The following is a 115,343-nucleotide window of genomic DNA, read 5'->3' as shown; positions in this document are numbered from 1 at the left end:
CTTTAAACTGGTAATTGTACTCCATCGAGCCAACAGCTAAGGCCTGACCGCCCACTTTAAAGCCATCAACCACTGGAGACAGACTCTTATAGTCAAAACCGCGAATACCTTGGTCCCCACCTGTGAAATAACGTAAGTTATAAGGGACTTTATTAAAGTCTTCAGTGAAGATATAACCGAGATCACCACGCCCAACAAACTGATGGTTGTCATTTTCACCCAATGAATAGATAAAGCGCCAACCCGCATTTACGATAGCCATATCGGCATCTGAAAGTAGGCTTTCGCTACCCAATTCAATTTTATAAGTTTGTTTAATACCTTTACTTGGGTTTACACGTTTATCGCTGTCAATTCTAGAAATTTCATAGCCCAATAAAAGCGACTCTTGCTCAGGATCATTATTTGCAATAAATGCATCCGGCAAATCATCTACATTCGCTGAACCCTTTTGCGTCAGTCGGTCTAAACGGTAACGTACACCATAGGTATGTTGCCAATTGCCCATTGGGTTTTTAATAACACGGTCTGCCCCTGCAACAGCAGACTCGGTGAGTAAGTTTACACCTTGTCCGACATCATCACGTTCTTCACGCTCATAGCCGCCCACGAGACTGATATAATCATTTAGTGGATGTTTATAGGGAATATTATAGCGACCATCAATAGCCTGTCGGATTTCTGAAAGCTCTAAGTTGGCATCAAATGAGTGGCCACGTTGGTTTACAATCGCACGGCGATATTGTGTACGCAAACGCGCCCCAGAATCACTACCATAACCCGCACCAACCTCGACACTATTTAACTGGTCCGCGTTTAAAGTGACTTTGACAGGGATCACTTTTGTTTCTCGAGCTTCAAGTTTTAAACGTTCTTCTTCACTTTGTTTGGTTTCTTGTGCGCTGCGAAGCTCTAATTGTGCTTGATTTTGCTCGGCATCATTGACACCGGCAAACTGTGCTTCACTGACCACAGACTGTGTCACTTCATGATTCGAAGCAACCTCCTTTTTCTCTTGAACCAAAACATCCTGACGAGAAAGTTGTTGCTCATCGACCAACTGCTGTAAATCAGGCGGTAACTCACGGATTCTTTCAACCGGATCAGGACGAACTGCATCTACCAAGCTGTAGTTAAAATAACGTGAGTTGGTCAAATTATTGGCCAAACTATTAACACGCCAAAAAGTATAATCTGCCCCAGGCTCCCAAGTCACTAAACTTTGTAAAACATCTAAATCAATAGGGAGTGGTTTGCTTGGGTCGCTCATCACAAACTCAACACCGCCGAGTTTATAACGTTCACCTGTTTCATAACGTAAGTTAATGTCTGCCGTATTTTGTGGCTGTTCAACTTTCACATCGTGTAAACGCCAGTAACTATCAAAGAAACCGTTATTACTAGCAGCTTCATTAATTCGTGCCTTAGTCGACTCATATAAGCCATGGTGTAATACATCGCCGACATCTTGCTCTGGTAAGACTTTAATCACTTGGAACTGCGGTAAGTACTGACCTGCACCACTGAACTCGATGTTTTGTTCTTCAATCCGCACAGGGTTATTCGGTACAACTTGAATGCGCACACGATTACTGCTGGTTTTTTCAAACTTAAACTCAGCATTATAAAACCCGACGGCTTGAGCAGCTTGGTTGGAAAGTGTCCGCAACTGTGGCAGTGCTGAAGGAAAGTCTTCAAAAGATTCTTCAGTAAAGCTCGAAACCTTGCCTTCAATATTTTCTTTTAAATTGACCAAAGCAGCCTGATACGCTTTATTGGATATCTCGCCTTCATATTTCGCATTGATGATTTCAACATCTGCATTGATTCGCGGCACTTTTGCAGTATCTAATGCTCTTGGTGGTCGAATTTTATAAAGCATGCGCTTAAAGAAATTGGGTTCTTTGGCAATTTGCTCTTCAGTACTCATGCCAAAGTCTAAGGTATTGCCTTCCGTGTTGGCTTCTACTGAAATTTTACTGTCTGCTTGAATGCTTTGCATCAGTTGATCAACATTGACCGGAGCTTGATTAATTTCCGCCATTTCCTGTTGAGTTGCATCGCTTAGCACCAACTCGGTCTTTTGGCCACTACGGTAAGCTTGGGCTTCTGCTTTCGCTTGCTCAGCTACCTGATAAATATCATTGGCCATACCTTGGTCAACTTGGACAGTTGGCAAGTCCTCAAGGTTATCAAACTCAATCGGTGCAAATTCAGGTAAATTTTTTAAAGCCGTCTGCTGCTGTTGCAACATTTGCATACTGTCTGGAACGCTAGGCTGAACCACAGAATTTTCAACTTTTTTTAATTCGTCCGCGCTGCCCATACCTTGGCGAATTGCTTCTTTTTTAATGTCTTCAGTGAATTGTGTAGAAATTTGTGGATTGACTTCCGCGTTACTTGGTTCAATCGCAACGGGCGTTTCAGCCAAAGCAGCTTGTGACAAAAGCGTTAAAAAGATACTCAGACACAAATATTTATTGTTATGATGCCACGGTATGAAAGAATTCATACTCAATGAAAGAGTCGACTTTTTAAATTGTGTTTTGGCAAGCATATAAAACTCTAAATTTATTTAATCGTTATGGATTTGCTCTAATGAATTGTCACAAAAGAACTGAAATCTATTGATTATTTTAACCAGTTTCAGGTTTTAAATATCTTACATGATTTTATTGAACGTTTGAGCAATTAGTCACATTTCTTAATAAAACTTAATGCAGTGCAAAAAGCATGAAAAACAATGAACATCTATTAAGTACCCGTCGTTTTCTTCCCATGTTTATTACCCAATTTTTTGGTGCTTTAAACGACAATGTCTATAAACAAGCTTTGCTTTTAGTCATTACTTATGGATGGATTAATCAACAAGCCGCGGATGTCAGTACCTTAAATAATTTAGCCGCGCTGTTATTTATTTTGCCTTACTTCATTTTTTCTGCAACTGCAGGACAAATTGCCGATAAGTTTGAGCGCTCACAACTTATTCGTGGCATCAAAGTTCTAGAAATTGTGATTATGCTCATCGGTTCCGCGGGTTTCTTATTGGGCAATTTATGGCTGCTGCTCTTGGCTCTATTTATGATGGGCACACACTCCACCTTCTTTGGCCCCATTAAATACGCCATTTTGCCTGAGATTCTAAAACCGAATGAACTCATGTCGGGCAATGCGCTATTTCAGTCGGGCACCTCCATTGCTATTTTAATCGGGATGATTTTGGGTGGCGCAGTCATTTCGGTTTCTCAAGGCAATCTTATTTGGATCAGCCTGACTGTCGTCATCATTGCCATTTTGGGTTATCTCTCCAGTCGATTTATTTTAAAACAGCAAGTCAGCTCACCCGAGTTAAAAATTGACTGGAATTTCTTTAGAACCAGTTTTCAAACACTCAAATATGCCAAAAGCCTCCCCCTCATCTTTATGATTTTACTGGGAAATTCGTGGTATTGGTTTTACGGCGCGACCTATCTCACCCAAATTCCACAGTTGACTCAACAAAACCTACATGCATCAGAAAATGTCGTCAGTCTTTTACTCACGTTCTTTTCTGTCGGGATTGGAGTTGGCTCCCTGCTGTGTCGTAGAATTGGCGGCTCTGAAGTGAATATTAAAATGGTGCCTATCGGTGCGATTGGACTCACCCTATTTGCCTTTTACTTGGCTTTGAGTCTGGCTTATGTCCCAGAGCGTACAGGGGCAATGATGAATGTCGCGGATATGTTTAACCACGGTGCAATTTACTACCATGTCATGCTTGCGGTGACCTTGCTCGGCATCAGTGGCGGTTTTTATATTGTGCCGCTATACGCCATGATGCAAGCCTATTCACCGCGTTCACATCGTGCACGTGTTGTTGCCGCAAACAACATTTTAAATGCGGTGTTTATGGTGTCATCTGCTGTATTTTCGATTATCATTTTAAGTGTTTTGAAGATTGATATTAAAATACTTTTCAGCATTACTGCTGTACTGAGTGCGGGATTTACGCTGTGGTTGTTATATCGACTCAAACCCATGCTAAAAACCGTACAACCTGAGTTAGAGGACTAAAGTTATGCGTCATTACACTGGCATCGATAAATTTATCAATTCTTTTGATCAAGCCCTGCGTAGCTTAGTTCCAGGCACGACGTCTGCTCAACGTGAAAACCCAGGCAAGGCGGTCGAAACCCAACTCGCCGTGAGTGAAGCGCGTCATGTTGCAGGTTTAATGCGGGTCAACCATAGTGGTGAAGTCTGTGCGCAAGCGCTTTATCATGGGCAAGCTTTAACGGCAAAACTGCCAAATGTACGCCGCGAAATGGAACAAGCCGCGATTGAAGAACAAGACCATCTTGCATGGTGTGAAGACCGATTAAAAGAGCTGGATAGCCATACCAGTCTGCTCAATCCTATTTGGTACGGCTTATCCTTTGGTATGGGCGCAATCGCAGGCATTGCAGGCGATAAATATAGCTTAGGTTTTGTTGCAGAAACTGAACGCCAAGTGAGCCTGCACTTACAGCATCACATCAGCCAACTCCCTGCTCAAGATGACCGTTCTCGTAATATCCTTGTGCAAATGAATGAAGATGAATTACACCATCGTGATACAGCACTGAATGCTGGCGGTGTCGATTTGCCAATTCCTGTCAAAATTACCATGACGGCTATTTCAAAACTCATGACCAAGACCAGTTATTTTATTTAAGCAAATATGCCTTACTCTTATAAAAAAGCAGTGGTTATGCCACTGCTTTTTTATTGACTCTAATTTGCTTATTCCGCTGATATCGGCAGTAATAAAGTATTACCCGCTTGCTTTAAATTCGCCGTATATTTTGACGCTAGTGATGGATTGGATGGATAGCTTTTCCCATTGTACTTCAGTATGACCTGTCCTAAACCTCGGGTATAGACCGATAAATCACGCCAACCTTGGGTTTGAGTACTTAAAGCATAAATCGGTGTAGATGAAACAGTCATTTTGCTATGCGGTTGGAAACTCCCATCTGCAAGACCTTTAAAGACCAGCAACGTACAGCCACCTGAACCACACCACTCCATCCCACTTAATAGCACCACGGCATCATCGATTCCGTCTTGGTTTAAATCATATAGGCTAGTTTGATAATCCGATTGATCTTGGGTATAGGTCTGAACAGCTAGTTTTAACCCTTGTTTTTCAGTCGTTTGAGATACACTCGTTTTATCCATAGCAGTTGTCGCTGTCATTTTGGACGGAGTTGAATGACAGCCCGCTAGAAACACTGCTAAAGAAAGAGCACTCAAAATTTGTATTTTCATGAAAATAGCTCGCTGTGAATTGTGTTTTATGAGCATGTTAAGCCAGTTCAACTGCCAATCACACTTCGATATGTTATTTGGTTTCCAAGCAGCTTACCGTTGGAAATGTATGCGTTTGATGTTGAAATGCTTTATCCTTCCACACATCGAACATTGGAATTTTAACATCTAAAGCCAAAGGCAATTTTTTGGGATTGAACTGCATATGTTCTAAGTTTTCACCCCATGCAATCAAATCGACATCCAGTGAAATCTGATGTGATGGACGGACACGCCCAGATGTGGCTTCCATATTTTTCAGCAATACTAAAATCTCGGTAACAGACAAAGACGATTTCAACAAACAGGCTGCATTCCAATAATCTGCCCCAACCCCATCACGGCATGGAATTAAATAAATATTCGAAAATTGCAGTTGCCCAATTTTAGCAAGTTGCTCAGAGGCATATAAAAAATGTTGCTTTGGATTATTATTACTCGCCAGAGCTAGGGCGAAAATCGTTTCGGTGGCGTTCAAGACGAATTCCTACAGAATTTGCTTGCGCGATAATGGCAGGCTTACGGATGGTAATATTAATCGATTCAATCGCATGAAAGGTAGAAAAAAGTGCATTGATGACCAATTTTGCCGCATGTTCAATCAGTTCAGGCTTAGCATCTTGAATGACCTTTGCTGCAATTTCACAAATTTCAGCATAATTTAAGGTATGGTCTAAGTCATCTGAGTTTGAAGCTTGTTCCAAATCTGTTTGAATAATCATATCCAACATTAAAGGCTGAATAATCTGACGTTCCCAGTTAAAGCAGCCAACCACTGTTTCAACTTTTAAGCCTTCAATGATAATTGCGTCCACATTATTACCTTTAACAGATTTTGACATTTTAATCCCTGTCTTAGGAAAATATGTTTTTCATCCCCTAAACAGGAAAGCATTTTTCAGTCCCTCTTTTAAAAGAAGGACTGAAAGGGATTTTTTGGTGAGTGTGCTTCAAAAGAACTTAGTTTTTTAATAACACATTTGGGTCCATAGTTTGCACCATTTGCAAACGCTGGTCAGCATAGATGTCGGTATACGGCGCAAGGATGCGCATAAAACGATCGAAATACAGCATCTGTTTAAATAACAAGGCAAAATCACGCGGGAAGCGAATACCGTGACGCTCGCCCACTGCGACCATATCCATCATGATGTCATTCAAATCTGCTGGGTTTGAACTCAGCAATTCTTGCGGATCTGCCAACAACACACCACTAAATAAACGCTCAAGATCTGCGGCCAACACTTGAGTATCAATCTGCACTGCGGTCATGCCCATTTTCAGCATGTTTTCCGCCATGAGTACATAATCCGTTTTTTGTAAGGCATCCATAAAGGCGATACAAGCTGTCCATACTTCAGGTTTCAACTGTCCCACAATGCCGAAATCAATAAAACCCACACGACCATCATCAAGTAACATTAGGTTTCCAGCATGTAAGTCAGCATGGAAGCTATTACACATCATCAGGCTACCAAACCATGTGTTCATAGCAGTAATCAGGACTTGGGATGGGTCTTTACAGCGCTTTTTAACCACTTCAAAATCAGTTAATGGCACACCGTAAAGACGCTGCATAGTCAGCACACGGCGAGTCGAATATTGGTGATAGACCTTAGGTGCCATCGCCTTATGGTTTTGCGTGATATTGAGATAGTTCACAAAGTCATCCAGATTACTGGCTTCTTCAATAAAATCGACCTCGCGAACCATACGGGTTTTGATTTCTTCTACAATATCTGCAAGAGATGCAAATTTGACTTTAGGCACTGCTTTTTCTAAAACCTTGGTAGCCCAGTGCAGAACATTTAAGTCGGTATAGAGAATGGTTTCTACACCTGGCTTTTGTACTTTAATCACCACATCTTCACCCGTCACCAGCTTCGCGGCATGAACTTGGGCAATAGACGCTGAAGCTAATGGCGTTTCATCAATCGATGCAAAAATCTCCGACAGATTTCGACCTTCAAACTCAGACGCCAGAACTCCCTGTACATAACTAAATGGTAATGATGGAGTTTGGTCTAAACAGCCTTGAAACTCTTCTACGTATTCACGTGGAAAAAGTGAAGGTGTACTCGCAATAAACTGACCCAACTTGATATAGGTTGAGCCCAGAGACTCAAAGGTTTCACGCATCAATTTGGCATTACTTGGTTTTTCAGTTGCGTACTTAATACCGGCACGTGCTGCAATGACTGCTGTTTCCCCAACACGGGCAACAGAACGCAGTCCATCTAAAAAGATATTGTTTTTCATAATATCGGTCAAAAATAAATTGTATTGAGTGTATCAAAGAATGAAAAAATTGCAGGCTTATCTTGCCTGACAAACTGGACAATCTGTATCTTTTTCGAAAGCAAGCAAACGTTGTTTCATACTTAAGCCATCCCAAAGTAACAAGCGTTGTTTGAGTGCAGTCACATTTAAACCCAAGTATAAAAGTGCATGATGCGCTTGAAGACTGGCCATCACGTTCGGGGTGGTGGCCAAAACACCTGAATCTGCACAGCGCAGGCTTTCATTCGCATGTTCTTCTTTCGGGAACAGACATTCATAGCAAGCGGACTCACCTTCCACCATAAATAGTTGCCCTTGAAAACCAATGGCCGATGCACTGATGAGTGGAACATTGGCCGCTTTACACTGCTGATTGACCAAATACCGTGTCGTAAAATTATCACAACCATCAAGGACTAAGTCTTGGCCTGCAATTAAACTAGCTGCATTGGCTGTATCAAGTTTTACAGCATGCGCATGGACTTTGATGTAGGGATTGATCTGCTTTAAACGCTGGGCCAAAACCTCTGCTTTATAAAAACCGACATTATTTTCTACATAGGCAATCTGTCTTTGGAGATTACTCACTTCGATGGTATCAGCATCAATCAGGGTGATTTGCCCTACGCCAGCACGTGCCAGTAACTCCGCAGTCATACAACCAATACCACCACAGCCTACGATGAGTACATTGGCCAACTTTAATTTTTCTTGTGCCTCTATATCCCATCCGTCCAATAAAATTTGACGACTATAGAGATGCATTTCAGCATTACTGAGTTCTAGACTTTCATCTAACTCGTCCATGATTCAGCCTTTCGCTAAAGAAAATGTTGATGGCGAATTATACCCATGAAACTACAATAAGTTATGAAAAAGGTTTTCAGCGAATAATATTATTCTTTATCTTCTCACACAGATTATCAGCCATAGTTTTATATTCTACAATAGATGAAATTTGTGGTGAAAAATCAATTGTATGTGCAGATGTATTTCTTGACTTTTTCAACTCATGAATGGCTATTGCATCTTCATTAGAAATTAACTTTTCTTCTCTCAACTTATTAATCGTATATCTAGGAACCGTTGATCCTATTAAAATATTTTTACTTTTAGCCAGCTCCACTAGAGCCTGATCAACTTTCAGCCAAGAAGTCTGAACGACATCTCTTGGGGACATTTCTATTTCTTTGAGTTCCTCAATACTTAATTTAGTATCTGGATTGTTTTCAGAATTACTTAATTGATCAACCTTTCTTTCAAATTCTATTTCTAGAAACTCACCAGCCTTAAAATTTTTGATCGATTGTACTAACGAAATAATTTCATGTTTGTAAGAAATAAAAACTACTATTAATATTAAAGGCCATGCGAGTGAACTTACTATATTAGAAATAAAAGTCAGCCAATCCATTTAAACATTACCTATATAAAATATATAAAATACAAGGCAATAATTATATCTTAACCCATAACAAAAGCACCCTTTCGGGTGCAAAATCATATAAGTTTTAAAACATCAAAGACGTAGTTAAATTATGCTTTGTACTTTCGCCACTTCTTGCTGTTTCAGCAAATTACGTTGAATTTTGCCGCTCGACGTTTTTGGCAAGCTTTCAACAAACTCAATTTCTTTCGGATAAGCATGTTTAGATAAACGTGAACGCACATAGGCTTGGAGTTTGCTATCCAACTCTTTAGAGGCTTGATACTGTGGCTTTAGCACCACAAAAGCTTTCACCACTTCAGTGCGCTCTGGATCAGGCTTACCAATCACAGCTGACTCGAGTACTTCCGCACACTCAAGCAAAGTACTTTCGACATCAAAAGGTCCAACTCGATAGCCTGACGTTGTAATGACATCGTCAGCACGACCAACAAAGTCGATACCACCAATTTCATTCAGCTTGACCGTATCACCTGTTAAATAATACTGTCCCACAAAGGACTTACGATTATTGCCACCATAGCCCTTAAACCATGTCAGTGGTGACTGGCTAAAGTCTATCGCCAACGTTCCAATTTCGCCGTACTTCACTTTTTGGTGGTTGACATCAAGTACAGCAAAGCTGTGTCCTGGGTTGGCAAAGCCTGCCGAGCCGACTTTTTTCTCATGCTCCAGTGCATGATGGTTGGCAATCACCATGCCCAACTCAGTTTGTCCATACTGGTCATAAATGTTGACATTCAGATCATTATTGAACCAATGAATCACTTCTGGGGTCAAAGGCTCACCCGCACTACTGACGGCGCGTAAATGGGTCTTAATGGAAGGATCAAACTTTTCTTTAAAACCAAAGAACATCCGAAAAGCTGTAGGCGAACCCGTTAAGTTACTGACGCGATACTTTTTAATGACTTCAACCGCATGATCGACGCTAAATGCGCGCTCATCCATAATGATGCTATGCCCCAAACTGAGCGGGCCTGTAATGCCGTAGTACAACCCATAAGCCCAACCCGGATCGGCTAAATTCCAAAAAGAATCGTCTTCTCTTAAATCGACTGCATGTTGCATATAGCCCTTAAAAGCCAAAACTGCTTTTAAAGGGACAGGCACCGATTTGGCCAAACCTGTGGTACCTGAGGTAAACATCATCAGGAAATCATCATCAAAGTTACGCAAAACAGCTTCACATTGATCGGACAGTTGTTCTGCTTCCTGCCAAAAATCAGTTTCATTACTGGTTAAGTTTGTTCCTGCATTCACTGTAAGAATATGTTTGACTTCAACGTGATTAAGCTTTGGTCGTTGCTCTGCATTGGTCACAATCAACTTGGTGTTCGCAGTTAAAACTCGATGTTCAATCGCCTTCGACTCAAAAGCAGTAAACAAAGGCTGATAAATCGCACCGATCCGCCATGTTGCTAAAATTGTAATCAACAGTTCAGGCGTACGCGGTAACAGCCCTGCGATACACTCACCCACTTGAACACCAATACTTTTAAAATAATTTGCCAACTGTGCTGAGGCAACATCAAGCTGTTCAAAACTCCATTGCTCAGACTCACCATTTTTTCCTTCCCAGATGAGTGCTGTTTTTTGCTGCCCGACATAGCGCTGACAGCACTCAATATAGGCATTTATTGCATTGGGTTGGCCGACCAATTGTTCCTGAATCAGTTGCTCATAGTTAAATTCTTGGTGGGCTTGTTCTAATGTTTTCATCACGACAACCTCGTATTATCCATTTTTTAAGGCCAAATCCACTTTGGCCGTCCATATTCTTTATCGTTTTAAGCGTTGAACTGACGTCATTGTCAGTCCTTATTGTTTGAAAACCTAAAGCAGCTTAACTGCTCGACTTAGTGACTATAATTAACCGCTGCACCTAGATAACCATGTTTTAAATGCACCTACAATTTCCAAATCCCTCAATGAAAATGCAGGCTTTGAACATCGACCAAGGTCTAAAACCGAGTCGACTTAAACCTTGGTGACTTCACGTGCAATGACAAGACGCTGGATATCAGATGCTCCTTCATAAATCTGGCTCACACGGACGTCCCGATAAATTCGTTCAACAGGAAAATCTGAAACATAGCCATAGCCACCATGAATTTGAATCGCATCAGAACAAACACGCTCTGCCATGGTTGAGGCAAACAGTTTGGCCATAGAAGCTTCTTTTAAACATGGCAAACCTGCATCCTTCAAAGTGGCTGCATGGAAAATTAACTGACGTGCCGCTTCAATTTGCGTCGCCATATCGGCTAAACGAAAAGCAACTGCCTGATGTTGTACAATTTCAACACCAAAGGCTTTACGGTCATTGGCATATTCAACTGCTGCATCTAAAGCGGCACGAGCCATACCCACTGATTGGGCTGCAATACCGATACGTCCCGACTCCAAATTTGAAAGCGCAATTTTGTAGCCCTCACCTTCCGCGCCTAGCAAATGATCAGCAGGAATGCGGCAGTTCTCCAAAACAATGATTGCCGTATCCGAACAGTGCTGCCCCATCTTTTCTTCTATACGAGAGACAATATAGCCTTCGGTATCGGTTGGGACTAAAAAGCAAGAAATACCTTTCTTCCCCGCAGCTTTGTCTGTGACTGCAAAAACCAAAGCGACTTGTGCATGCTTTCCTGTGGTAATAAATTGTTTGGTTCCATTCAACACCCACTCATCGCCCTCACGAACGGCTTTACACTCCAACGCTCCTGCATCTGAGCCTGCTTGTGGTTCAGTGAGACAAAAGCACCCTAACCACTCACCTGTGGCAAGCTTGCTTAAATATTGCTGCTTTTGTGCATCAGTTCCGTAGCGCTGGGTAATACCACACGGCAGTGAGTTTTGCACACTGACAATGGTCGAAATCGCACCATCACCTGCTGCAATTTCCTCAAGTGCTACCACCAGTGAAATATAATCTAAGCCTGCACCACCCCACTCAGGTGAAACAGTCATACCCAAAGCCCCCAACTCACCTAGCTCTTTAAGTTCTTGCGCAGGAAACTGCGCTGTTTTATCACGTGCAGCCGCGGTTGGCTTCAGTTTTTCCTGCGAATAACTACGCAGCATATCCTGAACCATTTTTTGTTCTTCATTTAAAAGCATGGAGTATCCCTTCTCTTTTCAGGTTATTAAATTTAATAAATATTTGATACACGGCGCCCCATTCGCAACCTGAAAGCCTTTCAAAAGATAATGTTTTTGCGAGAAAATAGTCTGTAAATTCAAAAAAACAGGTTTTGCGAATGTAGATGGTTTTGCCTACTTTTCCCGAAAGAAAAGTAGGTCGAACCGAAGGTTATAAGAAGCCCTTACTTATCGACCTAAAGACTCCGTCATAAACTCAAAGATCACAAATCAAAATAGATTATTTAGGCTGCATACGAATTGCGCCATCTAAACGAATCACTTCACCATTCAAATAACTATTTTCAAAAATATGCCCTACAAGCTGAGCAAACTCTTGAGGTTTTGCCAACCGCTTCGGAAATGGCACCATTTCACCCAACGCATCTTGTACATTTTGCGGCATCGCCTTCAACATTGGCGTTTCCATAATACCCGGAGCAATGGTCATCACTCGAATTTTCTCACGTGCTAGTTCACGTGCCAGCGGTAAAGTCATTGAAACCACAGCGCCCTTAGAGGCTGCATAAGCGGTCTGTCCAATTTGTCCGTCATAAGCTGCAACCGAAGCTGTATTCACAATCACTCCGCACTCTTCTTCACCTACTTGAGGTTCATATTTTGCGATTAACTGCGCAGCAAAACGCAGCATATTAAAAGTACCTGAGACATTGATGTTTAATACTTTTTGGAATAACGCCAGCTCATGAATACCATCACGACCCAACACTTTGGCTGAAGGCGCTACACCTGCACAGTTCACCAAACCATTCAACTGTGCATATTCCGCCTCGACTTCTTGGAAGAAACTTTGCACAGCGTGCTCATCAGTAACATCGAGGCTTTTAAACTGAGCATTTTCACCCAACTCACGCTGTAGCTCTTCACCTAAAGCTTGGTTCATATCTACCAAAATGACTTTCGCACCTTGTTCAATCAAATGACGTGCAGTCGCTGCGCCTAAACCCGATGCACCACCCGTGACGACAAAAACCTTCCCTTGAATCTTCATTTATTTTCCCTTGTATGATTGAATGCTACGACTTAAGAAGAAATGTAAACACTGAAGCACTTGAGTACAATTTCCAAATATTGCATCTTCCATGATGGTTTTGGACAATGCTCAAAATGCACAATAAAAATATGGAAGCCACTATGACTGCATCGGAACATGCAAACGCCCAGAAAGATTCCATTTCAATTGCTTTGGTACACGAAGCATTGTTTGAAGCAGAAAAGCAGGGATACGCAGTTGCAGATATTTTGAAAAATGCAGGCATCAATAGCGAATTGTTAAGTGCGACAAAAGCACGGGTCTCAGTCAATCAATATGCACAGCTCTGGACTGAACTGGCCAATGTCATGAATGATGAGTTTTTTGGGATGGATCGCCATGCTATGCGCCGTGGCAGTTTTCAGTTTTTATCTAAATCACTGTTACACACTACCCAGCTCGACCAAGCCATTCAGCATATTTTGCAGTTTATGAATCTGGTGCTAGACGACTTTAGCAGTCACCTCATGGTGCAAGAACATTATGCCTATATTGTGATTTATGAACGACAACAGCCCAAGCGTATGTTTAGTTACGCAACTTACATCATGCTGATTCATGCCCTAATGTGTTGGCTAATAGGTCAACGGGTGATTTTGAATCAGATTCAACTCAAATGTGATGCGCCTACAGATGACATCGATTACAAAGTTCGTTTTTGTGAGAATATCCAATATCAAATGGCTGAAAACTATATTCAGTTCGATGCCAATTATTTAAAAATGCCCATAAAACAGGACAGTAAATCGTGGTATCAATTTATTCAGCAAACCCCACATATTTTACTGACCCGTTATAAAAACCCACATTCAACCAGTTCTCAAATTCGTCGCTATTTAATGCAAGAACCCCCTATACAGTGGCTTGAACTGTCTGAAATTGCCCATCATTTCAATATGTCTGAGGCGACTATTCAACGGCGACTGAAAAGTGAAGGTTTCAGTTATCAACAACTCAAAAATGATATACGCCGTGATATGGCGATTGAGCTGCTCAGTAACAGCCAAGTATCATTACAAGACATTAGCACTGAACTCAATTTTCATGATCCGAGTGCTTTCCATCGTGCTTTTAAAAAGTGGACTGGGCTCAGCCCCGGCGCCTATCGTCAAAATAAGGATGCTTAATTTCAGTCGATTGGTATAAGCAACTACGAAACGCTCATGCTCTTTCTACATAACAAATAACCAACCCATAAAATTCTCTCGTTAAAGTAAACCTCAACATTCTATTGTTCTGGGTTTGGTTTTGATTTGCCAAAGGAAATGTCAACAGGGCTTATAAATTAAATTGAATTTTTGATGCTCATTCATCGGAAAATCAGGGTGCTGTCGCACTTTGTCACTGACTTAAAAAAATTACCTGCCATAGTGATCTCGTCATATTGTTTTACACAATATTGAATAAAAACATCATGGAGGGAACACATGAGCACCCAATTAAATAAAAACTTAATGAAAAATATCGGATGGTTATCATTATTGCTGTGCAGTCAGCAAGCGATAGCAGACTCATACATTTATGTGACCAATACCACCCCTGAAACGGTATCCGTCAATATTAATCATCATGGTACACGCACCTTAGCTCAAGGGAGTCAATGGGCTCAAGAAGCCACCCAAATTGCACCTTATGAAACCAAACGTGTACTGCGTTTTAACCGTTATACTGGGGTAAAGTCAGGTCAAACTTATAATTTTGATACCGTGATTACAGGCGGTGGTTCAAGTGTCACCCTGAAGCAATCTATGACTGGCACTTGGTCTGGCAGTGATATTAAACACTCTGCATCTGGCAGTGATTTCTCTGCACCATGGTTTAACGATCGTAACATTCAGCGTTTCAACACCAATTATGCAGGAAAAGCAGCGCAGACTGCTTTTAAAGCTGAATACACTGGTGGTTATGACGACTTCCACTACACTATCCATCAAAATACCGTGCCAGAACCCGTTGCCAGCAGTGCCGATGAGTTTAAAGTTTTAACCTATAATATTTATGCGCTTCCTTTAGTAGCAAGTAAAATTGATTCACGTTTAGAGCAACTACCGCAAAACCTAAAAGGCTACGATGCAATCTTATTCCAAGAAACCTTTGCTTCTGGTCGTACCGCCATGTTAGCCAAATTAGCGCAGGAATATCCGTACCAAACTTATATTCCAATCGGTTCAGGTTTCAATATCTATGACAGCGGCATATTGGTTGCAAGTCGCCATCCTATTGTAAAAACGGATCATTTTATTTATCCGAGCTGTACAGGCATTGACTGTTTTGCCGATAAAGGCGTGATTTATGCTGAAATTCTCAAGAATGGCAAAGCCTATCATGTGACCTCCACGCATACCGCATCGTTTGATACCGACGCGGCACGTGATATGCGCCAGCAACAATTTAAGCAAATCCGCGCTTTGGTCGATAAGCAAAATATCCCGTCATTTGATGCAGTCCTCATGGGCGGTGACTTTAATGTCAACAAACTACTGTGGCCGCAAGATTATGCTCAAATGCAAATTAACTTGAATGGTACGGTACCAGTCAGCACAGGATATACCGAATCGACCTTCGATCCACGAGTGAATAAACTCGCAGGTGCAGGACTCACGGGTGGCTCTACCGTAGAGTATTTAGACTACGTGGTGTCATCCAATAACCACCGTCAGCCTATGCAAGCACGTAACGATGTCCGCATTCTTCGCTCGGCTGCCGACCCCGTATTTATGACTTGGGACTTATCTGACCACTTCCCAGTAATGGGTCAATTCCAATACAACCCATAAGGAAGAACAATGAAGCGCTTTGGGCTTATCGCTTTGGTGCTGAGTGTATTGGTGATCGGTGTGGTGATATGGTTGGGCCTTGGCTCATCATATGCCACATCGGGTCAAACTCAGGCATCCTCACCGTCCCTTACAGAGACTGCTCAACCCAGCAGTTTGCAAGAGAAGCTTGCCGCTGCAAACAATGACGAGTCAAAAATGCAGCAACAACAGCAACAAGAATCCATCCAACAAATCATTCAACATTTTCAAAAAAATCCGGGCAATATCACACAATTATTAAACCAGTTACAGCAAAACTGCCCCGATACCAACTGTCAGGCATTATTAAAACAGGTACTGGCCGAATATCCAGATCAGCAGTTTGCTCAGACTTTAAAACAATTGATAGAACGCCTGCCGCTTTACGAAAAAGAAATGCAAGCTACAATCATGTCCACACAAATGACTCCACAACAGCGTTATCAGGAAATTTGGAACTTACGTGAGCAGACTTTAGGTAAGCAAGAAACCCAACTCGGCTTTGCTGAAGAAAAAGAGTTTGCTAGCTATCAGTTTGCTTATGGTGAGCTCTTGAGCCGCGCACCGCACATGACCTTACAACAACGACTGAGTGAACTTTCACAACTACAGCAACAATATAAAAACCCGAGCAAAAATATTGATGGTCAGAGTGGTAGTTATGATAAAGCCCTTAAATTGGCTTTAATTGGCGTCACCGACCCAATACAACAGCAAGAAATTACCCAACAAATTCGTAACAGCTACTTTTCAGGCAAAGAAGCGGTGCAGTTGGCTGAACGCGAACAACAAGTCGCTCGACAACAACAACAGATCGCCAGTTATCAATCTGAACTTGCTGCTCTCAACCAAGAAATGGACCAGCAAAAACAAAACTTAGCTGAAAGTGCATGGCAGCAGCAATATCAACTCCGTCTAGAACAACTGAGGCAAAAGCACTTTAACTAGTGGCTTAAACGTTCATCATTCTTCACATCAAACAAAGACAGCTAAAGCAAGGTGATATACCTCATGTTGCTTTAGCATGTCCTTATAAATTGCAATTCCACAATGTTTTGAGTTCGCATCAGTGATGCGTAAAATAAAGATCATTGCAACAAAGATATTAACAAGTTATTACTTTTCAATATTTTAAAAATAATTCTAATAACTTTTCAATTGAAGTCCATCGATAGTCCGCATTGAATACTTCTTTTTGATCAATCCGAGTCCATTGCAACAGTAGTGTAAAATGTAAACATGCTCTCAATTTAATAAATTTAATCTTTTCATTTACTTAACAAATCCATCTTTCATTTATCGGAATCTATTTGCAAAAAGTTCCAAAATGGATTATTTTTCAACCAATTTTAAAGCATTCTTTAATGCTTATTTTCCGGCTGTACTCCCCCCTGTTTAATCACCTTATTTATTTTAAAGGTTATGACATGCTTAAAATGATTGATGTTCTCGATCAACGTCTGGTGCAAAACTTTACTCAAGCTTTGCAATCTCCTACCCCACAATTTGAAGAGCAACTGGATCAAGGTATTCTCAATGCATCAGACCTTGAATTAAATCATGCTGTTACTGCATTTTTTAATGAAGTTAATGCAATTGAAGCTGCTCAAGCGTTGGATATTAGTGCTGACCGTATTCAAGCCCTGCAGTTAGGTGCATCGTTTAAAGATGAACAATATTTAGCTGATCTAAAGAAAATTGTGACGCTTTGTCTTGCACTTGAAACTGATGCTTTAGAGCAAGTTGAAGTGTTTGATAGCTTACAAGACTATCCTATGTAAGCTTGCAAGCCCTTAAAAAAGCGACTATTACAGTCGCTTTTTTACATTCAAAATGAATGATTTAGTTATGCAATCTTCATATAAGAAGAAATTATTCTATGCTTTTTTAAAGTTATTCTATACTCCAAAAACTACACAAAGTTCAATCAAGTTATTAAAATTCAGATACTTAAATCAAGACTATCTACTTATTTCAATTTAATATTTTATTATCCATTTTTCTTTTTTTATTTTTCGCATACATAAGGTTAAAAGAACTCACAAATGAACTTATTTAAATGATGCAACATGAAAAACTTTAAACTACTGAGCACTTCACTGATTTTAGGTCTGATCGGCTCGTATGCCAATGCCGCTATTCCAAACACACTTAAACTCGATTATGCCTACTACGCACCAACCAGTCTTGTGGTGAAAGAGCAGAAATTGTTAGAAAAAGCCTTACCTAAAACTGAAATTAAATGGGTATTTAGCCAAGGCAGTAACCGTTCACTGGAATATTTAAATAGTGGCAGTGTCGATTTTGCTTCAACCGCAGGGCTTGCAGCCGTACTTAGTCGTGCCAACGGCAGTCCAATCAATACCGTTTATATCCAAAGCCAACCTGAATGGACCGCTTTGGTGGTTGCTAAAAACTCCCAAATTAAAAGCCTAAAAGACTTAAAAGGAAAGAAAATTGCCGCAACCAAAGGCACAGATCCATTTCTGTTTACCTTACAAGCGTTGGATACAGTGGGTCTAAATAAACGTGATGTTCAACTGGTTCACTTACAACATCCAGATGGCAAAACAGCTTTAGAACGTGGTCAAGTCGATGCTTGGGCAGGCTTAGATCCATTGATGGCATCGGCACAAGTCCAATCTGGTGCAAAATTGCTGTATCGAAATATTGGGTTTAACAGTTATAGCGTGCTCAGCGTCAAAGAGTCTTTTACTCAGCAAAGTCCCGAAGCCATTGAAGCAGTGATTAAAGCTTATGAGCAAGCACGTAAATGGGCCAAAGCTAACCCAGAGAAATTGGCGGAGTTACTGGCACGCGAGTCCAAACTTCCGTTGAATGTCGCAAAATTACAATTAAGCCGTACCAACTTTGATCAAAACATTCCGTCAGCCAAACAGATTGCCGCATTACAAAAGTCTGGCGGCATTTTGAATGAAGAAGACTTAGTCCGTAAAGGCACCAATGTTAATCAAGTCGTGACTCAGTTGTTTAAGCCACAATATGCACAAAAGGTTGTAAGCAAATAATGACCAAGTCAGTCGCGAGCTCTTTCAGCCCTATTGTAGTGAAAAAGAGTTCCTCATTTCAGTTGAAATTGAAGAGTGTTCTCAAAGCGATCACCCTTCCAGCGCTCTTACTGATTGCTTGTGAATATCTGGTCCGTGCAGGTTTTATTGAACCTTATTTATTGCCTGCTCCCAGTAGTCTATGGCAAACCTTTCTAGATTTATGGCAGGCAGATTTATGGATGCATGTCTGGACCAGTACATGCCGGGTATTTTTAGGCTTTTTTATTGGGAGTACTCTGGCTTTAATGTTTGCGATTTTGGTGGGACTCAATAAACAGGTTGAAGCGTTTTTAGAACCCAGTTTTTCAGCGATCAAATCCATCCCGAGCTTAGCGTGGATTCCTCTACTTTTACTGTGGTTGGGAATTGATGAAGCATCGAAGATTACCTTGATTGCGATTGGCGCATTTTTTCCGACCTATACCAACACTGTCGCAGCGATTAAAGGGGTTGATCGCAAGCTCATCGAAGTCGCACAAGTCTATCGACTGAAGTACTGGCAGCAAGTACAACAGATTATTTTGCCTGCAGCGTCTCCGGGGATCTTAACGGGACTGCGCAACAGTTTAAGTTTGGCATGGATGTTTATGATTGCCGCAGAGCTCATTGCAGCAACACAAGGCATTGGCTACTTACTGAGTGATGGCCGAGAAACTTCACGCCCCGATATTGTGATCTTAGCAATTATTCTTCTAGCCGTGCTCGGAAAACTCAGTGATAGCATCATGAAAGCCATCGAGACTTGGCTCCTGCGTTGGCGTGACGTATTTGGAACATAAGGTAGAAAAAATAAAAGCGCATCGAATGCGCTTTTATTTTGGAGGGAACAATGAAATTATTGTGTCCACTGCCCTAATGTAACGCGGTCATTCCCACCATAATCTTTCACAGTCCGGACTTGTTTATAGCCCGCCTCTTTAAAGATTTTCTGTACAGCGTCAGCTTGATCATAACCATGCTCAAGCACCACCCAACCATCGAGGGTTAAATGCTTTTTGCCTTGCTGGATAATGACTTTTAAATCAGCCAAACCATGATCCGCAGCAACTAGAGCACGTTCAGGCTCAGTTGCTAAGTCTTGCATGTGAGCATCATCGGCATCGATGTACGGCGGGTTCGAGACAATCACATCAAAAAACTTTCGATTTAGCGGTGCAAACCAACTGCCACACACAAAAGTCACATCATTTAAGTCATGCTTTTCTGCATTTTGTTGCGCAACGGCTAAAGTTGGCTCATAAATATCGGTCGCCGTGATGTCCCATGTGTCCCGTTCACTGGCCAATGAAAGCGCAACCGCACCCGTCCCCGTACCTAAATCGACAATTCGGGCATCTTCAGGTAAGTCTAAACGTAATACAGTTTCTACCAGTACCTCGGTATCTGGACGTGGTACTAAAGTGTCAGGAGTGACAATCAGATCCAATGTCCAAAACGGCTGTGAACCTGTCACATAGGCCAAAGGTTCACCTGCTTCGATTCGTGCCAAGGCAGCAACATAGGCTTGCTCTTGTTCATCGGTCAGCACTTGATCTTTTTTCATAACCAAATCGAAAGAATCAATTTTGGTAATGTGTTCCAACAACCATGCGTTCTCTTGACGTTCGTAACTCTCGGCTTCACCACGTAAAGCCAAAGCTTGGGCAATATTCATTATCCACCATTCTGCTGTGCAAGCATCGCAAGCTGATCTGCTTGATATTCACGATGTAAGCTATCTAATAGTTCAGTTAAATCACCTTCCATAACCGCGTCTAACTTGTATAAAGTTAAGTTAATACGGTGATCGGTCATACGACCTTGCGGGTAGTTATAGGTACGGATACGTTCTGAACGATCGCCCGAGCCAACCAAGTCACGGCGCATTTCAGAAGTTGCAGCATCAGCTGCTGCACGTTTTGCATTTTCCAAGCGTGAAGCAAGTAAAGCCATCGCTTTGGCTTTGTTCTTATGTTGTGAACGTTCTTCCTGACATTCCACTACAGTTCCTGTTGGAATATGAGTAATACGCACAGCTGAATCGGTTTTGTTGATGTGCTGACCACCCGCACCTGAGGCACGGTAGGTATCAATACGTAAGTCTGATGCATTAATCTCGACCGTTGTATCGACATCAATTTCAGGCAAAATCGCAACGGTACACGCCGAAGTATGCACACGACCTTGAGACTCTGTTGCAGGTACACGTTGTACACGGTGCGCGCCACTTTCAAACTTCAAACGACCGTAAACGCCTTCACCATTCACCAAACAAATAATTTCTTTATAACCACCGTGTTCACCTTCATTTTCAGACAGCACTTCAATACGCCAGCCTTGTGATTCAGCGTACTTGGTGTACATACGGTATAAGTCACCCGAGAAAATAGCAGCTTCATCACCGCCTGTTCCCGCTCGAATTTCCAAATATGCAGAGTTCGCATCATTTGGATCTTTCGGAATCATTAAGATATTTAAATCAGCTTCTAAAGACGCAATAATAGCTTTATTTTCTTTAATTTCTTCAACAGCCATTTCCTTAAAATCAGGATCTGACAGCATCGCTTCAGCCGTTTCAATATCAGCTTCAGCCTGTTTGTACTTGGTCCAAACTTCTGTGATTTCGCTTAAATCACTATGTTCACGTGACAACTGACGAAAGCGTTTGTTATCCGAAATGACTTCTACATCTGCAAGTAATGCTGTTAATTCTTCGTGACGGTCAGAAAGTTGATCTAATCGTAAACGTAACGATTCTTTCATTAGGAAAATATCTCAATATAAAGGCTGCAATACAGTTTCACAGCACCAAAAAATTTGCGCTTAGTTTAACGGCTCTATCACGCAAAGAACATCTTTATTCAATCCTGAGCGACGTTTACTTTATACGCCTCAGTAGATTGATACACTTTTAAAGCATGTTTATGACCTTACTAACGCTTAAAAAATGCAAAACAGCTTATTTCATATACACCTTTTTAATAGGCCATTTCAGCTCAAAATTCAGAGTGTGAACTGCATCACTCCTAGGTTTATCCACATTTGCATGATTTTGGATAAATTTCATTCTGCTTATTCACATTTGTAATAAAACTGATACAAACAAGAAACCAACGGGTTTCAATTTAGTTTTAACTCTCCACAATTAACTGGAATCTTTTTGTTACATTAGCCACATCGAAAAAAGTAAGACAGTTCAACCAATGTTGGACATGGAGAAACACATGAAACTTAATACACTCTTAATGTCAGCAACATTAGCAACGGCATCTATGTTTACTGCAACTGCGTATGCAGACAGCACAACTCGCGTTGCAGCAGCCAGTGCTTTAGGTAGTGTTGCAGGGACAGCAATTGGTAAAAACATGGGTGGCACAACTGGTGCAACCATTGGTGCAGCACTCGGTGGTGCAGGTGGTGCAGCAGTTGCAAGTGACAAACGTCATCGTACTGAATCTGCTATTGGCGGTGCAATCGGTGGTGGTGCGGGCTATACCGTAGGTAAAAGCATGGGTGGCACCAATGGTGGCTACGTGGGTTCTGCACTAGGTGCAGCGGGCGGTGCAGCACTCGGCAACAAGATTTCAAAAGACAAACAATATGATTCTTACCATGGTAAAAAATGGAAGAAAAAACATAAACACCATTAATTAGCTGCATCGTAAAGATGTCATTGAAAGCACCTTCGGGTGCTTTTTTATGGCACAGATTTAGACGCAACAACACATCAGCCAAACTGGTAGAAAATACGAAGAGTCGTTACACAGCACTTACCAAAGCAACGGTTTCGATAAAGTTTCTCTTCATTATTCTTCCAACTTGTTTCGCTAAAGTGAAATCAAGACAAAATAGACATGCTCTTAGGAGTTTAAAAATGAAAATTAAATCAATTTTAATGAGTACCGTAATTGCAGCTTCAGCATTAACGATGACCACAACATATGCAGGTAATACAACCAATACCGCACTGACTTCTGCGTTGGGTGGTGTTGTCGGTGCCGCGATTGGTAACCAAATGGGTGGACAAACAGGCGCGATGATTGGTTCTGCCATTGGTGGTGGTGCAGGTGCAGCTGCTTCAGCCAACAAACGTGACCGTAATGGTGCAATCATTGGTGGAGCACTCGGTGGTGCTGGTGGTTATACCGTAGGTAAAAACATGGGCGGTACCAATGGTGGGTATATTGGTGCAGGTCTAGGTTCAGCGGGTGGCGCAGTTCTAGGTAAAAAAGTCTCTGAAGACCGTCGTTACGATGATGAATATGACCGCCGTTACGACGACCGTTATGATCGTCGTTATGACAGCCGCGGCTACCGTAACAGCAATTATAAATATAATGGTCGCAACTACCGTGGTGACAATGGCCGTCACTTAGGCTGGTACAAAAACGGGAAACGTTAAGCATCCCCATAAAACATTTTCAAATAAAAAGCACCTTCGGGTGCTTTTTATTTATCTCACAACCGACACTCAAAAAAGACACTGCATCGTTTCTACTGAATGCAGCAGCTTACCACTTTGGTTTTAAACGTATATGTGGCTGGTGCTGTTCAACAATGTTGAATATAAATTTTGTTTCATTTTTAAATCAACATCTTATATAAAACAACCAGAATATCGAATAAAATCGATATACAAAATAACAGTTATATCGTATTATTTCGATATATAAAGCAAAACTGAGAAGTAGAATGCGCACGTTGTCCGAGACTCAATTTTCTATTTTAGAATTAGCTCCTGTCCGCGAAGATCAAACTGTACAACTCACCCTACAGCATAGCTTAAAATTGGCCCAACAAGCTGAGCGTTTAGGCTATAGCCGACTCTGGCTTGCGGAACATCATAATATGGATGGTATTGCCAGCTCTGCAACTGCGGTGCTACTCGGCTATTTACTCGCGAATACCTCAACTTTAAAAGTGGGCTCTGGCGGTATTATGCTCCCAAACCATGCCCCACTGATTGTAGCGGAGCAATTCGGTACGCTTGCGACACTCTATCCAAACCGGATCGAATTAGGTTTAGGTCGAGCACCGGGTACAGACCAAATGACCATGCGTGCACTTCGTCGTGGCCGTCAAGAAACTGAAGATCAGTTCCCACAAGATGTCCTAGAAATTCTGCATTACTTTAAAGACGCTGAGCCAAATCAACGCATCATTGCAACTCCAGGGCAAGGGACACATGTGCCTGTATGGCTACTCGGTTCAAGTTTATTTAGTGCACAACTGGCAGCAAGACTCGGTCTTCCCTACTCTTTTGCATCACACTTTGCACCGCGTATGCTAAAACAAGCGATTCAGCTCTATCGTGAAAACTTTGAACCCTCTGAATATTTATCCAAACCTTATGTATCTATGGGTGTCCCGACGGTCGTTGCTGAAACCGATGCTGAAGCTGTGTATCTAGCGACCAGTGCCTACCAACGAGTTTTAGGTCTCATGCGCGGTCAAAGTTTAAAGTTAAAAGCACCAATTGCCAGCATGGACGGTCTATGGTCACCTGCGGAAAAAATGTCGGTAGATAGTTTTTATGCCATGGCGCAAATCGGTTCCAATGGCACGATAAAAGAAGGCTTGAAACAGCTTCTTTTGGAATATGATGTCGACGAGTTTATTTTCACCTGTGACATCTATGACACGGACAAACGTTTAGAAAATTTTGAACGTCTCATGCAGATCAAAAATAGCTAAGTACAAATGAAGCTAATCGCCTTATGCGTATTAATGCATACCCATAAGGCGACGTGCATAAATGAATAACTAAAAGATCCTCAAAACCCTGCAAAAACTGCTGCTATGTCTAGACTAAAGTTAGCGTGACTGCTCAGACAATTTATCACTTTGCCTTTTTAGAGCAAAAGCACTAAAAATAATAAATTAAGGAAAGACGATAAAAAAAATTAAGGATCGAGCATGGTCAATTTGCATTCAACAGACAATGGATCTGGTTTATTTCAAAACCATCCCGAGTATTTTCAGCATTTTAAAGGGCAACTGATTGCTGCTTCAGAAATTAAACAACATACTTTTGCTGAGCAACGTGTCGCAATTATTGGCACTAACCAACATACAGTAACAGCCCTCGAGTCGATTTGTCAGGTCGCTCAATCAGTCTATGTTTTTCAAAACGCACCTCAATTCATCTTGCCGAAAACGGAACGCGGAATTCAACGCTTAATCCAACATCCACTGGTTATTAAGAACCGACGTCTATTTAATACACGCATCAAATGCCTACTGGCTCTACGCTTTTTAGAAACCCAAGTTCAAGACCCATGGCTTAGACACCAACTCAAACCTAACTCCGCTGCCGATAAACTTAAATTTTTTAAGTCCGATCATTATTATCATGCCCTACAGCGCGACAACTGTAAGCTAATCACTTGGCCAATAGTCAAAATTCGAGAACATGACATTCAAAGTTTAGATGGCGCCGAATATCCAGTCGATGTGATCATTACCACCTATAGCCATTAACCATAATAGGGTAAGTTTCCTACTTACCCACTGTTTATTTCGTCACACCTGTATACTGATAGCCTGTATTTGAGCGCTGATAACGTAAGTACTTTCCAGTCGGGCGGCTGTTTTGATCTAATAAAGTGATATCAATCTTGTTTAAGTCTTTTGAAACACGGATATATGAACCGCGCCGCTCTTCGTCATAATGACAGTCATAATCTACTTCAATCGAACTTAACTGCTTTTTCTTGGTCTGGAAAACTGGTGTTGCTGTCAAAGCTTGGGCGTGTATTTTAAAGGCTTGAATTTGATAGAGACCGTGACAGCTATCGCCTTTGTAATAACTTTGAATCAGATAAATCGGCTGTGTACCCAATTTTACTTGGTCAATCTTTAAAATATAGCCTGTTTCTAAAGGCTGAAGTTTAGTGGACTTGCTCGATTTCATCTGCACATAGGATGAAAATTCACCCATAGTACCGCCACCGCCTACATCAAAGGTATAGAATTTAAGCAGTTGATCCGGTGAGGCATTAATCTTTAGTCTAAGATTTTCAGTCAATTTGGGGAAAGAATAAGCATAACTTTCTGCATTTTCACGGATTAAATCAACCACATCATTTTCGATCTGTTGATTCACTGCATAAAAATCTAGCGCTGCATATTTTTGATCAATCGCCTGCTCAGCCTGCTGAATTGATATATTTTGCGCATATAAAGCCATATTAAAATGCGCAAAACAAAATACACCTAATAGGCATTTTGATATTATTTTCATTTGATCTAATCTGTATTTTTATATTGATCAACATTATAAAGCATCACCAATATGACGCTTTATAATGTAATGACAATATCAACCAATGCGACGTTTTAAACCCGTCATTTGGAGTACACGAGTTGAAATTTCTTCAATCGACATTTCCGAGACATTTAAGTATTTAATCCCTTCAGAGATATAAATCCCTTCAATTGCGCGAAGCTCCATTTGACACTGGCTGAAGCTTGCATAACGGCTATTGGCTTTACGTTCAGAGCGAATAGCAACAAGACGCTCCGCATCAATCATCAAACCAAAAAGCTTCTGTTTATGCGCGCGAAGTACCGCAGGTAAACGGTTGTCATCTAAGTCTTCTTCAGTTAAAGGATAGTTTGCAACACGAATCCCAAACTGTAATGACAAATAAATTGACGTCGGTGTTTTACCCGAACGTGACACCCCAATCAGAATCAGGTCAGCCTTGTCATAGTGGCGTGTACGTGCACCGTCATCGTTATCTAAAGCAAAATGCACCGCATCAATACGTGCTTTATAAGACTCCGAATCGGTCACCGCATGGGTCTGTCCGACTAAAGTTGTAGGCGGTGTTCCTAACTCTTCAGACAATTTACTAATAAGCCCTTCAAATACATCAAGATTTATAGCATTTGCAGTATTAATGATGTCACGCACGTACGGGTCGACTAAAGTGTCAAAAACCAGTGGCTTTTGTCCGTCTTGTTGTGCCCTTAAATTGATCTCAGCAACCACATTTGTAGCAGCTTCTTCAGAGCTAATATAAGGAATAATATGAATGTCAAAGTCAACATTTGGAAACTGCGCCAATAGCGAGTGCCCAAGGGTTTCAGCGGTAATTGCAGTACCATCAGATACAAAAAAAACACTCCGCTTAAATTGTTTACTTCCCGACATTAAAATTCTCCTCAAAAATTTGTCTTAGTGCTATATAATCTTTATAGTAAACCGATCTTACATGACTGTCGCTTAGTAAAATCAAAAAGCTAAGTAGATTTGTTATAATCTGATGCCAAGATAGTGATTAAATACTGCAAAAGTGGAGTAACAACTTTGGAAGCGCGCGTAATTGGTCTAGAAAAATTAGGGAAACACGACGTTGAACTTGTAGGTGGGAAAAACTCATCTTTAGGTGAAATGATCAGCCACCTATCAAATGCAGGTGTATCTGTACCAGGTGGCTTTGCTACTACAGCTCAAGCATATCGTGAATTTCTCGAGCAAAGTGGCCTAAACGCTAAAATCAATGCAGAGTTAAAAGTCCTCAATGTTGATGATGTAAATGCTCTTGCTGAAACAGGCGCGAAAATTCGCCAATGGATTGTAGATACTCCACTTACGGCAGAACTTGAACAAGAAGTTCGTAAAGCATTTGCAGAGCTTTCAAACGGCAACCCAGACATCGCGGTTGCCGTTCGTTCTTCTGCGACAGCAGAAGATTTACCAGATGCTTCTTTTGCAGGGCAACAAGAAACCTTCTTAAACATTCGCGGTATCGACAACGTATTGATCGCGATCAAAGAAGTCTTTGCATCACTGTATAACGACCGTGCAATTTCTTACCGCGTACACCAAAACTTTGCGCATGATGTTGTGGCTTTATCTGCTGGTATTCAGCGTATGGTTCGCTCTGAAACTGGTGCAGCAGGTGTAATGTTTACACTCGACACTGAATCAGGTTTCCGTGACGTAGTCTTCATCACTGCATCTTATGGTTTGGGTGAAATGGTTGTTCAAGGTGCTGTAAACCCTGACGAATTCTACCTTTCTAAACCTCTTTTAAATGCAGGCAAGCACGCTGTACTCCGTCGTAATCTGGGTTCTAAACACCAAAAAATGATTTATGGCGAAGAAGCATCTGCAGGTAAATCAGTTGTTGTGGTTGATGTTGAAAAACAAGAGCGTCAACAATTCGCATTAAACGACCACGAACTGCAAGAACTTGCAAAACAAGCGCTGATTATTGAAAACCATTATGGTTCTCCAATGGACATCGAGTGGGCAAAAGATGGCGATGACGGTCAAATTTATATCGTTCAAGCGCGCCCTGAAACAGTGAAGAGCCGTGAAAACGTCGGTACCATGGAACGCTACCTTTTGAAGCAAAAAGGCACAGTGATTTGTGAAGGCCGTTCAATCGGTCAACGTATCGGTTCTGGTAAAGTACGCATTGTTACGTCTATTAAAGAAATGGACAAAGTACAAGACGGTGATGTACTGGTTTCTGACATGACTGACCCAGACTGGGAACCAGTGATGAAACGTGCCGCTGCAATTGTCACTAACCGTGGTGGTCGTACTTGTCACGCAGCGATTATTGCACGTGAACTGGGTGTTCCAGCAATTGTCGGTTGTGGTAATGCAACTGAAGTTCTAGTAGACGGCCAAGAAGTAACTGTTTCATGTGCAGAAGGTGATACAGGTTTCATCTACGAAGGTTCTTTAGATTTCGAAATTCAAACCAATTCAATCGAATCTATGCCAGAGCTTCCGTTCAAAGTAATGATGAATGTCGGTAACCCTGACCGCGCATTTGACTTTGCACAAATTCCAAATGAAGGGATTGGCCTTGCACGTCTTGAGTTCATCATTAACCGTATGATCGGTGTCCACCCTAAAGCATTGTTGAACATTGACAGCTTGCCACGTGAAACACGTGCTGCGGTAATGGCACGTACTGCGGGTTATGCATCTCCAATCGAATTCTATGTTGAAAAACTGGTTGAAGGTATTTCTACCCTTGCTGCAGCATTTGCAGACAAACCTGTGATCGTTCGTATGTCTGACTTTAAGTCAAATGAATATGCAAACTTGATCGGTGGTAAGTTATACGAACCTGAAGAAGAAAACCCAATGTTGGGCTTCCGTGGTGCAAGCCGTTATGTGTCTGACAACTTCCGTGACTGTTTCGAATTAGAATGCCGCGCGTTGAAAAAAGCACGTGACGAAATGGGCTTAACCAATATTCAAATCATGATTCCTTTCGTACGTACTGTACATGAAGCGAAACGTGTAATTGAATTATTGGCGTTAAATGGTTTGAAACGTGGTGAAAATGGTCTAAAAGTGATCATGATGTGTGAGTTACCAACAAACGCATTATTGGCTGAACAGTTCCTTGAACACTTCGATGGCTTCTCTATCGGTTCAAACGACTTAACTCAGTTAACGCTTGGTCTAGACCGTGACTCTGGTATTGTATCTCACTTATTTGATGAACGTGATCCAGCTGTAAAAGCACTCCTTTCTATGGCAATTCATGCATGCCGTAAAGCAGGTAAATATGTGGGTATCTGTGGTCAAGGCCCATCAGATCACCCAGATCTTGCGCAGTGGCTTATGGAACAAGGTATCGAATCTGTATCACTTAACCCTGACTCAGTATTAGACACTTGGTTCTTCCTTGCTGAAGAAAAAGTTCAAAAAGCTTAACTTTTTGATGTGATAAAAAAAGACCCTTTCATGGGTCTTTTTTTATCACCACTCTTTCAACGTATCCGCATTGAAACAAACGTTTTTATACAAAAACTTAGACTAAGTTTGATACTCATGCATCAACATCTTGATTGAGAAGAGATCGCATTACGATAAAGCTAGAAGAAGCAGCATAATCCTTGCTACACTGTCCTGCATTTTGTGTAGTTTTGGTTAATTTCAGCTTGAAATTCTCTAGACTATCCGCATGTTTTATCATAGATTTTTTATTTGTTTTTCATCTGAAACAAATACATTTATTATTTGAATATCCCAATTTATATTTTGAGATTAAGTTTATATGCAGATTTACTTGGCACGAAATAATCAACAAGCCGGTCCATATACCTTAGAGCAGTTGAATCAGATGCTCGCAAGCCAACAAGTTTTATTGACGGATTTAGTTTGGCATCAGGGTATGCCTGAATGGAAAGCTTTAGGTGAACTCACCCAAGGAAAACTGGCGTATGAACCTGTAGGTTATCAACCTCAGCCCCCTATTCCTGAGCCAATGCATACGCCAAATCAATTTTCACAACCAAACCGTACAGCGGCGAAAGTTGCTCAACCGGAACTGGCATCAATAGGCACACGTGTCTTAGCCAAAGTCATTGATTTACTTCTTTGGCTCCCTGCCGCTGCTATCCCCTCGTTCTTTTTACAAGCAGATAAATTTGGTGAACTGACTGAAATTCAGCAAAAAATGCAAGCGGCCACCACAGCAACTCAGGCCAGTGAGCTGCAAGCACAACTGTTCAGTTTGATTCCAACTGAAGCATGGACCACCATGGGCATTTACCTTCTGATTATGCTCGGTATTCAGGCCTTTTTCTTAGCAAAAAATGGTCAAAGTATTGGCAAAAAAATCACTAAAATTAAAATTGTAGACGTTCAAACCAACGAAAAAGTCAGCCTTTTACGTGTATTCACATTACGCAGTGTTGTCTTTATTGTGCTCAATATGCTGTTCATGCCGTTTATTACCATCGCCGATCACGTCTTTGGTTTAACTGCAAAGCGTCAAACTTTGCACGATAAGCTGGCAAAAACCAAGGTCATTAAGCAGTAATTTGACCATATTTAAGCTGAGGTTTGGCGCACCTCAGTTTTCCGCAGTTTATTGATATTCAAAATAAATCCATAAAGAAATTATAAAATTCCGAGTGAAAAAATCAGTTTTTATAACAGTCATTTAAAGCATCTTTACGTATAGCTTAGTTTGTCGATATGAGGCATAATGCCCTACAACGTAGCGGTGTCTTATGATTGAGAAGTGTTTTTAGACTTAAAAAGAAACTTTTCAATCATGCGACACTTTAATCGCTATCCCAATTTTATTAGGGAATGGGACTCTTCACCGAGGTTGTAAAATGAGACAAACGATTTTAGCTGTATTGTCTTTATCTGCGATCGCCGCGCTCTTAACGGGGTGTGGTGGTGATATGGTACTTCTAAACTCAAAAGGTCCAGTTGCACAAGGTCAATCTGACTTAATGATGACTGCGATCTATTTAATGCTATTGGTGGTTATTCCATCAGTCGTAATGGCATTATGGTTTGGTTGGAAATATCGCGCGTCGAATAAAGATGCAGACTATAAACCTACATGGGCACACTCTACTGCAATTGAAATTGTAGTTTGGGGTATTCCTGTCATTATTATTGGTATTCTGGCTTGGTTAACTTGGTGGGGTTCACACAAGTATGACCCTTACCGCCCACTCGAATCTGATAAAGCACCTGTAAATATTCAAGTCATTGCAGAACAGTTTAAATGGATCTTCATTTACCCTGATCTTAACATTGCGACGGTTAACGAAATTCGTTTCCCTGAAAAAACTCCAGTTGCACTTAAAATTACCTCTAACTTCACGATGAACTCTTTCTTCATCCCTGCGTTAGGTGGTCAAATTTATGCAATGGCAGGCATGCAAACGCACTTGAATTTGTTAGCAGATGGAACTAGCCCAGCTGAAGGCTACCGCGGTTTCTCTTCGAACTATTCAGGCTACGGCTTCTCGCAAATGCGCTTCCGTGCTCACTCTGTAACTGACGCTCAATTCGCTGAATGGGTTGCTGCAGTTAAAGCAGGTAACGGTACAAGCATTAATCCTAAAGCTGTACAAAAAACAATTTTAGATCAAGCTGAATTTGAGTCTTTACGTGACGGTAACCGTGGTAAACACCAAATTGAAGTTTTGATTTCAAAAGCAAAAACTCCTGAAGAGAAGGCTGCTGCTGAGGCAATGAAGCCTTATCCAACTAAGCCACACCCTGTGACTTACTACTCTTCTGTAGAGGAAGGCTTGTTTAAGTCAGTCATCAGCAAATATATGAGCAACTATCACGGTGCTGATCACTCAGCGACTGCGGGTGCTCACGGGGCTGCTTCATCTGAAGCACATGCCGCTGTTGAACCTGCTTCATCAGTTGTAGGGGAATAAGACATGAGCTTCTTAGGTAAGTTAGGTCCGGACGTTATTCCGCACGATCCAATTGTACTGGTCACAGTTGCAATGATGATCTTAGGTGGTATCGCAGTTGTTGCTGGTATTACCTACTTTAAAAAATGGGGCTACTTGTGGAACGAATGGTTCACATCAGTCGACCATAAAAAAATTGGTATCATGTATCTTTTCGTATCGATCATCATGCTTTTGCGTGGTTTCGCCGATGCGATCATGATGCGTCTTCAACTGTTCCTTGCAAAAGGTGGCGGTGAAGGTTATTTACACCCAGAACACTACGATCAGATCTTCACCGCACACGGTGTAATCATGATCTTCTTCGTAGCAATGGGTCTAGTTGTTGGCTTAATGAACATCTCTGTACCACTTCAAATTGGTGCACGTGACGTTGCCTTCCCATTATTAAACTCTCTAAGCTTCTGGTTATTTGCTGGTGCTGCAGGCTTAATGATGGCATCTCTTGCAATTGGTGAATTCGCTGCAACAGGTTGGATGGCTTATCCTCCTCTTTCAGGTATCGAATACTCTCCAGGCGTGGGTGTGGACTACTATATCTGGGCACTTCAGATTTCAGGTTTAGGTACGCTATTAACGGGTGTTAACTTCTTCGTTACCATCATTAAAATGCGCGCGCCTGGTATGTCACTTATGGACATGCCGATCTTTACTTGGACATCTTTGTGTACAGCTGTATTGATCATTGCGTCATTCCCAGTGTTAACAGCAACAATTGCAATGTTAACGCTTGACCGTTACTTCGGTTTCCACTTCTTTACAAATGACATGGGTGGTAGCCCAATGTTGTATGTAAACTTGATTTGGACATGGGGTCACCCAGAAGTTTACATCTTAGTATTACCAGCATTTGGTATTTACTCTGAAGTTGTATCAACGTTCTCTCGTAAAACGTTGTTCGGTTACAAATCAATGGTGTATGCAACAATTGCGATCACAGTACTTGCGTTCGTAGTATGGCTTCACCACTTCTTCACCATGGGTGCTGGTGCGAACGTGAATGCGTTCTTTGGTATCATGACCATGGTTATTGCGATTCCTACAGGTGTGAAAATCTTCTCTTGGTTATTCACAATGTATAAGGGTCGTATCACCTTCACTACTCCTATGTTATGGACGCTTGGCTTCCTTGTAACATTCGGTATTGGCGGTTTAACTGGTGTATTAATGGCGGTTCCACCTGCGGACTTCCTTGTACACAACTCATTGTTCTTGATTGCTCACTTCCATAACGTAATTATCGGTGGTGTGGTGTTTGGTATGTTTGCCGGCATCATTTTCTACTGGCCGAAAATGTTTGGTTGGAAGCTCAATGAAGCATGGGGTAAAGCTGCGTTCTGGTTCTGGTTCTTCGGTTTCTACTTCGCATTCATGCCACTTTATATCCTTGGTTTCATGGGTATGACTCGTCGTTTGAATACATATGACAACCCTGAATGGGATCCGTACATTGCTATTGCATTCTTCGGTTCTGTGTTAGTCGCGATTGGTATTGCATGTTTCGTTATGCAGATTGTTGTTGGTTACTTACAACGCAACGATAACCTCGACCTTACAGGCGATCCATGGGATGGTCGTACACTTGAATGGGCGACTTCGTCTCCTGCTCCGTTCTACAACTTTGCTCACCTTCCAACAATCAATGGTATTGATACGTTCTGGAATGACAAAGAGAATGGCGTAGCATATGCGAAACCTACTTCATACGAAGACATTCATATGCCAACGAATCGTGCTGCTGGTGTTGTGATTGCCATGTTCATTACTGTTATGGGCTTTGGTTTAATCTGGCATATCTGGTGGTTAGTTGTTGTGATGTTCATCGCTGCTATTATCAGCTTCATCGCATCTTCGTTTACGAAGAAAGTGGACTACTATGTTCCTGCTGCTGAAGTTGAGCGTATTGAAAATGAACGTTACGCGATTCTTGAAAAACATTTGAAGAAGGACTAAGACAATGGCTGACGTACTTCATCACGAAAACCACGGACATGATGAGCATCATCACCACGATGATACTGACATCACCGTCTTTGGTTTTTGGACTTATTTGATGAGTGACTTGATTCTATTCGGTACACTCTTCATTGCATTCGCTGTTTTAAGTAGCCATGTGCCTATGGGCACACCAAGTGCAAAAGAATTATTCGGTGAGTCTTTAGGTTTCGTTTTAACTGAAACTTTCGCTCTCTTGATCTCTTCTGTAACTTTTGGTTTTGCGGTTCTTGCTGCATACAAAAAGAACGTCAACCAAGTTTTAACTTGGTTAGCGATCACTTGGTTATTCGGTGCTTCATTCATCGGTATGGAACTATATGAGTTTAATCACTTAGTTCATGCTGGCCATGGTCCAAGCGTAAGTGCGTTTTTATCGTCGTTCTTTACTTTAGTAGGTACGCACGGTATTCACGTAACTTCAGGTTTGGTATGGATGATCATTTTGATGATTCAGATCAAGAAAAATGGTTTGACTCTTCCAAACACTCGTCGTCTTGCTTGCCTAAGCTTGTTCTGGCACTTCCTTGACATCGTTTGGATCTGTGTATTCAGCGTAGTTTACTTAATGGGAGTTCTATAATGAGTCACGATCATAACTCAGCTGGTGCTTCACACGGTAACACCAAGCAATACACGATCGGCTTTATCCTTTCAGTTATCCTGACCGTAATTCCATTCGGTATGGTAATGGCTGGTGGTTTTGGCCGCGGTATTGTTATGGCTGTTATCGCAATTACAGCGGTTGCTCAGGTTCTAGTTCAATTAGTTTACTTCTTGCACATGAACTCATCTTCAGAGCAACGTTGGAACGTGATTGCATTTATCTATACAGTACTTTGTATTGCTGTACTTCTAGTCGGCTCTGTATGGATTATGAACTACTTACACTACAACATGATGATCTAAACTGATCGTCATGTTGAAAAAGTATTTATTCCTGACTAAACCAGGAATTCTCTTTGGTAACTTCGTTACCACTCTGGGCGGCTTCTTTTTAGCCGCTCAGGGGTCTGTAGATTTCCTCCTCCTTCTCATCACCCTACTCGGTACAACACTGGTTGTTGCTTCTGGCTGTGTCGTCAATAACGTCATTGATCAAGATATTGATCAAAAGATGGAACGGACGATGAACCGTGCATTAGTTAAAAAAACCATCAGTCCTTCCGTTGCTTTGGCATTTTCTGCCGCGCTTGGAATATTAGGTTTCGCCCTACTCTGGTTCTTTGTTAATGCTTATGCCTTTGGCTTTGCTGTACTTGGTTTTGTGGTTTATGTGATTTTTTATAGTCTATGGAGCAAACGCACATCCATTCACCAAACCGTGATTGGAAGTATTTCTGGTGCTAGTCCACCAGTGATCGGCTATACAGCTGTGACCAATGAATTTGATGTTGCCGCATTGTTGCTTTTCTTAGCATATGCACTTTGGCAAATGCCTCATTCATGGGGAATTGCGGTATACCGCTTTGACGACTATAAAAATGCAGGCATTCCAATTTTACCTGTAGCACGTTCAATTTTCCGCACGAAAGTTGAAAGCTTGATTTATGTCTTGCTGTTTGCTGCGGTGTTAAATGGTTTGTATTGTTTTGGCTATACCAATATGTTTTTTCTTATCACCTTTAACGCACTCTGTGCTTATTGGGTATATTTATCAATCATTGGTTTTAAAGCTGAAAATGATCAGGTTTGGGCAAAACGCTATTTCTTATATTCAGTAATTTTAATTACTGCATTAAGTTTTAGTTTTAGTTTTAGCTATGTCTCACCTGCGCCACATTTGCCGCTGTTTTAAAAAAGATAGAGTTCTCTCTATCTTTTTTATTTCAACTTATTCAATATTTAAGTCTAGTCTTTAAGTTGTTACCATAGCAGACACAACAATAACTCATGCTATGCAATCAAAATGCCATCACAATTTTTTAAAAAATCTATTTTTATTAGTCTCTTCCCTATCACTCTTGCTTATAGCACACACAGTTTTTCTGGTTTCGATGTTTCTTGCTACCCATCGACCAACATTCAAACCAATGTCTATACAGCCTGTGACAATTTGCCTGCGCTCACGCCCGCCAATGACAATCAAACCAATATGCTTTTACTTCTGAGCGACATGGGCTTGGCCAAATTGAATTTTAATCAGCCAAATGGTCCGCTTTGGGAAACTGAATATAGCAACGTACCATTTGCAGCTAAAACATTGTTTGAAAGCGTAACCAATAAACGACCGAATGCCCGATTAAAACCGAGCAATGAAAAAACACCCTACCAAGAACATTGCAGTAGTCTAGACAATGGTGCAGATCAATTTACCCAGCAGGTGAGAGCTGACAAAAATCTCAGCAAAACGGAAAAAGATTTACTGATTCAAGAAAGACAAAATATCTCGGCCTGTGACCGTGATCTTGCTCTCATCCAAGTCAATCCAAACTGGTCTCTACAAGCACGTCAGTATGCGTCTTATTTAAATGCTACCATTGCCTTTTACAACAGTAACTTTTCCATAGCTACTAAAATTTACTCAGTTTTAACTACGGTTGATCAGCCTTGGATCAAAGAAACATCACAATATATGTTGATCCGTAGCAGCCTCAATGAAAGCTATCAGTCAGGTGTCGGTAAATATGGCGACTTAACAACCGATAAAGTAGATCAGACTTTACTCAAAAATACCTATGAGCATATTACTACCTACTTCAAACGCTTTCCTGAGGGAAAATATGCGGCAAGTGCACGCGGCTTACTACGTCGTTGTTATTGGCTGAGTGGAAATACCGAACTCCTGACCAACGAACTCGCATGGCAAATCAATCATCCCGATTCCAAATACTATAATTTAGAACTCGATAATCTAGTCTTTGAAATGGATCGCCATGTTTTTCAAAGCCGCTCATTCAATGCAAAAAATTTAAAAGATCCCTTCTTTCTGACCATTTCAGATTTAATGCAAATGCGTCAGGTAACATCGGCAGAAGATAAGGTCTTAAGCTGGTCTGAACTCAACAACCAAAAAACACTATTTAAGAGTCAGCCAGAACTGTTCCAACACCTACAAGCCAATCACTTATTCTTTGTGCAGAACAAACCAGCCGAAGCTTTAAAATATTTGCCAGAACATTCCTCTACTTCAATTAATAGTTACCTTCAACTCAGTCAAATATTATTAAAAGGTCGTATTTTAGAAAAACTTGGACAAACTCAAAATGCGCAGCAATATTGGGAAGGTTGGCTTAGTCAATCGAAAGGAGTTGAACAACGTGGCTTATTTGAGCTGATGTTGTATCCACATTATGCTCAGCAGCAAAGTGCAAACGTATTCATCGGTTCAAATGCTAAAATCAAACAAGGTGCATTGCAAAAAAGCTTTATTGAAAATGAAGCCAATGAAAAAAGCTTAATGCAAATTGTACAGAGCAAAGCATCAAATACAGATCAAAAAAATTTAGCCTTATATAAAACTTTGCAAAAATCATTGGTGCATCAAAACTTTAAACTGTTTAATCAAGCCTTTGTACTGCTACCACAAGATGCCGCGAAGTATAAATATGACTCAGAAACATATAAATATTATAAAAACCAACCGCCCCTTAGTGATTTCATCTGGGCAGGAACAAAAATCACGCCACAAATGCAATGCCCTGATTTATTCAGCCTGACTCAAAAACTTGAAAATTCACCTCAAGATTTAAAGCTCCGACTTTGTTTGGGCGAATATGCACGCTCGACTCAAGGCTACAACATAAGCTATGTCACCGCTTTAGAAAAAGAAACTGCTAGCTTCCAAGGTACAATTTTTACCCGTGGCCAAGTGTATAAAGACATCATCAAATCCAGTTCTGTACCCGATTTAAAAGCTTATGCGCTTTATCGCTCAATCATGTGTTATTCACCAAGCGGGATGAATGACTGTCAGGATGCAGAAGTTGAAAAATCCACCCGTAAACAATGGTTCGACCACATTAAACGCGACTATCCAAGTACCTCTTGGGCAGAATCTTTAAAGTATTACTGGTAAGACTATATGTTGAAGCAGATTTTTTCCGTTGTTATGACGCTGATCTGTATGCTCAGCATCATGGCTTGTCAGCCGAGTCAGTCAGCTTCAACATCTGGTCAGGTAAATGCCGAAGACTATGATGCATTTTGGATTTGGGGCAATATTTCATCTGCCCCTTACCTCAAAGCGGCTAAAGAACTTTATATTTTACAAGGTGAGATCCGTTTAGATTCCCAAACACATCACTCTAAGCTCATGCCGCAAGGTGTAAGCGTTTTAACGATTCCTCAGCAAAAGGTGTGGCTGGTTTTTCGTAATTATCATTTAAACTGGAATGGCCAAGAGCTTACGCACATTCTAAAACGCGTTCAGCAATGGGAAAATGCAGGGAATCATATTCAAGGCATACAAATTGATTTCGATGCCAAAACCAAACACATTCACCAATATGCCCTATTCTTAAGTCAATTAAGAAAACAATTACCTCAACATTATCAACTCAGTATCACGGGTTTAATGGACTGGACCAATGTGACAAATCAGGAGACTTTAAACCTCCTGAATAACACCATCGACGAGTTGGTCATTCAAACTTATCAAGGTTCAACCACCCTACCCAACTATGCAGCTTATCTAAAAAAAGTTTCAGCACTAAAACTGCCTTATAAAATTGGTATTGTTCAACACGGTCAGTGGCATAAACCATCAAAGCTTGAAAATGATACAAACTTTAAAGGCTATGTCGTCTTCCTTTTGCGCTCAAAACCTCAAAATAATTAGGGCTTTTTAAGAGAAGTTCTTGAATTTGGCGAGCAAAGTCTCTAAAATTCCTCCTTCGCATCTAATGCGACACAACCTAGGTTGTGACTCCTTGCTTCTAACAACTTTTTTGTTAGGGGCTGTTTAAACCGTAAGGAGCTGACAATGCGTCATTACGAAATCGTACTTTTAGTACACCCTGATCAAAGCGATCAAGTCGTTGGTATGGTAGAACGCTACCTAACTCACATCAAAGAAGCTGAAGGTCAAATTCACCGTCTTGAAGACTGGGGCCGTCGTCAATTGGCTTACCCAATCAACAAGATCCACAAAGCTCACTACATTCTTATGAATGTTGAGTGTGGTCAAACTACTCTTGATGAGTTAGAAGAATTGTTCCGTTACAACGATGCAATTATTCGTAGCCTTATCATCCGTCGTGAGAACGCTATCACTGAAGAGTCACTATTGGCTAAGAGTGCTGAAGAAAAACGTGCGCGTAAAGCTCAACGTGAAGAAGCACAACAAGCTCAAGACTCTGCTGAAGCATAAGGAGAACATCAATGGCACGTTTTTACCGTCGTCGCAAGTTCTGCCGCTTTACAGCTGAGAACGTTACGTACATCGACTACAAAGATATCGACACTTTAAAACAGTACATCACTGAAAACGGCAAGATTGTTCCTAGCCGTATTACAGGTACTAAAGCTCGTTACCAACGTCAATTAGCGCTTGCTATTAAACAAGCTCGCTACTTGTCTTTGATCCCTTACACTGACAATCATAAGTGAGGTTGAGCTGTGGATATTATCTTATTACAACGCATTAAAAACCTTGGTAAATTAGGCGATAAAGTTTCAGTTAAAGCTGGTTACGGCCGCAACTACCTTATCCCTCAAGGTCAAGCAGTAGCTGCTACTGAAGCTAACACTGCTGCTTTTGAAGCTCGTCGCGCTGAACTTGAGAAAGCTGAAGCTGATGTTTTAGCTGCTGCTCAAGCACGTGCTAGCCAATTAGACGAAGTTAACATCGTAATCACTGCGAAAGCTGGTGACGAAGGTAAACTATTCGGTTCTATCGGTACTCGTGATATCGCTGACGCGTTAACAAATGCTGGTCTTGAAGTTGACCGTGCAGAAGTTCGTTTACCGAACGGTGCACTTCGTCACACTGGCGAATTCAACATCGCAATCCAATTGCACCATGATGTTGTTGCTGAAGTTCTCGTTACTATCGTATCTGAGTAATTTCTTGCAAAAAAAAGAGCATGCTTTTGCATGCTCTTTTTTTATCTCTATGAAAAAGTAGTTTCTTCACTCAGCTTAAAACTTCATCAGCCTGCCCCGCAAAATGCCAAATTTGAATGTTATGGGTTTTATCCATAAGCCTTGAATTCAGCACACAGCAGCTGCATTTTTTGATAAAGTGCATAGAGTTAAATGGCTGTAATTTTTTCCAAATTTACAGTGAAATTTATCTTAAGTTATCCCTCTTACTGTATTAAAAATCAGGGCGTTATATGTCACAGGCGAATGCCACTGCTCAAAAGAGCTCATCGAAACAAGACAATAAACCGAATGAGTCAGGGCAACTGAAAGAGTTCCGTACACCTCCGCATAACTTAGCATTGGAACAAGCCGTACTTGCCGCTTTAATGACGGTTGCTGAATCCTTTGAACAAGTTGGCGATGTACTGACTGAAAATGACTTTTATGCGACGCGCCATAAATATATTTTCCGCGCGATTGCGCAACTCTCCAAAGACAGCTCACCTTATGATGCGGTTTTAGTGCATGACTGGCTCACCACACAAAACCTACTCGATGCGGTTGGTGGTGAAGAGTACCTGATGCAATTGATGGCAGACTCCCCGTCTAGTTTCTATAACATGGAAACCTATGCCACCAAGATCAAAGAATTTTCAACTTTGCGTAGCATGATTAAGGTTAGCTCTGAAATTTTACAAAATGCCTATGACACCAAAGGTCGTAACGTCAGTGAAATTTTAGATTTGGCCGAAACCAATATTTTCTCCTTGGCAGAACAACACAATAACAACGCCAAAGCTCAAGGGCCTAAAGCCATCAATACAGTTGTGGCCGATGTCTTTGATAAGCTGAATGAGCTGTCGCAAATGGAAGGCAGTATTACAGGCTTAACCACAGGCTTTCTTGAACTCGACAATAAAACTTCGGGTATGCAAGCAGGTGATTTGATTATTGTTGCAGCGCGTCCATCGATGGGTAAAACCACTTTTGCCATGAATTTAGTGGAAAGCGTGCTGTTTAATAATGACTTACCTGCCTTGGTTTACTCCATGGAAATGCCAGCCGACTCCATCGCCATGCGTTTAATTTCATCTTACGGGAAAGTCCATCAGGGACATTTACGTTCAGGTAAACTCGATGGTGATGAATGGTCAAAAGTGACCGGCACCATTTTGCAACTGCAAGAGAAAAAGCTCTATATCGATGACTCTTCTGCTCTTCCACCTACAGAAGTTCGAGCACGTGCACGTCGTATTGCCAAACAGCACGATGGTAAACTCGGCTGCATCATGGTCGATTACTTACAGCTAATGAAAGTACCAGGCATGGGTGATAACCGTGTCGGTGAGATTTCGGAAATTTCACGAAGCTTAAAAGCTCTTGCCAAAGAAATGATGTGTCCTGTGATTGCACTATCGCAGCTTAACCGTTCCCTCGAGAACCGTCCCAACAAGCGTCCCGTGATGTCAGACTTACGTGAATCTGGTGCAATCGAGCAGGACGCCGACTTGATCATGTTTATTTACCGTGATGAAGTCTATAACAAAGAATCCAAAGAAGCAGGCACTGCCGAAATTATTATTGGTAAGCAGCGTAACGGCCCTATTGGTACCGTTCGACTTGCTTTTGAAGGCCAATATACCCGCTTTAGTAACTTATCCCCTGAGTTTTATGCTCAGTACGATGATGAGGAATAATTAAAGCCTCATCATCGCCCTTCCATGACCCTGTAGGAGTAATTAGGGTGCGTCAAGCAACAGTTTATATTGATAGCCAAGCGCTGCAATATAATTTAAACCGTGTCAAACAACTTGCCCCAAACGCGAAAATCGTCAGCATGGTCAAAGCCAATGCTTATGGACACGGAGTCAAAGACTGTTTAGCAGCCTTAAGTGAAACCGATGCCTTTGGTGTCGCCTGTTTACAAGAAGCACTAGAGATTCGTGAACTCGGCTTTAAACAGCCGATTACCCTGATTGAAGGTGTTTTCTCAGCAGATGAAATGCCAACCGTCATTGAGCAAAATATCGAGTGTGTGGTTCATCAGCAACAACAAGTCGATTGGCTGATCGCACATAAAACCACGTATATCGCACAAAAGCTTAAAGTATGGGTAAAACTCAATAGCGGTATGAATCGTTTAGGCTTTAAAATTGCTGAAATCATTGCTGTCATCAACACATTGAAAGCAGAAGGCTTTACATGTGTCCTAGCAATGCACTTTGCCAATGCCGATGCGGATCACCCACTCAATGAGCAGCAACGTGCGCAATTCCTACACATCAAAGAAGCGTGCTCACCAATTCTAGCCTCATGTTGTAACTCAGCTGCTATTTTTAAATGGCCTGAACTTTATTTTGATTTTGTTCGCCCTGGCATCATGCTTTACGGTGCATCACCTTTTGCCGATAAAAATGCACACGACTTAGACTTAAAGCCCGTTATGACCTTCACGGCGGAAATTATTGCATTAAATACCATTCAAGCAGGTGAAGGTGTGGGTTATGGTTCGCATTTTGTCGCGAACCAAGAAACTGAATTGGCGATTGTTTCGATTGGTTATGGAGATGGCTACCCACGTGCATTTCCAAAACAAAACCATGTTGCTATAAATGGTCAGGCTGCAGCTGTTGTGGGCCGAGTAGCAATGGACATGATTGCGATCGATGTGACGGGTTTAAACGCCAAACTCGGTACAAAGGTTGAACTCTGGGGTAAAAACCGCTTAGTTGACGATGTTGCGGAAGCCAATGGAACTATTGGTTATGAGCTACTTTGTCGGTTAAGCAATCGCCCTACACGTAAGCAAATTTAAACAAAAAAGCCCAAGTTATACTTGGGCTTTTTTCAACCTAGACTCTCATCAGACTGGGCATCATAAAGGTCTTGCAACAGCTGATCAATTTGTTGCTGACTCATACTCTGCGGTTCAAATGTTGCAAAACCCATCTCACGCATTTTGGTATGTACACTACTCATACGTTGCACATACTTCATGCCCCAAGCTCTAAAATGTGCCGCGTGAATGGTTTTCGCCTCAAAGACTTTAATATCTGTATGTCTAGGGTCTTTCAATAATTTCAACATTAATAATTGTAAAACTGCTTGATCCCCTTCTAAACACTGGAAATAATGCTGATCTGCATAATAAAGAACACCTGAAATATTATGCAATGCATTAAAATCACGCGCTTCGCTTAAAATGTCTCGAACATCTTGAAGAAGCTGTACGTGATCCGAAGTTGAAGTGCTTGCATAGCAAATTTGCTGCATAGACTTCCCCCAATTGATTGATTTCAATATTTTTAGCATTTAGCAGGTTTATACTAAATAGTCATCCGTCGGCTTTGCCAATTCTTGCAATCCTTTTCTTAAGGTATCCGACCATTGCTTACTGATGCTTGAAAAATACGGATCTTCTTCATCAATCCGCTTACCCACTGGAATATGTAAACTATCTCTCGTGTACACCAAAGCATCTAAGGGCAAACCTACAGAAACATTGGAACGTAAAGTTGAGTCAAAAGAAATCAAACTACACTTCACCGCTTCGTCTAAGGGCATGTCATACCGTAATGCACGATCTAGAATCGGCTTGCCATATTTACTTTCACCAATTTGAAAATACGGCGTATCTTTGGTCGCACAAATAAAATTCCCCTGCGGATAAATATTATAAAGTTGCATTTCTGCCCCTTTAATTTGTCCACCGACCAATAAGCTACAGTAGTAATTACTCTGTTCCTGCGTGTCCGGCGCCATATCCGCCAAGACTTTTTTCAAAGTATGTCCAACCAACTCAGCCGCTTCGAACATGGTATTGACACTATATAAATTCGGTTCTTGGCTTAACTCCAGATGATTTTTTAAATGTCCAATCACCGCTTGGGTCGTTGCTAAATTTCCTGAGGTTTGAATCGCAATAAAGCGTTCACCCTCCACACCGAAGGTATACAGTTTCCTAAACACGGATATATGGTCTACACCTGCGTTCGTACGTGTATCACTTATAAAAACCAAACCATCTTGCAGACGAAGTGCACAACAATAGGTCATAGAACATCCTTTTTCAGCTAAACCTTAACAACTTAAAACTTGTACCATGGAATGCATCGATTCCACCCCACCTTTTTCACGTACGCCACGAACGGGAGCCACATCCCAATAATCGCGCCCAATAGCTACATAGATATGTGACTGTGGTTTGAATAATTGATTACTGGTATCAAAACAATACCATGCATCATCAATATACACCTCGGCCCACGCGTGACTGGCGAGGTGTGAAGTTTCAGGCACATGCAAATACCCCGATACATAACGTACCGGTAAGCCCAGATGCTTACACATGGCAATAAAAACATGACTATGGTCCTGACATACGCCTTGCTGCCCATTGAATGCATCGATTGCCGAAGTGAGCACCGAGGTTTCGGCTGGTATATAAGGAATATGCGCTAAAACGGCTTCTGACAGTTTCATCAAATTTTCCCGATTCAGCTCAGGCACATACTGATGTGCAAATGCCTTCATTTCGGCATTGCACTGAGTATTGGGCGTCGGTTGTAAAAATAAATTGGGATTCAGCCGATCTTGTATGCCATGTTCTGCCAAGCTATTAATTTCAACAATGCCCTGCGCCATTATGGTCAGCTGTTGATAGGCTTCACGTTGCGAACTAGTAATCCAAATATTTTGGAAGGCATCCCGTTTTTCTTCACGCTCTCCTGGCACACTCACATGCCAGTGGCATACCTTTTGGTGTGAATTATTCGTAGGTGTCATTTTGATATATTGAATGCTATTCAGCGCCAATTCACTATATTGATAATGCGTTTGATGATTGATCATAAGTTTCATACATCAACCTCAAACAATTGTTGAATATAATCACTAAAATGATAAAAATTCATCGCATCAGGTTGCGATTTGAGCTCTAGCCAAGCCTGTGCCAGATTTAGCCAGCCCATTTCTTTTAACAACATGACGATGTTTTCTATTTCAACTAAAGTATTTTGTGCATCTTGTTCCATGCGGATTTGACGGTCGAGCTGCTCAATCATTTGCCCCAAACTAAAGAATAAAAAGACATCACTGGCTTCAGACTCAAGTACATCCTGACACTCTCCAACCACATCACAAATATAGGCGGTATTTTCAGTGGCATTTTTGATAAATTGATTCAGTTCCGCATAAGCCTTTGCAGATAAAATCCCGCGCAAGTCTTGTACATTACTCTTAGCACTTTGAAATTGCTGGTTAAATGAAGCAGGATTGTTTGGGTTTAAAATCAGCTCATTCAGTGAGCACGCATCAAAAGCAGGCAAACAAAATGCATGCGCATAATCCATTGCAGGCTGGTCTTGGGTAAAAGGAAACTGAGCACACAAATATTGAGTACGTGTTAAATAACGCCCTAACCAAAAAATATTTTCAGCATTGGTGCTTAATAAAATCATAGTTCTACCCTCATATTTGTTTATTTTATGAATGTAAGTTTTCCACGACCCAAGTGTCTTTAATTCCTCCTCCTTGGGATGAGTTGACCACCAACGAACCTTCTTTCATCGCAACACGTGTTAAACCGCCAGGGACAATTTCGGTACGATAGGGTGAACTGAGCACAAACGGTCTAAGGTCAATATGACGCTCAGACACACCCGATTCAGTCATGGTTGGACTGACTGAAAGTTCTAGTGTGGGCTGGGCAATATATAAATGCGGTGTCGCCATGAGCTTATCTCTAAATTGCTCAATTTGGCTTTTACAAGCTTGCGGTCCAATCAGCATACCATACCCACCCGAACCTTGCGCCTCTTTGACCACTAACTGCTCAAGGTTCTCCAGTACATAAGCTAAATCTTGCTTGTCACGGCATTGATATGTCGGAACATTTTTTAAGATAGGTTTTTCACCTAAATAGAACTGAATCATTTTATCGACATAAGGATAAATCGATTTATCATCCGCAACTCCTGTGCCTGGTGCATTCGTAATAACCACGTTATGACTCAAATAAGCCGACATCAACCCTGCGACACCTAAAGTGCTATTCGGCATAAAGCACAGCGGGTCAAGGTATGCATCATCCAAACGGCGGTAAATTACATCTACTCGTTGACGGCCACGAATGGTTTTGACATAGACTTTATCATGCTCTACAAATAAATCGCGTGATGTCACCAAAGGCACATCCATTTCACGGGCTAAAAAAGCATGTTCATAATAGGCACTATTAAAACGTCCCGGTGTCAACACCACGATGAAAGGCTGATCGACATAAGCATTTTCAGCCAAGATTTCTTTTAGTAATTGTGGGTATTGTTCTATGCCTAAAATATGGTTCTTCTGCATCAAATCAGGCATAAGTTTTTCACTAATCTTACGACTTTCAAGCATATAAGATACGCCCGATGGCGTTCTTAAATTATCTTCGAGCACATAAAACTCACCCTGCCCATCACGGATAATATCAATTCCACTAATTTGGCTATAAATCTGACCTTTTAAACGGTGTTCATACATATGCGGTTGATAAGCTTCATGCGTCAACACTTGCAGCTCTGGAATAATTTTCGCTTTGAGAATGTCTTGTTGATGATAAATATCATGTAAAAATAGATTTAAAGCTCGCACACGTTGTGCAGAACCGAGGGAAATTTTATTCCATTGTTGTTTAGCGATCACACGTGGAATTAAATCATAAGGGATGGTGCGCTCAATGCCCTCAGATTCACCATATACAGTAAACGTAATACCTTCATATAAAAAATGCTGTTTGGCAATTTGGTTCAGTTCTTCGAGTTCTTCTACACTATGCTGTGACAACCAGTGCTCAATACGCGCACAAGCCTCACCAGACATCGCTTGGTCATCTGTCATTTCATTAAAGAAATTCGAGGTCATTTGATGAAACAATCCAACAGACTGGCTCGATAGACGATCATGAGAGTGAATCGGATTTAATACAGGAGAGTTAAGCTTATATCCGTCCAACATCGTATTTACATTTGTATCTTTATCTTCTTTAAACATACAAACCTCTCAATTGTTATCGATATGTAACCCATACGTAGCAATATCTATGCCATGGATTTCTAAAGATGCTTTGTTTATTAATCGATAAAAAACGCATTGCTTCAATGCTATTTCGCATTAAGTTGTGTCAAAAAATATAACTGAAAAATTTCAAGCAAAGCTTGCTTAAACGAATGAGTTTTCTTATTGTGTTCACATTCAAGTAAGTAATTTCGACTCCTATATTTTATTAAACTATGTCTATACAAGAAAAAGAAACGTCCAATAGTCTCTATCGCCAATGGCAAATTTTGTCTCGCCTTTCCACTGGAAAATGGATGGGCACTCGAGAGCTGCAAGAGATTTTACAACGTGAAGGCATCGATATTACTTTGCGAACCATTCAACGTGATTTAAACCAAATCTCTCAACGCTTCCCGATTGAAAACAATGGGGCTGTGCCTCAAGGCTGGCGTTGGCGTTCTGATGCTCCGATTCAAAGCTTACCGCACATGACCAGCTCTCAGGCGGTGACGTTTATGATGGTTGAAGAACACCTTAAACATCTTCTTCCTCCAAGCTTAATTGAAGAAATGAATCCATGGTTTGACTTAGCACGTCGTAGCCTCTCTACCCAAAACAATGTACGTCAATGGATTAACCGCGTACGCATTGTCCCTGCGACACAACCGCTGATTCCCCCGATTGTGGAGAAAACAGCACAACAAGCCATCTATGAAGGGCTGCTCCAAGACAAACAGCTGGAATGCGTTTATCAAGGCTTAAACCAAGCGGTTGAAGCAAAAACCTATACCCTCAACCCGCTGGCACTGGTTCAAAAAGGTGCAATTATTTATCTGATTTGTACCCGCCACGACAAAACCGATATTCAAACCTTTGCTCTGCACCGTTTCAAATCAGCGACGGTTTTAAACACTCGTGCCTTACACCCAGTCAATTTTGATATCGATGAATACATCGAATCGGGTGCATTAGGTTTCCGTGTAGACTTTTCAAAACCTACAGAAACCGTTGCACTTACCCTGACCATGACTGAAATAGATGCGCTGTATTTGGAGGAAACCAAACTCAGTACCAATCAGGTTTTAGAACCGCTTGGAAATGGGCAAATCTTGGTTCATGCGACCGTCCCTTTTACCAATCAACTGGTGTGGTGGTTACGTAGTTTTGGGCATAAAATTAGTCACATTGAACCCAAAGAAGTTCGTGATGCAGTTAATCAGACCATCACCGACTAAAATAAAAAAAGCCCCAAGTATTCGGGGCTTTACAGTCTTTTTGGTATTAGATATTTGAATTGCTTGGGTTTGTCGTTTTCATTGCTTATCTTGGTTTAATGCCTCCCCTAAACCAAGATAAGTGCGCTGTTTTTGGTGATTGATACAAACTAGCATTGGCATGCAAGCTCTCCACTGTTAAAACGGATCGATTTCATCGTCATGGTGTTGACCTCATGTTAAGAACGTAAAATCAATTTAAAAGATGGCGATACTTTTGTGAAATAACATGATTGGCTATTTTTATCTGTTTTTATCTTAAACAACTATTTTGCTTTGTTTATCTGCCAAAACAAAAAGCCAGCCTTATGGTCAGCAGGCTTATGATTAGGCCCTTGCATTCCAAATGCCGATCGCAAAAACCTTCCTCATCAGCAATCGTTACAAATCATCCGCGTTTATTTCTTCCAAAATTGCCACTTGCTACGTTTAGGCCGCTTTTCTTCAATACGCACTAATCCTTTGAGGGCTTCATTATTGATTCTGTCATACATTTTTAAATACTCAGGATTCAACTGCTCTCCGATATATTCAGGCATATACGATGTACAAGGTTTTCGTAATGAGCGCTCATACCATTTTTGTGCAACGTCTAAATCAGCATTAAAATAGAGCCCTTTTTCATACAAATAGCCAATTTTACATTCCGCATATTGGTCTTTTTGATCAGCCGCTTTTTGAATCCAATATACGGCTTCTTCCAAATTTTTCTCAGTGTACAAGCCATTTAAATACCAATAACCCACTTGGTACTGTGAAGATGCCTCACCTTTTTGGGCATTCAGTAAAAATAGTTTGAAGAATAGTTGTTTGGCTTCATCCATATGCAGAAATGAATCAATCTTTCGGATTTGTTCATTAACTTGATCAATTGAGTAGTCCCGTGCATTTTTGAGAACATGTTGAGCCTGTTGCAGTGGACTTTCTTCAGTAAAGGATGCGATTAATTGCATTGCTTCTGCCTGCATCTCATCTATCCCACTGATACGCGCATCCAGTACTACATTTAAATGTTTTCGAGCCAATTCTAAGTCTTGCTCAACACCTCGTCCGTCTAAATACATACGACCCAAACTTAAATCTGCCGCTATGACCTGACCTACTACTTGTTGATACAGTCCAATTGCCATATCTAAATCAAGTGGTACACCTAAACCATGCTCATACTTATCCGCTAAATTATTGATCGCAACGGGATTACCCAGATCAGCAGACTTTTGATACCAATAGACACATTGCTCGTAGTCTTGTTGAGTCCCAATACCATCTTGATACATCCAGCCTAAATGATAATAGGCATTTGCCAAAACACCTTTTTCAGTTTCGGGCGCTTGTGACGAGATTCGATGATAAAGATAAAATGCTCGTGCCGAGTGAATCACATGTTCGCTCACCACGCCATAATTTGGATAAACTGAATTGACCAAGAAACACGTTAACCAGCCAAAACGATAATAAGCCGCCAACCCCAATGTGGCTGCCCAACACCCCTGTTCAGATGATTGTTCCAAGAGCTGCAAACTTTTTTGTAAATCTTGTTCAGTGCCTTGACCTCGTGCATAACATCCCGCCAGCTGATATAGCGCAATGCTATCCATTTTGGACGCGGCTTCTCGATACCAGTTAAAACTTCCTTCCAGACTTTTTTGTAAAATTCCGCCTATGAATAATTGCTGCGCTAACTGACACATCGCAGGGCTATAACCCGACTGAGCAGATTGACGTAGTAAATCAATATAGAGCTGAAACTCACGCTCTTGATAGGCTTTATCTGCCAAATAATATTGATAAATACCCCGATATTGCTCGGTTTTATCTCTAATTAATTGAAGGATTAACGCTCCATGTCCGGTTTCATGCTCAGAGAAATACTCAATACGTTCAATCAATCCCAAACTTTTAGATACTTGCTCAATGGGTAGAAACCATCGTGTAATGGTATAGAGTCCCGGAACATCTTTCATTTTCACAATGTCAGAAGATGGCTCAGGATCTTCGGGTCGAACCAATGCTCTCAGCATCTGCATAGGAGATTCAGCTTCTGGTGGCATTAAATTTACCCCAACAAGTTCTCCATCATTGGTTTTAGCAACCTCCCAAACTTTCATAATAGCTTGATCAAATTGATAAAACTCACCACTTTGATTGAGCCAGATAACCACATCACCCGCGCGAATATCTTCTCCACTTTTATAATGTAATGACATAATTCACCTTATTTTTTATTGTATATTACCCCTGCGCAGATTTTACCCAAAAAAAAGCCCGCATAAAGCGGACTTTTTCAATAACTTTCAAATATTAAGCAGATTTTTTCGCTTGTGCATTTTTACGGATCGTAATCATGATCAATTGCACTGCTGCAGGTGTTACCCCCGGAATACGATTTGCTTGAGCCAATGTCTCAGGACGCACATCTTTCAATTTTAAAGTAATTTCACGAGATAAGCCTGAAACGACATCATAATTAAAATCGGCTGGAATTTTGGTTTCCTCCAAACGCTTCATTTGCGCGACATCTTCATGCTGACGGTTAATATAACCTGCATATTTCACCGCGATTTCAATTTGATCGCCCACTTGTGCAGACACTTCTGAACCTGTGAGTTCCGCAATTTGAGCAAATGAAATATTCGGACGTTTTAACAAATCAATCGCGGAGCATTCTTTCGATAAATCTGCACCCGTCATTTCAACAAATTTTTTGCCCATTGGGTTGTTTGGTGCCGCCCAAAGGTGTTGTAAGCGACCTGTTTCTTGTTCAACCGCTTCCATTTTTTCACAGTAAGCTACCCAACGCTCATCATCCACCAAGCCCATTTCACGACCCACTGGGGTTAAACGTTGATCCGCATTGTCTTCACGTAGCATCAAACGATATTCGGCACGTGAAGTAAACATACGGTACGGTTCTTTCGTACCGAGCGTAATCAAGTCATCTACCAATACACCCATATAGGCTTCATCACGTTTTGGTGTCCATTGCTCTTGATCCCACGCACGACGCGCAGCGTTTAAGCCTGCAAGCAAGCCTTGTGCACCCGCCTCTTCATAACCTGTCGTACCATTGATTTGACCAGCAAAGTACAAGTTATTAATAGCTTTGGTTTCTAAAGTAAACTTCAACGCTTGCGGGTTGAAATAATCGTATTCAATAGCATAGCCCGGACGTAAAATGTGCGCATTTTCCATCCCGCGAATTGAACGAACCAGCTCAAACTGCACATCAAACGGAAGTGACGTTGAAATACCATTTGGATAAAGCTCATGTGTATCTAGACCTTCAGGCTCTAAGAATACTTGGTGTGAGTCTTTATCGGCAAAACGGTGAATTTTGTCTTCAATGGATGGGCAGTAACGTGGCCCCACACCTTCAATAACACCAGTGTACATCGGTGAACGGTCTAAACCGCCGCGGATGATGTCATGGGTTTTTTCATTGGTATGGGTAATATAACAATTCACTTGTTCAGGGTGCATAGATGCATCACCCATGAATGACATCGTTGGTGATGGGAAGTCACCCGGCTGTGGAATCATCACAGAAAAATCAACCGAACGCGCATCAATACGTGGTGGCGTACCTGTCTTTAAACGACCCACTGGCAAATTCAACTCACGTAAACGGTGTGCCAGTGAAATTGAAGGTGGATCACCTGCACGGCCGCCACTTGATTTTTCAAGACCAACGTGGATTACACCACCCAAGAACGTCCCTGCAGTGAGTACAACTGTTTTCGCATCAAAGCGAATACCCGTTTGAGTTACAACACCCTTTACAGTATCACCCTCAACAATCAGGTCGTCTGCGGCTTGTTGGAAAATATCGAGATTTGCTTGGTTTTCTAAAGTGTCACGAATCGCGGCTTTATAGCGAATACGGTCTGCCTGAGCACGTGTTGCACGAACGGCTGCACCTTTTCGTGAGTTTAGGATACGGAACTGAATACCACCTTTATCGGCAGCCAATGCCATTGCACCGCCCAAGGCATCAATTTCACGCACCAAATGCGATTTACCAATACCACCAATTGCTGGATTACAGCTCATCTGCCCTAAAGTCTCAATATTATGAGTTAAGAGTAAAGTCTGTCGCCCCATACGTGCCGCAGCCAATGCTGCTTCTGTACCTGCGTGACCGCCGCCGATAACAATGACATCGTAAACTTTAGGATAATGCATAGTGGTAAAGGAGATTAAAAAATGATAACGAAAGATTATAGCAAATTTTCGATTGTAAGTTGACAGATTCCATGGAATTTATTGTATATGCGGTGCTGTGCTTACTGCGTCAGCGCTAGGTTTATGTAATTTTGCTTGCAGAGCAGTAGCAAAAACTCAACAAAGGATGCGTTTTGTTACCTGAAAAGCCTTGTATTAATTTGATCATTTTTTATCCTATAAGTTGATCATACAACAACCAAAGGTAAGCATTATGAATAAGAAGATTCTTTTTTCATCCATTCTCTGCGGTTTATTTTTTTCGCCTTTTGTATCAGCCAACGACAAAGTTGAAAAGGTCTATGATAGTCAACGTTATCAACAAGTCTGTAAAGGCAAGTCACAAGGAACGGCAGTTAGCTTTGCCTATCGAGGCATTATTTGGAATGGTACCTGTGAAACCCAATTTTTCCCAAGCTCAAAAAATGCCAATATTCATGGTGATGAAGCTGAGTTAACCAGTATTTGTCAAGGTGACTCTAATGCGACATCAATCAATATCGAAGGTAAAGAAATTAAAGGTAAATGTGCCCTTGGTTTTGTAGCACCTAAACCAAGAATGTGATCAAAACATCTTAAATTTCATGCTGTATTGAGGGTAAAAAATAGTCCATTTTTTACCCTTTTTTCTACCTTGTAAATTATTGAATTCTGTATACACTCAAAAACACAAAAGATAAAAACGAATAAAAAAGGTATTCCATGGATTCGGAATTGTTTACAGTTTTTTTGCCTTTGACTTTGGCCTTGATGATGATGGGTCTTGGTTTACACCTACGCCCAGCTGATTTTTATCGCCTCACCCTGCACCCCAAAGTCATTTTCATCGCGCTATTTTCACAGTTAGTTCTACTGGTGGGCATTGCGTTCCTCATTTGCCAATTTTTAAATTTAGCGCCTATTTTTGCGATTGGTTTGATGCTCGTTGCAGCCTCACCAGGTGGGCCAACGTCAAACCTATTGACCTATTTATTTAAAGGTGATGTTGCGCTCAACATCACTCTTACAGCCACGAACTCCATCATTTCAACACTAACCCTTCCTTTTATTATTAATTTTTCACTGATGTACTTTCTACAAACATCACAACCCGTTGACATGCCCGCCATGAAAATGATGAAGGTATTTTTCATCACTCTACTTCCAGTCAGTATGGGCATGTTTTTACGTTATTACTTTCCAAAACTTGCCGACAGATTAAACCGCCCAATGCGTATTTTGTCTGCAAGCTGTCTTCTTTTTATCTTTTTGCTCGCACTGTACTTAGAGCGACATAATTTTGTCGAATATGTGTTTGAGATTGGGCCAGCCGTGGCCTTATTCTGCTTCTGTAGCATGTTTATTGGTTTTTTTGTGCCACATCTTGCCAATATTCCAGAAAAGCAAGCCTTAACTTGCTCCTTTGAGATCACCATTCATAACACCGCACTTGCCATTACGGTTGCCCTGTCAGTCTTAGGCAACACCGCCATGGCCATTCCTGCCGGTATTTATTCTATTTTCATGTTTGTATTTGCTGCGTTATTAGGCCTATTAATCTCGCGAAGAAATGACAGCTTATTTTTGAAGAAAGAGACCGTAGCTAAATAAGTTCACGGTCATGATTTATATAATTTTAAGGAGAATATGCACCTATGGATTCAGGAATTATAACTATTATGTTACCCCTAGCTCTTGCCATCATCATGATTGGCTTGGGCTTAGAGTTAACCCCGAAGGATTTTGCACGTGTGAGCAAGCATCCCAAAGCAGTATTGGTTGCTTTATTTTGTCAGTTGGTACTTCTTGTTGGGATTGCCTTTGTGATTTGTAAAGTGCTCAACTTACCACCACTGCTTGCCGTCGGCTTAATGCTCTTAGCCGCTTCTCCAGGTGGGAGTACTGCAAACTTATTTAGCTATTTGTTCAAAGGTGATATTGCGCTCAATATTACATTAACAGCCATTAACTCCGTTATTGCAGCGTTTACCTTACCGCTAATTGTCAACTTTGCCATTCAGTACTTTATGCAGGATGGACAACACGTCAGTATGCAGTTTAGTAAAATCTTACAGGTTTTCTCAATTATTCTTATCCCTGTCTGCATTGGTATGTTGATTCGCCACTATGCACCCTCTTTTACCAAGAAGCTGAACAAGCCATTACGTATTTTTTCTGTTGTATTTTTGGTCTTAATCATTGTTGGCGCAATAGCCAAAGAACGTGCACATATTCTGGAGTATCTGACTCAGGTCGGTTTAGCCACAGTCATTTTCTGTATTTGTAGTTTAATGATTGGTTATTTTGTACCTCGGCTACTGGGGATCAACAGTGCTCAAGCTCGGGCCTGTGCCTTTGAAATTGGCATTCATAACAGTACCCTTGCCATGACCATTGCACTTACCGTGATGGCCAGTACCACCATTGCCATGCCCGCAGCTGTCTATTCTATTTTTATGTATATCTTTGCTGCCATCTTTGGCACATTACTCAACCGTTATGCCCCATCGGTTCAAACCAGTACCGAGCAAGCCTAGAACACATGTAGGTCTAAGGATGCTTCGGCATCCTTTTTTATTTTGAGGAATGCTGTCGAACTGCCCCCCGTTCCGCTACAATATTTATTTATACATAAATATTAGGTTATTCCTGTGAAGTGGTTACAAATTCATATTACGGTTGATCAAGCGCAAGTCGATTTTACTGAAACCCTTTTAGAATCTTTGGGTGCAGTCAGTGTCACATTAGATGATGCAGAAAACCAAGACTTACTTGAACCACTTCCAGGTGAAACGCCACTTTGGAATAAAGTCATTGTGACGGGTATCTATGCGCAAGAAGACGACGAAGAAATTGATGTCAATGCATTAGAAACGTTTATTCGCACTCAAATGCCTGATGCACCGATGCGTAGCGAATTTCTTGAAGACCAAGAATGGGAACGTACATGGATGGATGCCTACGAACCGATTCAAATTGCAGACAAATACTGGATCGTTCCTGAATGGATGGAAGCACCAGAACCTGATGCAGTGAACATTAAACTTGATCCAGGCTTAGCTTTTGGTACGGGGAACCATGCATCTACTTTTCTTTGCCTGCAGTGGTTAGGTAAAACTGATGTTAAAGATAAAATCGTGATCGACTATGGTTGTGGTTCAGGTATTTTAGGTGTTGCTGCTCTACTCCTTGGTGCAAAAAAAGTCTATGCCACAGATATTGATCCACAAGCAATTTTAGCCACTGAACAAAATGCGGCGCTCAATGGCGTGGCTGAGAACCTTTATGTCGGCTTACCAGACGAGTTCAATTTAGAGCTGGCTGATCAAAAAGCAGATGTCTTTGTTGCAAATATTTTGGCAGGCCCGCTTATGATGTTAGCGCCGGAATTCGCAACTTTGGTCAAATCTGAGGGAGAGTTCGCACTTGCAGGTGTAATTGAAGAGCAAGTTTCTGATGTTTCTAGTGTTTATTCTGAGTTTTTTGATATATTAGAGGTCGAGAAACGTGATGAAAACTGGTGCCGAATCTCGGGTAAACGCCACACCCTTTAAATGAACCCTTAATACACTATGAGCGACAAACAAACCTCTTGCCCTAAATGCCTAACCATCTACAAAGTAAGTGTTGCACAACTCACTGTTGCGCAAGGTATGGTTTGTTGCCCAAAGTGTTCGATGACCTTTAATGCGCTCTCGCATTTAACCACGGGTCATACTTTTGACACAGGTGAGGAAAGATCGTCAAATCAGAATGACATGAGCATGTCTTCAAATTCAGCATTTTCCTCTCCTCGTGTAGACAGCATTCATTTTGATTTATCACAATCTGCTGCGCTTTCAATGTCGACATCAAATTTGCTTGATATTTTCAACCTAAAAGTTGAGCACTCCAACATTGACCTCAAAACCTATTTAAACAATTTAAACTATTTTAGTACCGACCCGATTGGTAACTATCCTGCCATGAATTTGGCAGACAACAATCCAGCGAAACCGCAAAAAAGCCCGATGTACTATATGCTTTGGGGTGTGATTAACTTCAGCTTATTGGCTTTATTGTGTTTCCAATACTTATGGTTTAACCCACATATTCTCAATAACAGCCCCGCACTAGGCGCAACCTATAATAAAATTTGTCTTGTACTGAACTGTAGCAGCCTACAAGAACGCTACAGCCTAATCAGCATTAATAAATTAAAAGTAAAACGTATAGAGGCACAGAAAACTCAATTTTCAGGTGAACTGATCAACTATCATGATACCAGTCTTCCGCTACCTGATCTTAAGGTCATTTTAAAAGTGGATGGTGAAGTCGATTCAACCTATCAACTACATGCAAATGAATATTTGATTGATAGTCTGGTTGGAATTAAACGAATTCCTAAAAATAGTCCGTTCAAATTCAAATTTAGCCTGCCAGTCAGCCGTAAAAGCTTCAATCATTACAGTTTAGAAATAGTCCAGCCCTAAAATTTAAAAAAAATGTAAAAAAAGTGAAAAAAAATGCAGTTTTCTTGCTCACTTTTTCTTAGACAATGGTATGATACGCGCCACAAAAGCTTAGTGCTGCAATCTCCTCAGTCTTTTAATACAAATAGAACATCAGCAAAAATGCGCGTTATCGAAATATCGCGTATTGAGCAGATTTTTTTGTTTAAAAAAGGTCGGTAACAAATATTTAACTATTGTTACGCTTATATTTCGACCAACTTAGCGATATTGTGGCATGCTAAATGTACAGTTTTAGAACTAGTCGTTTTAGGATCTAAAACGAAGTTCATTTTAATTTTAGACCACTTTATATATGTCACTTTACCCAAGTGATATTTAGATTTTTCGGATTACTTCGCATGAATAGCAAATCTCCTATTTTTACTGCACAGTCTGATGTCGCTCTTCGTATTCACGTAGATCGCGCAGTTCGCCACTATTTTGCACAACTGCAAGGCGAGCAACCATCTCAGGTCTACGACATGGTGCTGGCAGAAATGGAGAAACCTCTTCTATCTGTAGTTTTAGAATATACCCGCGGTAACCAAACACGTGCTGCGGAGATTCTAGGACTTAACCGTGGAACTTTACGTAAAAAGTTAAAAGCTCACGGTTTAATGAGTGAATAAATGATAAAATGCTTGCGGCTTCCGCGGGCATTTTTTTTACCTGCTATTTTTGGCTTTTTGTTTTAATTCTTGATAACTGTGACGAAGATCATGACCATTAAACGCGCTTTAATCTCTGTTTCCGATAAAACTGGCATTGTTGAGTTCGCTCAAAACCTTGTTGCTCTAGGGGTAGAAATTTTATCTACTGGCGGTACATATAAGTTGTTAAAAGACAACAATATCGCTGTAGTTGAAGTTTCAGAGCATACGGGTTTCCCAGAAATGATGGATGGTCGTGTAAAAACGCTACACCCAAAAATTCATGGTGGTATCTTAGCTCGTCGCGGTCTAGACGAAGCTGTGATGGCTGAACACAATATCGATGCGATCGATCTTGTGGTTGTAAACCTTTATCCATTTGCTGCAACTGTCGCTAAACCAAACTGCTCACTTGCAGATGCGATTGAAAATATCGACATCGGCGGCCCAACTATGGTGCGTGCTGCTGCGAAAAATCATGCTTCTGTCGGTATTGTGGTCAATGCTACAGACTACGACACTGTTGTTGCTGAGCTTAAAACAAATGGTGCTTTGTCTTACGAAACTCGTTTTGATTTAGCCGTTAAAGCATTTGAACATACAGCACAGTATGATGGCATGATTGCTTCTTACCTAGGCGCTCGCGTAGGCAAGGAAGAAGGTCAAGCTGACAAGTTTGCACGTACCTTCAATACACAATTAAATAAAGCTCAAGACTTACGTTATGGTGAAAACCCGCATCAGTCAGCAGCATTCTATGTCGAAAGCACAGCAACTGAAGCCTCTGTTTCAACAGCGAAACAACTTCAAGGTAAAGAACTTTCTTATAACAACATTGCAGATACAGATGCCGCACTTGAATGTGTGAAATCATTTGCAAAACCTGCTTGTGTGATTGTTAAACACGCAAACCCTTGTGGCGTTGCTGTGTCTTTAGATGGTATTCAAGCAGCATATGACTTGGCTTATGCAACAGATCCTGAATCAGCTTTTGGCGGCATCATTGCATTCAACCGTGAATTAGACGTTGCAACTGCACAATCAATTGTTGACCGTCAGTTTGTTGAAGTCATCATTGCACCAAGCATTGCTGAAGGCGTACTTGAAGTCACTGGCGCGAAGAAAAATGTTCGTGTTCTCGTTTGTGGTGAATTACCGGCACTTGATGAACGTGCGCCACAATTGGACTATAAACGCGTCAATGGCGGTTTATTGGTTCAAGACCAAGACCTAGGCATGATCACCAAAGATGATTTAAGAGTCGTGACAAAACGCGCACCAACGGATGCTGAAATTGATGATTTGATCTTTGCATGGAAAGTTACGAAATACGTAAAATCAAATGCCATTGTTTATGCTAAAGGTCGTCAAACCATTGGTGTAGGCGCAGGTCAAATGAGCCGTGTTAACTCAGCGCGTATTGCTGCAATTAAAGCGGAGCACGCAGGCTTAGTGGTTGAAGGTGCTGTAATGGCATCTGATGCATTCTTCCCATTCCGCGATGGTATTGATAATGCAGCGAAAGCGGGCATTAAATGTATTATCCAGCCGGGTGGTTCTATGCGTGATGAAGAAACTATTGCAGCAGCAGATGAAGCAGGTATTGCAATGGTCTTCACGGGCATGCGTCACTTCCGTCACTAAGTGATAGATGCAGACCGTAATGACAAAGTCATACATGTGGTTTAAAACAGATTTCTAAATCTTACATAAAGTCCTCTCCTTTTTAGGCTGAGGACTTTATGTCATTTCGATTCATGGAGTATGAACCGATGAACATTTTAGTTTTGGGTAATGGCGGTCGTGAACATGCGTTGGCATGGAAAATCGCGCAAGATGAAAAAGTTGCAAAAGTTTTTGTTGCGCCAGGCAACGCAGGAACTGCGACAGAAGACAAATGTGAAAATGTTGTACTCAACATTTTAGACAATGCTGCAATTATCGACTTTGCAAAAAATAATGCAGTAGATTTGATTATTGTGGGTCCAGAAGCACCACTGGTAAATGGTGTAGTTGATGCTTGCCGCGCGGCAGACCTTCAAATTTGGGGCCCAACTCAATTTGCTGCCCAGCTAGAAGGCTCAAAAGCATTTGCTAAGCACTTCTTAAAACGCCACAACATTCCTACTGCGTTCTACGATGTATTTACTGAAGTCGATGCAGCGAAAGCATTTGTTGAAAAAAATGGCTCACCAATCGTGATCAAGGCCGACGGTCTTGCTGCGGGTAAAGGCGTAATTGTAGCCATGACCAATCAAGAGGCTTTTGATGCGATTGATGATATGTTGGCGGGCAACAAGTTTGGTGATGCTGGTTCTCGTGTTGTGATCGAAGAGTTCCTTGCTGGTGAAGAAGCGTCTTTCATTTGTATGATTGATGGCGACAACATCTTACCAATGGCAACATCTCAAGACCATAAGCGTATTTTTGAAGGCGACCAAGGTCCAAACACGGGTGGTATGGGTGCTTACTCTCCTGCTCCTGTGGTGACTGCAGATGTATTTGAAAAAACCATGAATGAAGTGATGCGTCCTACCGTTGAAGGTATGAAAAAAGACGGTCACGTTTATACAGGTTTCTTATACGCAGGCTTGATGATTGATGACAAAGGTCAACCAAAAGTGATCGAGTTCAACTGTCGTTTTGGTGACCCTGAAACTCAGCCGATTATGATGCGTTTAAAATCATCATTGGTCGATCTGGTTGAAGCTGGTATTGCAGGTAATCTTCCAGCAGAAGCTGAATGGGATGAACGCAAATCAATTGGTATTGTTCTTGCTGCAGAAGGCTACCCAGAAACTGTTCGTCAAGGTGACGTCATCTCTGGTCTTGGTCAATCTCCTGAAAACACAAAAATCTTCCATGCGGGCACTACAATGAGTGCCGACGGTCACATCTTGACTGCGGGTGGTCGTGTTTTATGTGTCACAGCTCTTGGCGATACCGTACTTGAAGCGCAAGTCAATGCTTTAGAAGTTTGTGGTCAAGTTACATTTAGGGGTATGCAATATCGTACAGATATTGGTTATCGTGCTATTGCGCGTGAAAATGCTTAAAAGCATTCATACTTTAAAAACCCGCTAAATGCGGGTTTTTTTATTGCAAACCGCTGCGAAGCCTTTTTAGCTGTCTCGGTGTTACACCAAACCAATTTTTACAGGCACGGCTTAATGCGGACTGCTCGGAAAAACCCAGTACAGAAGCGATTTGACTCATCGACGCTTTTGAGTCAGCTAAATATTGCAACAACAACTGTTGTCTGAGTTTATCTCGAATCTGCTCAAAGCTAGTTCCCTCTTCATCCAATTTACGTTGTAAGCTTCGAGGATGCATCGCAAGCATATTTGCAATATCAGTTTTATTTGCTTTTGGGCCCGATAAATGAATACGAATCGCATGTCGAACACGATCGCTAAATGAACCTTGATGACTGCGAAAACTCCGCTCCAGATAACTGTCTACAATTTCCCGTAAGCCATGATCAATGCTGTCTAAAGTAATATTCAACATATCTTTATGGAAATACAAAGCTGCATGTTGTTGATCGATCATGACTTCCGCATGAAAAAATCGTTTATACACATTTAAGGGAGCAACTGGACTATGTGGCAGTGCAACTCTCAGTGGCTGATAACGTTCGCCACTTAAATAACGAAGAACCCGATGGCACACAGCGAGCCCCATATCCATGGTTTGTCGTTTACTCAAAATACGTGTAGCGTCATGTAGCTGAATATCAAAAATAAGTTCAACAATATTCGAGTTGGGCTCAAAAATATCTGTACGAGCACGGTCATTGATATATAAGCGTAAAGCAGAGCCATGCAAAAATAGCAAATCTGAACTGTATTTAATCACCTCATGAAGTGTCGATGCACTTTGTAAGATCAGCCCCAGTACACCTAAAATACCAATGTCCTGATACTGGGAAATACGCAAACCTAAATCCGCAGACTTGGCGTGTTGCGCACTTTCTTCAAGAAGTTGGATCAGTGCGGTATGTGAAATCCATGCATTGTCATCTTGTAATTGCGCAAGTTGAATCCCATGCTTGATCAGCAACGGCATTGGGTCAACGCCTAGTTGTTGCATTACTTCTAAATAACCACGTAGCCCTGAACTATGCACCATATCATCCTGGATATTTTTCGGGTATTCAACTTCGCTTGAATCATCCTGATTCATTCCAACAATCCTTGTCTCAATCCGTCAAAAAATTGACTCATTCCGTCAAGTTAGCATAAAAAAGCCACGGCAGAATAGCCCCATGAGCAATTTATTTGTTCATAAATTTTGCACATCAAATACACAACACGATGATGCGACTAAATGTAGCACATGGATATGAAAACTGCATTTTTCACCAAGGATAAAACAAGGAAAATCGAATGAATTTCAAGAATGTAACAGTTGCAGGTAGTGGCGTATTAGGCTATCAAATTGCTTTTCAAACAGCATTTCATGGCTTCAAAGTATCAGTTTATGACATCAATGATGAAGTACTTGCTAAAGCCAAAGCTAAATTTTATGAATTATGCGAATGCTATAAACAAGACCTTAATGCGACTCAAGAACAACTAGACAATACTTTCAATAATTTGAGCTATCATTCTAACCTTGCAGAAGCAGTAAAAGATGCGGATTTATTAGTTGAAGCCGTGCCTGAAGATGCGAATATTAAAACTGAGTTTTATAAACAACTCAGCCTAGTAGCTCCTGAAAAAACCGTATTTGCAACCAATACATCTACAATGCTACCAAGCCATTTCAAGGATCTTACTGGTCGTCCAGAAAAATTTTTAGCACTTCATTTTTCTAATAAAATCTGGACTTTTAACATGGCAGAAATTATGGGCCATGCTGGAACTGACAAAAAAGTATTCGATGATGTAGTTGAGTTTGCTAAAGCAATTGGCATGATGGCTTTACCAATTTACAAAGAACAACCAGGTCACCTTCTGAACTCTATGTTGGTTCCATTTTTAATTTCAGCAACCGAGCTTTGGGTGAAAGAAGTTTCAGATCATGAAATGATTGATCGCGCTTGGATGAAATCTTTTGGCTCACCGTTGGGCCCATTCGCGATCTTAGACATCATTGGTATTAACACAGTTTACAACGTCGCAAAATTAAATGCAGAAACCAACCCAAATATGACTCCACTTATGGAGAAATTAGATGCTGAGTTTATTAAACCAGGCCATTTAGGTATGTTTGCTGGTAAGGGCTTCTACAGCTATCCAAACCCGACTTATGCATCTGAAGATTTTCTAAAATCATAATTAATTCATTAGCTGAGTTAAATTGGTACGATACACACTCAATCTAATGTCTTCATTCGGATCGAGTGTGTATCTTATTTTCAAGTTAAAATGCTGCGAAGAATAGTCAAACAAATTTCTTAATGCATAATGATGTAATACCTAATTCAGATAAGAAATATAAAACAAGCATATTGCCATTTACCCCTTTTATCTATTTTTTGTATTTAGTTTGGATAAAATCTTATAAAGCATAAAACTTATGCAAATTATTATTTTTAAACAAATTCATTAAAAATAATATATTGTTTTCATTATAAAATTACACACAACTTACAGAATCCTAATCTTTAAATAAGATAAGTATTGAACTTTTATGCTCTATATCGAATATTAGTTTGTTGGTATGATGTGCAAAATTTAACGATTGAGCAGAGATGTTTCTAGTGAGTTGAAAAAATTAATCTTTTTCAAAGTGAACGCCTATATTCGACTGATATCGAATTGCACACTTGCAAAACTCACATTACAGTCATATGCATCAAATCAGGCATACCTGATTTAAAATCAATTAATCTCTCTATTGTTCAGCTAAGTTAAGCCTCATTTAGATGCTTACTCGGGAAGAAAAAATGAAAAAAATTCTAGGAATTGCGCTGGGTTTATCTGTTGCTTTGACCGGTTGTAGCAAACCTGAAGCACCTGCAACAGATGCGGCTAAAACGGATACTGCAGCAGCTGAGCAAACAGTAACCATCGCATCGACTGGTTCTGATGCTGATATTTGGCGCCACATTGCAACTTTGCCAGAAACTAAAGCAGCTGGCTTAAAGTTAGACATTAAGAACTTCACTGACTATGTTGCAATGAACACTGCTGTTGCAAACAATGAAGTCGATGTAAACGCATTCCAATCTTATGCTTACCTTGTAGCATATAACGAAGCGAACACAGCGAAGATTGCCCCTCTTTCAACGACCTACTTAGAGCCTATGGGCATCTATTCAAGCAAAGTCAAAACATTGGCTGAATTTAAAAATGGTGCAACGATTGCAATTCCAAATGATGGTGCGAATGAATCACGTGCATTGTTATTATTACAATCTGCGGGTCTTGTGAAGTTAAAAAATGACTTTGACTTCGTGAAAGGCACTTCGAAAGACATCGTTGAAAACAACAAAGCTCTCATCATCAAGCCTATTCAAATGGCAACAGCTGTACGTGTGAAAGACGAAGTTGATGCAATTGTTTTGGGTAATACACTTGCAATGGAAGGTGGTCTAAACGTATTGAAAGATGCGATTTACTATGAACCAATCGATCAAACCACAAAAATGAACGTAAACGTACTTGCTGTGGCTGAAGCGCGTCAAAATGACCCTGTACTGAAAAAAGTCGGTGAACTTTACCATGTCGCTGCAGTAGGCAAATATGTTCAAGAACATTTTGGCGGCACAAAAATTGATGTGAACAAGCCAGTAAGCTACCTTACTCAAGCTAAATAGTAATATAATCAAATCAACGAAACAGGCAAAGTCTCTTTGCCTGTTTTTTCATTTTTGTGTAGTTTTTGACGATATGATTCAATTTAAAAACATTTCAAAGCACTATCAGTTGAAGGGCCAAACCATTCCTGCACTGGACCAAATCAATTTGGACATTCCAGAAGGCAGTATTTTTGGCGTTATTGGCTATAGTGGTGCAGGTAAAAGTACCCTCATTCGTTTGATCAATTTACTTGAACGCCCAACTCAAGGCCAAGTGATTATCAATCAAAAAGACTTTACTGCATTAGATGCAAAAGCATTACGTCAAGAACGTGCAAATATTGGCATGATTTTCCAGCATTTTAATTTACTGCAAACCAAAACCGTTGCAGCCAATATTGAAATGCCCATGAAACTTTTAGGTTATAGCAAAGCTGAACGTGAAAAACGTTTGAATGAGCTACTTGAGTTTATTGATCTCAAACACAAAAAAGAAGCTTATCCAGACGAGCTCTCGGGTGGTCAAAAACAACGTGTCGGTATTGCACGTGCGCTTGCCAACCATCCTAAAATATTACTTTGTGACGAAGCGACTTCTGCACTAGACCCACAAACCACCAAGTCTGTCTTGGACTTGCTCAAAAAAATCAATCAAGAGCAAGGCATTACCATCGTCATGGTGACACATGAAATGGATGTGATCCAAAGCATCTGCTCACATGTAGCCGTAATGGAACTCGGTAAAGTGGTTGAAACTGGAAAAACAGTGGACCTGTTTAGTCGTCCGCAACATGCAACGACACAGAATTTTATTCAAACGATTTTGCATCAACAACTACCGATTAAGCTTCTGAATAACCTCGAACATAAGCACCATCACAGTATTTACCGCTTACAATTCCTTGGTAACTCTGCACACGAAACCGTAATTCAAAACTTAATTAAACAGTTTGATATTAGTCTCAATATCCTGTTTGCCAATATGATTGAAATTGATGGCAATGTGATTGGGCAAATGTTTGTTCAGCTCTTGGGCGATGAAAGCCTGATCGCTGAAGCGGTTGAGTTTTTAAAACAACATGGTGTGGCTGTTGAACAATCAGGAGAGCTGGCATGAGAGATTTAATTGTCCAGTGGTTAACTCAAATCACAGCACCTTTTTGGAAAAGCTCTTTATCAATTGATCAGTTTATTACTGCTTTGCAAGAAACATTTCATATGGTGTTTTTTGCAATGCTATTTGGCTGTATTTGGGGCTTTATTCAGGCCATCATTTTATTGGTCACACGTCCTGATGGTATTTTGCCAAACAAAGCGATTTATCACAGCCTGAACCCGATTGTGAATGCTCTGCGCTCTCTACCCTTTATTATTTTGCTGATTGCGGTTTTACCTTTAACCAAACTCATCGTCGGAACATCGATTGGCACGTGGGCTGCAATTGTTCCGCTCACCATCTATGTCGGACCATACATTGGTCGTTTGGTGGAAACTTCATTACTGGAAGTGAATGAAGGCATTATCGAATCTGCACAAGCCATGGGTGCAACTCCGCTACAAATCATCTTTAAGTTTATTTTACCTGAAGCACGCAGTTCACTGATTTTAAACTTAACCACAGCCACCATCAGCTTAATTGGTGCAACCGCGATGGCCGGTGCAGTGGGTGCAGGCGGTATTGGCGACCTTGCTATTTCTTATGGTTATCAACGTTTTGACACCAGTGTCGTGATACTCACAGTAATTGTGCTGTTGATCATGGTGCAAATTGTACAGTCTGTCGGGGATTGGTTATCGAGAATTCGTTAATCTCATCGTATAAAAAAACATTCTGAATTCAGGGTGTTTTTTTTACCAAAAACTTTTATAATTTAACTAAATTTCCATTTAAATCAAAATAATATGAATCATAACAATAGCAAGACAACAGTAATTCAAGACTTCAATGGTCTGTCTATCACAATTCCAACTTCTATACCTAAGCTGGTTTTAATCCTTAGCACCCTAATACTCTCGTTCATACTCTATATTGGCTTATATGAGGATGCAAAAAACTACTTTTCAACCATAGATTATAGTGACTATTTCCAAATCATCATTGCTCTCGGTCTTGTATTTATCATTGTCAATTTCATCAGAATATGGCTTTGGTTGCACTTTGGAAAAGAAATTATTGAGATCACAAATCAACATTTAAAAATGAAAAACTCTATTCTAGGGATCAGCAAATCTAAAATCATCCCTATCTCAGAAATCACACAAGTGAGTGTCAATAGCAATCCAAACAAACAACAACCGGGTAAAATTCTACTTCATCGTGGAACAAAGGTGATTGACCTTGGCAATTTCATTCGTGCTGAAGAATCAGTATATCTCGTTCAACTGATGAACAATAAACTCGATAAAATAAAGGCATCTTAGATCCAAACTTATCAACACTATAATGATGGCGATATCAATAATCGCTTTAGCATGTCGTCTAGCTATATGCACAACTCATCTCAAAGCATATTTATGAGATGAGTCATCAAAACTTAAGCATTTCCCTGCTTTTTCAAACTGAAATCTAAATTCCCATGTTAAACTATTCAGCGGTTTTTGCAGGGACTCACTTATGCACTTTGTACATCTTGGTATTCATACAGAATTTTCAATCACAGAATCAATTGTACGTATACCTGATTTAGTCAAAGCTGCTAAGGCAGAAGGTATGCCAGCCCTTGCCATTACTGACTTATCTAACTTACACGCTGCTGTAAAATTTTATGGTAAATGCTTAGATAATGGTATCAAACCGATTATGGGTTCAGAAGTTCGCTTGAACGATGCTGAACATCGCGTGACATTATTGGCGATGAGCAATGTTGGCTGGCGTAATCTAACCGAACTGGTTTCAGAAGGTTTTATCCGAGGTCAACAGCTTGATATTCCTTGCGTTGCAAAAGACTGGATTTTAGAACAAAACCATGACCTGATTGCACTACTTGGCATGCGATCTGATGTCGGCAAAATGCTCTGTACATCGAATCCGCAAAAAGCCGAACCTTTACTCGAAGAATGGATTGCAAAATTTGGCAATCGTGTTTATTTGGCTCTATGTCGAACAGAACGCTCAGGTGAAGATGACTTCAACTATGAAGCCTTAAAACTGGCTAAAAAGTACAATATTGGTGTAGTTGCGCACAACGATGTGCACTTCATGAAAGAAATCGACTTTGAAGCACACGAAGCCCGAGTCTGTATTGCCGATGGTTATGTATTAGGGGATAACCGCCGACCAAAAAATTACTCTCCAGAGCAATATTTTAAATCTGGCCAACAAATGGCGGAATTATTTGCAGACATTCCCTCTGCAATTGAAAATACTTATCAAATTGCCAAACGTTGTAACGTCACGTTGCAATTAGGTAAATACTTCCTGCCTGACTACCCTATTCCTGAAGGCCATACCATCGACACCTACTTTGCACATTTATCTAAAGTAGGTTTAGAAGAACGTTTAGACTTTTTATATCCACCAGAAACGCGTGATGAATACTGGCCTGAAAAACGTAAAGAATATGATGACCGTTTAGAGTATGAAATCGGTACCATTCTTAAAATGGGTTTCCCGGGCTACTTCTTGATTGTCATGGACTTCATCCAATGGTCCAAAGGTAATGGCGTTCCCGTTGGTCCAGGCCGTGGTTCAGGTGCAGGTTCACTTGTTGCCTACAGCTTAAAAATTACGGATCTCGATCCTCTCCCATATGGGCTGCTGTTCGAACGTTTCTTAAACCCTGAACGTGTTTCAATGCCCGATTTCGACGTCGATTTTTGTATTGCTGGTCGTGATCGTGTGATTGACTATGTGGCGCGTACATACGGACGCGATGCAGTATCACAAATTGCTACTTTCGGTACTATGGCAGCCAAAGGTGCCATTCGTGATGTGGCGCGTGTCTTGAGTAAATCTTATGGTTTGGCAGACCGAATCTCAAAAATGATTCCGACCAAACCTTTAGGTTTAAGTCTCGAAGAATCCATTGAAGCAGAGCCTCAACTAAAAGACATAGTGACCAACCCATCTAACCCAGACAATGACGATGCGGCTGAAATTTGGGAAATGGCACTCAAACTCGAAGGTATTACCCGTAACACAGGTAAACACGCAGGTGGTGTGGTTATTTCTCCGACCAAGATTACCGACTTCTCTGCTGTTTTGTGTGATGCCGATGGTACAGGCCGTGTTGCGCAGTACGATAAAGACGATGTTGAATCGGCAGGTCTAGTGAAGTTCGACTTCTTGGGTCTACGTAACTTAACGGTCATTGAAGATGCCGTTAAGAATATCAATAAGCGCATTCAGCTAGATGTGCCTTTAGACATTGCGTTCATTCCGCTTGATGACAAAGATGCATACCTTATCTTTGCCAATGCCAACACCACAGCGGTCTTCCAGTTTGAATCCGTGGGCATGAAAAAAATGCTCAAAGAAGCACGTCCAAGCAAATTTGAAGAAATTATCGCCTTCGTATCCCTTTACCGTCCGGGTCCGATGGACCTGATTCCAGACTTTATCCACCGTATGCATGGTGGCGAGTTTGAGTATCTTCACCCCCTACTTGAAGGTGTACTTGAGCCGACTTACGGCATTATGGTTTACCAAGAACAGGTCATGCAGGCAGCACAGTATTGTGCGGGCTATAGCTTGGGTGGCGCGGACTTACTTCGTCGTGCGATGGGTAAGAAAAAGCCCGAAGAAATGGTCAAACAGCGCCAAATTTTCACGGAAGGAGCAGCGAAAAAAGACATTGATGAAGCCACTGCCAACCATATCTTTGACTATATGGAAAAGTTCGCAGGTTATGGTTTTAACAAATCACATGCCGCAGCCTATGCCCTTGTAGCTTATCAAACTGCATGGCTCAAAGCGCATTATCCAGCTGAATTCTTAGCAGCGGTGATGTCATCGGAAATGCAAAACACCGATAACGTGGTGTTCTTGATTGATGACTGTCGACACAACGATATAGAGGTATTGCCGCCTTCGGTCAATATGTCTATCTATCAATTCCATGCTTCGGACGACAAAACGATCGTCTATGGGCTCGGTGCAATTAAAGGCGTCGGTGAAGCGGCGATGCAGTCGGTTATTGACTCGCGTATTCAAGATGGGCCGTATCGTGACTTATTTGATTTCTGCCATCGTATTGATCTGAAAAAAATTAATAAGCGGACTTTAGAAGCGTTGATTCGATCAGGTGCTTTAGACTGTCTCGGCATTGAACGCTCAAGTCTAATGGCGCAATTACCTGAAGCAGTACAAGCGGCTGAACAAGCTCGCTCAAACCGTGAAACAGGCATCATGGACTTGTTTGGTGAGGTTGAAGAAGTACAACGTAAACCCGCTAAACCCGTTAAACCTTGGTCAGATGAAGTCCGTCTCAAAGGTGAGAAAGACACCCTAGGTTTGTATTTAACCGGCCACCCAATCGATGTTTATCGCACTGAGTTGAAAGCGTTTATTCCGAATAAAATTAATGAACTTACCCCAACCCGTCGTGGTGTTACTACGGTTTTTGCAGGTCTCGTGGTTGATGTAGCTAACTTCCCGAACCGAATGATGGTGACGTTGGATGATGGTACCTCACGAATTGAAGTCTCTGCGAATCATGAACGCTTTATGCGTTTTAAAGACATCATTCAAAATGAAAAAGTCGTGGTAATTGAAGGCGAAATTTACGAGCGTGAAGGTTTTGACCGTCCAATGGGACGCTTAACCAAAGCATTTACTCTGAATGAAATTCGTCAAAAACGCGCCAACTGTATTCAAATTCGTCTCGACCCAACACATAGTACAAAAACACTGAGTCAAGATTTAAAAAATATACTTGCACCCTTTTGTAATGTCGATATGTGTAATCACATTCCGCTGCAATTGCTGTTGGACTACCCGTATGCCACGGCTGAATTGCACTTAGGGATCAATTGGAAAGTGGCACCGCTGGATGAACTACTTTCTAAACTGCGTGACTATTTTGGTAAAGAAAATCTTCATGTGGAATATCAAGTCAAATCCAAAGCAGCCAAAGCGGTGAGCTATGAAGAAGCCAAACCTGTAGATGTACCACCGCCCCCTGCGGATATGAGCATGGATGATGCCATGGACTTATATCAAGCTGAAGTCGGTCAGTTCTCTTAATTATTTAAATTTTAAAGATTCATTGGAAAAATCATGAGCCAATTTGACAATGCCGCTGTTTCAGCGCATCTCTCCCATGTGCGTATTGTCATGGTCAATACCACACTCCCTGCGAACATTGGTAGCGCACTGCGCGCCATGAAAACAATGGGACTCTCAAAGCTGGTGTTGGTTGCGCCAAAAACCTATCCACATCCGGATATAGATGCTTTAGCTGCGGGTGCAACTGATTTAATCGAGCAGATTGAAATCGTTGAAACCCTTGCCGATGCCATCAAAGACTGCCATTTAGTGTTTGGTACCAGTGCGCGTAGTCGTACCATTCCTTGGCCTTTGCTAGACGCACGTCCCGCAGCTGAAAAATCAATTTCAGCAGTGGTGAATGATCAGCAAGAGGTTGCTGTTGTATTTGGCCGTGAAGACCGCGGGCTAACCAACGAAGAACTTGCCATGGCCAACTACCATGTCACCATTCCTGTAAATACAGACTATGGTGTACTAAATGTGGCTCAAGCCATTCAAGTGATTTGTTATGAAATGCGTATGGCCACACTGGCTAGTGTGGAAAGCACTGAAGATGAAGCTGCAACCATGCCTGTAACAGATACAGAGTCTATGCAGTGGGATGAGCCTTTGGTCACACATGAGCAAATGGAACAGTTCTACCCGCACATTGAAAAAATGTTGGCCGAGATTGAATTTTTAGATCCAAAAAATCCTCGGTTACTGCCTTTACGCTTGCGTCGTCTTTTTGGACGTATACAATTAGATCGTATGGAATATCATTTACTTCGTGGTATTTTTAGTCGAGTACAAGCTTTAAATAATGGCACATGGAAAAAGTCAAATACGGATCAAACAGAGGATCAATCTAATGCTTAAACAGCTCAAAGAAGATATACAAGCTGTATTCGCGCGCGATCCTGCGGCACGAAACACTTTAGAAGTTCTGACCACATATCCAGGTATTCATGCTTTGATTATGCACCGTATGGCGCATGAGTTATGGAAAAAAGAATGTAAAGGCTCAGCACGTTTATTGTCTTCTTTTAGCCGATTTGCAACAGGTATTGAAATTCACCCAGGTGCTAAAATTGGTCGTCGTTTTTTTATTGACCATGGCATGGGCGTCGTGATTGGTGAAACCGCTGAAATTGGTGACGATGTGACCCTATATCACGGTGTCACTTTAGGTGGAACCACATGGAATAAAGGCAAACGTCACCCGACCTTAGAAGACGGCGTGGTGGTGGGTGCTGGTGCTAAAATTTTAGGCCCTTTTACTGTCGGTAAAAATGCGAAAGTCGGCTCAAATGCAGTCGTCACCAAAGCTGTTCCAGCCGACACCACCGCAGTTGGTAACCCTGCACGCTTTATTTCTAAAGATAAACCAAAAGATGAAGCAGAAACACGTCGTCGCAATTATGCAGAAAGTATTGGTTTCCAACCTTATGCTGCAACGCAAGATCAGTCTGATCCAATTCTTGAAGGTATGCGTGTTCTACTTGACCGCATTCAGCTGAATGAGAAACGGATGAGCACCCTATGCCAACGTTTGTCTTTGCTTGATCCAACTTTTAAAAAGCAACAACAAAATGAACAACCCTTTAGTGCTGAAGAATTGAAAATTTTGGAAGATGTACGCCGCGAATGTGAAGCTCAAAGCCTGCCATCCAATGACTAAACATGAAAAGTGTTAGTTTTTGAAAACCTGCCTATAGCAAACCTTGCATGTTCATCAGAGTTTTTTTAGACTGACGAACATGCCTTTTATACCACTTCTTAAAATAATGAATGGATGAACCTTATGATGCTTAAACCCTTAGCGGTTGCTGTTCTTGCTGTCTCGTTTTTAACAGCGTGTAGCTCAAACCCAACGAAGAATAACAACGATACCATCGTTTTTACAGAGCCTGAATTAACTGCACCATTTTATGCACTCAATCCATTTAATTATGATGCGCCACCTCCATTTGAAATTAACTTAAAAAATGCAGCGGCTCAGCCTGTAACAAAAATGGAAGTGACTCGCTCTGACGATCCATCTAAAAAAATGGTTTTAGACACCAATAAACTGATTATTCCAACCATAAACAGCAAAGACCGTCAATTAAAGTTTGCCGTACTGGCAGGCGACAATGAAGTCGACATTACTGAAATTGATGACTTCTTACAGTTGGTTGAAGGCAAAGCCCGTCACTACCCACCACGTTTTACAGAACGCCAAGAACGTAAAGGTTTTGAGTTAAAACTAAAAGAAGTGACACAACAGCTTGATACGTTAGCATCAAAAGACAATGCTTCATTTGATGTACTGGTCCGTGCATTCAAAGCCAGCGTTATGGCACGTAATTTAGACCTTGGTTCAGTCTATACCACCAAGTCTTTGGCTTATGCACAGCGTATTTTAAAAATTAACCAAGAAGACCCTGAAGCAAACTTCTGGTTCGGTTTTGCTTTGTCTGAAGGTGGTGGTCAACGCGAAGCAATGCCATACCTCGATAAAGCAATGAAAGCTGGTGTTCAAGAAGCATATTTAGCGACAGCAAATAACTACATCGCAATGGAACAAAAGAAAAATGCGGTGCAAACCTTGAAAAACTACAAGCTGAAATATCCACAAGAAGCCGAAGTTACAGATCGCTTGATTAATGAAATTGAAAAACAAGGTCGTTGGAATGTTTGGCAAGTTCTAAATACTGCAAAATAATTCCATCACTTCTGATGTACCTAAAAATAGACCGAATTTTCGGTCTATTTTTATTTTAGGCGAATTGATAAATCCGAGAATTATCGTATGATTTAAAAAATTCAAAAGAATAAACGGTAGTCGACGCTTTTTATGCCTAAATACATCCGTAGCACCTTGATGGTAACCACTCTATTTTCGCTCTTGAGTGGTTGCCAAGTGGTCAGTGTGAAAAATCAATCACTGAACGTCACGATTACCAATGAACGTGAAAGTATTTTAACGCGGGATAAGCTCAGTGAAGCGAGTCTAAACGTGCTGTCCATGACAGGTCGAGAAGCCAAAATCTGTTCAGAGCAACCTGAAGAATGTGTCAGCGAACTCAGACAAATTCCACAAATTCAGGATGAACAGCTCCTCTCTACTGCCAGCGAACTGTATCTCGCTAAAGCAATTTCCTTAGAAAAATCATCTGCCTGTAAAGTGAGTATTTTAGCCAAGACCCAGTCTGAAGAAAAAAAAGCGCTACAAAAACAAAACTACCAAAGCTGCCTAGATCAACAACTCGGCATGTTGGATAAAAGTATTCGCTACAGTTATGCATACATGTTTAACACCAAACGTGGCCCCCAAGATCGTATTTTTGATAACCGACAAGTCCAACTCCGTGACTTTTATAACCAAGCTATCGCTAAACTTGTACATAGTTATGGACTACGCCATGGACCAGCAGAAGTCGGCAATCAAATCAAAGTGGGGCAAAGTATTTACCGTATTAATTATGACAACTACCCACTTCTAAAAAACCGTCAAGTTGAACAACTAATGTCAACTTACAATATGAACTTTTCAGGTCTGCGCTCTATCACACGTCGCGATGGTTTTGGTTCAGAGTTTCTGATTGTCCTCCCACCTGAGCACAATGACACCTCACCTGAAAAAGCCAAATATATTGTCGACCCACTACATTATCAGTATACAAATGGTCGTAATCCCAACATTCACAATGCCCGTTATTTAGCGGCGACCATTACTGCACAGCCACGCTCTGCATCCAGTATCGATGAGATCTTAAACAACCCTGAGTTTGAAATCTCAGCTTATGATCCCTACAAGTTTGAATCTGCGAAAATTGCAGGCAAAAGTTACCCTCTTGCTGCAAACTTTTCTGCACCTTATGGCTTATGGTTGGCACAAAACAATTTAGGTAAAGCAGCGTATTTATCACTGATTGATCGTGATGCACGCCTCACCATGCCGCACCTATACATGCTTGAGCCGTACAACCCAAATAAAAAAGTAGTGGTGCTCGTTCACGGACTAGCCAGTAGTCCAGAGGCATGGATTCGTTTGACGAATGATGTCATGGGCGATCCTGTGCTGCGTGAACACTATCAAGTCTGGCAAGTGTTCTACTCGACCAATATGCCAATTTTGGAAAGTCGTTTCCAAATCTATGCAATCATTCAACAAAGTTTTAATTTGGTCGACAGTAAAGCGCCTGCCAAAAAGGATGCAGTGTTAGTTGGTCATAGTATGGGCGGCATTATTGCGCGGCTTTTGGTAAGCGATGCTGACTTAACCCCTGCGGCAATGAAACTGCTACCTAATCGACGTGTGCAACAATTTAAAAATGACCCTCTGTTTAAATCGCGCCTCGACATTCAACCGATTCCAAACTTTAGTCGGGCCATTTTCTTGGCAGCGCCACATCGTGGGACAGAGTTTGCTGACCGCTGGTTTACCCTTGCGGCACGTAAAGTTATTCGTCTACCAGGTGCGTTTTTGGGGGCACTGACCGATGTTATACAAAGTAGTGACCCTGACCTACAAGCCTTCATTAAAGATGTCGATAATGGACTCATTCAAAATGGGCCAAGTGATCTCAGCAAGAACTCTAACTTCACTCGATTAACGAAAAATGTCGTTCCATACAAAGGCATGAAATTCCACAGTATCATGGGGAATGCGACCAAAAGTGATGACCTCAATATCATTACAGACGATGTCGTGCCTTATACGAGTGCCCATCTAGATGGTGCATTGTCTGAGAAGATTATTAAAGGTGGACATTCTATTCAAGAAACGCCTGAAGCCGTTCTTGAGTTACGTCGTATCCTGCGGTTGCACCTGACTGAACTCGGTCTGTATAAACCTTAAATCTTTAAAAGCCTAAACAGATGTTTAGGCTCTTTTATTTTTGCTTTACGCTAACGCATACAGCAATAATCACTTGGCTGTTTAACAACTGTTCGCTTTATAGATGATTTATTGTTTAGTCGTTTTCAATTTTGCTAAGATATTGCCATTCATACAATAGCTGTTCATAGCGCATAAATACACACGGTAAGCGGTGTCGCTCGGTCTATTTTTATATTGTGCATTTTCAAAGATTTAAGGATTTCACCTACATGAGCAATTCGGGAATCATAACTGATTTGTCCACCCTCACTCCCATGATGCAACAGTACATGGGCGTCAAAATGCAACATCCGCACTCTTTGATGTTCTATCGTATGGGTGACTTCTACGAGCTATTTTTTGAAGATGCACATAAGGCCGCTAAACTTCTCGGAATTACCCTGACCCATCGTGGCAAAGCCAATGGTCAACCCATCCCTATGGCAGGTGTTCCTTACCATGCAGCTGAAGGCTACCTTGCTCGCTTGGTGAAAAAAGGCGAAACCGTCGTTATTTGCGAGCAAATTGGTGAAGTTACAGGTAAGGCCCCTGTTGAACGTGGCGTTGTCCGGATTATTACACCAGGTACGCTGACTGACGATGCCTTACTGACGGCACATCAAAGTTCAAACCTTGTGGCGCTTTGCGTACAACAAAATGAAATTGGTATTGCGCTGTTAGATTTAAGTGCAGGTTTATTTAAAGTTCAGCAACAAGAGTTTCAGCTTGAGCAACTCGGCATTGAACTGTCTCGCCTCATGCCAAGTGAAATTTTGGTCGATGAAAATATTGTCGACCCCAACATCATTGAACACATTAAAAAACTGCTCGACTGCCCTGTGACACGCCGTCCAAATGTCGACTTTAATTTAAACAATGCACAAAAAACCTTATGTGATCAGTTTGCAGTATCGACTTTAGCTGGTTTCGGTATTGACCATTTTCCGCTTGCCAAAGCAGCAGCAGCATCGCTGATTCATTATGCCAAAGAAACGCAAAAGACTGCCTTGCCGCATATTCGCTCAATTCAACTAGAACAAAGCAGTGATTTCATTGCGCTTGATCCTGTGACGCGTAGAAACTTAGAGCTGGTTGAGCCTCTGTTTGAACACGGCACGTCATTATTCCAACTCATCAATGACTGTCAAACTGCAATGGGTGGACGTTTACTTAGTCGTACACTGATGCAACCGTTACGTGACACCAAGCTCTTAGACGCACGTTTAGATGCCACCAAGAGTCTTGTGGATGGCTACCACGAATCGCCAGTCCGTTTAGTATTAAAAGAGATTGGAGACATTGAACGTGTCCTCAGTCGGGTGGCTTTAGGTAGTGCCCGTCCACGCGACTTAGTGCAACTGCGCCAAGCTTGTGCACAAATCCCTTATTTACGTCATGCCATTCAACCCGTGATTCAAAGCAAGCAGTCCGCTCTAATTACCCAATTGAATGAGGAATTAGGTGATTTCCATGGCTTACATCAACGTTTAATGTCTGCCATTGTTGAACATCCACCTGTGCTTTTACGGGATGGAAATGTGATAGCCGAAGGTTTCGATCATGAACTGGATGAACTCCGTAAAATTCGCGATCATGCAGGACAGTACTTGATCGACCTTGAAATTCAAGAACGTCAAAATACTGGAATTTCGACCTTAAAAATTGGCTATAACCGTGTCAGTGGGTATTACATTGAACTGACCCGTGCACAAGCCGAGCAAGCACCTGATCACTACATTCGTCGTCAAACCTTGAAAAATGCTGAGCGTTATATCACGCCTGAGCTGAAAACCTTTGAAGACAAAGTGCTTTCGAGTGAGTCCCGCGCATTAGCCCGCGAAAAAATGCTGTTCGAAATGCTTTTAGATGAACTCCGCGCCGACATTGGTCATTTACAAATGATGAGTAGTGCTATTGCGCAAATCGACCTCTTAGCCAACTTTGCACATCAGGCTCGCTTACGCAATTGGTCACGTCCTGAGTATAGCCCAGAAATTGGGGTTAAAATTATTGCGGGACGTCATCCAGTGGTTGAGGCTTTGAACAAAGCCTCATTTACACCGAATGACACGACACTTGATTTTAACCACCGCATGGCCATTATTACGGGTCCTAACATGGGCGGTAAATCAACCTTTATGCGTCAAACGGCTTTAATTAGCCTATTGGCCTATTGTGGCTCATATGTACCAGCCCAATCAGCAGTCTTAGGTCCTATTGATCGAATCTTTACCCGTATTGGTTCTGCGGACGACCTATCTACAGGCAAATCGACCTTTATGGTGGAAATGACTGAGACCTCGCAAATCCTACATCATGCAACCAATCAGTCGCTGGTTCTGATGGATGAAGTTGGTCGTGGCACCAGTACCTATGATGGTTTATCCTTGGCATGGGCTTGCGTACTTGACTTAACCAAACGCATTAAATGCTTATGTTTATTTGCCACACATTACTTTGAACTAACCGAGCTAGCCAAAGAAACTGCTATTGATAACTACCATGTCACCGCAAAAGAACTCAATGGCAACCTCATTTTGTTACATAAAGTCCAACATGGGCCAGCGAGCCAAAGTCACGGCTTACAGGTAGCAAAATTGGCGGGTATTCCTGCCAGTGTGATCAAAGAAGCACAAAATCGTCTGAAAATTTTAGAGAAGCAACAACTGCAAAAACCTAAAGTCGTTCAAAATGATTTGTTTGCCGCGATAGAAACACCTGAACTTGAAATCATTGAACGTGTGGTCGAAATTGAGAAGCCTTCTGCCGCACTTGAACTACTCAAGAGCATTGATGTCGATAACTTAAGTCCACGTGAAGCCTTACAGCAGCTTTATGCATTGAAAGATCAGCTACATTCATAGTAGTTTTCTATTTTTGTAAACCGTCTAGACCGTCAAAATGACGGTCTTTTTTATTGTAAAAAGCAATTTTCAGCAGAATGTTCAGTTTTTATCAAATTTAACAGCCGTGCATATAACAAATATCAATAAAAGCAATTGTTAGTTGGTGCTGTTTTTGCCTAAAATACACATTAGTTATTAGAACCATATTTTTAGGTAGCCTTCGCCATGACCTTTGTTGTCACTGAAAATTGTATTAAATGTAAATATCAAGACTGCGTAGAAGTTTGTCCAGTAGACTGTTTCTATGAAGGTCCAAACTTTCTAGTGATCAATCCAGACGAATGTATCGATTGCGCACTGTGTGAACCTGAATGTCCAGCAAATGCAATTTTCTCTGAAGATGAACTGCCAGAAGGTCAAGAAGTATTTATTGAACTAAATGCTGAGTTATCACAAACTTGGCCAAACATTACCCAGATTGGAGACCAACCTGCTGACCGTGAAGAATGGAACGGTAAAGCAGATAAGTTACAATACTTAGAAAAGTAAGCCAGAAAAAGATCAGCATAAGCTGATCTTTTTTTATACCTAAAACACACATTTGATTGCAATTTTTCCAATTTTTCCACACAAATTTGGATTAAAATAATAGGCGTATTTTTTAAATATTTGATTTCTATAATGAAGAAATTTTTAAAGGGATTATTTGCGGTTAGCATAATCCCCTTGGTGATGATTGGCTGTACGACTTCATCCCACAAAGGCCAGACCATCACAACTCCTGATGGAAAACGTATTTTTATCCCACAAGAGAAAATTAGTTTTGACCGCCCTGCTCCACCTAAAATTATTCCTTATACCTACAATGCTTGGATGTCTGTCGGTGACACGCTAGCACGCGTACGTGAGTATGAAGTTTTTCTTGAACGCAATGGTGTGGGAAATATCATCCCAAGCTTTGAACTGCTCAGAACAGCACGTGACTGGCAAAAATGTGGTCGTTCACAATATATGATCCCAAATCGTGAACTTTGGAAAAACCAAATTGCAACTTTAAAAGTATTTAAATATTTAGTTGCAGCCAAAGTACTGACTGATTTTGAAGTCACTTCGGTTTATCGTGACCTGCCTTTAAACCAATGTGCAGGCGGTGCAAACTCATCACGCCACTTATTCAATTCTGCCATCGATTTTCGAATTGGGTCTGAAAACCCACAACCTGAAGATTATGCTTATATTGAAAATACAAAATATCGTCTATGCCAATTTTGGACCCAACATGGTCAGAGCTTGAACATGGGCTTAGGTTTATATGCTTCTGGTCAGATTCACATTGATACCCAAGGATATCGTACATGGGGCCCAGACCTCAGTCGCAATTCTTCGATGTGTAGTTACTAATTTTTAAAAATTAAAAGAGGTCAATATGACCTCTTTTTTTGAGCATTGATTTTAACAAATATGGTCGGAAAAATTGCACTCTGAAAATAAAAGTTTAAAATGCTCCACATCGCAACCAAGGTGAACATGCTATGCAACAAATGTGGACAGAGATTGATAACTATATCGATGCACATTTAATTCCTGAAGACCCCATTCTACTGCAAACTTTAGAAAATACAGAGAAGCATGGTTTTCCAGATCACTTAGCTGTTGCACCGAACCAAGGCATGCTTTTACAAATGCTGATTCAAATGAATCAATGCAAACGTGTACTTGAACTCGGCACTTTTGCTGCCTATAGCACCATGTGGTTAGCGCGCGCCTTACCTGAAGATGGTTATATTTTAACGATTGAAGGTCGTGATACTCATGCCGCGATGGGCCAAGAAAATATCGACAAAGCTCAGCTCAAACAAACCATTGAACTCAAATGTGGACGTGCAGCAGATATCCTTAAATCACTGCCTGCAGACATTGAACCTTTCGACTTTATTTTCATTGATGCCGATAAACAAAGCTACCCAGAGTATTTGGAATTAAGCCTCAACCTATCGCATTCAGGTACTTTGATTTTCCTCGATAACGTGATTCGTGCAGGCGATATTATCAATCCTGAAAATCATAAACCAAGTATTGAAGGGATTCGAAATATGTTCAAAGCGATGCAAAACCATCCGAAAATTTTGTCGTGCACCGCACTTCAAACTGTTGGTAGCAAAGGACATGATGGATTTGCCTTAGCTATTGTAAAATAAGCTAAAACTTAGATTAAAAAACAATCGATTAATTTAAGCTTATATAAATTATAAACTTACATTTACTGTCCATATAGTTATCCACAATTAATGCGGATAACTATGGATAAAACAGTTCCAATTTAGAGAAATCACTCTAAATTAACGGGCCACCAATAAGGGAACTTTAGCATTCCTAAAAATGGTGGTTGCAATGCTACCCAAGAAGAACTGATGAATTTTACTGTGGCTGAACGCACCGAGCACAATCAGTTGTATGCCATGCTCATTTTGGTATTCCAGAATATTTTCAGCCACGTCGCCATAACGATATTCTGTAATCACATCCAAATTCGCATCTTTCAAATACTGTTCAGGCTCTCTTAAAATTTCAGGGTGGTCACCGACATAGACTAAATGGCATTGTAAGAGGCGCAGTAGATCACTTTGCGCAATCCGCTTCATCATCTTCACACAGGTCGGTGAATACTCATAGGCAAAGATAAAGCGCGTAGGTGGCTTAAAGCTATCACCTACCGTCATGACGGTACAGTTTGCACCACGGATAAAGTTTTCAACATTACTGCCCAATGGTTTATTGCGTTCAGCCGATTTCTCACCCACACGGCCAATCACCACAATGTCATCTTCATGCAATAAGTTAAAACTTTGCTCTAGAAAGTCACCCTTTTCTTGAATATGCGTTGTATGTAGGCCATGCGTTTCGAGAATGAGTTTAGAAATATGATCGAGTAAATTATTGCTATAACTGAGCGCAAGTTCGCTTTGTTTTTGCTCTAATTCAGCCAGTTCTTTGAGCAACATTGCATTGCTTTCAAATCCAATTACCCCACTAATTTCACCTAAGTGATAACTTGCAGGATAATAATCCAAAACTTGTAAAAGGACCAATTCCCGCCCCGTCTGCTTTGCGATCCACGCCGCAGCTTCTGCTAGGGCATTGATACAAGGGGAAGAATCAATACATGCAATGACTCGTTTCATTATCGCCTCTCATTACACCGCATTTGGTATAAGGTCTCATTGTTGTTCTAAACTTAGCATATCTTTTTTTTTGATGGCAGGTTTTTATGTAATTAAGTATTGATAAATGTTCAATATTCTTTGATGTCTTAATCACGTAAACGGATAAACTGTGCAGGATTGCCAGCAACAATCGATTGCTCGGCGATATCTTTGGTTACCATGCTATTCATCCCCACCACAGCATGTGCACCAATTTTCACCCCATCTTTCACACCCACATGTGCACCCAACCAAACATCCCGACCAATTTCTATACCTTGTGAACGCACAGGCTGTTGATAAATCGGATCGCTAAGTGCCATACCATGGTCAAAGGCATATAAGTGACAATAAGCCGCAATACGCACTTGATCATGTAACTTAATCCCCACACGACCACCATCTAAAATACAATGGTGGTTGATCGCGACTTCGTTGCCAATCTCTAAAGGCCCATGCAAAGTACAATCGGCAGCAATAAACGTGTTGTCGCCAATGACAATTTTGCGACCAGGCTCTGCAAAAATGTGTGCCAATGGAGAAATAAAACAGTTTTGACCAATTTCAACTGTTTCCATTTCCATTAGATAAGCTTGGTATTCTTGCTGCCATGCTTCAGCCCACACACGGTTTTTAGGCTTGAGCGACCAATACAACCAGGGCATATAGCTTAATCGATGCTTATGCTGCTCACGATATTTTAATAAGGGATCAGTCATAATGGTCATCCACAATTTTTAACGCTTCACGTCCACGGGTTACGTCTTGTATTTTAAGTCTGAGCGCTTCAATCTGATGCACTTGTAATAATGCCTCCACAAGCACGCCATCCGCAGTATATTGCTCATTAAATTCAATCTGCTGGCTATTCAGCTCGTACTGGAAAATTGCCCATTCATTAAATTGGCAGGCAAAATGCACTTTTTTCTTCTCAATGAGTTCTATTTTTTCAGCCAACAGTAAACACTGTCCTGCAGTTCCACCATAAGCACGTACCAGCCCGCCTGTGCCTAGCTTGACACCACCATACCAACGATTGACCAAAACCAAAACATTGGTCAGTTCATTGCCTTCAATGGTCGCTAAAATAGGACGACCTGCAGTACCTGAGGGTTCACCGTCATCATTAAAACGAACATTGTGGCCAATTTTCCATGCCCAGCACTGATGCGTGGTACTGATATCTTTATATTGCTCTAGAAAATCTTTAACAGCTTGTTCATTTTCTACAGGCACAGCAAAAGCTTGAAAACGACTTTTTTTAATGTCTTCTTCATAGCTCACTAAACTAGAGATGGTAAATGGCATAGCGTAGTTTTTAAAAATTTCACAAAAAATTATAACGTATTTTCAATCAACTATCGTATGAAAATGGCTTTTCGCTTTAAGCCCATACAAAATAAACAGATATGCATCTTATGTAGCATGCTAAAAAAAGCGATTTCAAAAGGATGGCAGAGCACACAGTTTGAGTATAAGGGGATGCCCTGTTATTAATTCAATGCAAAGCGATGGATTAAACATATGGGAGGGAAATCTGCGCCAACTCTTTTCATTGGCGCAGAATAATCTTATACAGTGAAGTCATCACCAAGGTAAACTTGACGCACGGTTTCATTGGCTAAGATTTCATCTGGAGAACCTTCAGCAATCACCGCACCCTCACTCACGATATAAGCACGTTCACAAATCGCCAAAGTCTCACGAACGTTATGATCCGTAATAAGAACGCCAATACCACGGTCTTTTAGGGTACGAATAATATCTTTAATGTCGCCCACGGAAATTGGATCAACCCCAGCAAAAGGTTCATCGAGCAACATAAATTTTGGATCGGCTGCCAGCGCACGCGCAATTTCAGCACGACGACGTTCACCACCAGACACACTCATACCCAATGAATCTTTAATATGGCTAATTTTGAAATCGGCCAGCAATTCATGCAGACGCTGTTTACGTTGTTCTTTATTTAGATCTTTGCGCGTTTCCAAAATCGACATAATATTTTCAGAAATAGTGAGTTTTCTAAAAATTGATGCTTCTTGAGGTAAGTAACCAATGCCTTTACGCGCACGTTCATGCATGGCCAAATCAGACATGTCTAGGTCATCAAGATGAATTTCACCTTTGTCCATACGCACCAGTCCAACCACCATATAGAAACTGGTGGTTTTCCCTGCACCATTAGGGCCAAGTAAACCTACGATTTGTCCGCTTTGCATGCTAAAAGATACATCTTTCACTACCCAACGCTTACTGTAGTTTTTCGCGAGATGCTTAATACATAGGGTTTGTGGCTGATTGAGAGTTTGCTCCATTAGTCACGCGCTCCTGGGAAGGATTGAGACCCTGAAGGTGGGATCACAATTTGAACACGACCACTCGACGAACCACTGCTGTTTGGTGTACCAATCGCTTCGATATCACCTTTGTTCATACTATAACGTAATGTATTACCGCGAATACTGGCACCATCTTGTTCTAGAAGTGCGCTGCCTGATAAGGTAATAATGCCTGTTTCTGCATTATAAATAATTTTTTGCGCCTGACCTTTGGCAATACCTTTATTGGTACTGACTTGCTGCTGGAAACGTGCAGGCTTACCATTGGCCGTAATGGTGCTAATTTGGCGGGTTTGATTTAAATTGGCAACAATTGAATCTGCTTGTAGTTTCATCGTACCCTGTTCAATGATGACATTGCCTGTGTACGTCGTTACACCCGTTTTTTCATTAAACGTTGCTCGATCTGCCACCAGCGAAATCGCTTTACTACGGTCACTTGGCAGTGCTAAAGCAAAAGTTGAAACAGCCACACCTAAACTCAGTGCAAGTGTTTGCTTGAGGAAAGTTTTCGAAATAGAAAATTTTGGATTATGGTTCATACTTCCCTCGAATATGGAAAAAGTCATATTGACCCGTATTTAAATTCGCTTTTAAGCCCTGACTAACAAATTCTGCTTGCGGTGTCGTAACAACCACTTGATGCTGAGATTCAAGTTCACGCGTCTGTGGAAGCGCAGTCAATTCTGCGGTCTCAAACTGCATCTGACCTTGATCCAACATTTTCTTTGCAACCACTTGGTTTGTCAGAACGACTTTTTCGTTGTCGTTGATGCCATTGGCTTGCTTGGCATAGAAAGTCGCATCCACTTTTCCATCTTTATACATCTCAGCATTTAAGTTCTCTAACTTAGAGGTCTTCTTTTGCATGTCCTGCTCAAGACGGTCTACTTTTGCGCGGACGTATAAATTACCCTGCTCATCTGTTTGAGTCAGTTGGATCTGCTCAGCAGAATAGGTCATGCTTTGTGCACCATCGACCTCGAGCTTTTGCCCTTTTCCGCTGTAATAGTAATAACCACTACTGATAGCCGCAATGGCTACAGCAGTGATATATAAAACTTTAGTATCCATAAATGTTAACTAAACTCTCATGCATGCATACAGATTAATGCGGGACTGCGGTGTACTTTTCAAGTAAAGTTTCGTATACACCTTTGGCTTGTAAAATCATATCGCAGATTTCACGTACCGCGCCACGTCCACCCATCGCTTGAGTTACCAAATCGGCACGGCGACGTACTTCTAAATGACCATTTGGCACGGTCACTTTCATGCCTGCAATGGCAAATGCAGATAGGTCCGGCCAGTCATCACCCATGTATAAACAATCCTCGGGTGAAATACCAAATTTTGCACAAGCCTCGCGCAGTGCAACACCTTTGTCTTCACGGCCTTGATAAACAAGGTCCACGCCCAAATCAGACATCCGTTTTTCTACGATCTGACTTTTACGTCCTGTGATAATAATCACTTTCACACCAGCTTGCTGAACCAGTTTCATACCTAAGCCATCACGGATATCGAAAGATTTGATTTCGTCCCCCGAGTTGGTCAAAGTCACAAAACCATCACTTAAAATACCATCAACATCCAAAACTAGAGCTTCTACATAACGCGCTTGTTCTAACAAAATATAAGAAGCCATTTTTTAATTTACCCCAGCTTGAATCAGGTCATGCATACTCAAAACACCAATGACTTTATTGCTCTCATCAACAACGACAAATTGGTTAATTTTCTTTTCATTCATTCGCTCTAATGCTTCAACAGCACGTGCTTCCGGTGAAATCGTCAGCGGGCTCTTAATCATCACATCAGACACCGCCAAGTTCACATCAAAACCTTGTTGTTTATCAATCAAACGGCGTAAATCACCATCAGTAAAAATCCCCAATAGATGATCATTGTCATCCACAATTGTGGTTAAACCTAGGCGTTTGTTAGAGATTTCGTACAGAACTTTGTTCATTGCTGTATCTGGAGACACTTTCGGTAGTTCGTCTCCAGTGTGCATTAAATGCTTCACATGTAATAACAAGCGTTTACCCAAAGCACCCGCAGGATGCGAGCGTGCAAAGTCATCAGAAGTAAACCCGCGTGCATCTAACAGTGCAACAGCCAATGCATCACCCAAGGCTAAAGTCGCCGTTGTGCTTGATGTTGGTGCTAGACCTAATGGACAAGCTTCTTGAATATTGCCCAACGTCAGCGCCACATCAGCATTCTGTGGCATCGGCCCACGCTCATCACCACTGATGGTAATTAAAGGCACACCCAAATATTTGATCAAAGGCATCAGCATCATGATTTCATCACTCTTGCCCGAGTTTGAAATCGCAATCAGCACATCACCTGCAACCAACATCCCTAAATCACCATGCCCCGCTTCCCCAGGATGCATAAAGAATGATGGCGTACCTGTAGAGGCAAAGGTGGCAGCCATTTTTCGACCAATATGCCCTGATTTACCCATGCCAGTAATGACTAAGCGACCTTTGCACTTTAAGATAATTTCACAAGCACGGCTAAAACGATCATCGATTTGCTTAGCAAGTACCGAGAGTGCCTGACGCTCTATCTCTAGTGTTTCTAAAGCAACTTTTTGGAAATCAATGGGATTTGACATATTTTCAGAATTCAACGTTGTTTTACCTGAACCGTGTGACGAAATGAAACGTCAGCACATAAAAAATAATTTTCGCAATTTTATCATATCTCTGTAAGCAACTAGCGTGGAAATCTTTGGATTTTCACAACATATCTACAAATGTGTTTTGCTGATGATGGAAGAGCTTTGTTTCAAGTGCATATAGCTCGTTACCTTTTTATTATTTTTTCTTTCGGCAACGTATGACTGCACACCTTTCACGCTGAGAAGCTCTTATTTATTCCTTAACTTAAGTGAAATAAAAAGTAGCCACCACAAAGCTAAACAATGTCGCTAATTCAATCATTTCAATACTGGCACCAATAGTGTCTCCCGTCACACCGCCAATACGCTGTATAAATTTATATCGTAAATACCACAGTACCAGATAAAACGTGGCAATCACCACAGCACCAATCCATGCCCAATACAAAGCCACCAAAGGCGTAAGCAGTAAAATTGTTATTGCGATTGGCCGTGCTAAATGTTGGCTCAACTGGCTGCCGAGTCCTTTAGCACGCACATAGTCTGTGCTTAAAAAGAAAAATAGCGGCACGAGACGCCCTAACATAGGAAAGAGGATCAGCGCTGTATACAGCTGTTTTTGTAATAACACATACAATGCCGACCATTTTAATATACAGACAATGACAAGACTGAGTACACCTATCGGCCCACAACTCGGATCTTTCATGATCTCAAGTGTGCGTGCTTTATCGCCAAAACCACCGACCCAAGCATCGGCAGTGTCGGCTAAACCATCCAGATGCAAACCACCCGTCAGCCAAATCCATAACACCAGAATCACACTGCTTAACAGCACAAGTGGCAAAGCATGCAATAACAGGGTGATCCCATATAGAATGCCTCCCATAAGCAAACCCACCACAGGATAAAACAACAATGCCTGCGCATTTTGCTGAGGCGGTGGCATTGCGCTTAGACGAACTGGAAACGTCGTTAAAAACTGTAATGCAATCCAAAACGGTGTCATTACACGTCCTCACTTTGAATAAACTGAAGCTGCCCTTGATCGAATACAAAGCGGTTCAACTGTCCCAACTCTGCTGACATTTTTAAAAGATCATTATCATGCTGTTTCAGCGCTTGGCATTTTAAGAGTTTAATCACTCCACCATGGGAAATAATCAATGCGCGTGTCCAGCCCTGCGCATACATTTGCTGGGTCAAGATCTGTATAGATTCGACAACACGACTTTTAAATGTCAATAAACTTTCCGCCTGAGGCGGGGTAAAGCTTAACGGTGTTTGCCAAAATTGAGCCAATTCATCTGGGTAGAGTTGATAGAGTCGCTCAGTCGACTGAGCCTCCCATTCCCCAAAATCCATTTCTTGCAAATTCGGTTCTATAAACAAAGGAAGCTGTTTTTGCCCCGCCCATTGCTCTGCAAACAAACGGCAGCGCTTTAATGGTGAGCTATAAATGATATCCCACGCCTGCCTAAGCTGCTCAGCCTGGGCGATAGTAGACTGCATTTGCGCCCAACCCTTCGCAGTCAAAGCATCATCCGTTCTACCCCGTAGAGTATGGCTTAAGCTGGTTTCGCCGTGGCGTAGGAAATCTAAATACAACATCCTTAAACTTTCTCACCAATCACGGCCGCTTCAGCAAATGTTGCCATCTCATTATGTAAGCGACACGCTAGCTTGATCAACCCCAGTGCAGCTCCTGCACCGCTGCCTTCACCTAAACGCAGATTCAGCTTCAATAAAGGCATCGCTTTAAGTTCTTCTAATAAACGGACATGACCATATTCAGCCGACTGATGCCCAAAGAGCATCCAAGCACGAACCTGTGGATTTAAGCGTACTGCGAGCAATGCCGAAACAGTACTGATAAACCCATCCACCACTATCGGTAGACCCAATTGCGCACAGCGAATATACGCAGCTGTCATAGCTGCGATTTCAAGTCCACCCACTGCACATAAGGCTTTAAACGGATCATTCCCGACATATTGGGCATGGAGTGAAAGTGCTTGATCAATCACCTGTTTTTTATGTATTAATTGTTCTGTGCGGATACCTGTTCCAACACCCGTGAGCTTTTCAGCGGGTTCAGCCAATAAAAAACAAGCGACAGCTGAGGCTGAACAGGTATTTCCAATGCCCATCTCACCCGCGACATAGATATCTGCCCCATAAGCGATGGCATCTTCCACACTTTTTTGCCCCAAAGCAAAAGCTGCTTCACATTCAGCTTCAGTCATGGCTTGGGTTTGAGCAAAGTTCGCCGTCCCCGCGCGGATGCAGTGGCGTTCAACCCCGACATATTCATACGCTTCACCGACTGAACCACAGTCGATGACTTGTAACTTGGCTTGATACTCTTTGGCAACCACACTAATACACGCCCCGCCAGTTGCGAAGTTCTGCAACATTTGACGCGTCACCGCTTGTGGATAGGCAGAAATATTTTCTTCCATCACCCCATGATCACCTGCAAAAATCGTAATCCATGGACGGTCAATCTTGGGTTTTACAGTGTTTTGCAAACTGGCTAAAGTCACTGCAACCGATTCAAGCTCCGACAACGAGCCTGTCGGTTTGGTCAACTGTGACTGGCGTGCTAGGGCTTGAGCCAATACAGACTCACTCGGACTTTGACATGCTTCTAACCACCAACTCACACTTGTTCTCCTTTTAAAATCATTGGAAATCCTGCTACGCAGAACACCACTTTATGAGCGATTTGACCTAACTGCTGATGCAATCGCCCTGTTTCATCAACAAAGCGACGGCTGATTTGTCCCATTGGAACCACACCTAAGCCTGTTTCATTGCTCACTAAAATTAGCTCGGACTGTAAACTTCCTACGACATCTAACAACTTCTGGCATTCTTGAACTTGCAAATCTGGGTCAGTATGCATCAGTAAATTACTCATCCATAAAGTCAGACAATCGACCAAAATGGTTTGGTTTGAGCGATCTAATTTGACCAACTGCTCTGCAAGATAAATGGGTTCTTCACACAGCCCCCAATCTTCGGGTCGTTGTTGCTGATGGTGTTGAATACGCGCTTGCATCTCCCCATCCAAGGCTTGTGCAGTTGCCATATAAACCACAGGCTGCGCCAACTGTTGTGCAATCTGCTCCGCCAAGCGACTTTTCCCCGAACGTGCACCACCTAAAATCAGTTGCATTGCGCATTCCCCAACTCAATCTGTGTATGTGAAAACAATGACCCTTGTAAGACATGGGACTGATAAAAACCAAACGTGAGCTTTGAGACATTTAAGCTATAGCTAATATCTTCAATTTCAGCCATACGTGCCAATACATGATCACTACACAATGCTTCACGGTATAGACCTAATGTAATATGTGGACAATAACTCAATGCCGCGACTTCCTGCGAGGTTTGCAGCAATGTTTTTCTAATTTGATCCAACACGCCTGCGGTATCATCTACTTTTAAAAATAAGGCACTTTCAAAACTATTTAATTCACCCATCTGTAACTGAAAAGATTCTAGTTTTAAATTTTTAAGGCGTTCAAGCTGCTGATTCAGTTGCACTCGACTAAAGTCATCCGACTGTGTTGCCTGCTCTACCCAAAAACCTGCAACAAATAAAGTGATATGAAACTGCCGTTGATTTGGTTGATAAAGTAAATCTGAGAACTGCTCACGAAGCTTTGTTAGATAGCTGATCAAAACAGGATCATCCACTTCAATATACCAAAGTGCATAGCGTCCTCGTCCCAAATGCCATTCAGGATAGTCTCGAGCTTCGGTCGGTACTACAGTGCTATGGGGTTGAAGAAACACAATTTTATTCACAAATGAAGATGAATAATTTAAGCATATTTTTGTCAAAATTATGGGCTGAAACGCCGAGATAATTTCACATTTAAATGAATTATTTTCAACACACTCAAATGACAGGCATAAAAAAACCCCAAGTTAAACTTGAGGCTTTTTAAATTTTGGAGCGGGAAACGAGACTCGAACTCGCGACCCCAACCTTGGCAAGGTTGTGCTCTACCAACTGAGCTATTCCCGCAATATGGATGTGCATTATAGAGAGTTTCATCAAACTGTCAACACTCTATAATGCAATTGCTGAATTAATCAGCACGGCGCCAGATTGTCCCTTGGCGAGTGTCTTCCAAAACTACACCCTGATCTAACAAGGACTGACGAATTTCATCCGCTTTGGCAAATTCTTTGGCTTTTTTCGCATCTTGACGTTGTTGAATCAAATCTTCAATTTGCTCTTCAGACAAAGCCAACGCCTCTTGCCCAATATCAGACTTCAGGAACTCTTCAACATTGTGCTGAACCAAACCTAGAATATTGGTTAAATGACGTAAGGTTGCATAGTAAATCGCCGCTTGTTCCGCTTGTTGCTCTTTCACGGCACGGTTCAATTCTTTGTTGACTTCAAACAATACCGCAATGGCTTCAGCGGTATTGAAGTCATCACGCATGGCACTATTGAAACGCTCAAGCAATGTTTCATCTAAGGTATCGACTTGTGTATCACCATAGGCTTGTTGATAAGCTTTGAATGAATGATAGAAACGTGACAGCGCAGTTTTTGCTTCTTTTAAAGCAACATCAGAGAAGTTCACAGGGCTACGATAGTGTGATGACACAATGAAGTAGCGAATCACTTCAGGATGGAACTTATCCATCACATCACGAATGGTAAAGAAATTGCCCAATGACTTCGACATTTTCTCGCCATCAACGTTGATAAAACCGACATGCATCCAATAGTTGACATACTGCTCGCCAGTTGAAGCCTCAGACTGTGCAATTTCATTTTCATGGTGCGGGAACATGAGGTCCGAACCACCACCATGAATGTCAAAATGGTTCCCTAGGCAGCAAGTCGACATCGCAGAACATTCAATGTGCCAACCCGGACGACCTTTGCCCCATGGCGAAGCCCATGCAGGTTCATTATCTTTGGCATGTTTCCAAAGTACAAAGTCAAAGGGATGTTTTTTCTCAACTTCAACATCAACACGTTCAGATGCACCCGCTTGCATATCTTCCAATTTACGTCCTGAAAGACGACCATATTTAGCGAATTTTTCCACTTGGAAATACACATCACCATTGGCAGATGGATAAGCTGTGCCCTTTTCAACCAAATTGCCAATCATGCTTTGCATTTGATCAATATAATCTGTTGCACGCGGTGCTTCGTCTGGATGTAAACAGCCTAGATTTTCAGCATCTTCATTCATCGCTTGAATAAAGCGGTCTGTCAGTTGAGTAATCGACTCTCCATTTTCATTGGCACGTTTAATGATTTTGTCGTCAATGTCGGTAATGTTACGTACATATTTAACGCTCCAACCTTGGCTACGCAGGAAGCGAATAATATAGTCAAATGCAACCATCACGCGCGCATGTCCAATATGACAGTAGTCATATACCGTCATACCGCAAACATACATATCAATATGCCCCTCAACACGAGGTACGAATTCTACTTTTTTGCGTTGCTCTGAGTTATATAGAACAAATGGTTGCATAGCGATTCAAAAGACTTCAAATATAAGAATGGATCATCTTAACCTAAGCATTATTTTTCATAAAGTTTTCAGAAGATTTTTCTTTCAATTATCTCGCCACTTTTCATTCATACGCAACTATTTCTAAATTTCCATTATCCAAATCTTAAACGGATTACTGGTAAATATTGGCACTATATGACGCACTGTGCTAAGGATGAACATGTGCATGCTCGCAATGCTCATGGCTATGAAGTTTTGGCGCTTCATGATCTGTTCGAATACAGCAACCCTCGACATACTGACTGGTACCGTCCATATAAAATTCCTCTTTCCATACAGGAACTTCATGTTTTACCCGTTCTACCGCTTCCTCACAGGCTTGAAAGGCTTCACGGCGGTGCGCAGCGTAAGCCATTGCAATAATCGCAGTATCACCAATATCTAAAGCACCAATGCGATGCACCACCCGAACGTAGGACACGCCATATTTTAATTGGATCTCTTGTTCAATTTGACGAATCATTTTTTCAGCGACAGGTGCATAAGCGGTATATTTTAACGCTTTTACAGCTTTACCTTGATGGTGATTCCGCACCGTACCAATGAATATGCCAATGCCACCACACTCAGGAAAATGTTGGATGCCATCAAAGTCATTTTGGGTAAAAGTCACTGTTTGAATCCGCGGAAATAGTTTTAAGTCCATCTCAACCTCCTGCCACAGGGGACAACAACACCAAAGTACAATCTCGACTTAAAATAGTCTGCCTTGGAATAATGTCTTCACCGATTGCACAGGCACAGCGCTCCAATACTGTGTGGACATCTGGGTATTGAGCAACGAGATCCTTTAAAATCACCGTAACCGATGAATCAGGCTCACATTGCAGCATTAAATTGGGGGGTAACTGCCGTTCAATCGCACCAAAAGCTTCGATCTTCACTCTAATCACGTTGTTTAATTCCTGAGTCATCCTAACCTCCAATCATATGCATACTGATTTTTCGCACGGGCTGATGCAACTGCTGTTTTTGAATAGCATGAAAGCCTTGCTCTTTATGCCAAACATAAGTTGAAAGTTTCCCCTCTAAAACAAAGGGTTCATGCTGATTGAGCAGAGTAAGTTGCTGAATATCTGACTTTAAATTTAAGCCTTGCTTAGCAAAAAGACAATTATAAAACTCACCTTGCGCATTCAACCGCAGTCGATCACACTCCCCACAAAACGAGTTGCTAATGGTGGAGATAATCCCAATGTTCGCACCATCTACCCGATAACTACGTGCTGGATTGGCGCCTTGTCCTTCAAGCACTTGCACCGTAAATTGCGAGCTGAGTTGAGACAAAATCTCTTGTTCAGTGACGAGATCGGCTTGCGACCAATTTTGATCGCCATCTAAAGGCATAAACTCAATAAAACGCAGTTCTACCTTTTGCTGCTTTGCCCACTGCACCAAAGGGACAATTTGATCGTCATTGATGCCTTTCATCAGCACGGTATTGATTTTGATGTTAAAACCAACCTGCTGTGCAACCTGAATTCCTTCCAGCACTGTATGTAATTGTTTTTTAGTGAGGTGTTGAAATTGTTCGGCATCTAGACTGTCTAGACTAATATTTAAATCATCCAGCCCTGCTTGCTTTAAAGCAGCGGCATATTGTTTTAAATAGTGACCATTGGTGGTCATGGAAATACGCTTCAGCCCCTGTTTTTTTAGGCTTTGTAGCTGTTCGATAAAATGCACCACACCTTGGCGCATTAACGGTTCACCACCCGTGATACGAATTTGCTCAATGCCATGCTGCACCATAAATTTGCAAAAATGGTAGAGTTCTTCAAAGCTGAGCAAGTCGTGCTTTTTCATCCATTCGGGATGTTCGGGCATGCAATAGACGCATTTAAAATTACAACGATCCGTCACAGAGATTCGTAGTTTGCGCTTTTCACGTCCAAACTGATCTTGGAATACTCTAACTGCGGATACATGGGTCATGCTGTTCATCTGTCTTGCCTATGCGTCCTTTGAGCGGTGTGGGTGCAGTTCATATTTCACGCCCTATTTTCTAAAGTATAAATTGCAATAACTGTTCCAACTTTGTGCACTTTTTACATTTTGAGTATTTTCAGTTCACCGCCGTAATGAGTGATCACTGCTACATACGTTTATAATCTAAATAAAATAACGACTCCCATAAATATATTCTAAATCTTTGTTTTATAAAAAATTTAATATAAACACGAATACTTATTTGGTTCTTTTATAGATTTTTATTTAAACAGTCAAATCGGTTTATGGCAACATCTTTTGCTCTCAACACACACTCCCATTCTCCGTATCTGAGATATTTATAAAAAATTGAGTTGCCGATGCTGTTGTAATTCATCCAACGAGTTAATACTGTGAAAAAACAGTGCATGATTTTTAAATCGTGCCACCTGTGGGTGCAAATCTGCAAAACACTGCCTTAAGCTGCGCTGATTTTGTTCAAGGTGCTGAATCAATGTCGGCAAACTGCTCCGTTTTAACAAACAAAACGGATACAGTGCACGGTCATTGATTTCTACAATAACGACACCACAGTTCGGATCTTGTTGCATCGCTTGATGTAACCGTGAAAACACTTTTTTCGGAATAAAAGTTACATCACAGGGTACGAACAGCACATAGTCTGATTGCACATGTGTCCATGCACTTTTCATCCCCATCAAGGGCCCTTGAAAGCCTGTTGCCTCATCTTCAAAAAAGCCAATCGACGGAATCAACCGCTCATAAATTGAATGATCCCGATGGCTGTTGACCCATACCTTGGTTGCACGTGATTTTAGCTGCTGATGAATTTTGATGAGTTGAATTTCATCATCAAATTTTTGCAAGAGTTTATTAATGCCATTCATACGGCGCGCCTGACCACCCGCCAAGATGACAACTTCAGTTTCTGGGTAGCTCACGGGTTTGAATATTTTTCTTTTCATTCTACATCCTCCGTTTGACAAGCTTTGATCAGACCTCGAATTTCAGGTAAGCAAGAACCGCAATTACCTCCTGCCTTTAAGCATGCAGTGACTTGTTTTTCATGGGTGATATTTTTTTCTTTAATGACATCGATAATGCGATTTTTTCCGACTTTAAAGCAGCTACAAACCAGTGGGCCATCACTATTAGTCATTGACATGGCTTGCCCTGCCAATAAAGCCTTTCGATGCATCGCACTTAAGCGTTCGCGCTTAAACAGACTTGCCACCCAGTCTCGATCTGGCAATAACGCTTTGGGCGCAATATACAGACTTGCAACGAGGTGTCCATCTTGTAACACCACACTATGACTGATATGGGCCGTTTGATCTTCTACATTGAGCCATTCAAAACTTTCATCATCAAAAGGCAATAAAGCTTTGAGTTGTTCCGTGGTTTCCGTAAAACGTCGACGGTCTGCCAGCTCATAACGAATAGCTTTGGACGTTTTGATTTTGGTCCACCAAATGCTTTGTTCAATACTTTGTTGCACCAAATGCTCAAAGCCCGTTCTGACATAAAATACGCCCTGCCATTGCGTATAAAACGGATGAATCATCACAGGGGTATGTTTGAACTCAGGTTCTCCCGAAATCGCATCCACTACAGGATTCACCACTTTGCCAATCCGTGCGTCTGATGCAAATTGATCACTCCAGTGAATCGGTGCAAAAATCTGTCCACGGCGGATATTGTCACTGACTGTAGCTCGCAGCACGCAATTTCCCCAAGCCGATTTGATCTCTACCAGTTCGCCATCTTTCAAACCATATTTCAGGGCATCATTTGGGTGAATTTCACAATAAGGTTCTGCTTTGTGCGTACTTAAATTGGCTGATAAACCTGTACGTGTCATGGTATGCCATTGATCGCGGATACGTCCTGTATTCAGCACCAATGGATATTCACTGCTGGTTGGATTTACTGCACCAACTGCTGTTGTTGCAATAAACTTGGCTTTACCATCTGGGTGACTAAACTGACCATCTTTAAATAATTGGGCAAAAGTGTTTAGTTTGGTTTGACTGTTTTTCAAAGGTACGGGTACAGGCCATTGCGTCGGTTCAAGTTCTTGGTAGTCATCAAATGAAAGATCAGTCAGACCTGCCAAATTGAAATAGCGGAATGTTTCAGTCGATGAACGTAAATCGATTTCTGCATTTTGATAAGCTGAAAGCTGGGCATGTTCTTTGAAAATGTCATGACTACTTTCAAAGTCAAAACCCTGAAATCCTAATTTTTTCGCCACTTGTGAAACTGACCACCAATCTGCTTGTGCTTGGACTGGAATGTCTAAAAAAGCACGCTGTCTGGAAATCCGGCGTTCTGAATTGGTGACTGTGCCATCTTTTTCACCCCAACCCAATGCAGGCAGCAACACATCGGCATATTGCGTGGTATCGGTATCTAGACAAATGTCTGACACCACCACAAACTCACATTTCTCTAGTGCACGTTTGACCTGATCAGCATTGGGTAAACTCACCACAGGATTGGTCGCCATAATCCAAATGGCTTTAATTTTACCGCTTTCAACCGCTTCAAAAAGGTCGACGGCTTTTAAACCCACTTGCTTTGCAATGGTTGGACTGTGCCAAAACTGTTGAACCAATTGTTGATGTTGTGGGTTATCCAAATCCATATGGGCAGCCAACATATTGGCAAGTCCACCCACTTCACGTCCACCCATTGCATTCGGCTGGCCCGTCATCGAAAAGGGTGCAGCGCCCAATTTCCCAATTTTGCCCGTTAACAAATGACAGTTGGTAATACTATTGGCTTTGTCTACCCCACGTGAAGACTGATTCACCCCCATTGAAAATAAGCTCATCACTTTTTCTGTTTGAGCAAATTTTTCAAAAAAAAGTGTTAATTTTTCAACAGAAATCCCCGTCCGTTCGCTCACACTCGCTATTGATGCTTCAGAAGCACTGCTTGCCAGCGCTTGTTCTAAGCCTTGAGTATGCTTTGTAATAAAATCGGTATCGGTATAATGATTGTTTGCTAAATACTGTAATAAACCATTGAACAGCGCGACATCCTGACCCGGTAAAATCGGTAAGTGTAAATCAGCCGCCTCACAGGTTGCAGTAAAACGCGGGTCAATCACGACGACAAAAAGATCTCGCTCCTCTTTGGCTTTCATGATGCGTTGGTACAATACTGGATGGCACCATGCGGTATTTGAACCGACTAAAACCACCATATCCGTATGTTCAAAATCACTATAACTGGCTGGAACTAAATCTTCCCCAAAAGCACGTTTATGCGCAGCAACGGCTGAAGACATACACAACCGTGAATTGGTGTCGATATTGGCCGTACCCAAGTAGCCTTTAACAAATTTATTGACCACATAATAGTCTTCAGTCAGCAGTTGACCTGAGACATAAAAAGCAATACTTTCAGGCCCATATTGATCGATATAATGTTGAAATTTATTGGCGATTAAATCTGTTGCGGTATCCCATGAACTTACCTCACGTTGCGGTTTACGCCCTAACATGGGATGTAAGACACGTGTTTCTAAACCTACGGTATCGGCTAAATTACTGCCTTTAATGCACAACTTTCCGAAATTAGATGGATGCTGAGCATCACCCACCACAGAGACTTTTTGCCCTAAAGCCGTTTCTTCAACAGTTGCTGTTACCCCACAACCCACCCCACAATATGGACAAGTGGTTTGTGTGGTTGTAATCATTTTTTCTGTGGAGCTATGCAGTTCCATTACAGGGATACTATTCATTTCTGCTTCGCTCCTATTTGTCTTTCATTTATTTTGAATCACTCACAACGGCGTCTTTTCTTTTGTGTTTAGATTTAGGATTAACCTTCGGTTCGACCTACTTTTCTTTTGGGAAAAGTAGGCAAAACCATTGTCATTCACAAAACTCGTCCCATACCACCTTCATCCCAACTTACTCGCAGAAACATTAATTTTCATAAGTAACCCTGCCTCAAACAAGTCGTGAATGACTTTTCCTCGTATCAAATTAACTATCAGAAAATCTATCCCCCTCCTTTCAAGAGGAAGTTTTTACCCTGCTTTTTTTAATGCAAAATCTTTACCAAATAACAATTTATTTCGAATTGATGAAATTGGCGTTTGATCGGAAATAAGTTCTGCATACCAAACACCATCTTCGGTATCACCAAACAACACCGCACCAACGACCTTATCCTTTTGAATAATAATGCGTTTATAAATCTGACGTTTTTCATCATTTAAAATGATGTCTTCAAAGTCATCCTTCGGTTCAAAATTACCCGCTGAGAACACATCACAGCCACTTACCTTTAACTGTGTTGGAACAGTTGGTGCTTTGAACGTTAAGCTGCCATGCTCCGCCAAATGTGAGGCACAAATGAACGCCTGCCCCCAAAGTGGCTCAACTAAACCAAAAGTCTGGCTACGATGCTCAATACACTCTCCCACGGCGTAAATACTTGGGTCAAAAGTCTGCATGGTGTCATTCACCAATACACCTCGGTTACAGCGCAGTCCCGCACTTTGTGCAAGTGCCATGTTCGGACGAATACCGACTGCAAAAACCACAAGATCCGCCTCTAAGACTGTACCGTCTTTCAAGCGAATTTGAGTGATATGACCATCTACACCCACCAATGCTTCAGTATTGGCCTCGGTGAGAATCGAAATACCCTTTTGTTCAATACTATGGCGTAGCATTTGGCTAGCTTTACTGTCTAATTGGCGCTCCATAATGCGATCCATAAGATGTAAAACCGTGACATTCATCCCGCGTTGTTTGAGGCCATATGCAGCTTCAAGTCCCAACAAACCACCACCGATTACCACCGCGTTTTTCTTGGTCTTGCAGTAATCCAACATAGTGTTGATGTCATAGATATCTCGGAAACTAATGACACCTTCCAATTCCGCTCCAGCAATTGGTGGAATGAACGGTTTCGAACCTGTCGCTAAAATTAAACGATCATAATCGACCACTTCACCTTTTTCGGTATAAACCTGCTTTCGAGGGCGGTCAATACGTACCGCAGGGTCACCCGCAATGAAATGAATCCCTTTGTCGCTATACCACGCATGTGGATGCAACATGATGTCATCAATGGTTTTATCCCCTGACAATACAGGCGATAACATAATACGGTTGTAGTTCCCCCAAGGTTCTTCACCAATCACTGTCACTTCATAACGTTCTGGTGCCATGTCGAGTAAATCTTCCAAACAACGCATGCCCGCTAAGCCATTGCCAACCAGCACCAGCTTCATTTTTTCCTGAGATGCACCTGTGTTGGTGATATAGGTTTTTTGTGGTGTTGGACTAATCCACACTCGGCCATTTTCAATTTTGCTTGGAAAAACCAACAGTTTTTGATCTTTATCTTCCAAACAGCGTCCTGTTGCTAAACTAAAATGCTGTTTATAAATCGGGGATGCCACCACACGCTCACCTTGTAAATCACCAATAATACCGCGCGACATCACAAAAGCTTGGCTAAATGGGTCTTGGTTACTCAAGGCATATACCCGCTTTTCAGCACCGACACGAAAAATAGCAATTTGCTGATGTTTAATAAGTGCACCTACGCCAGTGTTTGGCGTTACATCATCTAGCGCACAGACATCAACCCAATCTAGCTCATTCATTTCTTTTAAAATTGTCATCGTCTTAATCCTTTTAAACTTATTCATTCATTTAGCCCCCTCTAACTTTGCTTTTGAGAGAGTGCTGAAGAAAGAAGTTTGAATACCCTAATTTGTTAAGCTTCAACCACTGGAATACGGCTACGATCTCGTTCAGCCGTAGTTTTAGGACGAATCTGGCCACGAACTTCTGCAAACTGAATATGCGGATCTTGTTGCTGCTCAGCTTTGGCATTGATAAAGGTCACGAAGCGTTTACGTACTTCTGGGTCTTCGACAGCCGTACGCCATTCATCTTGATAAGTCCCCACTACATGGCTCATACGACGTTCCAGTTCAGCAGCTAGACCTAAAGAATCATGCACAACCACATCTTTAAGATAATCTAAACCACCTTCCATGTTGTCGCGCCATACCGAAGTTCGTTGTAAACGGTCTGCGGTTTGCACATAGAACATAAAGAATCGGTCGATGTATTTAATTAAAGTTTGGGTGTTGAGATCCGAAGCCAATAACTCGGCATGGCGAGGCTTCATCCCTCCATTACCGCAGACATACAGGTTCCAGCCTTTTTCAGTGGCAATCACACCGACATCTTTACTTTGCGCTTCGGCACATTCACGGGTACAGCCTGAAACAGCCATTTTTAATTTGTGTGGTGAACGTAAGCCTTTGTAGCGGTTCTCTAAGAAAATGGCTAAACCAACCGAGTCATCCACACCGTAACGACACCATGTACTGCCGACACAAGACTTCACTGTACGCAACGATTTCCCATAAGCATGGCCTGACTCAAAGCCCGCCGCGATGAGCTTTTCCCAAATTTCAGGAAGTTGGTGAATTTGCGCGCCAAACATATCGACACGTTGCCCACCAGTGAGCTTGGTATATAGGCCATATTCTTTAGCAATTTGCCCCACAGCAATTAAGCCATCAGGCGTCACTTCACCGCCTGCCATCCGTGGTACTACAGAATAAGAACCATCTTTTTGAATATTTCCTAGGTAGTAGTCGTTACTGTCTTGTAGACCTGCATGGCTTGGTTTCAAAACAAAGTCATTCCAACACGACGCTAAAATATTGGCTGCAGTTGGCTTACAAATATCGCAGCCCAAACCATGACCATGTTGTTGGATCAGGTCATCAAAAGTTTTGATTTCATTGACCCGTACCAAGTGATACAGCTCTTGACGTGAGTAAGCAAAGTGCTCACAGATATGATTATTGACCGTAACGCCTTGGCGTTGTAATTCACATTTTAAAACTTGGGTCACTAATGGTGCACATCCACCACATGCAGTAGCTGCTTTGGTACATTTTTTTAGGGCACCTAGAGACGTTGAACCCTCGGCGATTGCACTGCAAATATCGGCTTTAGATACGTTATTACATGAGCAAATGGTTGCACTGTCTGGCAGTAAATCAACTCCACTACCGCCAGATTTACTTGAGGATTGCGCATAACCTGGCATGATTAAACTTTCAGGATTTTCTGGAAGCGCTAAACCATTCAGCATCATTTGTAGTAAGTCGTTGTACTCTTTTGCACAGCCCACTAAAACTGCGCCAAGTAACTTGGTCTTTTCGCCGTTCACCACAATTTTCTTATAGACTTGTGTATCTTCGTCGGCATAGAAATAACTGAGTGCATTCGGTGTCATCGCATGTGCATCACCGACCGAAGCCACATCAACGCCCATCAGTTTCAACTTGGTGCTCATGTCCGCACCTGCAAATTCAGCACAAGCTTGTTCAGTGACATGTTTTGCTGCAATACGTGCCATGTCATAGCCTGGTGCCACCAGACCATAAATTTTGTTTTGCCACAGTGCACATTCACCAATGGCGTAAATATCTGGATTTGACGTTTGGCAATAATCATTAATCATGATCCCGCCGCGCTCCCCAAGGGCTAAACCACTTTGACGCGCCAACTCATCACGTGGGCGAATACCCGCTGAGAACAAAATGATGTCTGTTTCAAGCTCAGAACCATCTCCAAATTTCATCACATGCTTCGTCGTAGCACCTTCCTCAATTGATGAAGTCGCTTTTTGGGTATGGACTTTTACGCCTAAGTTTTCAATTTTTGCACGTAGAACCTTTCCGCCCAAGTCATCAATTTGAACCGCCATAAGACGCGGTGCAAACTCAACGACATGGGTTTCCAAGTTTAGATCCCGTAGCGCCTTAGCGGCTTCTAGGCCCAATAAACCGCCACCAATTACCACACCTGATTTCGCATTAAGACTTGCAGCACGAATCGCATCTAAGTCTTCAATGGTTCGGTAAACAAAGCAGTTTTCACGGTCATTACCCGAAATAGGCGGAACAAAAGCATATGAACCTGTTGCCAAGATTAATTTGTCAAAACCAAGAACATCACCATGATTCGTCGTCACCGTTTTATGGCTTTGATCAATTGCAACCGCTTTGGTGTTTAAACGTAAATCTATGCCATAAGCATCAGCAAAATCTGCACGACAAAGGGTTAAATCCTTTGCTGATTTACCACTGAAATATTCAGTCAAATGTACGCGGTCATAAGCCAAGCGCGGTTCTTCGGCCAAGATGGTAATTTCAACATCGTCACCCACATGTTCGAGTACTGATTCGATAAATTTGTGGCCAACCATGCCATGACCAATCATGATGATTTTCATATTCTTTCTCCGCAATATTTCATTTGTTCTGCCTAAGCCTTGAGGCTTGGGTTTAATCTCTTTATTTAGTTTTGCGCTTCAGCAATGCTACGATCATGTACCGCTTGTTCGAATAAGCGCTGTTCCTTTTCCTTATGCTCAACAGAGAAGCGAATCATGAGAACAAAACTTGCAGCGATGACCACCAAGCCACCTAAAATCATCAGTGTGGTTTGAATATCCAACATACCTTTGAGTAGGAAACCTGCTGCCACTGCACCAACGTTACCCCCTGCGCCAATGATGCCTGCCACACCACCCAAGGCATCACGATCAATAAAAGGCACCAAGGCATAAGTTGCACCACATGCCATGTGCGTGAACAATGCAAAAACTGTCATTGCAAGAATCGCGAAGATAGGGGTATTCATTTGAGAGAATAGGACGAGGAAAAGACCTTCCAGCAAAATCATGCCAAACAACACTTTGGTACGACCATCAAGCCCTTTTTTGGTTGCAACTTTGTCTGACACAATGCCACCCAGAGCACGAGCGAACAGTGCCAGTAAACCGAAAATACCTGCCGCCATTCCCGCTTCTTTTAAACCAAAGCTAAAGTGGTCAACGTAGTACATCGCGACAATGTTGTGAATAAAAATCTCAATCCCGAAACACGCGGCATAGGCACCAAATAAAATCCAAACACGGTAGTTTTTCGCAGCATGCATCAGAATCGCTACACCACCTTTTTTATCTGAACCAACACTGACACCCTCTGCACGAAGTTCTTTGAAGTTGCCTTGTGGGCAGTCTTGGGTAAATTTCCAATACATCAACCCCACGATCAGCATCAGTACACCCGGAACAATCAGTGCAATTCTCCAGCCCATCGCTTGCTCTACACCAAACATCACTAAGGCACCAAGCATCAATGGCATGAGTACTTGTGTTGCACCACCGCCTGCATTACCCCAGCCTGCTGTCGCTGCGTTTGCAGTCCCGACTACGTTTGGCGCAAACATAATGCTGGTGTGATACTGAGTGATGACAAAGCTTGCCCCAATCGCACCAATCAATAGACGGAAGAACAAGAAGGATTCATAGCTATTTGCAGACGCGACTCCAAACACTGGAATGCTGCCGAGTACAAGAAGTGCGGTATAGGTTTTACGCGGGCCGTATTTATCACACAGCGGCCCCACAATAAGACGAACTAAAATGGTGATCGCGACAGCTGCAATATTAATATTGGCAATTTGATCTTTGGTTAAGTGAAATTCACCCGCAATCACTGGCATCAACGGCGCACAAGCGAACCAAGCAAAGAAGCAGACAAAAAAGGCGAGCCAACTCATATGGAAGGCTCTCATTGCTGCGCCGTTAAAACTGAAAAGACTTATTTTTGTTGCTTTTTTAGCATGTAAATTTGAAGACATAACCTTCTCCAGACTGAACTGAGCGTATAGTTTTTCTACAGCACAAATACTTGCGATGTAGAAGCGATCAGAACGGACGTCGTTGGCCGTCTTACAAATTTGATTTAGAGTCGTCTTTGACTCATTAGGGATAATGCAACGAGTGTGCCAATATTTATAATTTAATTTTAATATGTTGTTTTTTAATGATTTATTTAAAATAAAATCTTATAATTCGATATAATCAGCTCTTTTTTTTTAAAGCACAACAGCTAGTTTTTCCGACTTTTTAAAACACTGCTACCTCTTGGTGCATTTTGCATTATCGATGAGCATCTGTTTTCTCAAATAAACGACATTGCTTTGTTCTAAGCACGACATCTAGAAATTCGCCCTTAGATGTACAAATCGACTGAGAACATCAACACTTCAATTTACTGAATCAATATCCGTAAATTCGTTCATTAAAACTCCGATCACAACATATGCAACATGCATACTTTGTCTGTAATCGCGACGATAAAGATTGACTGCCTGATTCGAGATAAAGCTGGCATTTGTTAAGTTTGGCATTTAAATTGCTTGTACACTTTTAGATCTCATTTTCAGGTTTTCCTGAGCACTGTACAGTATGCCTAAACTGAAAATTGCATTGATTGATGACAATCAAGAACGCGCACAATATATTCGAAGTTCCCTCATCGAACATGATTTCGATGTGGTTGCCTGCCTGATTATCGATCACATCAATATTAGCCGTCTTGAACAATTAAGCGCGGATGTCATTTTGTTAGATATGGACCATCCACAACGTGACATTATTGAAAGCTGTGTAAGTCAATTTAACCTACCCACTGTTTTATTTACTAAAAATAGCCATAAAGACACCATTAAAAGTGCCATAGATGCTGGAGTGACGGCTTATATAGTGGATGGGATCGATCCTTCAAAGTTAGAAAATATTTTAGAAATCTCGATCGAACAGTTTCGTAAACACAAAAAGTTGCTCACAGACTTACAGGATACTAAAAATAAACTCGCCGATCGTAAAGATGTGGAGCGTGCGAAAGTCTTGCTGATGCAATTACATGGACTATCTGAAGATGATGCCTTTCAATTGCTGCGTAAAAATGCCATGAGCCACCGTATGACCATCGGTGAAATGGCAAGACGTCTGTTGGATGCTCAACAGCTTTTACAATCTCAACTCAAGGACTAAGTCATGGCTCAACTCGAAAAGTCACAACTTCATCTGGGCTATATTCCACTTTTAGACTGTGTTCCTTTACTGTGGGCTAAACAACGCGGTTTTTTTGAGGAAGTGGGCTTAGACGTGAGCTTAGTCAAAGAAGCGTCTTGGGCAAGCTTAAGAGATCGTTTGGCTTTTGGTTTTCTAGACGCCGCGCATTGTTTATCTGCCATGTTGCCTGCTGCTGCACTCGCTCAAGATCAACTCGGTATTCCGCTACAAACCCCTCTCGTCTTAAGCTACAACAGTGCTTTTATCAGCTTAAGCCAAAAACTATGCTACGCGCTTGATATCAAAAAAACTGACGATGCAGCCACCACTGCACAAAAAGTTTTTAGCGTCATGCAACATGAACAGTATCTTCCGATTGCCCATGTGTTTAAGCAGTCTATTCATCATTATTGTTTACGCGAGTGGTTGGCGTTGGCCAATCCTGAATTTGCCAAACGCGTACATTTACGCACTTTACCGCCACCGTATATGGTGGAAGCCATTTCAAATCAATTGATCGATGGTTTTTGTGTTGGGGAACCTTGGAACACACAAGCGGAAATTCAAGGCTATAGCCAAATCATTGCGACTGGCTCAGAAATTATTCCTCGCGTCGCAGACAAAGTACTGGCTGTGACTCAAGAATGGGCTATCTCCAATCCTAATACACTTGCAGCCCTCGTCCAAGCCATCCAAAAAGCACAAGTTGAACTTAAACAAATGCAAGATCTTGAGCCTGTTTGGCAAGTCTTGGTCGATTACAACATCATTCGCTTTGCGTGTTCAGCAAGTGTTCACGTCGAAAAATATCACCTGATTCAGAACATCATTCGTAGTTTTATTCCCGAACAAGTCCAGCCGCAAGTTTCGGATTTTGTTTGGCTCACACAACAAATGCAAAAATGGGATGATGTAAATTTAGATAGTGATGAAATTCACGGTATTAGTGAAAATTGCGTCATTTAAGAAAATACTTGATTTTTAAATTATTACTACATGTTACTTAAGACGTAATTACGCACTATTTTGAAACATTTATTCTGAATAATATTTTGAAGTAAATCTGTGATCTAACTTTACTACCACTTTATTAGACATTTTTCTTTAGCTTCCATTTATCTGAGCGTGCTATTTACTCATGCGAAAAGCACGTTAAGATATTTTAAAACATGAAAACAATAGATAAATAATCTTCATCACAACTTCTTTTTTAAACGTCAAACTAACCCAAGGACAGCGGGGGTGCATTATGTTTACCGAGGAAAATCGACATGTTTCTTTATTACATGCGATTAACAAAATACTGATTAAAGACTGGGATCCCCTGTGTATCTATCGCAATCCTGCACTACAAGATGAGTATGAGGAATACTTACCCAGTTTATTTCAATTCATTTGTGAACAAGCCAGTGAAACTGAAATTTTTGAATATTTATGGTGGGTGGAAAATAAGGTTATGGAAGTCAAAGGGAATAAGACCCATACTTTAAAAATTGCACATTTGTTGAAAGATTTACAGGAAGACTAAGCAGATTTTACGCCTGTAAATGCTCAATCAAATCGGTCACCATGTTGCTGTTGACGCAATACTCTTAAGTCTGCAAGCCCAGTATAAATTTCTGCTGCAATCAAGTCGCGGAACTGCTGTAACTGTTCTAGGTTTTCAATATGCATCAAACTTTGTCTGGGCATAAACTTAAAATAAAAAGGCAAGCGTTTCGGAATCAAATGTTTCGGTAAAGATGGAATCACCTCCCCTTTACGTAGCAAGCGACTTAACTGTGGCACTTGTAGCAACTTTTGAAAATATTGGTGCTGAACCACTTTATTTGCATCAAAACCAATATCAAAGACTTCATCTCCGCCCAAAGCGGAAAAGGGTACAATGTCATAGCCAAATTCTTGAGCAAGTTTTAAAAAGCCGTAGCGCTGTTTCCAAATCAGTTGGTACTGTTCGCCCTCACGTTTTAAAACTTCGCGTCCGCCACCAGGAAAAACCAAAATGGAATAGCCTTGTTGCATGGCTTCACGTACATAGGCTGGAACACCATCAACCGCACCAAATTTTTTCACCACACTGCGCCACAGTGGCAAATAAAAATGGCTATGATCAGCAATACTGACCACAGCCACCTGATGCTCATTGTAGAGATAATCAATCAACATAGGTGAATCGAGCACACCATACATAGAATGATTTCCTACATACATTGCAGGTTGTGATGCATCTAACTGTTCAGCACCAATAAATGTCGGTGTGAAATAAACTTTGGATAAAGCACTCAGGCGTTTAATCCATTTTTCATCATGCTCAACCTGCAACATACGGGCTTATGCGACGTGTTTTTTCACAAGCACAGCACCAACAGAGTAACCTGCCCCGAATGAACACAAGACACCGTATTCACCGTCATTGACTTGGTCTGCTGTGCGATGCAACGCAATGATGACACCTGCTGAAGAGGTATTTGCAAATTCATCTAAAATGATCGGCACTAAATCAGGCTGAGCATTTTCTTTGCCTACGACCAATTTCAGAATCAGTTCATTCATGCTGGCATTGGCTTGGTGTAACCAAAAACGCTTCACATCAGTCGGTGCAATGTTGTTTTTCTCAAGTTGCGCTGTAATCATTTTGGCAACCAGTGGACAAACCTCTTTGAACACTTTACGACCGTCTTGAGCGAAACGATTATTTTCAATGTCTGCATCGACTTCACTTAAGTTTAGGAAACCAAAGTTATTGCGGATGTTGTTTGAGAACTGGGTGAATAAGTTAATGTCTTCAATTTCAAAACCAGTTTTGCTGTCGGTTTCTTCAATGATTGAAGCCGTTGCAACATCACCAAAGATAAAGTGGCAATCACGTGAACGGTAGTCGGTATGACCAGAGGTGATTTCTACATTCACCAATAATACACGGCGTCCGCCCGCTTTAATCGCATCATACGCTTGTTTAATGCCAAAGGTTGCGGCCGAACATGCCACGTTCATGTCGTAGGCATAGCCTTGAATACCCAATGCTGTTTGGATTTCAATTGCAACAGCCGGATAAGCACGCTGTAAATTAGAACACGATAAAATTACCACATCGATATCTTCTGCAGTCACGCCTGCATTTTCCATCGCTTGTTTTGCAGCGATTATGCCCCATTCGGCTTGAATCGAGAGTTCATCATTTGAACGTTCATGTAACAATGGACGTAAACGCTTCGGATCTAAGATCCCTGTTTTCTCAACCACATAACGACGTTTTACACCAGATGCTTTTTCAATAAACTCTGCGCTTGACCCACGACGGGCTTCCAACTCGCCCGAAGCAATTTTGTCAGCATTGTCTAGGTTATACTGTTCCACATAAGCATTTAAACTTTCAACTAACTCTTCATTGGTAATGATGTCTTCAGGATGATAAAGACCCGTACCTGTAATGCGGATGCCCATGTAAAACTCCTTCTTTAAATTACCTATATCTTAACTGATTCCAAGCTTTTCCCATACTTTTTGCAAGCGAGTCGGAGAAATGGGCATCTTTGTCTTCATCGGTTGAGAGAATAAAGAAATCCGAAACTCCTCAACCATGAAATACAATTCTTTAAGGCGAGTGTCATTTTTAAACTTAAATAATTTTTCCATCCACGGGTCAACTTGATCAATGGCAGAATTATCCCTCTGTAGGTTATTGGGCAGGCGCTCCAAACGCAAGACCAATGCTTTCAAATATCGAGGAAACTCAAGCCAGATGTCGGAAGATTTCACATAAACAAAATTTGATAAGCACATCAAATCTAGCTGATCTTCAACATCATCAATATTTTTCCCAAACACTGCATCATCTAAAACCAACAGTTTTCGACGTATATCCTGCCATTGAATATAGATCTCTGTCACATCTGCCAGTGCTTTTTGCCCATGGGTCAGAAATGTTTTTTTGACATTTGCAAGCAAGTTTTCAAACTCTTGTGCATTAACAGGCAGTTCATTAATCGACATTTGCAGTGTGGCATAAACTAACATTTGCTCCAGCTTCGCCTTATCGCCCAAAGGTGAATACGCCAATGCCAACGGTTTGGAAATTTGCTTTTTCAACTGACGGACCAAATCCCCTAGTTGTATATGCACCAAACGAAGTACACCCTCGCGGTGCTGTTTAATCGCCTCAGCTTGATCATTAAAAGTCTGAATCACGACACCGGACTCATCCTTTTGTTCCAATGCTGCAAAGGCCTTGGTCGGGACTAAAGCTTGATACTGCTTCACCACCACGCCCGTCACTTTTTGTGATGCTTCAAACACAAAATTTTCAGGGAAAGCTTGAAACTCTCCTTTGAGCTGTTTGACTGGACTATGAGTTTCTGTTCGGCAACGCGCTTTTAACTCAGATAAATCACGACCTTGTTCAATCACACGGCCTTTGTCATCAATGACTTTAATCAGCGGCAATAAATATTGTTCAACCCGATCAAAGCTAAAGTCTTTTTCAGAGATTTGTTCGCCACGTAACTGGAAGGCTAAAAAACTAAAAATATGCTGCTGCAAATGCATCGCATCTACTTTCGCCATTAGCTTTGCAGCCGTATCAGGGATAGGCACCAAATGACGTCGTTTATCTTTAGGCAGCGCCTTGAGTAACGCCTCCATTAAATCCTGACGCCAACCGGGAATACCCCAAGACCACAAGTTTTCATCCACCTGAGGCAAAGCTTGCAACGGAATTTTTACTGTTGCACCATCTTCGTCATGGCTTGGATCAAAACGGTAACTGGCCGCAAGGCGCAGTTCGCCATTGCGTAAAAAATCAGGAAACTGCTGCGTGGTTGGACGGTCATTCATCCACAGCGCATCATCATCGATAAATAAATAACGTGGGTTTTGCGGTTCAACCGTTGCACGCCAGTCTTCAAAACTACGACGGCTTGCGACCTCTTCAGGAACTTTAGCCGCATAAAACTGGTAAATGGTTTCTTCATCTACCACCAAATCACGGCGGCGTAGCTTATCTTCGACCCGCTCTACTTCTTCAAGTTTAAGCAGGTTGTGTTTTAAAAATGGTGGCGTAATGCCCAAATGCCGTGTCGTCAGTGCATCTCGAAGGAAAATTTCATGTGCTGCAACATGGTCGACTTTTTCATAGTTGATTTGACGTTTCGGCTCAATAATTAAGCCAAATAGTGAAATTTGGTCATAGGCATTGACCACACCTGCTTTTTTCGACCAGTGCGGCTCAAAATAGTGGTGCTTCAGCAAATCACCTGCTGCAAGCAAAATCCACTCAGGTTCAATTTTTGCTAGTGTACGAATGTAGACCTGTGAGGTTTCTACCATCTCAAAAGCCATGACCCAAGGCGTATTGGTCTTATGTAAGGTAGATGCTGGAAAAATGCGGGCCTTTTGCTGACGCACCGCCATAAACACATTGCGTTCATCGGTTTTATTGGCAATAAAAGACAACAAACCTGTTAAAAGTGCACGGTGTAAATTTTCATAACTGGCTTTTTTCTCATTAAAAGACAGCTTTAAGCCTTTTGCCAAATCAACCAATTGCTCATGAGTTTTCTTCCACTCACGTAGACGCAACCAACTTAAAAAGTGATTACGCGCAAAAGTACGGCGTTTGTTTTCACTCATGTCTCGGTTGGCAACCAGCGCTTCCCAAAGTTTGATATAAAATAAAAAGTCAGAATCGGCTTCACGGAACAACGCATGTTTTTGATCTGCCTGCATTTGTTTATCCGCAGGGCGTTCTCGTGGGTCTTGTACGGCCAAGGCAGCAACGATCACCAAGACTTCATTCAACACGCCAAAATGTGCCCCACCCAAAATCATACGGGCCAAACGTGGGTCAATTGGCATTTTGGCCATTTGTTGACCAATTTTGGTTAATCCACCTTGTATGCCTCCTTTACCCACAGAAGAAGATGTTACGGACTGCTTTTCATCTGTAACTTTTGGCGGATTCTTATCAGACATTGCCCCAAGTTCAACCAACAACTTACGACCATCGTTGACTAAACGATGATCTGGCGGCTCAATAAAATCAAAATCTTCTAAAGCTCCCAGCCCTAAACTTTGCATCTGCAAAATAACTGAAGCTAAGTTCGTTCGCTTAATTTCGGGTTCGGTAAACTCAGGGCGGCTTTGAAAGTCTTCCTCAGAATACAAACGAATACATACACCTGGGGCAATACGACCACAACGACCTTTACGCTGATTTGCTGCTGCTTGTGAAACCGCTTCAATCGGTAAACGCTGTACGCGTGAACGATAGTTATAGCGAGAAATACGCGCAAAACCACTGTCAATCACATAACGAATATTGGGTACAGTCAACGCTGTTTCTGCAACGTTGGTGGCGATAATAATGCGTCGCCCACCACCCGATGGATTAAAGATTTTTTGTTGTTCAGCTAAGGCCAAGCGCGCATACAAAGGTAAAATTTCTGTATGTCGCGGCCCATGCTTTTGCAAAGTTTCTTGTAATTCACGAATCTCTTGTTCAGTGCTGGCAAAAATTAAAGTATCGGCATATTCAGGATGGCCTTTTTCTTGCGCATCCCGAAAACACTCCTCCACAGCTTGCACGACAGCACGAGGTAGGTTTTCTTCAAAGTCATCAAACTCATCATCATCACTACCGACAATACTCATCTCAGAGACTGGGCGATAACGTAGTTCGACTGGAAAGCTACGACCTTCTACTTCAAAAATAGGTGCATTGTTAAAGTACTGACTAAAACGGCTTACATCTAAAGTTGCGGAGGTGATGATGACTTTTAAATCTTTACGGCGGGGTAATAGCTGTTTGAGATACCCCATGATAAAGTCGATATTAAGCGAACGCTCATGCGCTTCATCGATAATAATGGTGTCGTATTTATTGAGATAACGGTCATTGGCCAGCTCCGCCAGCAAAATACCATCCGTCATTAAACGAATGATCGAATCCTGCGACCCTTGTTCATTAAAACGAACTTTAAAAGAAATAGACTCGCCAAGTTTCTCACCAACTTCTTCCGCAATACGCTGGGACACACTACGTGCAGCCAAACGACGTGGCTGTGTGTGACCAATCAGACCGGTTAAACCACGACCCGCCAACATCGCAATTTGCGGTAGCTGTGTGGTTTTACCCGAACCCGTCTCCCCTGCAACGATAATCACTTGGTGCTCTTGAATGGCATCAATTAACTTATCTGCATACTGCGTAACAGGCAGGTCTTGATTCAGTTTAATATTCGGAATGCGTTCAATACGCTCTAGAACTTTTAAATGCGACTGTTCAAATAATGCTTGATATTGCTTTTCGTTGGCATCTTTTCCTTTTTTGAGTCGGTTTAAACGATAACGGTCTTTGACCATCACCAATTGCTCTATATTTAAAGGACGCTGCACAGAAAAAATACCTACATCAAAAACATCAATCGCTTAGTTTACGTGGTAATACAGCGAAGCGAAAGTACAGCATAATTTTTTAATTTTAACTTTTTTTCAAATATCCCCTTGAATTTTAAGCCTAGGGACATCATGTCTGTAGACGAGTTGCGGAATAGATGATTTTGTCATTTGGTCATCATATTTATCATGCTAAATGAACAGAATGATCACATTCGCTGAAATAGTCTGGAGTAAGATTCGGTTTTTCCGATTCTTGTAATGTAAAAATACTGTTTCAGCAATAACAAAAATTTCGATACCCTATTCAACATTAAATACAAACCCCAATCATGGAGACAATGATGAGCTTGATTAATACTGAAGTAAAACCATTCGCAGCTACTGCATATCACAACGGTCAATTTGTTGACGTAACTGAAGCAGATCTTAAAGGCAAATGGTCTGTAGTATTCTTCTACCCAGCTGACTTCACTTTCGTTTGCCCAACTGAACTTGGTGACCTTGCTGACAACTACGCTGAATTCCAAAAATTAGGCGTGGAAATCTACGGTGTTTCTACTGACACTCACTTCACTCACAAAGCTTGGCACGACACTTCTGAAGTTATTGGTAAAATCCAATACCCATTAATCGGCGACCCAACTTGGACTCTTTCTAAAAACTTCGACGTTCTAATCGAAGCTGCTGGTCTTGCTGACCGTGGTACTTTCGTAATCGATCCAGAAGGTAAAATCCAGATCGTTGAAATCAACGCTGGTGGTATTGGTCGTGATGCTCAAGAATTACTTCGTAAAGTTAAAGCAGCTCAATACGTTCACGCTCACCCAGGTGAAGTTTGCCCAGCTAAATGGAAAGAAGGCGAAGCAACTCTTGCTCCTTCAATCGACCTAGTAGGTAAAATCTAATCTAAATTAGATTGAACACATAAAAAACCACGCTTTTTAGCGTGGTTTTTTATGGCCAAGATAACAGCACAATATGACTAGAAAGAGAAAAATATAGAATAAGAAAGAGCTATCCTTTATGCGCTACACATAATTCATGACTGGAATTCAGTGCGTGTACCCGCTACAGTAGAATGAATACATGCAGCTCTTTGAAGAAGAAAAATGACTTATCAAGTTCATATGATTGATGTGAAAAACCAACTCCAAAACTATATTTGGCTACTGGAACACACCTCATCAAAGCAAGTCGTGGTGGTTGATCCAACTGAGGCTGGATTAGTTCAAGATTATTGCACTGAACATGGCTTAAGCATTACTCAAATTTGGCTGACTCATTGGCATAAAGACCATATTGGCGGTGTCGCTGACCTGCTTGCGAGTCGGAATATTCCTGTGTATGGGCCACGTGAGGAATTATCTAAAATTCCATTCATCACCCATGCATTGATGGATGATGACTATTTTTCATTTCATGATTTACATGTCGACGTTTTAGCAGTTCCTGGCCACACACTGGGCCATATTGTGTACTTTATTGAATCCATCCAGACTTTATTTTGCGGTGACACCCTGTTTGCTATGGGCTGTGGGCGAGTGTTTGAAGGTACACATGAGCAGATGTACCATTCGCTCAATCGTTTAGCAGCTTTGCCTGCCGAAACCAAAGTCTATTGTACGCACGAATACACGCTCTCTAACGCGAAGTTTGCCAACCATGTCGAACCAGACAATATCGCTATTCAAGAGCGTTTAGATCGTGTCGAAACCATGCGCTATTTGGGCCAATGCACCCTTCCTAGCAGTATTGAGATCGAACTTGAAACCAATCCTTTTTTACGTACAGAAAATGTTGAAGAGTTTAAACGACTGCGTGATCTGAAGGATCAGTTTTAATTGGTCTCCCCCTTCTAGAGACTGCTGACGAACGCAGTCTCCTATTATGTATGTATGCTTCTATTGAGTTAAAACGATCAGTTGGGGCTTCCCCCTTAACCTTTGAGCTCTCAAAGTTTCAACCAATGCAGTTTCAAGCCACACGATGCCAGAATCGAGTGATCACGACCAAGACTGGATGATAATACTGTCTCAAAATACCCAGACTTTGAAAAAAATCATTACATTTCTATTTACGACAAAATATTTCTCTATCACGAACGCACATAATTCCATTGTATTGAGACTCATCTCAAAATATTATTATTTTTCATCATGATAAAATTATTTTAAACAATGAAAAACTATCGTTTATGCTTTCTATACGTTTTCGCCTTAGTTTAGATTGCTTTAAATAGAGACAAAAACAAAAATATATATAAAAATACCCTTTAAAAAAGCGTGAAATATCCCTATTAATAATTTATCAGTGAAAAAGGAATATCCTCGTGAAAAAAGTAGTGAAAGCAAAAAACCTCATCGCCTTTCGTATTTGGCTAGAGAAATTAGGTTATTCAGTTAAAACCTTAGCAGACAACCGTGGCTTTACTTTTAGCTTTAAAAAAGAATATGGGCTAGTGACTTGCGACCTAGCGGGCAATAACTTAGCCATGCAGCTCGGTGAAGAATTCGAAGACCATTTGAAAGCCTAAAATTGCTCCATACTTACTTCGCGTGATGAATCAAAATTTAGCCCCTTAAAGGGGCTTTTTTTATATATGAATCATCTATTAAATTTTAGGCAATAAAAAAGCAAGGCTTAATACCTTGCTTCATTACTGATGGTGGGGACGG

102 protein-coding genes and 1 tRNA gene (1 of these 103 running past the window's edge) are annotated in these 115,343 nt (G+C 41.5%); 55 read left to right on the top strand and 48 right to left on the bottom strand.

All coding sequences use genetic code 11. The features are described from left to right. Nucleotides 1–2,557, bottom strand: the 5' portion of a protein-coding gene (locus tag PTT44_RS13485) for an autotransporter assembly complex protein TamA (RefSeq protein ID WP_168158847.1). The gene continues 197 nt to the left of window position 1, outside the view; only the first 2,557 of its 2,754 coding nucleotides appear in the window; its start codon is at nt 2,555–2,557; its stop codon lies beyond the left edge, outside the window. 176 nt (nt 2,558–2,733) lie between these two features. On the opposite strand from PTT44_RS13485, the gene PTT44_RS13480 reads away from it, so the two are divergent. Both PTT44_RS13480 and coq7 read left to right on the top strand, forming a co-directional pair. Continuing rightward, on the top strand, nt 2,734–4,053 hold the full coding sequence (locus PTT44_RS13480; RefSeq protein WP_168158848.1) for an MFS transporter: 1,320 nt from the start codon (nt 2,734–2,736) through the stop codon (nt 4,051–4,053). A gap of 4 nt (nt 4,054–4,057) precedes the next feature. Further along, nucleotides 4,058–4,693 carry a 2-polyprenyl-3-methyl-6-methoxy-1,4-benzoquinone monooxygenase gene (gene coq7 / locus PTT44_RS13475; RefSeq protein ID WP_004696505.1) on the top strand — a complete coding sequence of 212 codons (636 nt, stop codon included), beginning with the start codon at nt 4,058–4,060 and terminating at the stop codon, nt 4,691–4,693. Nucleotides 4,694–4,761: 68 nt separating this feature from the next. Here the strand turns inward: coq7 and PTT44_RS13470 are convergent, their stop codons facing one another. The 9 genes from PTT44_RS13470 to PTT44_RS13430 all read right to left on the bottom strand — a co-directional run bounded on the left by PTT44_RS13470 (nt 4,762) and on the right by PTT44_RS13430 (nt 13,205). Then, entirely contained in the window at nt 4,762–5,199 is a 438-nt protein-coding gene (locus PTT44_RS13470) for a hypothetical protein (protein ID WP_168158978.1), read from the bottom strand. Nucleotides 5,200–5,362: 163 nt separating this feature from the next. Continuing rightward, a complete protein-coding gene (locus PTT44_RS13465; protein ID WP_168158849.1) occupies nt 5,363–5,806 on the bottom strand; it encodes a 2-amino-4-hydroxy-6-hydroxymethyldihydropteridine diphosphokinase in 444 nt (147 codons plus the stop codon). Beyond that, a complete protein-coding gene (folB, locus tag PTT44_RS13460) occupies nt 5,763–6,143 on the bottom strand; it encodes a dihydroneopterin aldolase (protein WP_010327015.1) in 381 nt (126 codons plus the stop codon). Before folB ends, PTT44_RS13465 begins: the two co-directional genes overlap by 44 nt. A 145-nt stretch (nt 6,144–6,288) precedes the next feature. Next, nucleotides 6,289–7,587 (bottom strand): ABC1 kinase family protein, encoded by a 1,299-nt coding sequence (locus tag PTT44_RS13455; protein WP_168158850.1) that lies wholly within the window; start codon nt 7,585–7,587, stop codon nt 6,289–6,291. A gap of 57 nt (nt 7,588–7,644) precedes the next feature. Continuing rightward, nucleotides 7,645–8,415 (bottom strand): HesA/MoeB/ThiF family protein, encoded by a 771-nt coding sequence (locus PTT44_RS13450; protein ID WP_168158851.1) that lies wholly within the window; start codon nt 8,413–8,415, stop codon nt 7,645–7,647. A 76-nt stretch (nt 8,416–8,491) separates the two neighbouring features. Then, on the bottom strand, nt 8,492–9,022 hold the full coding sequence (locus PTT44_RS13445; RefSeq protein WP_168158852.1) for a hypothetical protein: 531 nt from the start codon (nt 9,020–9,022) through the stop codon (nt 8,492–8,494). Between the two features lie 117 nt (nt 9,023–9,139). Continuing rightward, nucleotides 9,140–10,777 (bottom strand): AMP-binding protein, encoded by a 1,638-nt coding sequence (locus PTT44_RS13440; RefSeq protein ID WP_168158853.1) that lies wholly within the window; start codon nt 10,775–10,777, stop codon nt 9,140–9,142. A gap of 258 nt (nt 10,778–11,035) precedes the next feature. After that, on the bottom strand, nt 11,036–12,172 hold the full coding sequence (locus tag PTT44_RS13435) for an acyl-CoA dehydrogenase family protein (RefSeq protein ID WP_168158854.1): 1,137 nt from the start codon (nt 12,170–12,172) through the stop codon (nt 11,036–11,038). Between the two features lie 262 nt (nt 12,173–12,434). Further along, nucleotides 12,435–13,205, bottom strand: a complete 771-nt coding sequence (locus PTT44_RS13430; RefSeq protein ID WP_168158855.1) for a 3-hydroxyacyl-CoA dehydrogenase — start codon at nt 13,203–13,205, stop codon at nt 12,435–12,437. 143 nt (nt 13,206–13,348) lie between these two features. Between PTT44_RS13430 and PTT44_RS13425 the strand changes: the two genes are divergently transcribed. The 6 genes from PTT44_RS13425 (at nt 13,349) to PTT44_RS13400 (ending at nt 19,895) form a co-directional block, all read left to right on the top strand. Next, nucleotides 13,349–14,374, top strand: a complete 1,026-nt coding sequence (locus PTT44_RS13425) for an AraC family transcriptional regulator (RefSeq protein WP_168158856.1) — start codon at nt 13,349–13,351, stop codon at nt 14,372–14,374. Between the two features lie 327 nt (nt 14,375–14,701). Next, nucleotides 14,702–16,024, top strand: a complete 1,323-nt coding sequence (locus tag PTT44_RS13420; RefSeq protein WP_252726132.1) for a sphingomyelin phosphodiesterase — start codon at nt 14,702–14,704, stop codon at nt 16,022–16,024. Between the two features lie 9 nt (nt 16,025–16,033). Further along, on the top strand, nt 16,034–16,993 hold the full coding sequence (locus PTT44_RS13415) for a hypothetical protein (RefSeq protein WP_168158858.1): 960 nt from the start codon (nt 16,034–16,036) through the stop codon (nt 16,991–16,993). Nucleotides 16,994–17,472: 479 nt separating this feature from the next. Beyond that, nucleotides 17,473–17,826, top strand: a complete 354-nt coding sequence (locus PTT44_RS13410; protein WP_029575052.1) for a hypothetical protein — start codon at nt 17,473–17,475, stop codon at nt 17,824–17,826. 288 nt (nt 17,827–18,114) lie between these two features. Next, complete coding sequence (locus PTT44_RS13405; RefSeq protein ID WP_168158859.1) at nt 18,115–19,074, top strand: aliphatic sulfonate ABC transporter substrate-binding protein; 960 nt, start codon at nt 18,115–18,117, stop codon at nt 19,072–19,074. Continuing rightward, nucleotides 19,074–19,895 carry an ABC transporter permease gene (locus PTT44_RS13400; RefSeq protein ID WP_168158860.1) on the top strand — a complete coding sequence of 274 codons (822 nt, stop codon included), beginning with the start codon at nt 19,074–19,076 and terminating at the stop codon, nt 19,893–19,895. The genes PTT44_RS13405 and PTT44_RS13400 overlap by 1 nt, the downstream gene beginning before the upstream one ends. 56 nt (nt 19,896–19,951) lie before the next feature. Here the strand turns inward: PTT44_RS13400 and prmC are convergent, their stop codons facing one another. Together prmC and prfA are read right to left on the bottom strand one after the other, a co-directional pair. Then, nucleotides 19,952–20,770, bottom strand: a complete 819-nt coding sequence (gene prmC, locus PTT44_RS13395; protein WP_062033010.1) for a peptide chain release factor N(5)-glutamine methyltransferase — start codon at nt 20,768–20,770, stop codon at nt 19,952–19,954. Next, nucleotides 20,770–21,858 carry a peptide chain release factor 1 gene (gene prfA / locus PTT44_RS13390; RefSeq protein WP_004982013.1) on the bottom strand — a complete coding sequence of 363 codons (1,089 nt, stop codon included), beginning with the start codon at nt 21,856–21,858 and terminating at the stop codon, nt 20,770–20,772. Before prfA ends, prmC begins: the two co-directional genes overlap by 1 nt. Nucleotides 21,859–22,319: 461 nt before the next feature. Here prfA and PTT44_RS13385 point away from each other — a divergent pair, with 461 nt between their 5' ends. The 4 genes from PTT44_RS13385 to PTT44_RS13370 all read left to right on the top strand — a co-directional run bounded on the left by PTT44_RS13385 (nt 22,320) and on the right by PTT44_RS13370 (nt 25,575). Further along, nucleotides 22,320–22,745 carry a glycine zipper domain-containing protein gene (locus PTT44_RS13385; protein WP_004696467.1) on the top strand — a complete coding sequence of 142 codons (426 nt, stop codon included), beginning with the start codon at nt 22,320–22,322 and terminating at the stop codon, nt 22,743–22,745. Between the two features lie 224 nt (nt 22,746–22,969). Beyond that, nucleotides 22,970–23,497, top strand: a complete 528-nt coding sequence (locus tag PTT44_RS13380; RefSeq protein WP_010327030.1) for a hypothetical protein — start codon at nt 22,970–22,972, stop codon at nt 23,495–23,497. 290 nt (nt 23,498–23,787) lie between these two features. Beyond that, nucleotides 23,788–24,789 (top strand): LLM class flavin-dependent oxidoreductase, encoded by a 1,002-nt coding sequence (locus PTT44_RS13375; RefSeq protein ID WP_168158861.1) that lies wholly within the window; start codon nt 23,788–23,790, stop codon nt 24,787–24,789. A 222-nt stretch (nt 24,790–25,011) separates the two neighbouring features. Beyond that, the gene (locus PTT44_RS13370) at nt 25,012–25,575 is read left to right on the top strand and encodes a flavoprotein (RefSeq protein WP_168158862.1); all 564 of its coding nucleotides are present in this window, start codon (nt 25,012–25,014) and stop codon (nt 25,573–25,575) included. A 34-nt stretch (nt 25,576–25,609) separates the two neighbouring features. Here the strand turns inward: PTT44_RS13370 and PTT44_RS13365 are convergent, their stop codons facing one another. Next, nucleotides 25,610–26,284 carry a hypothetical protein gene (locus tag PTT44_RS13365; protein WP_171527530.1) on the bottom strand — a complete coding sequence of 225 codons (675 nt, stop codon included), beginning with the start codon at nt 26,282–26,284 and terminating at the stop codon, nt 25,610–25,612. 132 nt (nt 26,285–26,416) lie between these two features. Next, the gene (ppsR, locus tag PTT44_RS13360) at nt 26,417–27,253 is read right to left on the bottom strand and encodes a posphoenolpyruvate synthetase regulatory kinase/phosphorylase PpsR (protein ID WP_005400687.1); all 837 of its coding nucleotides are present in this window, start codon (nt 27,251–27,253) and stop codon (nt 26,417–26,419) included. Between the two features lie 156 nt (nt 27,254–27,409). Here ppsR and ppsA point away from each other — a divergent pair, with 156 nt between their 5' ends. The 14 genes from ppsA to alr all read left to right on the top strand — a co-directional run bounded on the left by ppsA (nt 27,410) and on the right by alr (nt 43,150). After that, nucleotides 27,410–29,788, top strand: a complete 2,379-nt coding sequence (gene ppsA / locus PTT44_RS13355) for a phosphoenolpyruvate synthase (protein ID WP_004982030.1) — start codon at nt 27,410–27,412, stop codon at nt 29,786–29,788. A gap of 343 nt (nt 29,789–30,131) precedes the next feature. Next, a complete protein-coding gene (locus PTT44_RS13350; protein ID WP_168158864.1) occupies nt 30,132–30,899 on the top strand; it encodes an RDD family protein in 768 nt (255 codons plus the stop codon). A gap of 301 nt (nt 30,900–31,200) precedes the next feature. Next, nucleotides 31,201–32,274, top strand: a complete 1,074-nt coding sequence (gene cyoA, locus PTT44_RS13345) for a ubiquinol oxidase subunit II (RefSeq protein WP_004696450.1) — start codon at nt 31,201–31,203, stop codon at nt 32,272–32,274. Nucleotides 32,275–32,277: 3 nt separating this feature from the next. After that, on the top strand, nt 32,278–34,266 hold the full coding sequence (gene cyoB, locus PTT44_RS13340; protein ID WP_004982033.1) for a cytochrome o ubiquinol oxidase subunit I: 1,989 nt from the start codon (nt 32,278–32,280) through the stop codon (nt 34,264–34,266). A gap of 4 nt (nt 34,267–34,270) precedes the next feature. Further along, nucleotides 34,271–34,891 carry a cytochrome o ubiquinol oxidase subunit III gene (cyoC, locus tag PTT44_RS13335; protein WP_004696446.1) on the top strand — a complete coding sequence of 207 codons (621 nt, stop codon included), beginning with the start codon at nt 34,271–34,273 and terminating at the stop codon, nt 34,889–34,891. Then, entirely contained in the window at nt 34,888–35,217 is a 330-nt protein-coding gene (locus PTT44_RS13330; protein ID WP_026056475.1) for a cytochrome o ubiquinol oxidase subunit IV, read from the top strand. Before cyoC ends, PTT44_RS13330 begins: the two co-directional genes overlap by 4 nt. 10 nt (nt 35,218–35,227) lie before the next feature. Continuing rightward, entirely contained in the window at nt 35,228–36,106 is an 879-nt protein-coding gene (cyoE, locus tag PTT44_RS13325; protein ID WP_004982036.1) for a heme o synthase, read from the top strand. A gap of 111 nt (nt 36,107–36,217) precedes the next feature. Further along, nucleotides 36,218–38,326, top strand: coding sequence for a hypothetical protein (locus tag PTT44_RS13320; RefSeq protein ID WP_168158865.1), 2,109 nt, complete (start codon nt 36,218–36,220; stop codon nt 38,324–38,326). Nucleotides 38,327–38,332: 6 nt separating this feature from the next. Continuing rightward, entirely contained in the window at nt 38,333–39,088 is a 756-nt protein-coding gene (locus PTT44_RS13315; protein ID WP_168158866.1) for a DUF3142 domain-containing protein, read from the top strand. A 144-nt stretch (nt 39,089–39,232) separates the two neighbouring features. Then, a complete protein-coding gene (gene rpsF / locus PTT44_RS13310) occupies nt 39,233–39,619 on the top strand; it encodes a 30S ribosomal protein S6 (protein WP_004696436.1) in 387 nt (128 codons plus the stop codon). 11 nt (nt 39,620–39,630) lie between these two features. Further along, complete coding sequence (gene rpsR, locus PTT44_RS13305) at nt 39,631–39,858, top strand: 30S ribosomal protein S18 (RefSeq protein ID WP_004278792.1); 228 nt, start codon at nt 39,631–39,633, stop codon at nt 39,856–39,858. A gap of 9 nt (nt 39,859–39,867) precedes the next feature. Next, nucleotides 39,868–40,314 carry a 50S ribosomal protein L9 gene (gene rplI, locus PTT44_RS13300; protein ID WP_004696433.1) on the top strand — a complete coding sequence of 149 codons (447 nt, stop codon included), beginning with the start codon at nt 39,868–39,870 and terminating at the stop codon, nt 40,312–40,314. Nucleotides 40,315–40,586: 272 nt separating this feature from the next. Beyond that, nucleotides 40,587–42,032 (top strand): replicative DNA helicase, encoded by a 1,446-nt coding sequence (gene dnaB, locus PTT44_RS13295; protein WP_004696432.1) that lies wholly within the window; start codon nt 40,587–40,589, stop codon nt 42,030–42,032. 47 nt (nt 42,033–42,079) lie between these two features. Continuing rightward, on the top strand, nt 42,080–43,150 hold the full coding sequence (alr, locus tag PTT44_RS13290) for an alanine racemase (protein ID WP_273795670.1): 1,071 nt from the start codon (nt 42,080–42,082) through the stop codon (nt 43,148–43,150). A 32-nt stretch (nt 43,151–43,182) separates the two neighbouring features. Here alr and PTT44_RS13285 read toward each other — a convergent pair whose 3' ends face one another. From PTT44_RS13285 to PTT44_RS13265, 5 genes are read right to left on the bottom strand one after another with little or no spacing between them, the layout of a single operon-like run. Beyond that, a complete protein-coding gene (locus PTT44_RS13285; protein WP_168158868.1) occupies nt 43,183–43,608 on the bottom strand; it encodes a BLUF domain-containing protein in 426 nt (141 codons plus the stop codon). 48 nt (nt 43,609–43,656) lie between these two features. Next, nucleotides 43,657–44,391 (bottom strand): proteasome-type protease, encoded by a 735-nt coding sequence (locus PTT44_RS13280; RefSeq protein WP_004696423.1) that lies wholly within the window; start codon nt 44,389–44,391, stop codon nt 43,657–43,659. A gap of 24 nt (nt 44,392–44,415) precedes the next feature. Further along, nucleotides 44,416–45,195, bottom strand: a complete 780-nt coding sequence (locus PTT44_RS13275) for a transglutaminase family protein (protein ID WP_168158869.1) — start codon at nt 45,193–45,195, stop codon at nt 44,416–44,418. Next, nucleotides 45,192–45,794, bottom strand: coding sequence for an alpha-E domain-containing protein (locus PTT44_RS13270; RefSeq protein ID WP_273795669.1), 603 nt, complete (start codon nt 45,792–45,794; stop codon nt 45,192–45,194). The genes PTT44_RS13275 and PTT44_RS13270 overlap by 4 nt, the downstream gene beginning before the upstream one ends. Nucleotides 45,795–45,819: 25 nt before the next feature. Then, the gene (locus PTT44_RS13265) at nt 45,820–47,370 is read right to left on the bottom strand and encodes a circularly permuted type 2 ATP-grasp protein (RefSeq protein WP_168158870.1); all 1,551 of its coding nucleotides are present in this window, start codon (nt 47,368–47,370) and stop codon (nt 45,820–45,822) included. A 239-nt stretch (nt 47,371–47,609) separates the two neighbouring features. On the opposite strand from PTT44_RS13265, the gene PTT44_RS13260 reads away from it, so the two are divergent. Further along, nucleotides 47,610–48,611, top strand: a complete 1,002-nt coding sequence (locus tag PTT44_RS13260; protein WP_078389314.1) for a helix-turn-helix transcriptional regulator — start codon at nt 47,610–47,612, stop codon at nt 48,609–48,611. 437 nt (nt 48,612–49,048) lie between these two features. Here the strand turns inward: PTT44_RS13260 and PTT44_RS13255 are convergent, their stop codons facing one another. Continuing rightward, the gene (locus PTT44_RS13255; RefSeq protein WP_168158871.1) at nt 49,049–50,857 is read right to left on the bottom strand and encodes an SEL1-like repeat protein; all 1,809 of its coding nucleotides are present in this window, start codon (nt 50,855–50,857) and stop codon (nt 49,049–49,051) included. A 94-nt stretch (nt 50,858–50,951) separates the two neighbouring features. Then, entirely contained in the window at nt 50,952–52,832 is a 1,881-nt protein-coding gene (mnmG, locus tag PTT44_RS13250; RefSeq protein ID WP_168158872.1) for a tRNA uridine-5-carboxymethylaminomethyl(34) synthesis enzyme MnmG, read from the bottom strand. A 253-nt stretch (nt 52,833–53,085) separates the two neighbouring features. Between mnmG and PTT44_RS13245 the strand changes: the two genes are divergently transcribed. From PTT44_RS13245 to purD, 8 genes are all read left to right on the top strand, one after another. After that, a complete protein-coding gene (locus PTT44_RS13245) occupies nt 53,086–53,436 on the top strand; it encodes a hypothetical protein (RefSeq protein ID WP_159128416.1) in 351 nt (116 codons plus the stop codon). 137 nt (nt 53,437–53,573) lie between these two features. Continuing rightward, nucleotides 53,574–54,461 carry a bile acid:sodium symporter family protein gene (locus PTT44_RS13240; protein WP_168158873.1) on the top strand — a complete coding sequence of 296 codons (888 nt, stop codon included), beginning with the start codon at nt 53,574–53,576 and terminating at the stop codon, nt 54,459–54,461. A gap of 44 nt (nt 54,462–54,505) precedes the next feature. Then, nucleotides 54,506–55,387: a bile acid:sodium symporter family protein gene (locus PTT44_RS13235; RefSeq protein WP_078425885.1), complete on the top strand. Its 882-nt coding sequence runs from the start codon at nt 54,506–54,508 to the stop codon at nt 55,385–55,387. A gap of 114 nt (nt 55,388–55,501) precedes the next feature. Beyond that, entirely contained in the window at nt 55,502–56,404 is a 903-nt protein-coding gene (gene prmA / locus PTT44_RS13230; RefSeq protein WP_004696394.1) for a 50S ribosomal protein L11 methyltransferase, read from the top strand. Nucleotides 56,405–56,422: 18 nt separating this feature from the next. Then, nucleotides 56,423–57,322, top strand: a complete 900-nt coding sequence (locus PTT44_RS13225) for a DUF3426 domain-containing protein (RefSeq protein WP_062033586.1) — start codon at nt 56,423–56,425, stop codon at nt 57,320–57,322. A gap of 380 nt (nt 57,323–57,702) precedes the next feature. After that, nucleotides 57,703–57,972, top strand: coding sequence for a DNA-binding transcriptional regulator Fis (fis, locus tag PTT44_RS13220; RefSeq protein ID WP_001086304.1), 270 nt, complete (start codon nt 57,703–57,705; stop codon nt 57,970–57,972). 90 nt (nt 57,973–58,062) lie between these two features. Beyond that, the gene (purH, locus tag PTT44_RS13215) at nt 58,063–59,637 is read left to right on the top strand and encodes a bifunctional phosphoribosylaminoimidazolecarboxamide formyltransferase/IMP cyclohydrolase (protein ID WP_168158874.1); all 1,575 of its coding nucleotides are present in this window, start codon (nt 58,063–58,065) and stop codon (nt 59,635–59,637) included. Nucleotides 59,638–59,765: 128 nt separating this feature from the next. Beyond that, complete coding sequence (gene purD / locus PTT44_RS13210; protein WP_168158875.1) at nt 59,766–61,049, top strand: phosphoribosylamine--glycine ligase; 1,284 nt, start codon at nt 59,766–59,768, stop codon at nt 61,047–61,049. A 40-nt stretch (nt 61,050–61,089) separates the two neighbouring features. On the opposite strand, the gene PTT44_RS13205 is transcribed toward purD, so the two are convergent. Then, nucleotides 61,090–62,178, bottom strand: a complete 1,089-nt coding sequence (locus PTT44_RS13205; protein ID WP_168158876.1) for an AraC family transcriptional regulator — start codon at nt 62,176–62,178, stop codon at nt 61,090–61,092. Between the two features lie 203 nt (nt 62,179–62,381). Between PTT44_RS13205 and PTT44_RS13200 the strand changes: the two genes are divergently transcribed. The 14 genes from PTT44_RS13200 to PTT44_RS13135 all read left to right on the top strand — a co-directional run bounded on the left by PTT44_RS13200 (nt 62,382) and on the right by PTT44_RS13135 (nt 80,839). Continuing rightward, nucleotides 62,382–63,275: a 3-hydroxyacyl-CoA dehydrogenase gene (locus tag PTT44_RS13200; RefSeq protein WP_168158877.1), complete on the top strand. Its 894-nt coding sequence runs from the start codon at nt 62,382–62,384 to the stop codon at nt 63,273–63,275. A 611-nt stretch (nt 63,276–63,886) separates the two neighbouring features. Then, nucleotides 63,887–64,759 (top strand): MetQ/NlpA family ABC transporter substrate-binding protein, encoded by an 873-nt coding sequence (locus PTT44_RS13195; protein ID WP_168158878.1) that lies wholly within the window; start codon nt 63,887–63,889, stop codon nt 64,757–64,759. 73 nt (nt 64,760–64,832) lie between these two features. Next, entirely contained in the window at nt 64,833–65,858 is a 1,026-nt protein-coding gene (locus PTT44_RS13190; protein WP_126037103.1) for a methionine ABC transporter ATP-binding protein, read from the top strand. Continuing rightward, nucleotides 65,855–66,550 carry a methionine ABC transporter permease gene (locus tag PTT44_RS13185; protein WP_004982094.1) on the top strand — a complete coding sequence of 232 codons (696 nt, stop codon included), beginning with the start codon at nt 65,855–65,857 and terminating at the stop codon, nt 66,548–66,550. Before PTT44_RS13190 ends, PTT44_RS13185 begins: the two co-directional genes overlap by 4 nt. Nucleotides 66,551–66,643: 93 nt before the next feature. Continuing rightward, on the top strand, nt 66,644–67,162 hold the full coding sequence (locus PTT44_RS13180; protein WP_168158879.1) for a hypothetical protein: 519 nt from the start codon (nt 66,644–66,646) through the stop codon (nt 67,160–67,162). Nucleotides 67,163–67,355: 193 nt separating this feature from the next. Beyond that, nucleotides 67,356–70,925: a DNA polymerase III subunit alpha gene (gene dnaE / locus PTT44_RS13175; RefSeq protein WP_168158880.1), complete on the top strand. Its 3,570-nt coding sequence runs from the start codon at nt 67,356–67,358 to the stop codon at nt 70,923–70,925. Between the two features lie 33 nt (nt 70,926–70,958). Then, nucleotides 70,959–71,807 carry an RNA methyltransferase gene (locus PTT44_RS13170; RefSeq protein ID WP_168158881.1) on the top strand — a complete coding sequence of 283 codons (849 nt, stop codon included), beginning with the start codon at nt 70,959–70,961 and terminating at the stop codon, nt 71,805–71,807. Further along, complete coding sequence (gene cysE, locus PTT44_RS13165) at nt 71,800–72,609, top strand: serine O-acetyltransferase (protein ID WP_005400657.1); 810 nt, start codon at nt 71,800–71,802, stop codon at nt 72,607–72,609. The genes PTT44_RS13170 and cysE overlap by 8 nt, the downstream gene beginning before the upstream one ends. 123 nt (nt 72,610–72,732) lie before the next feature. Continuing rightward, nucleotides 72,733–73,635, top strand: a complete 903-nt coding sequence (locus PTT44_RS13160; RefSeq protein ID WP_168158882.1) for an ABUW_2363 family tetratricopeptide repeat lipoprotein — start codon at nt 72,733–72,735, stop codon at nt 73,633–73,635. A 132-nt stretch (nt 73,636–73,767) separates the two neighbouring features. Then, nucleotides 73,768–75,774, top strand: coding sequence for an esterase/lipase family protein (locus PTT44_RS13155; RefSeq protein WP_168158883.1), 2,007 nt, complete (start codon nt 73,768–73,770; stop codon nt 75,772–75,774). 251 nt (nt 75,775–76,025) lie between these two features. Beyond that, on the top strand, nt 76,026–78,659 hold the full coding sequence (mutS, locus tag PTT44_RS13150) for a DNA mismatch repair protein MutS (RefSeq protein WP_168158884.1): 2,634 nt from the start codon (nt 76,026–76,028) through the stop codon (nt 78,657–78,659). A 207-nt stretch (nt 78,660–78,866) separates the two neighbouring features. After that, entirely contained in the window at nt 78,867–79,190 is a 324-nt protein-coding gene (gene fdxA, locus PTT44_RS13145) for a ferredoxin FdxA (RefSeq protein WP_004696359.1), read from the top strand. Nucleotides 79,191–79,322: 132 nt separating this feature from the next. Next, a complete protein-coding gene (locus tag PTT44_RS13140; RefSeq protein WP_004982106.1) occupies nt 79,323–80,042 on the top strand; it encodes a D-Ala-D-Ala carboxypeptidase family metallohydrolase in 720 nt (239 codons plus the stop codon). A 131-nt stretch (nt 80,043–80,173) separates the two neighbouring features. After that, a complete protein-coding gene (locus PTT44_RS13135) occupies nt 80,174–80,839 on the top strand; it encodes an O-methyltransferase (RefSeq protein ID WP_004696355.1) in 666 nt (221 codons plus the stop codon). A 141-nt stretch (nt 80,840–80,980) separates the two neighbouring features. Here the strand turns inward: PTT44_RS13135 and PTT44_RS13130 are convergent, their stop codons facing one another. The 23 genes from PTT44_RS13130 to PTT44_RS13020 form a co-directional block, all read right to left on the bottom strand. Continuing rightward, complete coding sequence (locus tag PTT44_RS13130) at nt 80,981–81,823, bottom strand: universal stress protein (RefSeq protein WP_004696353.1); 843 nt, start codon at nt 81,821–81,823, stop codon at nt 80,981–80,983. Nucleotides 81,824–81,951: 128 nt separating this feature from the next. Beyond that, entirely contained in the window at nt 81,952–82,563 is a 612-nt protein-coding gene (locus tag PTT44_RS13125; protein WP_148825796.1) for an acyltransferase, read from the bottom strand. After that, nucleotides 82,556–83,152 (bottom strand): IMPACT family protein, encoded by a 597-nt coding sequence (locus PTT44_RS13120; protein WP_168158885.1) that lies wholly within the window; start codon nt 83,150–83,152, stop codon nt 82,556–82,558. Before PTT44_RS13120 ends, PTT44_RS13125 begins: the two co-directional genes overlap by 8 nt. A gap of 263 nt (nt 83,153–83,415) precedes the next feature. Beyond that, nucleotides 83,416–84,162 carry an LPS export ABC transporter ATP-binding protein gene (gene lptB / locus PTT44_RS13115; protein ID WP_004696348.1) on the bottom strand — a complete coding sequence of 249 codons (747 nt, stop codon included), beginning with the start codon at nt 84,160–84,162 and terminating at the stop codon, nt 83,416–83,418. Next, nucleotides 84,162–84,728, bottom strand: a complete 567-nt coding sequence (lptA, locus tag PTT44_RS13110; RefSeq protein WP_004982118.1) for a lipopolysaccharide transport periplasmic protein LptA — start codon at nt 84,726–84,728, stop codon at nt 84,162–84,164. The genes lptB and lptA overlap by 1 nt, the downstream gene beginning before the upstream one ends. Beyond that, the gene (lptC, locus tag PTT44_RS13105; protein ID WP_168158886.1) at nt 84,718–85,260 is read right to left on the bottom strand and encodes an LPS export ABC transporter periplasmic protein LptC; all 543 of its coding nucleotides are present in this window, start codon (nt 85,258–85,260) and stop codon (nt 84,718–84,720) included. Before lptC ends, lptA begins: the two co-directional genes overlap by 11 nt. 34 nt (nt 85,261–85,294) lie before the next feature. Then, nucleotides 85,295–85,834, bottom strand: a complete 540-nt coding sequence (locus tag PTT44_RS13100; protein ID WP_004982122.1) for a KdsC family phosphatase — start codon at nt 85,832–85,834, stop codon at nt 85,295–85,297. Nucleotides 85,835–85,837: 3 nt separating this feature from the next. Further along, nucleotides 85,838–86,815, bottom strand: coding sequence for a KpsF/GutQ family sugar-phosphate isomerase (locus PTT44_RS13095; protein ID WP_004982125.1), 978 nt, complete (start codon nt 86,813–86,815; stop codon nt 85,838–85,840). 271 nt (nt 86,816–87,086) lie between these two features. Next, nucleotides 87,087–87,830: an adenosylcobinamide-GDP ribazoletransferase gene (locus tag PTT44_RS13090; RefSeq protein ID WP_168158887.1), complete on the bottom strand. Its 744-nt coding sequence runs from the start codon at nt 87,828–87,830 to the stop codon at nt 87,087–87,089. Continuing rightward, the gene (locus PTT44_RS13085) at nt 87,830–88,432 is read right to left on the bottom strand and encodes a histidine phosphatase family protein (RefSeq protein ID WP_168158888.1); all 603 of its coding nucleotides are present in this window, start codon (nt 88,430–88,432) and stop codon (nt 87,830–87,832) included. The genes PTT44_RS13090 and PTT44_RS13085 overlap by 1 nt, the downstream gene beginning before the upstream one ends. 2 nt (nt 88,433–88,434) lie before the next feature. Then, nucleotides 88,435–89,487, bottom strand: a complete 1,053-nt coding sequence (gene cobT, locus PTT44_RS13080; protein ID WP_168158889.1) for a nicotinate-nucleotide--dimethylbenzimidazole phosphoribosyltransferase — start codon at nt 89,485–89,487, stop codon at nt 88,435–88,437. Further along, nucleotides 89,484–90,002 carry a bifunctional adenosylcobinamide kinase/adenosylcobinamide-phosphate guanylyltransferase gene (cobU, locus tag PTT44_RS13075; protein WP_168158890.1) on the bottom strand — a complete coding sequence of 173 codons (519 nt, stop codon included), beginning with the start codon at nt 90,000–90,002 and terminating at the stop codon, nt 89,484–89,486. Before cobU ends, cobT begins: the two co-directional genes overlap by 4 nt. After that, the gene (locus tag PTT44_RS13070; RefSeq protein ID WP_168158891.1) at nt 89,993–90,640 is read right to left on the bottom strand and encodes a 2'-5' RNA ligase family protein; all 648 of its coding nucleotides are present in this window, start codon (nt 90,638–90,640) and stop codon (nt 89,993–89,995) included. Before PTT44_RS13070 ends, cobU begins: the two co-directional genes overlap by 10 nt. A gap of 147 nt (nt 90,641–90,787) precedes the next feature. Next, nucleotides 90,788–90,863, bottom strand: a tRNA-Gly gene (locus PTT44_RS13065). 64 nt (nt 90,864–90,927) lie between these two features. Further along, on the bottom strand, nt 90,928–92,349 hold the full coding sequence (cysS, locus tag PTT44_RS13060; RefSeq protein ID WP_005400641.1) for a cysteine--tRNA ligase: 1,422 nt from the start codon (nt 92,347–92,349) through the stop codon (nt 90,928–90,930). Between the two features lie 190 nt (nt 92,350–92,539). Continuing rightward, the gene (locus PTT44_RS13055; RefSeq protein WP_168158892.1) at nt 92,540–93,037 is read right to left on the bottom strand and encodes a molybdenum cofactor biosynthesis protein MoaE; all 498 of its coding nucleotides are present in this window, start codon (nt 93,035–93,037) and stop codon (nt 92,540–92,542) included. A gap of 1 nt (nt 93,038) precedes the next feature. Beyond that, on the bottom strand, nt 93,039–93,305 hold the full coding sequence (locus PTT44_RS13050) for a MoaD/ThiS family protein (RefSeq protein ID WP_273795667.1): 267 nt from the start codon (nt 93,303–93,305) through the stop codon (nt 93,039–93,041). 1 nt (nt 93,306) lies between these two features. Next, the gene (gene moaA, locus PTT44_RS13045) at nt 93,307–94,335 is read right to left on the bottom strand and encodes a GTP 3',8-cyclase MoaA (RefSeq protein ID WP_273795666.1); all 1,029 of its coding nucleotides are present in this window, start codon (nt 94,333–94,335) and stop codon (nt 93,307–93,309) included. A 344-nt stretch (nt 94,336–94,679) separates the two neighbouring features. Next, the gene (gene mobA, locus PTT44_RS13040) at nt 94,680–95,306 is read right to left on the bottom strand and encodes a molybdenum cofactor guanylyltransferase (protein ID WP_004982162.1); all 627 of its coding nucleotides are present in this window, start codon (nt 95,304–95,306) and stop codon (nt 94,680–94,682) included. Next, the gene (locus PTT44_RS13035) at nt 95,303–98,095 is read right to left on the bottom strand and encodes a nitrate reductase (RefSeq protein WP_168158895.1); all 2,793 of its coding nucleotides are present in this window, start codon (nt 98,093–98,095) and stop codon (nt 95,303–95,305) included. The genes mobA and PTT44_RS13035 overlap by 4 nt, the downstream gene beginning before the upstream one ends. A 291-nt stretch (nt 98,096–98,386) precedes the next feature. Next, on the bottom strand, nt 98,387–99,997 hold the full coding sequence (nirD, locus tag PTT44_RS13030; RefSeq protein ID WP_168158896.1) for a nitrite reductase small subunit NirD: 1,611 nt from the start codon (nt 99,995–99,997) through the stop codon (nt 98,387–98,389). A gap of 95 nt (nt 99,998–100,092) precedes the next feature. Continuing rightward, nucleotides 100,093–102,639 (bottom strand): nitrite reductase large subunit NirB, encoded by a 2,547-nt coding sequence (gene nirB / locus PTT44_RS13025; protein ID WP_168158897.1) that lies wholly within the window; start codon nt 102,637–102,639, stop codon nt 100,093–100,095. Between the two features lie 65 nt (nt 102,640–102,704). Then, complete coding sequence (locus PTT44_RS13020; protein WP_058869915.1) at nt 102,705–104,054, bottom strand: MFS transporter; 1,350 nt, start codon at nt 104,052–104,054, stop codon at nt 102,705–102,707. Nucleotides 104,055–104,664: 610 nt separating this feature from the next. On the opposite strand from PTT44_RS13020, the gene PTT44_RS13015 reads away from it, so the two are divergent. The 3 genes from PTT44_RS13015 to PTT44_RS13005 all read left to right on the top strand — a co-directional run bounded on the left by PTT44_RS13015 (nt 104,665) and on the right by PTT44_RS13005 (nt 106,801). Then, nucleotides 104,665–105,252, top strand: coding sequence for an ANTAR domain-containing response regulator (locus PTT44_RS13015; protein ID WP_004696311.1), 588 nt, complete (start codon nt 104,665–104,667; stop codon nt 105,250–105,252). Nucleotides 105,253–105,255: 3 nt separating this feature from the next. Then, on the top strand, nt 105,256–106,239 hold the full coding sequence (locus PTT44_RS13010) for an ABC transporter substrate-binding protein (RefSeq protein ID WP_168158898.1): 984 nt from the start codon (nt 105,256–105,258) through the stop codon (nt 106,237–106,239). 283 nt (nt 106,240–106,522) lie between these two features. Further along, complete coding sequence (locus tag PTT44_RS13005) at nt 106,523–106,801, top strand: hypothetical protein (RefSeq protein ID WP_168158899.1); 279 nt, start codon at nt 106,523–106,525, stop codon at nt 106,799–106,801. Nucleotides 106,802–106,824: 23 nt separating this feature from the next. On the opposite strand, the gene PTT44_RS13000 is transcribed toward PTT44_RS13005, so the two are convergent. Genes PTT44_RS13000 through hrpA form a run of 3 tightly spaced genes read right to left on the bottom strand, consistent with a single transcriptional unit; the run spans nt 106,825 to nt 112,665 of the window. Further along, a complete protein-coding gene (locus PTT44_RS13000; protein ID WP_171527531.1) occupies nt 106,825–107,598 on the bottom strand; it encodes a 1-acyl-sn-glycerol-3-phosphate acyltransferase in 774 nt (257 codons plus the stop codon). Between the two features lie 6 nt (nt 107,599–107,604). Continuing rightward, the gene (locus tag PTT44_RS12995) at nt 107,605–108,717 is read right to left on the bottom strand and encodes a beta-ketoacyl-ACP synthase III (protein WP_148825780.1); all 1,113 of its coding nucleotides are present in this window, start codon (nt 108,715–108,717) and stop codon (nt 107,605–107,607) included. Between the two features lie 30 nt (nt 108,718–108,747). Next, nucleotides 108,748–112,665 (bottom strand): ATP-dependent RNA helicase HrpA, encoded by a 3,918-nt coding sequence (gene hrpA, locus PTT44_RS12990; protein ID WP_168158900.1) that lies wholly within the window; start codon nt 112,663–112,665, stop codon nt 108,748–108,750. Between the two features lie 344 nt (nt 112,666–113,009). Here hrpA and ahpC point away from each other — a divergent pair, with 344 nt between their 5' ends. From ahpC to PTT44_RS12975, 3 genes are all read left to right on the top strand, one after another. Further along, on the top strand, nt 113,010–113,573 hold the full coding sequence (gene ahpC, locus PTT44_RS12985; RefSeq protein WP_004982189.1) for an alkyl hydroperoxide reductase subunit C: 564 nt from the start codon (nt 113,010–113,012) through the stop codon (nt 113,571–113,573). A gap of 204 nt (nt 113,574–113,777) precedes the next feature. Continuing rightward, entirely contained in the window at nt 113,778–114,509 is a 732-nt protein-coding gene (gene gloB / locus PTT44_RS12980; RefSeq protein WP_168158901.1) for a hydroxyacylglutathione hydrolase, read from the top strand. Between the two features lie 488 nt (nt 114,510–114,997). Further along, on the top strand, nt 114,998–115,201 hold the full coding sequence (locus PTT44_RS12975; RefSeq protein ID WP_004696295.1) for a hypothetical protein: 204 nt from the start codon (nt 114,998–115,000) through the stop codon (nt 115,199–115,201). Nucleotides 115,202–115,343 lie beyond the last annotated feature (142 nt).

This window comes from Acinetobacter sp. Gutcm_16 (genome assembly GCF_028649355.1).
Taxonomy (GTDB): domain Bacteria; phylum Pseudomonadota; class Gammaproteobacteria; order Pseudomonadales; family Moraxellaceae; genus Acinetobacter; species Acinetobacter johnsonii.
The sequence above is the reverse complement of the archived record's forward strand: the minus strand, read 5'-3'. Positions and strand labels throughout refer to the sequence as shown.

Excerpts from the sequence above, each read along its gene's own strand:
- PTT44_RS13480 (WP_168158848.1), top strand. The coding sequence starts at position 2,734 with ATGAAAAACAATGAACATCTATTAAGTACCCGTCGTTTTCTTCCCATG.
- coq7 (WP_004696505.1), top strand. The coding sequence starts at position 4,058 with ATGCGTCATTACACTGGCATCGATAAATTTATCAATTCTTTTGATCAA.
- PTT44_RS13470 (WP_168158978.1), bottom strand. The coding sequence starts at position 5,199 with ATGGATAAAACGAGTGTATCTCAAACGACTGAAAAACAAGGGTTAAAA.
- PTT44_RS13455 (WP_168158850.1), bottom strand. The coding sequence starts at position 7,587 with ATGAAAAACAATATCTTTTTAGATGGACTGCGTTCTGTTGCCCGTGTT.
- PTT44_RS13450 (WP_168158851.1), bottom strand. The coding sequence starts at position 8,415 with ATGGACGAGTTAGATGAAAGTCTAGAACTCAGTAATGCTGAAATGCAT.
- PTT44_RS13445 (WP_168158852.1), bottom strand. The coding sequence starts at position 9,022 with ATGGATTGGCTGACTTTTATTTCTAATATAGTAAGTTCACTCGCATGG.
- PTT44_RS13440 (WP_168158853.1), bottom strand. The coding sequence starts at position 10,777 with ATGAAAACATTAGAACAAGCCCACCAAGAATTTAACTATGAGCAACTG.
- PTT44_RS13435 (WP_168158854.1), bottom strand. The coding sequence starts at position 12,172 with ATGCTTTTAAATGAAGAACAAAAAATGGTTCAGGATATGCTGCGTAGT.
- PTT44_RS13430 (WP_168158855.1), bottom strand. The coding sequence starts at position 13,205 with ATGAAGATTCAAGGGAAGGTTTTTGTCGTCACGGGTGGTGCATCGGGT.
- PTT44_RS13425 (WP_168158856.1), top strand. The coding sequence starts at position 13,349 with ATGACTGCATCGGAACATGCAAACGCCCAGAAAGATTCCATTTCAATT.
- PTT44_RS13420 (WP_252726132.1), top strand. The coding sequence starts at position 14,702 with ATGAAAAATATCGGATGGTTATCATTATTGCTGTGCAGTCAGCAAGCG.
- PTT44_RS13415 (WP_168158858.1), top strand. The coding sequence starts at position 16,034 with ATGAAGCGCTTTGGGCTTATCGCTTTGGTGCTGAGTGTATTGGTGATC.
- PTT44_RS13410 (WP_029575052.1), top strand. The coding sequence starts at position 17,473 with ATGCTTAAAATGATTGATGTTCTCGATCAACGTCTGGTGCAAAACTTT.
- PTT44_RS13405 (WP_168158859.1), top strand. The coding sequence starts at position 18,115 with ATGAAAAACTTTAAACTACTGAGCACTTCACTGATTTTAGGTCTGATC.
- PTT44_RS13400 (WP_168158860.1), top strand. The coding sequence starts at position 19,074 with ATGACCAAGTCAGTCGCGAGCTCTTTCAGCCCTATTGTAGTGAAAAAG.
- prmC (WP_062033010.1), bottom strand. The coding sequence starts at position 20,770 with ATGAATATTGCCCAAGCTTTGGCTTTACGTGGTGAAGCCGAGAGTTAC.
- prfA (WP_004982013.1), bottom strand. The coding sequence starts at position 21,858 with ATGAAAGAATCGTTACGTTTACGATTAGATCAACTTTCTGACCGTCAC.
- PTT44_RS13385 (WP_004696467.1), top strand. The coding sequence starts at position 22,320 with ATGAAACTTAATACACTCTTAATGTCAGCAACATTAGCAACGGCATCT.
- PTT44_RS13380 (WP_010327030.1), top strand. The coding sequence starts at position 22,970 with ATGAAAATTAAATCAATTTTAATGAGTACCGTAATTGCAGCTTCAGCA.
- PTT44_RS13375 (WP_168158861.1), top strand. The coding sequence starts at position 23,788 with ATGCGCACGTTGTCCGAGACTCAATTTTCTATTTTAGAATTAGCTCCT.
- PTT44_RS13370 (WP_168158862.1), top strand. The coding sequence starts at position 25,012 with ATGGTCAATTTGCATTCAACAGACAATGGATCTGGTTTATTTCAAAAC.
- PTT44_RS13365 (WP_171527530.1), bottom strand. The coding sequence starts at position 26,284 with ATGGCTTTATATGCGCAAAATATATCAATTCAGCAGGCTGAGCAGGCG.
- ppsR (WP_005400687.1), bottom strand. The coding sequence starts at position 27,253 with ATGTCGGGAAGTAAACAATTTAAGCGGAGTGTTTTTTTTGTATCTGAT.
- PTT44_RS13350 (WP_168158864.1), top strand. The coding sequence starts at position 30,132 with ATGCAGATTTACTTGGCACGAAATAATCAACAAGCCGGTCCATATACC.
- cyoA (WP_004696450.1), top strand. The coding sequence starts at position 31,201 with ATGAGACAAACGATTTTAGCTGTATTGTCTTTATCTGCGATCGCCGCG.
- cyoB (WP_004982033.1), top strand. The coding sequence starts at position 32,278 with ATGAGCTTCTTAGGTAAGTTAGGTCCGGACGTTATTCCGCACGATCCA.
- cyoC (WP_004696446.1), top strand. The coding sequence starts at position 34,271 with ATGGCTGACGTACTTCATCACGAAAACCACGGACATGATGAGCATCAT.
- cyoE (WP_004982036.1), top strand. The coding sequence starts at position 35,228 with ATGTTGAAAAAGTATTTATTCCTGACTAAACCAGGAATTCTCTTTGGT.
- PTT44_RS13320 (WP_168158865.1), top strand. The coding sequence starts at position 36,218 with ATGCCATCACAATTTTTTAAAAAATCTATTTTTATTAGTCTCTTCCCT.
- PTT44_RS13315 (WP_168158866.1), top strand. The coding sequence starts at position 38,333 with ATGTTGAAGCAGATTTTTTCCGTTGTTATGACGCTGATCTGTATGCTC.
- rpsF (WP_004696436.1), top strand. The coding sequence starts at position 39,233 with ATGCGTCATTACGAAATCGTACTTTTAGTACACCCTGATCAAAGCGAT.
- rpsR (WP_004278792.1), top strand. The coding sequence starts at position 39,631 with ATGGCACGTTTTTACCGTCGTCGCAAGTTCTGCCGCTTTACAGCTGAG.
- dnaB (WP_004696432.1), top strand. The coding sequence starts at position 40,587 with ATGTCACAGGCGAATGCCACTGCTCAAAAGAGCTCATCGAAACAAGAC.
- PTT44_RS13285 (WP_168158868.1), bottom strand. The coding sequence starts at position 43,608 with ATGCAGCAAATTTGCTATGCAAGCACTTCAACTTCGGATCACGTACAG.
- PTT44_RS13280 (WP_004696423.1), bottom strand. The coding sequence starts at position 44,391 with ATGACCTATTGTTGTGCACTTCGTCTGCAAGATGGTTTGGTTTTTATA.
- PTT44_RS13275 (WP_168158869.1), bottom strand. The coding sequence starts at position 45,195 with ATGAAACTTATGATCAATCATCAAACGCATTATCAATATAGTGAATTG.
- PTT44_RS13270 (WP_273795669.1), bottom strand. The coding sequence starts at position 45,794 with ATGATTTTATTAAGCACCAATGCTGAAAATATTTTTTGGTTAGGGCGT.
- PTT44_RS13265 (WP_168158870.1), bottom strand. The coding sequence starts at position 47,370 with ATGTTTAAAGAAGATAAAGATACAAATGTAAATACGATGTTGGACGGA.
- PTT44_RS13260 (WP_078389314.1), top strand. The coding sequence starts at position 47,610 with ATGTCTATACAAGAAAAAGAAACGTCCAATAGTCTCTATCGCCAATGG.
- PTT44_RS13255 (WP_168158871.1), bottom strand. The coding sequence starts at position 50,857 with ATGTCATTACATTATAAAAGTGGAGAAGATATTCGCGCGGGTGATGTG.
- mnmG (WP_168158872.1), bottom strand. The coding sequence starts at position 52,832 with ATGCATTATCCTAAAGTTTACGATGTCATTGTTATCGGCGGCGGTCAC.
- PTT44_RS13245 (WP_159128416.1), top strand. The coding sequence starts at position 53,086 with ATGAATAAGAAGATTCTTTTTTCATCCATTCTCTGCGGTTTATTTTTT.
- PTT44_RS13240 (WP_168158873.1), top strand. The coding sequence starts at position 53,574 with ATGGATTCGGAATTGTTTACAGTTTTTTTGCCTTTGACTTTGGCCTTG.
- PTT44_RS13235 (WP_078425885.1), top strand. The coding sequence starts at position 54,506 with ATGGATTCAGGAATTATAACTATTATGTTACCCCTAGCTCTTGCCATC.
- PTT44_RS13225 (WP_062033586.1), top strand. The coding sequence starts at position 56,423 with ATGAGCGACAAACAAACCTCTTGCCCTAAATGCCTAACCATCTACAAA.
- fis (WP_001086304.1), top strand. The coding sequence starts at position 57,703 with ATGAATAGCAAATCTCCTATTTTTACTGCACAGTCTGATGTCGCTCTT.
- purH (WP_168158874.1), top strand. The coding sequence starts at position 58,063 with ATGACCATTAAACGCGCTTTAATCTCTGTTTCCGATAAAACTGGCATT.
- purD (WP_168158875.1), top strand. The coding sequence starts at position 59,766 with ATGAACATTTTAGTTTTGGGTAATGGCGGTCGTGAACATGCGTTGGCA.
- PTT44_RS13205 (WP_168158876.1), bottom strand. The coding sequence starts at position 62,178 with ATGAATCAGGATGATTCAAGCGAAGTTGAATACCCGAAAAATATCCAG.
- PTT44_RS13200 (WP_168158877.1), top strand. The coding sequence starts at position 62,382 with ATGAATTTCAAGAATGTAACAGTTGCAGGTAGTGGCGTATTAGGCTAT.
- PTT44_RS13195 (WP_168158878.1), top strand. The coding sequence starts at position 63,887 with ATGAAAAAAATTCTAGGAATTGCGCTGGGTTTATCTGTTGCTTTGACC.
- PTT44_RS13190 (WP_126037103.1), top strand. The coding sequence starts at position 64,833 with ATGATTCAATTTAAAAACATTTCAAAGCACTATCAGTTGAAGGGCCAA.
- PTT44_RS13185 (WP_004982094.1), top strand. The coding sequence starts at position 65,855 with ATGAGAGATTTAATTGTCCAGTGGTTAACTCAAATCACAGCACCTTTT.
- PTT44_RS13180 (WP_168158879.1), top strand. The coding sequence starts at position 66,644 with ATGAATCATAACAATAGCAAGACAACAGTAATTCAAGACTTCAATGGT.
- dnaE (WP_168158880.1), top strand. The coding sequence starts at position 67,356 with ATGCACTTTGTACATCTTGGTATTCATACAGAATTTTCAATCACAGAA.
- PTT44_RS13170 (WP_168158881.1), top strand. The coding sequence starts at position 70,959 with ATGAGCCAATTTGACAATGCCGCTGTTTCAGCGCATCTCTCCCATGTG.
- cysE (WP_005400657.1), top strand. The coding sequence starts at position 71,800 with ATGCTTAAACAGCTCAAAGAAGATATACAAGCTGTATTCGCGCGCGAT.
- PTT44_RS13160 (WP_168158882.1), top strand. The coding sequence starts at position 72,733 with ATGATGCTTAAACCCTTAGCGGTTGCTGTTCTTGCTGTCTCGTTTTTA.
- PTT44_RS13155 (WP_168158883.1), top strand. The coding sequence starts at position 73,768 with ATGCCTAAATACATCCGTAGCACCTTGATGGTAACCACTCTATTTTCG.
- mutS (WP_168158884.1), top strand. The coding sequence starts at position 76,026 with ATGAGCAATTCGGGAATCATAACTGATTTGTCCACCCTCACTCCCATG.
- fdxA (WP_004696359.1), top strand. The coding sequence starts at position 78,867 with ATGACCTTTGTTGTCACTGAAAATTGTATTAAATGTAAATATCAAGAC.
- PTT44_RS13140 (WP_004982106.1), top strand. The coding sequence starts at position 79,323 with ATGAAGAAATTTTTAAAGGGATTATTTGCGGTTAGCATAATCCCCTTG.
- PTT44_RS13135 (WP_004696355.1), top strand. The coding sequence starts at position 80,174 with ATGCAACAAATGTGGACAGAGATTGATAACTATATCGATGCACATTTA.
- PTT44_RS13130 (WP_004696353.1), bottom strand. The coding sequence starts at position 81,823 with ATGAAACGAGTCATTGCATGTATTGATTCTTCCCCTTGTATCAATGCC.
- PTT44_RS13125 (WP_148825796.1), bottom strand. The coding sequence starts at position 82,563 with ATGACTGATCCCTTATTAAAATATCGTGAGCAGCATAAGCATCGATTA.
- PTT44_RS13120 (WP_168158885.1), bottom strand. The coding sequence starts at position 83,152 with ATGCCATTTACCATCTCTAGTTTAGTGAGCTATGAAGAAGACATTAAA.
- lptB (WP_004696348.1), bottom strand. The coding sequence starts at position 84,162 with ATGGAGCAAACTCTCAATCAGCCACAAACCCTATGTATTAAGCATCTC.
- lptA (WP_004982118.1), bottom strand. The coding sequence starts at position 84,728 with ATGAACCATAATCCAAAATTTTCTATTTCGAAAACTTTCCTCAAGCAA.
- lptC (WP_168158886.1), bottom strand. The coding sequence starts at position 85,260 with ATGGATACTAAAGTTTTATATATCACTGCTGTAGCCATTGCGGCTATC.
- PTT44_RS13100 (WP_004982122.1), bottom strand. The coding sequence starts at position 85,834 with ATGGCTTCTTATATTTTGTTAGAACAAGCGCGTTATGTAGAAGCTCTA.
- PTT44_RS13095 (WP_004982125.1), bottom strand. The coding sequence starts at position 86,815 with ATGTCAAATCCCATTGATTTCCAAAAAGTTGCTTTAGAAACACTAGAG.
- PTT44_RS13090 (WP_168158887.1), bottom strand. The coding sequence starts at position 87,830 with ATGACACCGTTTTGGATTGCATTACAGTTTTTAACGACGTTTCCAGTT.
- PTT44_RS13085 (WP_168158888.1), bottom strand. The coding sequence starts at position 88,432 with ATGTTGTATTTAGATTTCCTACGCCACGGCGAAACCAGCTTAAGCCAT.
- cobU (WP_168158890.1), bottom strand. The coding sequence starts at position 90,002 with ATGCAACTGATTTTAGGTGGTGCACGTTCGGGGAAAAGTCGCTTGGCG.
- cysS (WP_005400641.1), bottom strand. The coding sequence starts at position 92,349 with ATGCAACCATTTGTTCTATATAACTCAGAGCAACGCAAAAAAGTAGAA.
- PTT44_RS13055 (WP_168158892.1), bottom strand. The coding sequence starts at position 93,037 with ATGGACTTAAAACTATTTCCGCGGATTCAAACAGTGACTTTTACCCAA.
- PTT44_RS13050 (WP_273795667.1), bottom strand. The coding sequence starts at position 93,305 with ATGACTCAGGAATTAAACAACGTGATTAGAGTGAAGATCGAAGCTTTT.
- moaA (WP_273795666.1), bottom strand. The coding sequence starts at position 94,335 with ATGAACAGCATGACCCATGTATCCGCAGTTAGAGTATTCCAAGATCAG.
- mobA (WP_004982162.1), bottom strand. The coding sequence starts at position 95,306 with ATGAAAAGAAAAATATTCAAACCCGTGAGCTACCCAGAAACTGAAGTT.
- PTT44_RS13035 (WP_168158895.1), bottom strand. The coding sequence starts at position 98,095 with ATGAATAGTATCCCTGTAATGGAACTGCATAGCTCCACAGAAAAAATG.
- nirD (WP_168158896.1), bottom strand. The coding sequence starts at position 99,997 with ATGACAATTTTAAAAGAAATGAATGAGCTAGATTGGGTTGATGTCTGT.
- nirB (WP_168158897.1), bottom strand. The coding sequence starts at position 102,639 with ATGAAAATCATCATGATTGGTCATGGCATGGTTGGCCACAAATTTATC.
- PTT44_RS13020 (WP_058869915.1), bottom strand. The coding sequence starts at position 104,054 with ATGTCTTCAAATTTACATGCTAAAAAAGCAACAAAAATAAGTCTTTTC.
- PTT44_RS13015 (WP_004696311.1), top strand. The coding sequence starts at position 104,665 with ATGCCTAAACTGAAAATTGCATTGATTGATGACAATCAAGAACGCGCA.
- PTT44_RS13010 (WP_168158898.1), top strand. The coding sequence starts at position 105,256 with ATGGCTCAACTCGAAAAGTCACAACTTCATCTGGGCTATATTCCACTT.
- PTT44_RS13005 (WP_168158899.1), top strand. The coding sequence starts at position 106,523 with ATGTTTACCGAGGAAAATCGACATGTTTCTTTATTACATGCGATTAAC.
- PTT44_RS13000 (WP_171527531.1), bottom strand. The coding sequence starts at position 107,598 with ATGTTGCAGGTTGAGCATGATGAAAAATGGATTAAACGCCTGAGTGCT.
- PTT44_RS12995 (WP_148825780.1), bottom strand. The coding sequence starts at position 108,717 with ATGGGCATCCGCATTACAGGTACGGGTCTTTATCATCCTGAAGACATC.
- ahpC (WP_004982189.1), top strand. The coding sequence starts at position 113,010 with ATGAGCTTGATTAATACTGAAGTAAAACCATTCGCAGCTACTGCATAT.
- gloB (WP_168158901.1), top strand. The coding sequence starts at position 113,778 with ATGACTTATCAAGTTCATATGATTGATGTGAAAAACCAACTCCAAAAC.